We start from the raw sequence: 94,771 nt of genomic DNA, 5'->3' as shown, positions 1-94,771 counted from the left end.
TACATTCACTGCCATGGTGACTTCTCCAATTGATTTTCCGGTATAGCGGTTTCCGACGTCTCGGAAAACCAAGTAGTTATCTCTAAGTTACTTTTAATAACGGCGTGATTGGCGAAACCTTTAGGAAAAAAACAACAAATTTAAAGAAATAGCGGTAAAACAGAAGAAAGCGTGACTGGTCGTAAAATTATCGAAAAAAGATGAGAAAATCGCTAAAGTTGCCGGGAAGTCAGTCGAGTGAGAAATTGTATTTTTATTCGCCAAAAAGCACCGGCCAAGCTGAAATGCTTTTATAAGATTGTAGGTAATTCATTAACCTAATAACGTTAAAGCTAGATTCGGCGCTTGCTTGGCTTGAGCGAGTATCGTTGTGCTCACTTGCTGCAGTATTTGTTGCTTGAGCATTTGAGTGGTTTCTTTGGCGTAGTCGGTATCTTTGATTCGACTGTTTGATGTCGCCAAATTCTCATGAACGTTTTCAAGATTGTTAATGGCATGATCAAAGCGGTTTTGCATTGCCCCTAATTCAGAGCGATGGCTATCGACATACTTCATCGCCGTATCCAAAATAGAGACGGCGCGCTGAGCACCACCCACATCCGTTACATTGATGTCATTAACTGACTCGTAATAGCCCGCTGACATCGAAAGCTCACTGGCTAATGAACCTGAAAAAGAGATGGTACCCGCGGTATCTTCACCTGACATATAAATCTGAAGTTGTCCGTCATCATTAACAGAAGCCGATAAGAGATCCGTTTGACCATTAATGTAAGTCGCCAACTCTTCGATATCATCGCCCGCTTTCGCGTTGATGGTGATCTCTTGTGGCTGACCAAAACGATCGGTAAACGACATCGTCATATCATTCTGGTTTGATTTCACTTCCCATGAATCACTGGCCATGCCATTAGCAACGTAGCTAAAGCCGCCCATGTTGATGTCATCAGTACGCATGCTTTTCAAACCAATCTGCACAGCTTCGCCCGAACTGCCGCCGATTTGAAACGAGGTGTGCCCAAAACTGCCGTTAAGGAGTTTTTTACCACCGAATGAAGTGGTTTCGGCAATTCGATTCAGCTCGTCATTTAACGCGGTGACTTCTTCTTGAATAGCGATTCGTTCCGATGAACTATTCGAGCCGTTACTCGCTTGTAGGGATAAGTCTCGCATGCGCTGCATGATATTAGTGGTTTCATTCATCGCCCCTTCTGCAGTCTGCATAATGGAGATACCGTCGTTAGCATTTCGAACAGCAACATCAATGCCACTCATCTGTGCTTCTAATCGATTTGAGATCTGTAAGCCAGCCGCATCGTCTTTTGCACTATTAATACGGCTCCCTGAAGCTAAGCGCTCCAAAGATTGGTTCAGCATGTTATTAGCGTTAGAGAGGTTTCTCTGAGCCACTAACGCCGAGACATTCGTATTGACAGTTATAGCCATAGACCTTCGCTTACAAAAAGATGAATAAAACTCACGATTGCTCTTATATCGACCAGTTCATATAAAGCTTTAATAAAAAAGGAGCCCTGAGGCTCCCTTTCTTTGCTGCAGATGAGGTGATTTACTTAATCGTTAATACACTCAACATGTCAGTTGAAGGTGCAAAGTAGTAAGCGCCAGTCACTGCTTTGGTAAAGCGAAGCAGTTGGTCTGTTTTGCCATCTGTTGCGCCGTACATGCTCTCTAACATCGCATCGAAGTTATGACGAACGTTACAATAAGCAATGAACAATAAGCCGTGGTCGCCCGTAGCAGTACCGTAAGGTAGACTGTGGCGAACAATCTTAAGCCCCTTGCCTTCTTCTTTGATATCCACACGGCCAACGTGAGACGCCGCAGGAACATCATCTAACTCAATTGAATCAGGTTTAGTTCGGCCAATCACTTTCTCTTGTGCCGACACATTCAAGCGATTCCAAGCTGGCAGATTGTGCACAAAACGCTGCACCATCACATAACTACCACCAGCGAATTCACCCTCAGGCACAATAGCAACTTCAGCACGTTGTGCGTCTTTCGGGTTTTCAGTGCCATCAACAAAGTCTGTCATGTCACGAGAGTCTAGGAAGCGGTAACCATAAGTTTCATCAACCACTTCAACATCAGCTGCTACTTCAGATAGCAATTTACGCAAGATAAAGAAGTGCAGATCATGTCGGTTTGAATGACAGTGAATCAGAACGTCAGACAGTGTGCTCGGTGCTGTGATATCACCTTCACCCAGCACAGGGAAGTCGATCAAATCAGCGGGCGCTGCTTGCTCGAACCTATCCCAAAAAGCTTTTGAGAACGCAACCGATGCCGTTAAGTTCGCATCAGGCTGAGTTTGGTTTAGTTCGTCGATTAGAGTCGGAAGCTTTTGAATTTCTGCTAGTACATTAGCAGTATTAGCGTTCACTTTAAGTTGAACGTAAAGCGCGAAAGGCCCAGCTTCAGGCAAAATAGCACTTTGAACGTTAGGCTGCTCATTTGAAACATTAAGCATAGATTATTCCTTCCAGTTTTAGCTTCTAAGTATAATTGTGAATGGGACAAATGTTTTGATGAGAATCAGTCTTCGAGCTCAACCACTTTAAAGCAATCCCTTGCAGCATGGCTATTGGTTAGATAAAGCGCTAACCACAGCAGCAACAATAGGGTGATGCCATTTGACCAACGGAACCATCCGTTATCCAAATAGATTAAATAAATCGTATGGGAGCCCTGTGCCAAGATAGCCATCATGGTAACCCAACGTCCCCATGACACGACTTTGTTAAGGCGCTTTCTATCTGGCGATCTTAGCCCAAATAACCACATCAGCAGCAAACTAGGCACACTCAACGCGATCCCGACATAAAACATCTGATGGTCTGGGTAGATTATCTCAAGAATATCGGTTCCCGATTCTCGGCTTGCGCCTGCAACAATGAAAACGACCAAGGCTTTCGCAAGAAACAACCAACCTAGCCAGAGCAAGATTGGAGCTTTCAAAAAGCCGTGCTTGTCGTATTGTTCTATGGAGTACCGCACAAATCTCACTTTCACTTATTTTCAAACCAACACTTTAACGCAAATCATTCATACTTAACTAGCTTTGCGTTATCTTAGTAGCCAATCCGTTTTAATTGTCGAACTCAGTATGAAAAACAAAACTAATACGCCCTCTGTTGAATCTCAACAGGAAGCACTGAAGATAGCCAAAGCGACTCAAAAGCCAGCTCAAACCAAAGAACAAACTAAACTGATTGCTCAGGGTATCGAGAAAGGCATCGCACTGTACAAGAAACAGCAAAAAGAACGCAGCCGCCAAGCCGATAAAGCGAAGAAGCGCGTACAGAAAGAAAAACAGACTCAACAAGCTAATCAACACCAAGAAGACACGATCGAAACAAGTGTTGAAACACCATCAAATCACGCCACTAAACTGCCGTGGTTACTACTGTTCGCAAGCTGGGTAGGCTTCGCGATTTATTTGATGAAATAACAGGATAAGCGTATGAAAAAGGAATTAATCGCTTTGGCTATGAGTAGCGTGTTACTCGGTTGCACGACACCGACATCAACGCCTCATAGCGAAGCTGCCAACGTGCAAATGGATTACCATGGCGTGATTAATATCGATAAATGTCAGTATAAAGGGGAAGTCACAGGCAGCGAAGGCCATTGGTACAACTACCTGTTTTACCCAAATGACACATTGATTCAAGGCGCCATGAATCAACTCAAGTCGAATACGATTGAGCTAGGCGCAGATACCGTGATATTCACACTTCCCCAAGATTTTTCCACATCCGTGACTATGCTGGGAACTGCCTATCTGTGTAAGTAAATAGAAACGTAATGGGGTAGCTCACAACTCATATTAGCGAGATGCTCCCTACTATTTCTATTCTAAAAAAAGAAAGCCAGCTTTCGCTGGCTTATGCACTAAATCCAAGGCTTGTTGCTATATCGCCTTTACGCTGGATAACCCATTGACTGTCAAATGGCCCCCAGTCGGATAACTGGTAATAGCCATCATTATGACGTCGCCCATCTTGAACAAACATAAGTTCGATACCGATCCCCGGTAACGCCTTGAGTACATCTTGAATAGTACGACGAGGCCACCCCGTTTTTTCGATGAGTTTAGGCACATTTGGCCTATCAAGGCTTTCCACTAACAATGCTAAATATAGCCGCCTTGCAAAAACAGGACTCAACTCCATTGACACCTCCTATATATGTGCAGCTCAATTATTTCTTTTTTCGCTGACAACATGTTGAGGCTGATCAATAAGTCTCCAATAGTGACATTTTCTTACGCTTTTTTTTCACTCTATGAAATATTCATCACTCTATTTTGTCTGAGTTGCTGCTTCCTGATAGGATTCAACTCATAACAATGAAATAAAATCACTCAAAGGAAGAATAATGACTATCACCATGTTTGGTATCCCAAATTGCGACACCATTAAAAAAGCAAAGAAATGGCTCGAAGCTGAAGGTATCGAGTTCGAATTTCACGATTATCGCAAACAAGGCATCACAGAAGAGCTAGTAACAAGCTTCTGCTCTGAGCTAGGTTGGGAGCTTGTGCTAAACAAACGTGGTACGACTTATCGCCAACTTTCTCAAGAACAGAAAGACACCCTAACAGAAGAAAAAGCGGTGACTTTGCTAGTTGAACAACCTGCCATGATCAAGCGCCCAATCTTAAAAGTTGAAGGTAAGCTTCACATCGGATTTAAAGCCGACCAATACGCGGCTATTTTTGCTTAGATCGTTGTATTTACATAGACAGACAACTGGACGTTGATCATTGAATCAGCTTCTAAAAATTAATGACTAGACGTTTTATTTAAACAAGGAATTCAAGGATGACAGATAGCCCAACTTTGGCTCTGGCAAAAGACCTAATCAGCCGTCAATCGGTAACACCAGAAGATGCAGGCTGCCAAGACCTGATGATTGAACGCTTAAAAGCACTCGGTTTTGAAATCGAAGTGATGGTATTTGAAGATACGACCAACTTCTGGGCTCGTCGTGGTACTGAAGCGCCTCTGTTTGCTTTTGCTGGTCACACTGATGTGGTACCTGCAGGCCCAATCGAACAGTGGAACACTAAACCATTCGAACCGACTATCGTAGACGGTTTCCTACATGGCCGTGGCGCTGCTGATATGAAAGGCTCTCTGGCTTCAATGATTGTTGCCGTCGAGCAGTTCATTGCCAAACACCCAGACCACACAGGCTCAATTGGTTTCCTGATCACTTCAGATGAGGAAGGTCCTTTCATCAACGGTACTGTACGTGTTGTTGAAGCATTAATGGCGCGCGGTGAAAACATCGATATGTGTATCGTTGGTGAACCATCGAGCACTGAGTTCGTGGGTGATGTCGTGAAGAACGGCCGTCGTGGCTCTATCACTGGCGACCTAACGATTAAAGGCACACAAGGTCATGTTGCCTACCCTCACCTAGCAAACAACCCAGTACACAGCTCTCTGCTTGCTATTAATGAGCTAGCAACAACTGAGTGGGATAAAGGTAATGATTACTTCCCACCAACCAGTTTCCAAATCCCAAATGTAAGCGCGGGCACAGGGGCTTCAAACGTTATCCCCGGTGAGTTCAATGTTCAGTTTAACCTGCGTTTTAGTACCGAGTTAAGCAACGACATCATCGTTGAACGAATCACAACTACGCTAGATAAGTACGACTTCGAATACGACCTTAAATGGACATTCAATGGTGACCCGTTCTTAACAGACGCAGGTTCACTGCTTGACGCTATTGTCGATGCAGTGGGTCACGTCAATGATGTGAAACCAGCACTGCTAACGACTGGCGGGACATCTGACGGACGCTTTATTGCACGCATGAAAGGGCAAGTCGTAGAACTAGGCCCTGTGAATGCAACTATTCACAAGGTTAACGAATGCGTGAAAGTGGCTGATTTAGAGAAGCTAACCGACATGTACGAAAAAACATTAGTGAACCTGTTCGCTAAATAGTTCTTTTATCAGCGATTCATAGCATCCAATTATTGAGAGACTAGTTATGACACCAGAGCAGCTTACCGGACAATCAGATTCTCATCTAGAGCCTAGCCTGATCGGCACCAAGACCTTCTTGGTCCACAGTGAGGTTAAGAATGACCTGAATAATTTGATTGAAGCTGCTCAGCTCGCTGGTTTTAAAATGGAGATTGCCAGTGGCTTTCGCGACTATGAAAGGCAATCTCTGATTTGGAACCGTAAGTTTTCTGGCGAAGCTCCGATATTAGATTCAGAAAGCCAACCTCTTGATGCTTCAAAACTGACCGAACAACAAAAGCTATCGGCTATCCTGAGATGGTCTGCGCTTCCCGGCGCGAGTCGTCATCATTGGGGTTGTGACTTCGATGTCTTTGCTCGTAACCACTTACCTGAAGGCATACATCTGCAATTAGAACCATGGGAATACCTTACTGGCCACCAGCAATCGTTTTACCAATGGCTATCAGTTCATGCTGCACAATTTGGTTTCTTCTTTCCTTACAGCCAAGATTTGGGTGGTGTGGCGATCGAACCATGGCATATCAGCCATCGCAAAGTATCGGAGTCGTGTTTATCACAGTTATCTCCGACTTTACTTGGCAAGCAACTCCAATCTAAGCCAATATTAGGGTATGAGATTATTATGGAGCAGCTAGACGAGATCTACGCACGCTTCGTAGCGAACATCAGCCATTAGGAGCGCTTATGTTAGAGTGGCTTACAAACCCTTGGGTTATCATCATCATCGTAGTTAGCGTTGTGGTGGGTAACATCGCAGCGCTCAAACAGACCGCAAATATGGATCTGACGGGTCGTGGTAAAACAGAGCGAGACTTAGATAAGCTCAATCGCTTGGATAAACAGAATCAAGAGAAAGCTGAAAAAGAAGAATCCAAAGACAGTAAAGACGCATAGCTTTTTTCTTTGGCTAATCCGCTTGATTGACCAATGCAGCCTGATGACAACGAATACAATAAAAAAGAGGACACAGTGTGTCCTCTTTTTTATTTGCTTTTGCTAATCACAAGGCTGATTTAACTCAGCTTGTGACGGCTTGAATGACTACTCAGCTTTCGCTTCTTTGTCATCTTTGGTTTGGTCAGCAATATGCGCTAATACCGGAACCATAGACTTAAGCAGCTCTTCTTCTACTGGCTTACCTGATGCATCCGTTACGTTGATTGACGTACGGTTGCCAAGGTCACCAAATAGGAAGTTGTAAGTGCCTGGCGCTAAGTCGATAGGCTGTAGGCCAATTTCTTCCCAGAACTCATCATCTGGTGCTGCGTACTTCGCCTTCACCGTACCCTGAGATTGATTGCGTTCTTCAAGCTCAAAGCCCATTTCAGGCAACAAGTTAGGCAGACGCTGCCAGAATACATTGTATGGCGTACGAGCAATAATCACAGGGAAACCACTGCGGTCAGCACCCATTGAAATTGGAATACGCTTCACCAACTCTTGCGCTTTCAGCGCCGCTTCAGCACGAAGGTTTTCATCGTACTTAGCCATAACTAGGTTGGTCAGGAACGCGTTGTAACGCTCTTTATTGGTTGCCGTTACTGTTTTCTCTTCAGTACCTTCACGCCAATCAATCAGATTAATCTTGAAGCCATGACGGTTGTTTGCTTGGAAGCGAGAGATAGAGTAACGACTACCAATCTCTACGTCTTCATCTTCAGAAACCCAAGTTACCCAATCGGTCTCAATCTCACTCTCTGATTGCTCACGAATACCAATACCACGTTGAGCCAGCATATCTACAGCCGTTTGCCACACGCGGTCTGCCTCTTCTGCGCGAAGAAGCCATAGTGTCACTTCACCGTTTTGACGCTCAGCACGAGCACCCGGGATCAGTTCAAGAACCTGTTGCGGTGGACGAATATCCACTTCACGACCAGTACCACCACTGAATTCACCGCTTGGGATGTCAAAATTTGGGTAGAACTGAGGCTGAGCATCTACAGGCAATTGCCATTGTGAAAACTCAGGTGTTTCTAAGTATTCGAAATCATCTTTGGCTTGGCGACGTTGAGTCGGGTTGCCAGAACATGCTGTAAGAACGAAAACAGCCAGTGACCCAATCACTAGCTGGTGAGAATACTTCATTTATACTCCTAAATGCCGAAGGTTCGCTTCGGCATCACTTCATACGTTTTAGTAAATGCACGCTTCAGTCATTGCTTGAGCAACAACAGGTTGAGCTGGCTCTGACAGTTCAGTCAGCGGTAGACGTAAGCCACCTTCAGCAATCAGACCCATTTTATGAACCGCCCATTTTACGGGAATAGGGTTAGACTCAACGAACAAATTCTTATGTAGAGGCATCAAACGCTCATTGATCGCTTCCGCTTCTTCAAACTTACCTTCTTTTGCTAGCTTGAACATGGTTGCCATATCAGCGGCTGCAACATTGTTCGTTACAGAGATGACGCCATCGCCACCACGCTTAACAAATTCTAGGCCTGTTAAGTCATCACCACTTAGTAAGATAAAGTCTTCGCCACAAAGTTCACGGTGAATTGCAATTCTGTCGAGATCACCCGTCGCATCTTTCAGTGCAACGATGTTTTCGATCTCAGCAAGACGAGCAACCGTTTCTGGCAACAAGTCTACCGCAGTACGACCTGGAACATTGTATAGAATTTGTGGAACGTCACTGACTTCAGCAATCGCTTTGTAGTGTTGGTACAAACCTTCTTGAGTCGGTTTGTTGTAGTAAGGCGTTACGCTCAGGCAACCAGCAATACCAGAACCATTCAACAAACGGCTGAATAGAACAGATTCATGAGTTGCATTTGCACCTGTACCAGCGATAACGGGAATACGACCATCAGCAAATTCAACGATCTTGTTGACGACTTTGACATGCTCTTCAATAGTGAGTGTTGAAGACTCACCTGTTGTGCCAACCGCAACCAGACCATCACTACCTGCAGCAATATGGTGCTCAACTAACTTTTTAAGGCTGTCGAAATCCACTTCACCATCTGTATTAAATGGCGTAACTAGCGCAACGATACTTCCTGAAAACATGTCTATCTCCCTTAATTTATTCTTTTTGCATGTTACTGTAAGCCAATCAATAAACACAAGACATTAAAGTGGCTTACCGGCAACATCTGCATTAAATATTGTCGTATGTTTGAGGTAAAACGACTTCTAACGGCGTTCTACCTAGAATTTGGGTAACCTGCACTCAATCTAGCGGATAGCACATCACTGGATGTAAGTAACAAGTAAGCTGTGCTCTCATCGCTCTATCTCATTTTTTAACGCGCTCGATATTCTTATCATTGGTTGCATGTTCGAAGCAAGGTCGCACATAAAAAGCCCCGCACGCACGCTTATTCCACGAGCTAACTGTGCTAACATGCATGAATCAATGGAATATAAAGAGACGTGATTTTATGACTCAACATCTAGTAATCACAGCTGTGGGCACTGATCGCCCAGGTGTATGCAACCAAGTGGTTCATTTAGTCACCCAATCAGGCTGTAACATTATTGATAGCCGTATCGCCCTGTTTGGCGAAGAATTTACGCTTATCATGCTGCTGTCTGGAAAGGCAAACAACATTACCCGCGTTGAAACCACCTTGCCCTTGCTTGGACAAGAGCACGACTTGATTACGATTATGAAGCGAACCTCAACTCATGATGTTATTGAGAACTCTTACACAGTAGAGGTGTTCGTTGAGTCAGACGATAAAATCGGACTTACTGAGCAGTTTACCCAGTTCTTCGCAGACCGAAACATCGGCCTCGATTCGTTAAGTGCACGAACCATCAATAAATCTAAGGTTCAACTCGACAACGACCAATTCCATATCTCTATTACCGCTTCTGTGCAATCAGAATGTAACTTGATGCAGCTACAAGAAGAATTCGATTCGCTGTGTCAGAGCCTATCAGTCCAAGGCTCGCTCAACTTTATCAAAAACAGTCTTTAAAAAGGAAATGTCATGAATACGCTAACGGCTGGTGTTCCAGCACCTGCTTTTTCTCTTCCAGATCAAGATGGCAATATCGTATCTCTTGGTGACTTCAAAGGTAAAAAAGTACTTTTCTATTTTTACCCTAAAGCAATGACTCCAGGTTGTATTGTGCAAGCGGAAGGCCTGCGTGATATCAAAACACAGCTTGATGACCTAAACGTGGTTGTTCTAGGTGTGAGTGTTGACCCAGTAAAACGTCTACCAAACTTCGTTGAGAAGAAATCTCTAAACTTCACCCTGCTATCTGATGAAGACCACAGCGTTGCTGAACAGTTTGGCGTTTGGGGCGAGAAAAAATTCATGGGTAAAATCTACGACGGTCTGCACCGTATTAGCTTCCTAATTGATGAAGAAGGTCAGATTGAACATGTCTTCAACAAGTTCAAGACTAAGACTCACCACGAAGTGGTTCTAGATTACTTCAATCAAGAAGCTTAAGGGCGATTTGAGTGAGTTAATGACTTAGATTCATCACTTTCTAAGGCAATAGCAACACTCATTAAGCTAATTATTAAGCTAATTATTAAGCTAAGAGCAAAAAGGCCGAACATCATGGATGTTCGGCCTTTTTCTATAACAAGATCAATTACTTTTGATGTTCGGGGTCATCGTCTAATGCGTGACTCGGTAAGGCATTCCAAACCGCCTTAACTAACGTTGCCAACGGGATAGCAAAGAACACGCCCCAGAATCCCCACAGTCCACCAAACACTAACACGGCAACAATAATGGCCACTGGGTGCAGGTTCACCGCTTCAGAGAAAAGAACAGGAACGAGCACGTTACCATCTAGCGCTTGGATAATACCGTAAGCGAGAAGCAACCAGTAAAACTGAGGTTCTAATCCCCACTGGAACAAACCGACAATCGCGACAGGAACGGTCACAGCCGCCGCACCGATATAAGGAATCAGTACCGAGAAGCCAACCGCGACAGCCAGCAGAGCTGAATAACGTAAATCTAGAATCGCAAAGGTCACGTAGCTGACACCACCGACGATCAAGATCTCAAGGACCTTGCCGCGAATATAGTTCGAGATTTGTTGGTTCATCTCAACCCAAACCTTGGTCGCTAGACGACGGTTTTTAGGCAACACGCCACTCGCCATGCTGATCATCTCTTCTTTATCTTTTAATAAGAAGAAGATCAGCAGCGGCACAAGAATCAAGTAAACCGCAAGCGTAGCCAAGCTCACAAGAGAAGCCAAAGAACCTTTAACAACACTTTCACCAAAGCCTAATGCTTTGTTTTTCGCGTTAGACACAATCGATTCAACGATCTGCAAGTTTGCTAACTCAGGATAGCGCTCAGGAATCGTCGCGATGAACTTCTGTAAGCCGCCATACATACTTGGAATATCATTGATGAGGTTACCCACTTGCTCCCAAATGGTAGGCACTAAACCAAACAGCGCCAGCAACATCAGGCTAAAGAACATCATGATCACCAACATCACCGAAGGCGTTCTTGGAACACCGAGTCTTTGAAGTTGGGTAACAGGCCACTCAAGCAAATAAGCCAACACAATTGCAACCAAGAGTGGCGCAATTAGGTGACCAAAGAAGTAGATCGTAATAAAGCCGAAGAGAATGATGGCAACCAAACTGACAGCATGGGGATCAGAGAAACGTCGTTTATACCAACGATTGACCATTTCAAGCATCTGACTGCAATTCCTTTTTAGTGACGAGGAGATGATGGTAATTAGAGCAAACCTCAGTGATGACGTCATAGGCTTGCTTAGACAAATAAGTAACAATATCTTTCATCGAACTGTTATCAGACACATAAATTGACAATGACTGCCCTACTTCTAACTTTACACTGTGACGCTTGGCTAATAATAGCGCCATTGGACAGCGCTCTTGGCGTAAATCTAGAATATTAGGTGTCATTCTTGAGCTCGATGCTTATTATAAGGGTCGTATTGTAATCTGTTTTTGAAAACGCGCCATCATTCATTCATCCTCCTTCATGATAGCGCACGCACTTGGCAAAGGTTAAATCAGATAAAGAACCAATTTCCATTGCACTTGTCTTACTGTCAGAAGAAACGGAGTATTACTGACTAATATGTTTAAACGCGCTCGCTCAATTGCTTGCTTATGCATCGCAGCTACATTAAGCACCCCAACTATGGCGAATACCAATAGTTTGGAGCTACCAGATATCGGTACCGCTGCTGGCGGCACACTCACTATCGACCAAGAGCTTATCTATGGTGATGCCTACATGCGCATCATCAGAAGTAGCCAGCCTATCGTAAACGACCCAGTTCTAAATCTATATATTGATACTCTTGGCCATCGTCTGGTCGCGAACGCAAATGATGTAAAGACACCTTTCCAGTTCTTTATGATCCGTGACCGCAACATCAACGCCTTTGCTTTCTTTGGTGGTTATGTTGCTTTGCACTCAGGTCTATTCCTGCATGCACAATCTGAAAGTGAATTAGCTTCTGTATTAGCGCACGAAATCGCGCACGTAACCCAACGTCACTTAGCGCGTAGTATGGAAGACCAAGCGCGCCGCTCTCCAGCAACCATTGCAGCGCTAGCAGCCTCTGTATTACTGGCAATTGCAGCTCCTGAAGCCGGCATTGCAGCCCTAACGGCAACGACTGCGGGTAATATGCAAAGCCAAATCAACTACACCCGTAGTAATGAAAAAGAAGCCGACCGCTTTGGTATCAACACGCTAGCAAAAGCTGGGTTTGATGTGAATGCGATGCCACGTTTCTTTGGCCGTTTAGCTGATGAATATCGCTATGCGAGCACACCACCGCCAATGCTACTGACTCACCCATTACCAGAAGACCGAATTACCGATTCACGTGCTCGTGCTCGTAGTTACCCGCCACTGAAACTGGCTCCCTCTCTGGACTACCACCTAGCAAGAGCCCGCATTGTTGCGCGCTATGCTGGCATTAATAATGATGCTGCTCTTGATTGGTTTGAGCGTCAGCTAAAGAAAGCCCCTAAAGCTTTGGTTCCGTCATTAGAATATGGCCAAGCACTGGTTTACCTAGACTCTAAAAAATTAGACAAAGCAGAGCCCATCCTGAACAAGCTGATTAACAGCGATCCAACCAACCTGTTTTATCTAGATGCTATTTCGGATCTGCACATCGAGAAGAAGCAGCCTGAGATTGCGATTAAAGAACTTAAATCGGCACTGGTTCGTCAACCAAACAACCCGGTTCTGACCATTAACTACGCCAACGCACTGATTGAAAATGAAGATCTTCAAGAAGCGGTTCGCGTATTGCAGCGTTACACGCACGATAACCCGAATGACACCAATGGCTGGCACTTACTTTCAAAAGTAAATACGAGCCTTGGTAATAGCGACGAAGAACTGGCTGCTCGTGCAGAAATTTTGGCACTGCAAGCCAACTGGAACAAAGCGATTCAGTACTACACGCAAGCAAGCCAAATCGCAGAATTAGGAAGCCTAAAACAAGCACGCTACGACGCTCGAATTGATCAGCTAATGATTCAACGAGAGCGCTTCTTGTCGCTACAATAGAGTGTTTACTGGTAACGCTCGTTGCCAGTATAAAAAGAAAGCTCAACGTTACACAAAAAAAAGAAGTCACCTATGGTGGCTTCAGCTAAACAATTAAATCAAAAATAATAATGAGGAAGAACCATGTCTGTCGTGATTTATCATAACCCACGCTGCTCAAAGAGCCGTCAAACTCTAGAAGTGCTTCAGGAAAACGGCGTACAGCCAGAGGTAATCAAATACCTAGAGACTCCGTTAACAGTTGAACAGCTGAAAGTACTGTTCACTCAGCTTGGTTTTGACAGTGTTCGCGACATGATGCGCACCAAAGAAGCGGACTACAAAGAAGCAAACCTTGGTGATGCTTCAGTCACTGATGAAGATCTTTTCGCCGCGATGGCAACCAATCCAAAACTGTTTGAGCGCCCAGTCGTTGTCGCGAACAACAAAGCAAAAATTGGTCGTCCACCAGAGCAAGTGCTAGAGATTCTGTAATCCAATATGAGCATTAACATTCTTGTTCTTTACTACAGCCGCCACGGCAACACACAAGCTCTAGCAAGGCAGATTGCACGAGGGGTTGAGTCTATCCCAAACTGTGAAGCCATGTTAAGAACGGTGAACGACGTGTACACGGTAGAAGAGCAGCCTGATTCACGCTATCAACCAACCGATCCTATTGCCTCGTTACAAGAGCTTCGATCTTGTGATGGTTTGGCGCTAGGCAGTCCGGTTTGGTTTGGTAACATGGCCGGGCCAATGAAGCACTTTTGGGATAGCACGACATCAATGTGGATCAATGGTGATCTCATCGATAAGCCAGGTTGTGTATTTACCTCTTCTTCATCATTGCATGGTGGTCAAGAGACAACACAACAAAACATGATGTTGCCCCTGCTTCATCACGGCATGTTAGTCGTGGGCATCCCCTACTCAGAACCGGCGCTGCACACCACTCAAACTGGTGGTACGCCTTATGGTGCAAGCAGTACTGGAGAGAGCGCTTCACTTAGCAAAGAAGAGATTGAGTTGGCGCAAAACCTAGGTAAACGTCTAGCGCGCATCGCGTTAAACCAGAAGGGAATTTCTCAATGATGTATATGCCAGAGAAGGCTATGTCTCCCAAAACCAAGCTATTTCGCTACCTTGCTTTAGCGGGCAACTTGTCACTTTTATTCTGGGTGGTGGCTTGGCAGATGACGCTTTCACCGCACCCTCATCTCAGTAATGTCACACTGGCGATTGCTTGGGCTATCCCACTGTTGCTGCCATTACCGGGTATTTTAGCAGGTAAGCCTTATACGCACGCTTGGGCAAATTTCGTTTTGATGCTCTATTTCCTACACGCATTAACTATCTTGTATGTAGACGATGGTGAACGTTTATTAGCGGCTGTAGAACTGCTTCTGACGACTCTAGGTTTCGCGGGCAATATCTTATTTACTCGCTTTAGAGCCAAAGAGTTAGGCATCAAGTTGAAGCGTCTTTCTGAAGTAGAAAAGAGAGAAAAAGCTAAGTTCGAGCAATAATATTGAGCCCATGCTTTTAAACTGACCGCTTACAAACAAAAAGCCCTGCGAGATTGCTCTTGCAGGGCTTTTTTCAAGTTTTCATTTCAATCAGTCATGTCAGCTGACAATTATGAGCGAACCCACTCGTATACCAAGCTTGGCTTAGCATGTACTGGCGCAGTGATGGTTAGATCTTCTGTACTAGAATCCTCTAACGTTGCGTCAGGCGTATTCGTTAGCTCAGCATCCTCAGATACCTCGTTGCCCTTAATCACTTGTACGCCTGAGTCAGTTTCGTCACCAACGACTTCAGCAGCGTCTGTTGAATCATCACCTACAGACATTGTGTTGTCTTGAGTTTCAAATTCAGGGCTCACTTCAGGCTCAATGTAAGATTCTTCAACCTTCGCAACTTGGCGAATACTTGCTACTTCTTGCTCAAACTCTTGTTGAGTCGACAATAAGTGAATTCGGAAAGTGACTTCGTTGTTCTGAATCTTCAGAATATCTAGGCTTGCCACCGAGTTTAGACGCTTAAGTGCGTTCTCTAACTGGAAGAAGTCTTGAGCATTATTCAGGCTAATAAACTGCGTTAAAATCGATTCTGATGACTCACTCGCTACCGTCACAGCACTTTTGCCTGCGTAGTAGTTACTGATTTGGTCAACTAACTTCTTAGAAGTCGTGTCGCTGTTACCCGATAGTGAACCACTTACAGGCGATGTTGGTGCACTCGTCAATTGACTTGGCTTTTGATCGTATAGAGCCCAACGTAGGCCTGAAGATTGAGCCTTTATCACCAACACAGCATCAACAGGATAACGCTGACTCGCTTTACTGATTGGCGTAACAAAGCTACCCCACAAATCAGAAGTCGCAATACCCGTAATATCGTCAAAGTCACCCACAGGCAGCGTTAGAGGCAAGCCACGCTCTTTTGCGTTCGCTTGTAAGCTAGCTGCTAACTGTGAGTTAGAGTGTTCCCATACGATGTTCTTGTCGTAGTTGTCCTCTTCCACAAGCCAAACAAGGATGTTTGAACGCGTGTCAGGCCAGTAAGGTAACTGTGCTTGAGTCAACAGAGAACGGATTTGAGCACCGTTAAAACGCATACGCAATGTTGATTGGTCATTGCTTTCGCCAAAACTCATTTGAGACATGTACTGCGAACTCTTGCGCATCGCCTTTTGAATCGTCTCATTCGAAGCGACATCAGTTTGGCCAGTCGCACGTATCAATACCTGCTCCATACCTGTATTTCTTGCCACTTGTTCTGGCTGTTTGTCTTCAGCGTTAATCGCAACTTCAGCACTAAAAATATCTACTTGAGTTAAGGCATAACTCGGAGAGGCTAATAGTCCCATCAACAACAATGCTATGTAGCGCATACTGATCCTAATATTCAAATCTTGTGCCTAGATGATAAGCAACTATGGATTGAGGGGCAAGGTCGATAGCGCCCACTGTGTTTAATAACCACAAAATATCACCTGGCCATGATAAATCGCTCACTTATAAACTGAATTTCTAGGGCTTAGATGGATATAAAACATCACTAAGATAAATAAATTTGATCTATTTGGTGTAGCAATCGATTGCCAAGTGATAGAATCCCGCGAATTTTATTTTTCGCTTTTCATATAACGACCATTTTTAAGGACATAACATGAAAAATGCTCTGCAAGGTGCGCAAATGCTGTTTGTAGCATTTGGTGCGCTTGTATTAGTGCCGCTACTGACTGGACTCGATCCCAACGTTGCACTGTTTGGCGCAGGTATCGGTACCCTTTTATTCCAACTTATTACACGCCGTTCAGTGCCAATCTTCTTAGCATCTTCTTTTGCTTTCATCGCGCCTATCATGTTTGGTATTCAAACTTGGGGTGTTGGTGCAACCATGGGCGGCTTGATGGCGGCGGGTGTTGTGTATGTACTAATGGGCGCGTTAATTAAAGTTCGTGGCGTTGGCTTCATCCATAAACTGCTTCCACCAGTCGTTGTTGGCCCTGTGATCATGGTTATCGGTTTAGGTCTTGCACCTGTTGCAGTTAACATGGCGCTAGGTAAGACAGGCGATGGTGCGGTTCAGCTTGTTGATGCAGACGCTGCCCTGTGGATCTCTTCAATTTCACTGTTAGTGACGATTGTCATCAGTGTGTTTTCAAAAGGCTTCCTTAAGCTACTGCCAATCTTCGGTGGTATTGTTGCGGGTTACATCACCAGCTTGGTATACGGCGCGGTAGACTTCACTCCAGTAGCGCAAGCATCTTGGTTAGCACTGCCAAACTTCACAACGCCAGAGTTCAACATCAACGCTATCTTTTTTATGGTATTTGTCGCGATTGCACCTGCCGTTGAACACGTAGGTGATATGCTTGCGATATCTAACGTGACCGGTAAAGACTACCTTAAAAAACCAGGTTTACACCGCACTATTACTGGCGACGGTGTGGCAACAATTGCCGCTTCAATGCTGGGCGCGCCGCCAAACACTACGTACAGTGAAGTAACAGGCGCAGTAATGCTTACCAAAGCATTCAACCCTGTGATCATGACTTGGGCTGCAGTCACAGCCATCGTTCTTGCATTGGTTGGCAAGCTAGGCGCACTACTTCAAACGATTCCGGTTCCTGTAATGGGCGGAATCATGATTCTACTGTTTGGCTCTATCGCAACAGTGGGTCTTAACACGCTAATCAAAAACAATGTTGACCTACACAAATCACGTAACCTTGTGATTGTGGGCATTACTTTAGTCTTTGGTATTGGCGGCATGGCCTTTGGTATCGGTGACTTTAGCCTACAGGGCGTAAGCTTGTGCGGTATCGTTGCGATTCTACTTAACCTAGTACTTCCAGAAGAGCTAGGTGACAACACTGTGGTAGATAAAGCTCAAATCGATTAATGAGTCGGTAAGGCTAGATTCCAAAGAATCACAAACCAACAAGATCAAAAAAGGGAGAGCATTGAATGCTCTCCCTTTTTACTAATACGGCTAATTCAGCGAGTTAAGGAACTGTTTAGAGTCACTTAAGCTGAAACCGAATTACTTAGTACCGAAGATCTTATCACCAGCATCGCCAAGACCAGGAACAATGTAGCCCTTGTCGTTTAGCTTCTCATCGATTGCAGCGGTGTAAAGCTCAACGTCTGGGTGCGCTTTTTCTAGAGCAGCGATACCTTCAGGAGCAGCAACAAGCACAAGAATCTTAAAGTGCTTACAACCTTTCTCTTTCATTAGGTCGATAGTCGCGATCATAGAACCACCTGTCGCAAGCATTGGGTCTACCACTAGAGCAATACGCTCGTCGATGTTAGATGCAAGCTTGTTGAAGTATGGTACTGGCTCAAGTGTTTCTTCGTCACGGTAAATACCAACAACGCTGATACGTGCACTTGGGATGTGCTCAAGAACGCCGTCCATCATGCCTAGACCAGCACGTAGGATTGGCACTACCGTTACTTTTTTACCTTTAATTTGGTCAACTTCTACTGGACCGTTCCAACCGTTAATCGTCACACGCTCAGTTTCAAAGTCTGATGTCGCTTCGTATGTTAGAAGGCTACCCACTTCTGTCGCTAGCTCACGAAAACGCTTAGTGCTAATCTCACCTTCACGCATCAGGCCAATTTTATGTTTTACTAGCGGGTGTTTCACTTCAACAACTTTCATTTCCAACTCCGGCAATATTTAAACAAACCTGTAGATTATACACGAACTCTAGGGTTATTTCAGAATCTTTATTCTAATAAAAAAAACCGCGCAAACGTTTGCTCTTCATATTCAAGCCCTGTTAGAATAGCGCCGTTTTCACATCCAACTTAAGTTCGAGGACTATCCCGTGAGTGGTAATACTTCTTCTCTAAGCTACAAAGACGCTGGTGTTGATATCGACGCAGGTAATGCACTAGTAGACCGTATCAAAGGTGCTGTTAAACGCACTCGTCGCCCTGAAGTAATGGGCGGTATTGGTGGCTTTGGCGCCCTATGTGAACTTCCAACGAAATACAAAGAGCCGGTACTTGTTTCAGGTACTGATGGTGTTGGTACTAAACTTCGCCTTGCTTTGGATCTGAAAAAACACGACACCATTGGTATCGACCTAGTGGCAATGTGTGTGAACGACTTAATCGTTCAAGGTGGTGAACCGCTATTCTTCCTAGACTACTACGCAACAGGTAAGCTAGATGTAGATACAGCAGCAGACGTTGTTTCTGGTATTGCTGAAGGCTGTGTTCAAGCTGGCTGTGCACTAATCGGTGGTGAAACTGCTGAAATGCCAGGCATGTACGAAGGCGACGACTACGATGTAGCTGGCTTCTGTGTTGGTGTTGTAGAAAAAGCGGACATCATTGACGGCACTAAAGTAGCAGCAGGCGACGCACTTATCGCTGTTGGCTCAAGTGGTCCACACTCAAACGGTTACTCTTTAATTCGTAAAGTCCTAGAAGTTTCTGGTGCTGATAAGAGTGAAGAACTAGAAGGTCGCACTATCGGTGAGCACCTACTAGAACCAACTAAGATTTACATCAAATCGGCACTTAAGATGATTGCAGAGCATGACATTCATGCTATCTCACACATCACAGGTGGTGGTTTCTGGGAAAACATCCCACGCGTACTTCCTGAAGGTACTAAAGCAGTCATTGATGGCAAGAGCTGGGAATGGCCTGCTATCTTCAACTGGCTACAAGAGAAAGGTAACGTGGAGACATTCGAAATGTACCGCACTTTCAACTGTGGTGTAGGCCTAGTTGTTGCTCTACCTAAAGATCAAGCAGACGCTGCTGTTGAACTACTGAAAGCTGAAGGCGAAAACGCTTGGGTTATCGGTGAGATCGCAAACGCTGAAGCTGGCGAAGAGCAAGTTGAAATTAAATAAGTGATACGCTCACTTACTTAGTTAATCAATGAGGACCTAATGGTCCTCATTTTGCTATTTAGCCCGCAGAAAACCTTAGTTTATGTAGGTACATTGTAAACAATTCAGTTAATCAATCGTATGACCCACTCTATGAAAAACAATCACTCAAATAAAACCAGTCACTCTCAGAAAAACATCGTTGTGTTAGTTTCAGGAAGCGGAAGTAACTTACAGGCTATTTTAGATGCCTGCGATAGCGATATGATTGATGCATCGGTTAAAGCTGTCTTCTCAAACAAAGCAGAGGCTTTTGGATTAGAACGAGCGAAAACCGCAGGTGTTGACGCTCATTCAGTGAATCCAAAAGACTTTGGTTCACGTGAAGAGTTTGACCATGAATTGATGGTTCAGATCGATGCTTACCAGCCAGATTTAATCGTACTCGCTGGCTACATGCGAATCCTGAGTTCAGAGTTTGTTCGTCACTATGCAGGGAAAATGGTCAACATCCACCCTTCTCTGTTGCCGAAATACCCAGGCCTACACACCCACCAGCGTGCCATTGATGCGCAAGACAAAGAACACGGTACTAGCGTCCACTTTGTTACCGAGGAGCTCGATGGCGGCCCTGTGATCTTGCAAGCTAAGGTGCCGGTATTTGAAGGTGATGATGCTGATATGTTGGCAAGCCGAGTCCTCACCCAAGAGCACTGTATTTATCCGATGGTCTGCAAATGGTTCGCTGAAGATCGTTTATTAATGGTAAACGGGCAAGCGATCTTAGACGGTATAGCGTTGGGCAAGCACGGTTACGCAGAAGAGTAGTTCGTCAAAAACTAAATCAAATAAAAAGGCCGCTTACTGATCTTTTGGTTCAGTAAGCGGCCTCTCTTTTGTTCAGAGCAAATAATACTACCCGGAGGTTTTAGCTCAATGGCTCAGTTGGCGCTTGGCTTGCTACCTTCTTCGGCGCATAAGCGACATCTTCCAATGCTTTATGATTGTTGCCTATCAGCTCACCAAAATGAAACAGCGCATATTCGCCAGGCTTCATTCTAAACCACTCCTCATTGCATGTAAGAGGTTGAGTTGCCACTACGGTAACTATATCGTTCGGCGTGGTCTCTTCTTGGAAGTTAATCTCAACGTCTTCATCAATTAAGCTCGCGTTGCCAAAAGGCGCGCGTCTTGTTATCCAGTACAAATGATTGGTACAGTACGTCATCACGTACTCACCATCACTCAACAACATGTTGAAAACGCCTTTCTCTCGGAGCTGGTCACAACATTCCGCTACGAAGCGAAACATACCTTCCATATCTTGAGGTGGCTCAGGGAAACGCTCTTCAAGTTGTTTGAGTAGCCAACAGAAGGAGAGCTCACTGTCTGTCTCGCCAACCGGTCTGAAACGACCACTAATCAGATCGTCGTAATCCGTTAATTGACCATTGTGAGCAAAGGTCCAGTATCGCCCCCAAAGCTCACGAGTAAAAGGGTGTGTATTCTCTAGATTAACACCACCACGGTTCGCTTGACGGATATGACTGACAACGGCTTGGCTTTTAATTGGGTAGTTTTGAACCAACTCAGCGATCTTAGATTCACAGCTAGGGTTAGGATCTTTAAATGTACGAAAACCCTTTCCCTCATAGAAGGTAATACCCCAGCCATCGCGGTGCGGGCCAGTATTGCCTCCACGCTGCATAAGACCAGTAAAGCTAAAACAAATATCAGTTGGCACATTCGCGCTCATACCGAGCAATTCACACATGGTTTAATCTACTCCCTATTAAAACCAATGGAGCCACAAACCTGGGTTCCAAATGTCTGTAAAACTACTATTCCATCTCTTTTTCAACAAGCTGAATCACAATATGAATGATCTTAATGTGAATCTCTTGGATGCGATCTGCGTAACCAAAGTGTGGCACTCGGATTTCGATATCAGCACAACCCGCCATTTTACCGCCATCTTTACCCGTCAATGCAATCGTCTTCATGCCTTTAGCTTGAGCAGTTTCAATCGCTTTTAGAATATTGACAGAGTTACCTGAAGTCGACAGACCAAACAACACATCACCTTTACGACCTACCGCTTCTACATAACGAGAAAATACGTGGTCGTAGCCAAAATCATTACTCACACAAGACAGGTGGCTTGGATCTGAAATCGCAATGCCAGCGTAACCTGGACGGTTTTCACGGTATCGGCCTGTTAGCTCTTCCGCGAAGTGCATCGCATCACAGTGTGAGCCACCGTTACCACAAGAAAGCACTTTGCCTTCTTGTTTGAATGAGTCAGCAATCAGTTTTGCAGCCGCTTCAATTTGAGCAATGTTGTGATCATCACTCAAGAACTTATTCAGAACGTCAGCAGCTTCGTTTAATTCACTTTTGATTAGGTCTTGGTACATAAGGCTTATCTCTTATTTTTTTGACGTAACTTAAAGTACGCGAAATGAGAACTGAGGGTTTTCCCCTCTTTATAACTGAGTTTACCCACAAACATGAAATAGTGTCGACACTTAAGCCCAAAGATTGCAACCTTTATTAGGGTCTCACTGCCGATCCGTCCAAATATTCGCCACCAACCTCTCACAATTAGAACTTTAACTCTATTGAGATCACTTTTTACTCACTTTGGAGTTTTACAAATATTTAATATTTTGTTTACACTTAACTGGTTAGACCTCTTACCTAAAACTTAATAACAATAAGTGATCTCTGAAAAGGAAATCGATCATGAACATATTGCTCTCCCTACTCGGCATGACCGCCATCTTAGGCGTCTGTCTTTACCATAGAGTTAGTCTGGTACGTGCATTAGTTGTATTAACCGGCGCAATGGTAGCATTAACACTGCTTGGCGGCGTGGCTGTTACTGGCTGGCTTTGCTATCTATTAGCCGTTGCGATCTTTGCTGTACCGACCATTCGTCAGACACTGATCAGCCAAAAAGCACTCTCTTTATTTAAGAAAGTTCTACCGGCGATGTCTCAGACAGAAAAAGAAGCACTAGAAGCTGGCACAGTATGGTGGGAAGCAGAGCTGTTCAAAGGCAAACCTGAATGGAAGAAGCTTCAGAACATTGCTGATCCGAAGCTCTCTGAAGCTGAGCAAGCGTTTTTAGATGGCCCAGTAAATACCGTGTGTGAAATGGTCAATGATTACCAAGTGACACATGAGCTTGCTGATTTGCCACCAGAAGTATGGCAATACCTGAAAGACCATAAATTCTTCGCCATGATCATCAAGAAAAAATACGGCGGCTTAGAGTTCTCAGCTTACGCTCAATCTTTGGTTCTACAGAAGCTAACGGGCGTTTCTAGTGTATTGTCATCGACGGTTGGCGTACCTAACTCATTAGGCCCTGGTGAACTTTTACAACACTACGGAACAGAAGAACAAAGAAACCACTACCTGCCTCGCTTAGCGGAAGGTAAAGAGATCCCTTGTTTTGCTCTGACTAGCCCAGAAGCCGGTTCAGATGCAGGCTCTATCCCAGATTACGGTGTGGTATGTAAAGGCGACTGGCAAGGCGAAGAAGTACTTGGCATGCGCCTAACTTGGAACAAGCGTTACATCACTCTCGCGCCTGTCGCGACGGTATTAGGCTTAGCTTTTAAACTTCGTGACCCGGATGGCCTGCTTGGTGATCAAAAAGATCTTGGTATCACTTGTGCGCTTATCCCAACGGATTTAAAAGGCGTAGAGATTGGCAACCGCCACTTCCCACTAAACGTACCTTTCCAAAATGGCCCGACGCAAGGCGACGATATCTTCGTGCCTATCGATTTCATCATTGGCGGTCAGAAAATGGCCGGTCAAGGCTGGCGTATGCTGGTTGAGTGCCTGTCGGTTGGTCGTGGTATCACACTGCCTTCAAATTCAACTGGTGGCATCAAGTCTGCCGCGCTTGCAACTGGCGCTTACGCTCGTATCCGCCGTCAGTTCAAACAGCCTATTGGCCGCATGGAAGGGGTTGAAGAGCCACTTGCACGCCTTGCAGGTAACGCTTATGTAATGGACGCTGCAAGTAACCTAACCGTTGCGGGCATCGACCTTGGTGAAAAGCCTTCGGTTATCTCTGCAATCGTTAAGTACCACTGTACTCACCGTGGCCAGCGCAGCATCATTGATGCGATGGATATCGTCGGTGGTAAAGGCATTTGTTTAGGCCCATCGAACTTCCTAGCTCGTGGCTACCAAGGCTCGCCTATCGCGATTACGGTTGAAGGCGCAAACATCCTGACTCGTTCAATGATCATCTATGGTCAAGGTGCGATTCGCTGTCACCCTTACGTACTGAACGAAATGGAAGCGGCTTATTCTGAAAGCAGCGATGCGCTTGATAAGTTTGATTCAGCGTTAGCAGGGCACGTTAGCTTTACGATGAGCAACCTAGTCCGCAGCTTGTGGTTTGGTTTAACCGATGGTCGTGGTTCTGATGCGCCAACACCTTCAAATAAAACAGATAAACAGACACAGCGTTACTACCAACAGCTAAACCGCTACAGTGCAAACCTAGCGCTACTGTCTGATATTTCAATGGCAGTTCTAGGCGGATCACTGAAGCGTAGAGAACGTTTATCAGCAAGACTGGGTGATATCTTAAGTCAACTTTACCTCGGTTCAGCAACGTTGAAGCGCTTTGAAAGTGAAGGCAGCCACGCTGAAGATCTACCGTTAGTACATTGGGGGATGCAAGATAGCTTACGTCAGACTGAAGTGGCGATTGATGAATTCTTAGCGAACTTCCCTAACCCTGTGATTGGTCGTCTGCTTCGTGTTGTGCTAATGCCATTTGGTCGTATCCGTCGTGCTCCAAACGACAAGCTCGATAGCAAAGTTGCGCACATTCTACAAACACCAAGCGAAACACGCTCTCGTATAGGTCGCGGCCAATACCTAGAAGCGACGGAATACAACCCAGTAGGTAAGATTGAAAAAGCGCTAGAAGTGATTCTTCAAGCTGAACCTCTGTTCGACAAAGTCTGCAAAGAGACACACCAAAAGCGCGCTTTCTTACGACTAGACCTTGTGGCTCAATTAGGGTTAGAGAAAGGCATCTTAACGCAAGAAGAGGCAGTTCTGCTGATTAGCGCCGAGGAACATAGACTGTACACGATTAACGTTGACGACTTCTCTCCAGAGGAGCTTGCAGCAAAGTCTCAGTACCCAGACCAATCGATTGATAACGTCGCTTAAGGTTAGAAAAAGAAACAAAAACGGGACTCCTATGAGTCCCGTTTTTTTTGTTCATGACATCGTTGTCACAAATTTTAATGCTTTATCTAGCGGCTTATTCTCTCTAGACAATCTAATCATCTAAGCGAGTTACTTGGGCGCCTTGAGCTGCATCTCAGGTAACGCTTTTTTCTTCGCCTTGACCTTACGAACCACAAACCAAATCAATAAGCCCAATAGAATAGCGACCACATTACCCACCGCAATAATGATCATACTGCGCTGTCTGTCATCTTCACGTTTTTGAAGGATCATCAACTCTGTTGCGATACGCTTCTGTTCAGCAAGAGCTTCTTCTTGAAGACGTCGTGACTCTGCTAAGTCGATATCTTCAACAACGCTGTACGACTGCTCGGTAATTGGAAAAATCAGCGGGCGCTGACTTGAAGCATCAGTGGCATAAACCATCCCTGACCAATTATAAATTCCTAAATCGCCATTATAAGGCACCTCTAAAGCGACTTTCATTGCGTCGACTTCAGCTTGCCCCTGCTTGTACATCACATATTCATCAGGAGCCTTGTGCTCAACATGAACCGCTAACGAGCTCGGTGCGATCATCCCCTGTTCACCAGACACCACAATAGTATGAGGTAAACCCTCTTTTCGTGATTGAATGAAGGTGCTAGTGATCGGTGTTGGGTAAACCAAGACTTCTTGCTCTTGCGCTCGCAGGAACACGCCATTACCAGAGGTAATACGCGCTCGGTATTTACCGGGCTCGATATCAATTGGCAAAGAGACAGTGAACACACCATCTCCGGCCTTTTCATCAAGATCAGCGCCATCATCGGCAAACTCGCCCATCACAACCGGCACCGGGCGCGCTTCTCTCACCAAAGACTCTTCGTTTTCAACAAACTTAGTAAAGGTAACCTTAAGCTTCACGCGATCGAGAAAATCGCGCAGCACCAGCGGCTTGCCATCAGAAGTCAGTCGAGCGGTAAATTTGATGCGCTCTGTTTGATACAACTTATCTGGGAACTCATTAGCATCCAAAACAAGATGAGACAGCAGCTTGATATTGTTCTTAGGGGAAACTTTACCTATCGCTTGCCAAGGGCCGGGCATCGGATTGTCGATAGAGATAATGTCCATGGACGATTCTTCGTACCAACGGACATTATCAGCATTGCGCCAAGAGTAGTATTTCTTGCCATCAGGGCGAACCAAAACGACAGGTTTAGAGTTATCGGCTCGATAAATCACAAAGGTGACTTGTTCAATACTGGAATCAACTCGAAAACGGTTGTCCAATAAACTCATAACGGATTCTGTTGCTGCATGTAAGCCAAAACTTAACAGCAATAAGCAACCGGTAGCCAATACCCTTAACATACTTTCTCCCTACTGACGCCAGAGGCAGCTTCCGCTTTTCTCGACGAGATCTAAACGACTTTGATGCGCTTCTACTTCATCGGCCGTAGCTCGTAAAACCTTTAGGGATTTTCGACCACTTTCTACTCTTCGTATGCTTTCGGCTTCACCTTCCTGTTGACCAGCGTTAAATTGCAGCGAAGTTTGACCACCCGTCATCAATAAGTAGACGTCGGCTAGGATCTCCGCATCGAGCAATGCGCCGTGGAGAGTGCGGTGCGAGTTATCGATACCGTAACGGTCACATAAGATATCTAGGTTGTTTCTTTTACCTGGGAATATCTTCTTCGCCATTGCCAAGGTATCGGTAACTTTACAGTAGTCATCCGTTTTACCTATCGCTGGGTTGAGCTTCTCAAACTCATAGTCCATGAAGCCCGTATCGAAGGGCGCGTTATGAGCCACCAGCTCCGCACCTTTGATAAAGTCGAGAAACTCTTTATGAATGTCTTGGTATTCAGGCTTATCAATCAAGAATTCATCGGTAATACCGTGAACGCCAATCGCCTCTTCTTGAATCGCACGATCGGGCTTGATGTAGACGTGGAAATGACGCCCGGTCAGCCTACGGTTGATGATCTCTACTGCACCAATTTCAACGATGCGGTGACCCATATAGTGAGGGCCACCTTCTGTATTCATACCGGTGGTTTCGGTATCGAGTACAACAATGCGCTTATTTTCGTTCGAACTGTTTTTTTCGTTCGTGCTTTGTTCTGGAGTGCTACTGGTATTCATAAGGATAACTGTGTCAGACTATGCCGATAATGTGCTTGAGGTAATAGTATCAAATCATGACGAAACAAGTTGAAATTTTCACTGATGGTTCTTGTTTAGGCAACCCTGGTCCCGGCGGCTATGGCATCGTACTTCGCTACAAAAAAGTCGAGAAGACGCTAGCAGAAGGTTTCACGCTAACAACCAATAACCGTATGGAAATGCTCGCCGCTGTCGTGGCTCTGCAAACCCTCAAAGAACCTTGCTCTGTGATTCTGACCACAGATAGCCAATACGTGCGTCAAGGCATCACACAGTGGATTCATAACTGGAAAAAGCGTGACTGGAAAACAGCCGACAAGAAACCGGTTAAAAATGCCGATCTGTGGCAAAGGCTCGATAAAGAAACCGCTCGCCATAACGTTGATTGGCGCTGGGTAAAAGGACACGCCGGACACAGAGAAAACGAAATGTGTGATGATTTAGCGCGAAATGCAGCGGAGAATCCGACTCTAGAAGATACGGGCTATCAACCAAGCTAATCGTCTTTTTAATTAGACGCACATTTCAGAAAGCGATTTATAATTTCTTAAACTAATTGACAATTTCTCAATCGAATTGATAGATGAAAAGCCGACAACTAATCGGCTTTTTCTGTTTTTAGCGGATATGACGCTTTGGCTGAATCCATTGTACGGCGCGTATTGGTTCTAAAACTTGCCCCAACAGGCGAGAAACGTCGCTTAAGGTGCCAATGTGGTTTGATGGGTTTTAGCGGGTAAGTACGCTTACGAGCAACAATAAAGTATTGGCTTCCGGCGAAGGATGCACAACCACCTAAGCTGTTCTCCAACCACGTCCACATCGCTTGATACTTACTCATCGGAAACAGCGCGTAGGTGTCACAATGAATTACTTCATAGTTAAGTACACCTAACCAGTCTTTAATTCGACTTGGCGTGTACATACGCCCACTCCAAGGCAAGCTGTTCTTTCGCCAAGGCATCAAACTGGCAAGCCCAGTGACACTGATTGGGTTGAAGCCCGTGATAATGATATAGCCATCGTCCATCATCACTCGATCGACTTCTCTCAATAAGCGATGCGGGTCATTGCTATAATCTAGCTGATGACTCAGTACTACAACATCAAAGCTTTTCTCCAAAAAGGGTAAATTATAGCCATCCGCTATCACATTATGTAATGGGTTCTGGATATCTAGGTTTACTTGATGTTGAATGTTGCATGTGCAGCTAGAAATCTCACTACTGAGGCCACCGAGCTTGAGCATATGGTAACCAAATAGCTTTGGGCACCACTCATCGAGTCGAGTTTGAATAGATTCTCTCAACCAGTCCCCATTGTGCAATTGCGCCCAAGTGTAAGGACGTTCAAACTTCTTTCTGCTACGTGCTGGCTTCATCAATAATCTGTCTCACTTATTCTGTCGCACTAATAGTGACTGGAGAACCAATAATGTTACATATCAAAAGCATACCTGCATTTAACGACAATTACATCTGGCTGATTCAAAATAGCGATCGCCGTTGTGCTGTCGTCGACCCTGGTGATGCGGCTCCAGTATTAGAGTACTTGGCACACCATGAGCTAACTTTAGATGCAATCTTGATTACACACCACCACCACGATCACATTGGTGGTGTTCCAGAACTCGTTAGACAATTTCCCGGCGTGGATGTTGTCGGTCCAAGGAATGAACCTATCCCTACCTTAACTCATCCGGTCGATGATGGTGATCAATTAGAACTGTTTGGCGAAGTATTCCTCGTCCTAGGGCTCAGTGGCCATACTGCGGGTCATATTGGTTATGTGGGCGATGCCAAACTGTTTTGTGGTGATGTGTTGTTCTCTGCGGGCTGTGGCCGAATCATGGAAGGCACACCACAACAGATGTTCGATGCACTGAATAAGATCACGGCTCTGCCTCAAGAAACCGAAGTTTATTGTGCACATGAGTACACTGCAGCCAATATCGCTTTCGCATTAGCCGTAGAGCCTGATAACCAACATTTGCAGCAATATCGCGACCAAGTGAACCGACTTCGCGCTCAAAATAAGTCGACCATCCCCACAAATTTGAGACAAGAGAAGTTTGTGAACCCCTTCCTGCGCTATACCGAGCCAAGTGTAGTGAAATCAGTGTCTAATCGCACCGAGCAGACCGATCCTTTATCGGTATTCACCGCTTTACGTGCGTGGAAGAACGAATTTTAACAAATACAGACTTGTCACTCATAGGGGGTGGCAAGTATTATCATCGGCCGTTAATTAAAAAGGCTGTAACATGCGAGTTAAGTACAGCTGGGCTTTGGTATTACTACTTTCTGGTTGCCAATTAACTCAGTCAGAGAATCCAGACCAAGCTTCCGAGCAAACCAACACATCTCCTACTAAAGAAGTTTCTCAAGCGAACGTTTCATCAGAAGCAACAGCCAAAGAAGATCAAAAAGTTGAAGCACCTGTCGTTACTCCACAAACACAAGAAGATGTTTGGAAACGCATTGCGATGCAACTTGAAATGGAAGTGCCAGACCAAAAGAAGGTCGACTACTACCGAACTTGGTATCTCAAGCACCCGAGTCATCTAAAAACAGTATCAAAGCGTGCTGAACCTTTCTTGTATCTGATCACGACTAAGATTGAAGAAAAAGGCTTACCACTAGAATTGGCACTACTACCCGTTGTAGAAAGCTCTTTCGATGCGTTTGCCTACTCTCATGGCAGTGCTGCTGGTCTATGGCAATTCATTTCAGGCACTGGCAAAGACTACGGGCTTGAACAGAACTTTTGGTATGACGGCCGCCGCGATGTTGCCGCCTCTACCGACGCCGCATTGGACTTCCTCTCAGATCTTAACCGACGTTTCGATGGCGACTGGAATCATGCGATTGCTGCCTATAACAGTGGTGGTGGTCGAGTAAACAGCGCAATCCGCAAGAACAAGAAGCTTGGCAAGCCAATCGACTTTTTCTCTTTGGACTTACCAAAAGAGACCAGCAGCTATGTACCTAAACTGCTTGCTCTAGCAGATGTCATTGCCAACCAAGAAAAGTATGGCATCGATATTCCGGCGATCCCGAATAAGCCAGTGCTGACTCTGGTTAACCCTGAAGAACAGCTTGATTTAGCCATTGCTGCGAACTACGCAGGCATTCCTGTCAAAGAACTTCAAGGTTACAACCCGGCTTACAACCAATGGGCAACGGCACCAGAGAAACACCAACAACTATTACTTCCTTTAGATTCAGTTGAGAAATTCAACAAAGAAGTCGCTGCCAATAAAGGCAAAGGCATGAAGTTGGTGCGTTACAAGGTTCAATCTGGTGACAGCATTAGCGTACTGGCAAGCAAATATAACACCACCAGCAAAGTGATCCGCTCTGCAAACGGTTTGAGCAACAACAATATTCGTATTGGCCAGCACTTACTTATCCCAACATCCACCAAAGACGACAAGACATACGCCCTAAGCGCCTCAAACCGCCTAGCAAGCACACAGTCGAAGAGTCGTGGTCAATATAAGCTCAGCCATACTGTAAGAAGTGGTGACAGCCTATGGACGATTGCACGCGCAAATAAGGTCTCTCATCAATCACTGGCTAAGTGGAATGGCATGGGACCACGCGACACGCTTAGAGTTGGTCAAGAACTGGTCATTTGGAAGAACGGCTCAGACGGCGCCATCATCCGTACGATCTTTTATAACGTAAGATCAGGTGACACAGTCAGCGGTATTGCATCAAAGTTCAAAGTAAAAAGTACAGATGTTGTAAAATGGAACACTTTGCAGAACAAAAAATACCTACAGCCAGGACAAAAACTGAAGCTGTATGTTGATGTAACTAAGGTAAGTGTATGAACCCGTCAAGTAACCCACTCGTCATGCTGTTGGATATATTCCGTTCGCCAACAGCTTGTTTCTTAGCGCTTTATCAACGAAGTGCTTGGGGATGGCAACCCTACGTCGTATTAATGCTCAGCCCATTTTTGTTTTGGGGTGCTTATTTTTCGAATGTAGATTTTGCATGGTTAAGTGCAGAGCTCTCGCAGCAACTGGCTCAAACGAACCCTGACCAATTGGCGTTACTTGACAGCAATACCTTACTCGCAAGTGAAATCATCAGCGACGTATTTGGCCGAACATTAACCATCGTTCTATTGGCATTCTGGTTTAACCTAGCAACCAAGCCAAGCCAACATCAGCACAGCTTTTGGCGATGGTTTGCAGCGGCATCGGTTGTTATATTCCCAGCTGTTTTAGGTGATGTAGCAAGCTACGCAAGCCTGATACTCAAGCATGGACATGTGATGAACTACGCTGCCGACTTGAACAGCTTAAATGGCTTGATCAAGTTACCGCTAACTAATGATTGGTCACAGTTTGCTAGCTCATTACCACTGCTTCTGCCATGGTACATCGTGCTAGGTTATGCTGCGGTATTAACGTGGACTGAGTTTGAACGCGGGCAAGCGCTTGTGATTTCAGGCTTACCATGGGTTGGCTACTACCTAATCTGGGCGCTCTACATTTTAATCTTTTAATTAGAAGAGATAAGGCTAGCGAAGACTCTCTAGCCTATTGTTCCGTTAGATTTCCCAAGGTAACCACCGTGCGAATGGTTAAGTTCCAATGACTAATAGCTAATCACTATTTAGCCTTAAAGGTCACTCGCATAGGGTTATGATCAGAAGCGTCCGTAATGGGCGCTTTTGCTTTTTCTACCTCTAGCCCTCGATAGAACACATGGTCGAGCACCAGTCCTGTAATGAACTGAGTTCTGTTATCTGGCTCAAAGGCAACTTCCGTCAAACCAACCTTCTCCAACGCATCTTTCAATACAGCAAAGCGAGCTTCACTCCAGCTATTAAAGTCCCCAGCAAAAATAACCGGCCCACGATACTTTTGCAGATTGTCAGTTAAGCTCTTGAGCTGAGCCTCGTAATCTTCCGTACCAAAGGTAAAGTTCACAGCGTGGATATTAATCACAGCCAGCTCTTCGCCATTGTTTAGTTGGTAACGCGACCAAAGCGCCGATTTAGGCAGTTGAAGCCAAGGTTCTTCATGAGTATAAGCACAAGCTTCGATCGGTAAATGGGTTGCTAGGTTGAGTACCCCAGCACTTTGCTCAAAGGCCTCAAACGCGTTAACACGTGTGCTTCCCCACTGTCCGCTCATTACCCATTGGCGAAGTCCTTCTGTCATACTAGCTTCTTGCAGCAAGACTAAATCGCTACCTGCCGACAGCTTATTTAACTCACTCTGCCAATTATTTCGGTTTTGCTTGTAGATATTCCACACCGTAATGTCTAAGCCATCAGACACATCAATCGCTTTCGGTGCAGAGTTTTGGTAGCAACTGTAGATGTCGTTACTGGTACTTTGAGAGGAAATGATCAGGTTGGGTTTATTCGGGATCACGAAGATAAAATGAAAACTAACGACAGCAAGCGTTATCAATAACGTGATAACAATGATGGTTTTCTTAAACATACAGCACCCTACCAGAGATGAAAAAGGAGCGATAAACACTCCTTTTAGGGTAATAGTTTTTTTATACGGCGTCTTCGTCTTCTTCGCCAGTACGAATACGTACCACACGTTCAACTTCAGTAATGAAGATCTTACCGTCACCAATTTTACCTGTTTGAGCCGTCTCAATGATGGTATCAACACATTGGTCAGCCACTTCGTCGGTCACAACGATTTCTAGTTTCACTTTAGGTAAAAAGTCGACCATGTACTCTGCGCCGCGGTATAGCTCAGTATGACCTTTTTGACGTCCAAAGCCTTTAACTTCAGATACTGTCATACCCGTAATACCCACTTCTGCAAGTGCTTCACGTACATCATCAAGTTTGAATGGCTTGATAATGGCTTCAATCTTTTTCATGTTCATCCCTTAAACTGTGCGAATGGCTCATTATCGGTTAGCTATAGTAAACATTCAATGAAAAAAGCCAGAGCTTTAAAGCTCTGGCTCGAAATTTATCATCTTGTTTAATCAGCGCTTTGAGAAGGTTTTACTTAAGGCTTGCGTAGTAAGCGGCTAGATTCGCGATGTCTTCATCACTCAGCATTGAAGCTTGAGCCTGCATTACAGCGGCCAAACCGCCGGTGCGCTGGCCATTCTTATAGGCCTTAATTGATGAAGCGATGTATTGCTCGTTTTGACCTTTAAGGTTTGGATAGCCAGGGATCACTGCGATACCGTCTGCACCATGACATGCCGCACAGATTGCTGCTTTAGCTTGACCCGCAGCAACATCAGCCGCCAGAGCGTTACCACTCAATAGTCCAAATCCAAGAACTAATCCTAGTGTAATTTTCTTCATTGCATATTCCATTAATTATTTTTATTAAAGTGACGGTGAATTGTGACATAAACTTTTTCTACTTGCTCCAAAGCGCTTCACAATCTTGACCTTCGTAGTTTTTATCTACGAATAAGCCTAAAACAGCGATCACTCGATCGCCATCCATTAATATCGGCGTTCTGCGTCTTAACCAACTGGGTACTTGGTACTCTTGAAACAACTTCTTAAGCTTCCTGCTATGACCGCGCCCAACAGGGTGTACTGACAATCCCTCAGGGTTAAATATCACTCGCAGTGTTCCTCTCGTTGTGTTGAGACTAAAATGTTGCGCATCACAGTGGTTAGATACACCATCACTCGCCGCTGAAGTTAAGTGTAGTTCCCCTAAACCGTCAGGCAAAACTAAGCTCTCTTCCATCGAGATATCACTTTGCCAGTTCGACAAGTCTTTGGTCTCTTTGACGACATAGAGCTGATGATTAAAACGTCTAACCTCAACCTCATTCAACACCAGCTTAGGGTTGGCGTCTGCCTGAGCACATGCCACCTCATCCCATATAAGTTTGAGCTGCTTTTGGCTCGGCATCGGTTGATTACAGCGGCTCAGCCACATTCTTAATAAGCGTGCACGCAGTAAATCAGAGTGCTGAGATAATACCTCAATACTTAAGCTGTGCTTCTCAGTCAAAGCTTGTTGTAAGTGAGATTCTAACAACTCATCCAACAGTAACTCTTGCTCTGCACATAGCTGAGCACTACGACTGACCGATTCTCGAAAACTAGGCCAACGCTCGGTCAGTGTCGGAGTGACTTGATGACGAATAAAATTACGGTCAAAGCGAACGTCTTGATTACTCTCATCTTCTACCCAAGTTAAAGCCATATCGCGCGCCGCCCCTTCAATATCCGTTCTCGTCACCGACAGCAGTGGGCGAACGATATGAGCACCTGAAAATGGCATCACTTTCGCCATTGAAGAGAGCCCTTTCGGACCACTGCCACGCTTAAGAGCTAACAAGAAGGTCTCGACTTGGTCATCGATGTGCTGGCCTGTCACTAACACATCACCTTGTCTAATATGCTTTTTAAGGGCTTGGTATCGCGCGTCTCGAGCCAGCTTTTCAACGCTTTCTCCACGGCTAATATCTAGCGAGACTCGTTCAATGAACAAGGATACCGACAAAGCATCACACCATGTTTTGCACTGCTCTGCCCAATAATCAGCATTGTTGCTTAAGCCGTGGTGAACATGTACCGCACAGCAATCGATGTGATGGGACTTAGCGAATTGGGCAGCCAACTCCAACAACACTCGTGAATCGACACCACCACTGAAAGCGACGATCAACCGACAAGGCTTAAGCGCGCTTTGATCAAGTACAGATGTGAAGGTATCAATTAAGTGTGTCATGAGGCTAATAAACCAAGAGATCGTGTGTTAAGGGATAATGTTTTAATAATAAAAAAGGGTTGGCACTGAGTCCAACCCTTTCATCATTTGTTCGTATAGCTAGCCTTATCGCTAAGGCAAGTTATCAGCAGTAGCCGTAGCTCATTAGACGCTGGTAACGACGCTCAAGCAGCGTTTCGTTATCAAACTGCTCTAGCTCTTCTAGCTGTTTAACTAACATGTCTTTCATGTTTTGAGCGGTTTGTGCAGGGTCGCGGTGCGCGCCACCTAGAGGCTCAGGAATGATTTCGTCGATAAGCTCAAGCTCTTTAAGACGAGGAGCAATCAGGCCCATCGCTTCAGCTGCTTGTGGTGCTTTATCTGAATCGCGCCATAAGATTGAAGCACAACCTTCTGGAGAGATTACTGAGTACGTAGAGTACTGAAGCATGTTCACGTAGTCACCAACACCAATCGCTAGTGCACCACCAGAACCGCCTTCACCCACAACGTTACAGATAACAGGAACTGAAAGGCCAGCCATCACTTTTAGGTTTTTAGCGATAGCTTCAGATTGACCACGCTCTTCAGCACCAACACCTGGGTATGCGCCCGCTGTGTCGATGAAAGTAATAATAGGCATGTTGAAACGCTCAGCAGTTTCCATTAGACGTAGCGCCTTACGGTAACCTTCTGGCTTTGGCATACCAAAGTTACGGATCACTTTCTCTTTAGTCTCACGACCTTTCTGGTGACCAATAACCATAACAGGACGGCCATTTAGACGAGCCATACCACCCACAATAGCTTTGTCGTCAGCGTAAGCGCGATCGCCCGCCATCTCTTCAAACTCTGTGAATGCATGCTCCAGGTAATCTTTGGTGTAAGGACGTTGAGGGTGACGAGCAAGTTGAGCTACCTGCCATGCACCTAAGTCACTAAAGATTTTCTGTTTAAGCTCTAAGCTTTTTTTCTCTAGTTGTTCGATTTCTTTGTCTAGATCTACCGCTGTGTCACCACCGTGACGCGAAACGTCACGTAGCGCTTCGATTTTTGCTTCAAGTTCAGCGATAGGCTTTTCAAATTCTAGAAAGTTCAGGCTCATCTATGAATCCTTGTTGATTCAGCTCCGCATTCGCGAAGCTAAATTTTAGTTAAATTCGAGTTCTACTTGGCTATTTCCAAGCAGCTGTTTTAATTCGTCTAGTAATGTATCACTTGGCGTCACACGCCATTCTGTGCCCAATGTTAACCGCGCTCTAGCGTCGGCACGCTGGTAGTATACATTGACTGGGACCGTTCCGGCTCTATAAGGTTCTAAGATTTGACTAAAGCGTTCAAAAAATTGACCGTTAATTTGGGATTGGTCGATAGATATCGACACCCCACGAGCATATTTCTCACGGGCGCTTCCTAAGTCCATGACCTCGCGCGCGGACATTTTAAGCCCGCCATTGAAATCATCAAAGCTGACCTGTCCGGAAACGACCACAATTTTGTCTTTTTCGAGCAATTCTGCGTAGCGATCGAGCGCATCCGAGAACAACATCACTTCCATTCGGCCCGATCGGTCATCAAGTGTCATCAAACCGATTCGCGTACCGCGCTTAGTCGTCATTACTCTCGCAGCAATCACCAAACCGGCAATTGTTAGTGATTGGTCACGACGCGTTGGCGTGGCATCTTTCAAACGACAGCTGGTGTATTTCGCTAACTCTTTGATGTAAGCGTTAACCGGGTGACCCGTTAAATACAAACCAAGCGTTTCACGTTCACCTTCAAGCCAAACCTTCTCAGGCCATTTAGGCACTTGGGTATACTTGTGTTCAACCTCTTCCGGAGCGTCGGTCAACACGCCAAACATATCAGATTGACCAAAAGACTCGGCATGGTGATGTTGACTCGCTGCCTTCACCGCATCTTTCAAAGATGCCATCATCGCCGCTCGGTGAGGACCTAATCTATCTAAGGCTCCGGATAGAATCAACTTTTCGATAACACGTTTATTAACCTTCTTCAGGTCAAGACGTGCACAGAAGTCGAATAAGTCTTTAAAGTAACCACCTTTATTTCGCGCTTCAATAATCGCTTCAATAGGGCCTTCACCGACCCCTTTGATCGCACCGATGCCATAAACAATCGCGCCATCTTCATCCACGTTAAAGCGGTACAGACCCGAGTTGATATCTGGTGGTAAAAGCTTGAGCTTCATACGGAAACATTCATCAACAAGGCCAATAACCTTCTCGGTGTTATCCATATCTGCCGTCATTACCGCAGCCATAAATTCCGCTGGGTAGTGCGTTTTCAGCCATAGCGTTTGATAAGAAACCAGTGCATATGCTGCGGAGTGAGATTTGTTAAAGCCGTAGCCCGCAAATTTCTCTACCAAGTCAAAGATCTTCATGGCCAGCTCGCCATCAACACCATTGGCTTCAGCACCCTCTTTAAAGGTACCACGCTGCTTTGCCATCTCTTCTGGCTTTTTCTTACCCATCGCACGACGCAACATATCCGCTCCACCAAGCGTATAGCCAGCAAGGATCTGTGCGATTTGCATTACCTGCTCTTGATACAGGATGATGCCGTACGTAGGTTCTAGCGTCTCTTTCAGCGATTCGTGTTGCCACGTTTCATCAGGGTAAGAAACCGCTTCACGGCCGTGTTTACGGTCGATAAAGTTATCTACCATGCCTGATTGCAGAGGACCCGGACGGAACAGGGCTACCAATGCGATAATATCTTCAAAACAGTCGGGCTGTAGACGTTTGATAAGGTCTTTCATACCACGCGATTCCAGCTGGAATACCGCGGTGGTTTCAGAATTTTGTAATAGGTTAAATGACGCTTGGTCATCAAGAGGAATCGACTCGATACGAACCGGTTCTTTCCCCTCTTTCTTCAAACGTGGATTCACTAGGCCTAACGCCCAATCGATGATGGTCAGAGTACGTAGACCCAAGAAGTCGAACTTAACCAAACCGGCGGTTTCAACGTCATTCTTATCGAATTGCGTTACTGGGAAGTTACCTTCTGCATCGGCATAGATTGGCGCAAAATCGGTGATCGTGGTGGGTGAGATAACAACACCGCCCGCGTGCTTACCGGCATTTCGCGTACAACCTTCAAGGATGCGACACTTATCGATCAGCTCACGAACTTCTTCATCGCCATCGTAAAGCTCTGGCAATGCAGGTTCAGCAAGGAATGCTTTCTCTAGCGTCATACCCGGATCTGGCGGTACAAGCTTTGAAATTCGATCGACGAAACCAAACGGGTGGCCCAATACACGGCCTACATCGCGGATTACCGCTTTTGCCGCCATGGTACCAAAGGTGATGATCTGAGAAACAGCATCACGACCGTACATCTCAGCCACGTGATCAATAACTTGGTCACGCTTATCCATACAGAAGTCGATATCGAAATCGGGCATGGATACACGTTCTGGGTTCAAGAAACGTTCGAAAAGTAGATCGTATTCAAGTGGATCGAGATCGGTGATATCCAAGGCGTAAGCGACTAGAGAGCCGGCACCAGAACCACGGCCAGGACCTACTGGCACATCGTTGTCTTTTGACCACTGGATGAACTCCATTACGATCAAGAAGTAACCTGGGAAACCCATGTTGTTAACAACTTCGAGCTCAATCTTGAGTCGCTCATCGTATTCCGGTCTGCGCTCAGCACGCACTTTTTCATCTGGGAATAGGAACGCTAGACGTCGCTCAAGGCCTTCTTCAGATTTCTTGATCAAGAAGTCTTCAATCGCCAAACCTTCCGTTGGGAAGTTAGGCAGGAAGTACTCGCCCAGACGAACCGTTACATTACAACGCTTAGCAATCTCAACACTGTTCTCAAGTGCTTCAGGGATGTCTGAGAACAGCTCACACATCTCTTCTTCACTACGTAGATATTGCTGCGCGCTGTAGTTCTTAGGGCGACGAGGATCGACCATAGTGAAACCATCATGAATCGCCACGCGGATTTCGTGAGCATCAAACAGGTCTTCAGTTAGAAAAACCACTTCGTTGGTTGCGACAACAGGCAGGTCTTCCTGTTCAGCAAGCTCTAACGCAAAGTGTAAGTATGACTCTTCATCTGGTCGTCCGGTACGAATCAGTTCCAAGTAAAAACGATCGGCGAAGTACGTTTTGTAAAACTCGACGCTGCTTGCAACCAAGTCACGGTTACCTTTCAGCAACGCCTTACCAATCTCACCTTCTTTGGCGCCCGATAGAATGATCAGGCCTTCTGCATTCTCAATTAGCCACTCTTTATCAATAACAGGCTGATGTTGAACATGACCACGAAGGTAAGCTTTTGAGATGAGTAACGTTAGGTTGTTATAACCTTTATTGTTCGTTGCGATAACGGTGAGCTTGGTCAACTCGTCACCGAATTCTGGAGACTGCATCAAGAAGTCAGCACCAATAATAGGTTTAACCCCACACCCATGGGCAGTACCGTAAAACTTCACTAAACCACACAGGTTGGTAAAGTCGGTCAATGCTAGAGCAGGCATACCCATTTCAGCGACTTTTTTAACTAATGGTGGCACCTTGGATAGGCCATCCACCATCGAAAAGTCACTGTGTACGCGTAGGTGAACAAATTTTGGATCTGACATTATTTTTCCTGAGTTCTAGGTTTGAGCCTAGGATTACAACTGTGTGTATTCTATTTTTTTCTAATACAAGTTAGCAACTTTATTCGATGCTAAGCTCTAGTTAACGTAAAGCTCTAATCTATACCAAGAATACGTTTTACTGGCTTAAAGCTCTTGCGGTAATGCTCGGTTACACCATGTTTTTCAATCGCTTCGAAATGCGCTTTGGTCGGGTAACCTTTATGCTTAGCAAAACCAAACTCTGGATGAAGTTTATCAAGATCTTCCATCTCTTGGTCACGAACGACTTTTGCGATAATAGACGCCGCACTGATTTCAGCCACTCGCAAGTCCCCCTTCACAATCGCAAGACCATCCATCGGCAGTTCTGGGACTCGGTTTCCATCTATCAACGCCATATCAGGTTGAACGCTCAACCCCGCGATAGCTCGCTGCATAGCAACCATCGTCGCTTGCAGAATATTCAACTCATCAATTTCTTGTGGAGAACAACGACCGACAGACCACGCCAAAGCTTTCTCTTTGATTTCAGGAAGTAACGCAAGACGCTTTTTCTCAGACAATTTCTTTGAGTCGTTCAAGCCTTCGATTGGGTTGTTTGGATCAAGGATAACCGCAGCGGTCACCACGTCGCCAACCAAAGGGCCACGCCCTACTTCATCCACGCCAGCAAACAGCTGGTAACCTTGCGGGTATTCAAATGGAGGAAGCTCTTTTTTTTCTTTTACTGCCATAACTAATCTCTTAATGTTCTGTAAATAAGCGCTTTATGCTTCAACAAAAGGTCGGTCAATCAATTTCAATACTGCGTTAGCGGCTTGTTTGTCTGCGTCTTTGCGGATCCAGTGATGCATCTCGGTAAAGCGTTTGATCAAGGCACTGTTATCGGCTGATAGCATTTTATCGACAGACGGGAACAAAAAGTCTGGGTGGCACTCTTCAAGAATATGCTCTTTCACGATCTCTTCACCAGCCAAAATATTCGGCAGTGACACAAACTCAGTGATCGCCAACTTCTTAACAATGTAACCCGTCAGCTTATTTACTTTGTAACCAACCACCATAGGGCGTTTAAGCAACATACATTCAAGAGCCACGGTACCTGAAGCCAAGAGCACAGAATCAGCGGCGGTAATCACGTTGGTTGCCGTATCTTCGACTAACGTGAATTCAAGCTCTGGTGCGGTCGATTGCCAGATTTCAGTAAACTGCTTTTTACGCTGCTCGTTAACGAGCGCAACAACAAAATTGATATCCGGATACTTCTGCTTGATACGTTGGCAAGTTTCGATAAATGGCTGAGCAATCAAACCCATCTCACCACCACGACTACCCGGTAATACGGCTAACCACTGCTTGTCTTGATCAAGACCTAACAGCTCTCGAGCATCTTGTTTACTAGGCTCTAAAGGAATCGCGTCTGCCAACGTGTGACCAACAAACTCACAGGCAACGTTATATTTATCGTAGAACGCTTTTTCGAACGGCAAGAAAGCCAAGACTAAGTCGGTTGCTTTGTCGATTTTAAAGATACGCTTTGGACGCCAAGCCCACACTGAAGGGCTCACGTAATGCACCGTTTTGATACCAGCGTTCTTAAGGTCTAACTCAAGCCTTAGGTTGAAATCGGGCGCGTCGATACCGACAAAGACATCGGGTGGATTTTGAGTGAAATACTTAACCAGCTCTGCTTTTACTTTTAACAAGCGAGGTAAACGGCCAAGCACTTCAACTAAGCCCATAACGGCCAGCTCTTCCATCTCGAAAAGAGACTCACAACCTAGGGCTTTCATTTTCGGCCCGCCAATGCCAACGAACTCTGCATTCGGGTATTGTGATTTGATCGCTTTGATAAAGCCTTCACCAAGCGTATCGCCAGACAGTTCGCCGACAACAATGCCTACGCGCAATGGTTCATTCGAAACGAAGTCCGAGCTATTGGTTGCTGCTTCTTGCTGTGCCATAGTTTTTCAATTCCCTTGTTGCCTAAAACAAAAAAGACCGCCTAACGAGTAGCGATCTTTTTGTTATACCATTCTGATGAAGTAGTTATTGCCATACTCACATTGATTGGTACATAACCATATCGAGTATTAACGAATAATACCGCGCTCAGAGTTCTCTAGCATTTCAAGCATAGGCGCTACCGAAGTAAACTCTTTTGCCATTTCAACTAAAGCCACTTTCGCTTCTTCAAGTGTTTTACCTGATCGGTATAGCTCTTTGTACGCTTTCTGTAGTGCACGAATTTCAGGTTTCTCAAATCCGTTACGCTTCAAGCCTACTAGGTTAAGGCCGAATGGAGCCGCGTGGTTACCCTGTGCAAGCACGTACGGCAGTACATCTTGAACAACTGCAGAACAGCCACCAATGTATGCGTAAGCACCAATTGAGCAGAATGGGTGAATCGCAGAAAGTGCCATAACACCAGCGTAGTCGCCAACCGTTACATGACCGCCAAGAATAGCGTTGTTACCAATGTGAGTGTGGTTACCAACAATAACATCGTGCGCTACGTGAGCATTAACACAAAGTAAGTTGTCATCACCAATCACTGTGGTTGCTTTGTCTTGAACCGTACCACGATGGATTTGAACCGCTTCACGAATTACGTTGCGATCACCGATTACAACTGTTGTGTCTTCGCCGCCGTATTTCTTATCTTGGTTTTCTTCACCGATAACAGCGTGTGGGAAGATACGATTTTCTTTACCAATGGTTGTGTGACCTTTGATCACAACGTGCGACATCACTTCAGTGTCGTCACCAATTGTCACATTACCAGCAATGTAAGTGAAAGGCCCAACCGTCACGTTAGCACCGATAGTTACATCACCTTCGATTACTGCTGCCGGGTGAATTTTCGCTGTTTCATGAATCATATTAAAACTCTCTACGAGCACATTTAAGTTCAGCTGAACATACAACTACGCCGTCAACCTTAGCAACACCATTAAACGATGCGATGCCACGACGTTCTTTTAAGAATTCAACTTCGATAACCAGTTGGTCACCTGGTACTACTGGCTTACGGAATTTAGCTTTATCTACGCTAGCAAAGTAGTACAACTCGTTGCCAGAAGGCGCACCGAAAGATTTGAATGCTAGAAGGCCTGTTGCTTGTGCCATTGCTTCTAAGATCAACACGCCTGGGAATACAGGAAGCTGAGGGAAGTGGCCTGTGAACTGAGGTTCGTTAACAGAAACATTCTTAATTGCGGTCAGTGTTTTTTCTTTTTCAAAGCTAGTCACACGATCAACCATTAAGAATGGGTAGCGATGAGGTAGTAGTTCCTGAATTTCAGTAATGTTCATCGTTGTCTGTTCAGTAGTCAAAGTCGTATTCCTATGTATATTCTTTATTTAATTAGAAGGATTATAAACGAAAAAGACTCGCTGTACGCGAGCCTTTTATTAGAAATGCTGGAATTATGATTCCGCGCTCTTCTCAATAAGTTTTTCAACGGTTTTCAAACGCTTGTTCATTTCATCAATACGATGAACTCGCGTCGCTGTTTTACGCCAGTCTTTATTTGGCTGTAAAGGAATACCCGAAGAGTACATGCCTTTCTCAGTGATGCTGCGCATTACCATCCCCATACCGGTGATTGTAACGCCGTCAACGATTTCAATGTGACCATTAATCACACAACCACCACCAATAATACAGTACTTACCTATCGTCGTGCTGCCTGCAATGATAGTACCACCAGCAAGAGCTGAACCATATCCGATGTGAACATTGTGAGCAATCTGGAGTTGGTTATCTAGGATAACGTTGTCTTCGATGATTGTGTCATCTAATGCGCCGCGGTCGATGGTAGTACACGCGCCAATTTCTACGCGGTTACCAATGCGAACAGAGCCGACTTGCGGGATCTTAACCCATTCGCCTTTCTCGTTCGCATAACCAAAGCCATCAGAGCCAATAACAGTACTTGATTGGATCAGACATCCTTCACCAATCACAACTTCATGGTAAACACTTACGTTAGCCCACAGCTTAGTGCCTGCGCCAATTTTTGCATTTTTACCAATAAAGCAACCAGCACCGATGATCACATCATCACTAAGTACTACACCAGACTCAATCACAGCGTTCGCACCAATAGACACATTTTGTCCAATAGTTGCATCGCTAGAGATTGAAGCAGAATCAGCAATAGCCGCTGCGGGTGCAGGAGTAGTATCAAGCGCTTGAGCAACCTTAGCAAAAGCAACGTAAGGGTCACTAACCACAATAACGTTGGTCTTACACAATTCGCGCTCACTCTCTTTAACCATAATAGCGGACGCTTTACAGTCACCTAGGTGCTTGCTGTACTTCACGTTAGAAAGGAACGTAATGTTACCTTCTTGCGCTTTATCCATAGGAGCGACTGCTGAGACGGTAATCGTACCGTCTCCGTGTAGCTCTCCCCCAGTAATCGTTGCCAATTCGGCTAAAGTCAGGTTCTTCATAAAACTTATTTCAGTGATTTAATTACTTGCTCAGAGATGTTGTATTCAGGCTTACCGTATTGTAGAGCTTGAATATCAACGATCATGTCGTAGCCTTCTTTCTCTGCAACTTTAGTTACAGCATCTTGAATCACTTTGAACAGCTTCTGCTTCTCTTGTGCTTCACGACGTTGACTTGCTTTTTCTAATGCTTGAGCTTTGATTTTGTACTTGCTGTCTAGTTGGCCAACTTCGATACGAAGCTTCTCAACTTCTTCAGGACCTAGTAGCTCGCCATCACGCTTAAGCTTTTCAATCTTGGTTTTCGCTTCAGCTTGAATGCTCTGTAGCTCAGCCGCTTTATCTTTGAACTCTTCCTGCATTTTTTGAAGAACAACTTCACGCTGAGGTAGAGCCTGGAATACTTGTGCAGTGTTTACATAACCCACTTTTTGCGCAGCTTCAGCAGCTGTTGCAAAGAAAGAAGAGCTAAGAACTACAAGGCCTAAACCTGCTGCTTTAATCATATTTTTCAAAATATTGTCCTTTAAATATTAGAAAGTTCTACCAATGGTAAATGTGAAGAACTCTTCATCATCACCTTCGTAAACTTTAATTGGTTTCGCTAGAGAGAAAACCAGTGGGCCCATTGGTGACATCCATTGAAGAGCGGCACCATAAGATGAACGGTAATTTGTTGGGTCAGAGTAATCGTAGTAGTACTGGCTGCCACTATTTGGTGCGCCGCGGTCTACGAACTCTGTGTCCCATACACTTGCCATGTCGAAGAAAACACTGGTTCGAATCTGGCTGCGCGCTTCATCAGAAGCAAACGGCGTTGGTACAATTAACTCTAAGCTTGCTAAGGCAACCGCGTTACCACCCACTGAATCATCAGTAGCGGTATCATAGGTTGGGTTGTTACCTGTGCTGCTTCCGTAAACGGCTTTCGGGCCAGCTGAGTTAGAACCAAAGCCACGTAGGGTTGTAAAACCACCTGCGTAGTAGTTCTCGTAGAATGGGAACAAGTTATCGTTACCATCTGTTTGACCATAACCATTACCATAGCCTAATCGGCCGCGCATCAATAGTGTGAACTCATGCTTTTTGGTCAGCGGGATGTAATGTTTTACATCGTACTGCATTTTGAAGTACTGAGCATCAGAGCCTGGTACCGTCATTTTAGCGAAAGCACGTTGGTGGTTACCCTCAGTTGGGAAGAAACCACGGTTCAAATTGTTACGCGTCCATGAAATATTGATATCGAAGTCATCGGTTAAGATGTGCTCGTCACCGTATTGGTCGATACTTCTCGCGAACTGTTCAACTTGGATATAAGTCGGTACGTTACCGATCTTGTTGTGCGTATAGCCCACACCAAACTCGATACGGTTCAGCTCATCCATAGGGAAACCCCATGTTAGGCTGGTACCGTAACTTTGGTTGGTATAGTCGACGATGCCCGCTTCAGAGGCTTCAAATTCGTTGTAGAAGATCTTACCGCCTAAGCTCACACCATCAAGGTTCCAGTATGGGTCACGGTAGTCTAAGCTCACGTTCTTTTGGTAATCATTCATCATGGCACTTACGCCAACACGGTTACCTGAACCTGCAAAGTTATCTTGTTGCAAACCAACTTGGAAACTAACACCTGATTCAGTACCGTAGCCAACACCAAAGTTGATACTGCCTGAGTTCGCTTCCTTAACGTTGTAAACCAAATCAACTTGGTCTTCACTGCCAGGAACACGCACTGTTTGTACATCAACCGTTTCAAAGAAACCTAAACGGTTAAGACGGCTCTTACCGGTATCAATGGACTTAGAGTTAAGCCAGCTGCCTTCCATTTGACGCATTTCACGACGCAGTACTTCGTCTTTCGTTGAGTTGTTACCCGTGAATCGAATATCACGAACATAGATACGGCTGCCCGCTTCTACATTGATAACCAACGACACTTCTTTGGTCTCATCGTCAAATTCAGGAATCGTGCGAACTTGTGGGTACGCGTAGCCAGATTCACCAAGAATTCGTTTTACGTTCTCTTCCAAAGACGTTACCGAAGAACCGTTGTACGTATCGCCGTCTTCGAATGGCACTAACGCTTCGAAGTCAGCCTCACGACCGATTAATTCACCACGGAAAGAGACATCTTTAACGGTGTAGGCTTCGCCTTCATCGAGGCCAAGCGTGATGTAAACACCTTTTTTGTCTGGAGAGATCGCCACCTGCGTAGAGTCAACCTTAAACTTAAGGTAACCACGGTCAAGGTAGTAAGATTTCAGCGCTTCGATATCACCGGCTAATACTTGCTTTTGGTATTTTTCATCCGCAAGGAAATTCCACCATGCAACATCAACATTCAGATTGAAACGACTAAGCAGTTCAGAGTCAGAGAAGACTTCATTACCGATAAAGTTGATTTGCTGAATCTTAGCGGATACGCCCTCAGTAAACACAAACTTAAGGTCAGAACGGTTACGTGGCAGAGGTGTCACAACCGCTTTTACTGTCGCGTTGTACTTACCAACACTGTAGTAAAAATCTTCAAGGCCTTTTTCAATGTTACTCAGCGTAGTACGGTCAAGGGCTTCACCTTCACGAACACCAGACGCATCTAGGTTCTGCTGAAGCTGTTCTTCTTTAATCGCTTTATTACCAGAGAATGAGATGCTTGCGATGGTCGGTCGTTCTTGAACTTGAACAATCAATACACCTTCATCACGAAGTACTTTAACGTCCTCAAAGTTGCCCGAAGCATACAATGCACGAATGATCTCAGACACATCGCTTTCATCCACTTCATCGCCAATACGTACTGGCATTTTCAGTAGAGCTGCACCAAGTGCAACACGCTGTAAACCTTCGATCTTGATATCTTGAACTACAAAGTTTTGTGCTCCGTTCGCAGCCACACTAGTGGCCAATAGACTTGCGAACAGAATTTGCTTAATCGCCATACTTATTCTAATTATTCCTTGCTACTACCAATGCCTGTGAGAAACCATTCACAGACGAGTAAAATCGTTAAATATTGCCAGAGCCATCAATGAGAAGAGGATTGCCCCTCCCACTCTGTATCCCATTTCCTGAACTTTCTCAGGTACCGGTTTACGAGTAACGGCCTCAATAGCGAAAAACAGCAAATGTCCGCCATCAAGCATAGGCAGCGGAACCAAATTAATAATCCCTAAGTTAACACTAATCAGAGCCAAAAAGCCCAAGAAGTAAACCAGACCATAATCGGCGGTTGTACCTGCACCTTTAGCGATTGAAATAGGGCCACTCAAGTTGTTTAAGCCAACATCACCAACGATGAGCTTCTTAAGCATTGTCAGTGTCAATCCAATGATTTGACCTGTTTTATCAAATGCTTTTCCTACAGACTCAATTACACCAAATTGTAACTCAAAGCGATAATCTTCTGGCCATTCTGCGACTTCCGGAGCAATACCTGCATAGCCGATTGTCGAACCATCAGAAAGCTCTCGACTTTTTGGTGTCATAACCAATGACTGCTCGGCACCATTTCGCAATACGACCAAGTCCAATGATGTCATTGGATTAGCACGAATTAACTCAACAACCGACTGCCACTGTTCAATAGGTTGCCCGTTAATCTCAACAATTTTATCGCCAGCTTCAAGACCTGCATCGTATGCAGCGCCATCATCAATGATTTGAGCGAGCACTGTCGATATCTCTGGAGAATACGGTCTAAAGCCCAGCGTTGTCATTGCAGATTCAGTTTCTGGGTTGAACGACCAGTCTGAAATATCCAATGTCATTTGTTGCTCAAAGCCGATGTCGTCTTGAGAAGCAACCGTCACTGTCATGGATTGATCACCAATGTGCGATATCAACCCCATATTGACTGATTCCCAATCTGCGGTTTTGATTCCTGAAATAGATTTAAGTTCCATTCCAGTTTCAATTCCGGCTTGTGCAGCAATAGATTGTGGAGTGACTTCACCAATCACGGGCTTAACCGCGGGTACGCCAATCAAAAATACTAACCAATACGCGAACACCGCAAAGATAAAGTTGAATGCAGGGCCTGCACCCACAATCGCCGTTCGTTTCCAAAGCGGCTTCTTGTCGAAAGCGTATTGCTGTTGATCTTCAGAAAGATCGTCAACACGACCATCGAGCATCTTAACGTAGCCGCCCAGTGGAATCACGGACAAGCTGTATTCAGTACCATCACGGCCCACTTTACTCCAGATTGATTTACCAAAACCAATCGAGAATTTTTCAACTTTCACACCACAACGACGAGCGACCCAGAAGTGTCCAAACTCATGAACAGCAACCAGAATGCCAAGCGCTACGATAAAAGATGCGAAGTTCCACAGAATTCCACTCATGCTAGCTGCTCTTTAATAAATTGAATGGCTATTTGACGAGACATATTATCGAGCTCGAGAAGGCTTTCCAAGCTATCTAAACCCTCAAAGTTATGTTGTTCACATACTTTGCTCATAACGTGTTCGTTAATGACAGCAATATCGGTAAACTTCACCTGATTGTTCAAGAAAGCATCGACCGCGATCTCGTTTGCTGCATTAATGGCTGTTGTCGCATGCTGACCTAAGTAGCATGCTTCAATCGCTAACCTCAAACACGGGTAACGACTGAAATCTGGTTCTAAGAAGGTAAGCTCACCCATTTTAGTAAAGTCTAAAGGCTTAACACCCGCCTCGGTACGATTAGGGTAAGACATCGTCAAAGCGATTGGCGTTGCCATATCTGGTTCGCCCATTTGAGCAAGCACAGAGCCATCCTTGTACTGAACCATCGAGTGAATCACAGACTGCGGGTGAATGATGACCTTTAACTGCTCCTGAGAAGCATTAAATAGCCATTTCGCTTCAATGTACTCTAGCCCTTTATTCATCATAGTCGCAGAATCGACAGAGATCTTAGGCCCCATAGACCAGTTAGGGTGTGCAATTGCGCGTTCAGGAGTCACTGATTCGAGTTCAGCCACATCGGTATAACGGAAAGGACCACCAGAACCAGTCAGAAGAATATGGTTAATGCCGTTTTCTTCAAGGTTACAGCGGCCTAGGTTAGTTTGTACGTTCTGCGGAAGGCATTGGAAAATAGCATTATGCTCGCTATCGACAGGAAGCAGCTCTGCACCGTATTTTTCCACGGCGTCGATAAACAACTGCCCAGACATCACCAAAGCTTCTTTGTTTGCAAGCAAGATACGCTTGCCCGCTTTAACCGCAGACATAGTAGGAAGTAAACCAGCGGCACCAACAATCGCGGCCATTACCGTGTCCACTTCCTCTAGAGAAGCAACCTGACACATGCCTTCAGTGCCTGAAAGTACTTTTACGTTAGGGTAACTCACGGACAACACTTCAGTCAGTTGAGACGCTGCATCAGAGCAAGCCATAGCAACATAGCTTGGTTGCCACTTTTCAACTAACGCCAGCATCTTTTCAACATTCGAGCCTGCAGCCAGTGCAACCACTGAATAGAGATCTGGGTTTTGCTCAACGACTTTTAGTGTACTTGCACCAATTGAGCCGGTAGCGCCAAGGATAGTTAGATTTCGCATCACATATGACCGTAGAAATGTAATAAAGGGCAGAATCACTGCCCTTTTTTATTAGAATGCTAAATAAAGCAGAGCAAAGACAGGGAATGCAGCCGTTAAGCTATCTATTCTATCTAGTATACCACCATGACCAGGAATCAGATTACTGCTGTCTTTCACCCCAGAAACACGCTTAAACATGCTTTCAACAAGGTCACCTAGAACAGAAATAACAACGGTCACAAGGGTAATAACAATCATGTGAAGTGGGCTTGTGAATTGGATATCAAACAAATCAGCAAAGATCCAAGCCACGATCACCGCAGTAATAATGCCACCGATAAGACCTTCAATCGTCTTATTAGGGCTTACCGCTGGTGCCATTTTACGCTTACCAAAACTCTTTCCTGAAAAGTATGCGCCGCTATCTGCAGCCCAAACAAGCAAGCAAACAAACATCACCAGTTTAGCACCGTGGTAAGGATCAGCATCGATACCGTTAGCACGCAGGATAACCACACTCCAGAAGAATGGCAGCAGAGTCAGCACACCAAAGGCGTGACGAAGAAGAGAAGAGTCTTTCCATGCAGGCATAGACTTAGGATAAGTCACCGCCATGCCACTCGCGATTACCCACCAAATCGAGCCAATCGTTAGAATGGCGTAGTGAGCAGTAGACAAGTTATTAAGGCTAAATGCATCAAAAGGGATAAAAGAAAAACTTGCAGCACTAACCACAACCGTTGGAATCAACGCTAAATAACGCGATTTGCTTTCCACAAACTGAGTCCACTCCCAAAAACCCAATAGCGAGATTACCGCTAGTGAAAGAATAAATGTAGGAAGTGATAACTCGAAAATACCTAGAATAACTAGGGGAGCTAAAATCAACGCCGTAATAATTCGTTGTTTCAAACCAAAAAATCCTTATTAACTGTCCATCAAAGCTTTAATTTGCTCACCGGTGCATCCAAAACGACGCTCACGGTTAACAAACCAAGTCACAGCTTCTACTAAGCTGTCTTCATTAAAGTCTGGCCAGAATTGTTCAGTGAAATACATTTCGGCGTAAGCCAACTGCCAAAGCATAAAATTACTAATGCGGCATTCGCCACTGGTACGGATAAGTAGATCGACTTCAGGAATATCTGCCATTGTCAGGTGCTGTGTAATCATAGCTTCATCAATGTCATCTACATTAATATCACCAGACTTTACCTGTTGAGCAATAGAGGTCATTGCTTGCTGAATATCCCACTTACCGCCGTAGTTAGCTGCAATATTAATAACCATACCCGTATTGGTGCTAGTCAAAGCTTCCGCTTCTTCTATCTTCTTTTGTAGTCGATCATTGAAACGACTTTTATCACCAATAACACGAAGTTGTAGATTATTTTTATGAAGTTTTTTAACTTCACTCGACAGCACTGAAATAAACAGTTCCATCAAGATACCGACTTCTTCTTCAGGACGACGCCAGTTTTCGCTACTAAATGCAAAAAGAGTAACGGCTTTAATGCCAAGTCTGGCTGCAGAAGAGATAGTTTTACGAACGGCTTGAACACCGTTTTTATGGCCAAAGACGCGAGGCTTGCCCTGAGCTTTTGCCCAGCGACCATTACCATCCATAATGATAGCAATGTGTTTAGGAAGAGAGTCTGTGAACGCTTGAGAATTATGCATAAAAGAGTGAATCAAATTCTAATAGTCGAACAGAGTAGCATAAAAAAACGCTGCACCGTGAGTACAGCGTTTTTCCGGAAAGAAAAGAATATGGAAGATTAAACTTCCATCAACTCTTTTTCTTTAACAGCTAGAACTTCGTCTACGTTCTTAACCGCAGCGTCAGTTAGCTTTTGAATTTCGTCTTGTGCTTTACGATCTTCATCTTCAGAGATTTCTTTATCTTTAAGAAGTGCTTTTAGATCGCCATTCGCGTCACGACGGATGTTACGGATAGCAACACGGCCACCTTCAGCTTCGCCACGAACGATTTTAACTAGGTCTTTACGACGCTCTTCCGTTAGCGGTGGAAGTGGAACACGGATAACTGTACCCGCAGACATAGGGTTTAGGCCTAGGTCAGATGTCAGGATTGCTTTTTCAACTAGAGGAGTCAGCGTTTTATCAAACACTGTAATAGCTAGTGTACGTGCATCTTCAGCGATAACGTTAGCTACTTGAGTCAAAGGCGTTGGAGCACCGTAGTACTCAACAGTAAGACCAGAAAGTAGGCTCGGGTGCGCACGGCCTGTACGAATCTTTTGCAGGCTGTTTTTTAGTGCATCAACACTTTTTACCATGCGCTCTTGAGCGTCTTTTTTGATTTCGTTAATCACAATTTCACCTTGATTATGTTCTTTCTTCAAGAAAGCTTTTTATTTGGAGTGATAAGGATAAGCTTGCCAAGGTACAACACCTCAGTAAGCCCGAAAAATTAGTCAGCGTCGCTGATTAATGTACCTTCAGTTTCACCCATAACCACGCGACGTAGTGCGCCTGGTTTATTCATGTTAAATACACGGATTGGCATTTTGTGATCACGTGCTAGCGTAAATGCAGCCAAGTCCATTACTTTAAGTTCTTTATCAAGAACCGTGTTGTAAGACAACGTATCATACAACTCTGCGTCTGGGTTTGCTACAGGGTCAGAAGTAAATACACCATCTACTTTTGTCGCTTTTAGAACTACGTCAGCTTCGATTTCGATACCACGTAGACATGCAGCAGAATCCGTAGTGAAGAATGGGTTACCCGTACCAGCAGAGAAGATCACAACGCGACCTTGACGTAGTTGGCTGATTGCATCTGCCCAGTTGTAGTCGTCACACACACCTTTAAGAGGGATTGCAGACATTACACGTGCGTTTACGTAAGCACGGTGAAGAGCGTCACGCATTGCAAGGCCGTTCATTACCGTTGCAAGCATACCCATGTGGTCACCAACAACGCGGTTCATGCCAGCTTCAGCAAGACCAGCACCACGGAACAAGTTACCGCCACCGATAACAACACCAACTTGAACGCCTAGTTCAACCAATTCTTTTACTTCTTGAGCCATACGATCAAGGATCGTTGGGTCAATACCAAAACCTTCTTCGCCTTGTAGCGCTTCACCGCTAAGTTTTAACAGAATACGTTGATACACTGGTTTAGGGTTCGTAGTCATGGAGTTTACCTTCCAAAGAGTTGATGATTAACAGTCATGGATAAAAACTGAAGAGCTCAGTTTGCATTCATAACAGCTAAAAGTCGGAAATAATTCATTATTCATAAAAAGACCGCAGCATTTGCCACGGTCTTTTTCAAACAATACGCTAAGGATTAACCTTTTTGTACCGCAGCAACTTCGTCAGCGAAGCTCATTTCAGCCGCTTTCTCGATGCCTTCACCAACTTCTAGACGTACGAAGTCAGATACTGAAGCGCCTTTCTCTTTCAGGATAGCGCCAACAGTTTGCTTAGGCTCCATGATGAAAGCTTGACCAGTTAGAGAGATTTCGCCCGTGAATTTCTTCATACGGCCAACAACCATTTTCTCTGCGATTTCAGCTGGTTTGCCTTCGTTCATAGCGATTTCAACTTGAACTGCTTTTTCTTTCTCAACTACGTCTGCAGGTACGTCTTCTGGGTTTAGGAACTCAGGACGTGATGCAGCAACGTGCATTGCAACGTGCTTAAGCGTTTCAGCTTCGCCTTCACCAGCAACAACAACACCGATTTTCTCGCCGTGACGGTAAGAAGCTAGTGCAACACCTTCAACGAATTGTACGCGACGGATGTTGATGTTTTCACCGATCTTAGTTACTAGTGCAATACGCGCTTCTTCAAATTTAGCTTGAAGAGCAGCGATTTCTAGACGTTCTGCTAGAGCAACTTCAGCAACTTCGTTAGCGAATGCAAGGAAACCTGCATCTTTAGCTACGAAATCAGTTTGGCAGTTAACTTCAAGAAGAGCAGCTGCGCCGTTTGCTTCTTTGATGATGATTGCGCCTTCAGCAGCAACGTTACCAGCTTTTTTAGCTGCTTTCGCTGCGCCAGATTTACGCATGTTTTCAATTGCTAGCTCGATGTCGCCTTCAGCAGCAACAAGTGCTTTTTTACATTCCATCATGCCCGCAGCTGTGCGTTCACGAAGTTCTTTAACTAGAGCTGCAGTTACAGTTGCCATTCTCTATTCCTCAGTAAATTCTAAAAAAGATAAAAAACAGGGGCCTAATTAATTGGCCCCTGATATTGACTGTATTCAGTCCGTTAAGCCACCGATTATGACCGCTTAATATGAACTAAATATGGCTCAGAGCCGCTATTATTCAGCTTCTACAAAACCGTCTTTTTCAGCAGCTACAGCAGCAACATCTTTGTTACGACCTTCTTTAACCGCGTCTGCAGCAGCGTTTAGGTAAAGCTGTACTGCACGGATTGCATCATCGTTACCTGGGATAACGAAGTCAACGCCGTCTGGGTTAGAGTTAGTATCAACTACAGCGTAAACTGGGATACCTAGGTTGTTTGCTTCTTTAACTGCGATGTGTTCGTGATCAGCATCGATTACGAATAGAGCGTCTGGAAGGCCGCCCATGTTCTTAATACCACCAAGAGATTTCTCTAGCTTCTCCATTTCACGAGTACGCATTAGAGCTTCTTTCTTAGTAAGCTTGTCGAAAGTACCGTCTTGAGCTTGCGCTTCAAGTTCTTTCAGACGCTTGATAGACTGACGAACAGTTTTGTAGTTCGTTAGCATACCGCCTAACCAGCGGTTGTTAACGTAGAACTGGTTGCTGTTGATAGCAGCTTCTTTAACAGCTTCAGATGCAGCGCGCTTAGTACCAACAAAAAGAACTTTACCTTTCTTCTCGCCAACTTTAGCAATTTCAGCTAGAGCGTCGTTGAACATTGGTACAGTTTTTTCTAGGTTGATGATATGTACTTTGTTACGAGCACCAAAGATGAATGGCTTCATTTTTGGGTTCCAGTAACGAGTTTGGTGACCGAAGTGAACACCAGCTTTAAGCATATCGCGCATTGATACAGTTGCCATTTTAAAATCCTCTATGGGGTTAGGCCTCCACATCCCCCATGAATCCGACCCCTAACAACTAACCACTTTTCAGCCGTTATCTATGTTGTTGAGGCACCCCGGAACATGTGTCGGAATGTGTGTGATTTAAAGAAATAAGTTAGTGGACACAAAGCTTGTTTCGCCAAGTGGAGAAAACAGTCCTGATGTCCGGCGCGCTTTATACCATATTTTGTCTATCTATGGCTAGAAAAAATTCTAAAAATGGCGACTGCTATACTGAACCGTGGCGGCGAATTTCCTCTGTAAAATAGTGTCCTATTCAAATCACGCTGCACCATTAAACCGAACATTATCCACTCAGATTGAGCAGTATCCACCAATATTGTACGGACATGGTAATGTTGCGCTAAAATGCTGCACTGATAGAATAGCCCCAATATGCACACTTAGGTGCTACCAAATTAAGAGATATGCAATGGCTGTAAAAATTAAAACTGCTGAAGAAATCGAAAAAATGCGCGTTGCCGGCAAACTGGCCGCTGAAATTCTAGAGATGATTGAACCTCACATCCAAGTAGGTACAACGACAGAAGAACTGAACAAAATCTGTCACGAGTACGCTCTAGAAAGAGGCGCATACTCAGCACCACTTGATTACCACGGTTTCCCTAAGTCAATCTGTACGTCTATCAACCACATCGTGTGTCACGGCATTCCAGCATCACAAGATGAGACAGGTAGCACAGGTCAATTCAAACCTGCAGTATTGAAAGATGGCGATATTCTAAACGTTGATATAACTGTGATTGTTCCTGATGATGAAAATGCAGACCTAAGCGTTCGTCCACAAGGTTACCACGGTGACACATCTAAGATGTTCCTTGTTGGTGAGGTTTCACCGGCAAACAAGCGTCTATGTATGGTTGCTCAAGAAGCACTTTACGAAGGCATGCGCCAAGTTAAGCCAGGTGTTCAACTTGGTCAAATCGGTACTGCTATCGAGAAGTACATCAAAACAAACAACAAGAACAACCCACGCGCTAAGTTCTCTATTGTTAAAGATTACTGTGGTCACGGCATTGGTTCTGAATTCCACGAAGATCCACAAGTAGTTCACTACAAGAACAGCGATCGCACCGTGCTAAAAGCAGGCATGTGCTTCACTATCGAGCCAATGATCAACGCGGGTAAGTTTGGCTGTCGTCTTGATGACGAAGATAGCTGGACAGTATACACAGCAGACAGCAAGAACTCGGCTCAATGGGAGCACACTCTGGTTGTAACTGATACTGGTTGTGAAGTACTAACACTGCGCAGCGATGATACAATCCCACGTATCATGAAGAACGCTTAGTTCACCGAACTGAGCGCATCAGCCTTTTAAAAATATCCTCGCATTGTCGAGGATATTTTTTATCCACTCAATTTCGATTTTCCATCAGCTTCTGTTAAATTGTTTACTATTCTCATTTGCTTGCACGGATAGCAGACTATGCCTTATCAATGCCCTCTTACGTTCAATGACGAACAAATTGAAATCTGCGAATTAAAAAATCAGCTCGAGATCTTCACGCAGTATCAAAAAAATGAATTTCTGAACCACCATCCCGTCACCGATTTGGTTCTACTGCGCTCCGAATACATGGATTTACTTCTCAATCGTTTGTGGGAAAATTTCGGATTCAACAAACTGCCTCATATTTCACTTGTCGCAGTGGGTGGTTATGGTCGTGGCGAACTGCATCCTTTGTCTGACATTGATATTCTCATTGTCTCGCAAAAAACACTACCACCAGCTCTTGGTGAAAAGGTCAGTCAATTCATTACTCTACTTTGGGATTTAAAGCTCGAAGTTGGCCATGCTGTGCGAACTATTACTGAGTGTCTCGATATCGGCACCGATGATTTAACCGTCGCGACCAACCTACAAGAGTCGCGATTGTTATGTGGTAGTGAAGACACTTTCCAAGAACTAAAACTGAAGATTCATTCCGATTCATTTTGGCCAAGTGAGACGTTTTACAAAGCCAAGATTCAAGAACAGAGAGAGCGTCATGCTCGCTACCACGACACCACCTATAATTTAGAACCGGACATCAAATCGACTCCGGGAGGGCTCAGAGACATCCATACCCTGAGCTGGGTTGCGCGTCGCCACTTCGGCGCGACCTCTTTGTTAGAGATGAGCAAATACGGCTTTCTGACCGATGCTGAATATCGTGAGCTCGTTGAGTGCCAAGATTTTTTATGGCGTGTTCGCTTTGCATTGCATATTGAACTGCGCCGTTACGACAACCGTTTAACGTTCGCGCATCAAGCTCAAGTCGCTGAACATCTGGGTTATACGGGTGAAGGAAACCGTGGTGTTGAGATGATGATGAAAGAGTTCTACCGAACCCTTCGTCGTGTTGCTGAACTGAATAAGATGCTGCTTAAGCTGTTCGATCAAGCGATCATCAATGGCGGTCAAACCCAAGACGCTGAAATTCTCGATAGTGATTTCCAACGTCGAGGTTCGTTGATCGAAGCGCGCAAGCCTGCCCTATTCCAAGCAAGACCAGAAACGATTCTCGATATGTTTATCCATATTGCCAATGACTCGACTATCGAAGGGGTAAGTCCACCAACACTGCGACAACTGCGTACGGCACGCCGTCGATTGAACCGATTCCTGCATACCATTCCTGAAGCTCGTGACAAGTTCATGGATCTAGTTCGCCACCCTAATGCCCTGCACAAAGCCTTTAGCTTAATGCACAAATTGGGCGTGCTCTCTGCGTACTTACCGCAGTGGAGCCAGATCGTTGGTCAGATGCAGTTTGACCTATTCCATGTTTACACCGTGGATGAGCACAGTATCCGCCTGCTCAAGCACATCAACCGCTTTGGTCAAATCGAAAACCACGATAAGCACCCTATCTGCTGTGAAGTCTATCCTCGAGTACAGAAGAAAGAGTTGCTGATCCTTGCCGCTATCTTCCATGACATCGGCAAAGGCCGCGGCGGAGACCACTCTGAGATAGGTGCGGTTGAGGCTTACTCTTTCTGTATTGAACACGGGCTATCGAAGCCTGAAGCCAAACAAGTCGCGTGGTTGGTACAAAATCACCTATTGATGTCAGTAACGGCTCAACGTCGTGATATCTACGACCCAGATGTGATCACCGAATTCGCCAAAAAAGTGCGTGATGAAGAATCACTCGAGCTACTGGTTTGTTTAACCGTTGCCGATATCTGTGCGACTAACCCTGAGCTATGGAACAGTTGGAAACGAACCCTGTTAGCTGAGCTGTTCCACTCAACGCAGCGAGCACTGCGCCGCGGCTTGGAAAACCCTGTCGATGTCAGAGACCGTATTCGTCACAACCAACAAATGGCATCAGCACTGCTGCGTAAAGAAGGCTTCACCGCTCGTGAGATTGAAGTGTTGTGGCAACGCTTTAAGGCCGATTATTTCTTGCGTCACACACATAAACAAATCGCTTGGCACTGTGAGCACTTACTTCGCCTAGAAGACCCAAGCCAACCGTTAGTGCTGATCAGTAAGAAAGCGACGCGCGGTGGCACAGAAGTGTTCGTTTATTGTAAAGACCAAGCAGCACTGTTTGCGACCGTGGTTGCCGAACTCGACAGACGTAACTTTAACGTTCATGACGCGCAGGTCATGGTTAGCAAAGATGGTCATGTTTTGGATACCTTTATCGTACTAGACCAGCACGGCGAAGCGATTGATGAAGCAAGACACAAAGCCGTTGCTAAACATCTGACTCACGTTCTAGCTGATGGTCGTCCAACTAAAATTAGAACACGCAGAACGCCGCGTAACTTACAGCACTTCAAGGTAAAGACTCTGGTCGAATTCCTACCGACCAAGAGCAAGAAACGCACCTTGATGGAACTCAGAGCATTGGACACGCCGGGATTACTGGCTCAAGTCGGTGCAACCTTTGCTGAGTTAGACATCAATTTGCACGGCGCTAAAATTACCACCATCGGCGAACGTGCAGAAGATTTGTTTATTCTGACTAGTGAAGCGGGAGGAAGGCTATCTGAAGAGCAGGAACAAGCGCTAAGAGAAAGATTGACGGAGCATGTTTCGGAACTTGCGCCCTAAAAACAGAATCTAATCATCAGATAAGTGTGGGTAAAGATAGAGAGCGATCTTGCCCACAACTTACAATCAATTCACAGATATCAACTATCTAGCTCGTCGTTAGGCTGCTACATTGATCAAGTCAATTACATAAAAGTATTACATTCATAACCTAGAGGTCGCTTATGTATCCAAACCTCACTGGCTTAGGTATCCACGAACCTAAACAGATTGAACGTTACTCCCTTCGCCAAGAAGCGCACAAAGATATCCTGAAGATTTACTTTCGTAAGCAGAAAGGGGAACTGTTCGCGAAAAGCGTTAAATTTAAGTACCCACGACAAGTAAAAAGTGTGCTTGTTAGCGGTGGCAATAATCAATACAAAGAAGTGACAGAGATTAACCGCAACCTCACTCTTGTGATTGATGAACTCAACAAAATCACCAAACCGACGCCAACGGCTGAGGTGGATGTGAAGCAGAAGATCCTTACCGACTTACGCCATCTAGAGAAAGTGGTATCAAGCAAGATCGCTGAGATCGAAGCTGATCTAGAAAAGCTAAAATGATCCCGCGACTAACTATTACTGTTAACTAACCAACATTAGTTATGCCGTTAAGGTTATACAGATACAAAAAGGGCTGATATCACTATCAGCCCTTTGTTTTTTTATTCTATTTTCTCTATTCACTTAGACTGGAGATTGCCTAAACACGCGAGACTTACTTAGACAAGCAAGTTTGAGCATCGATTAAGTTAGTATCCCACTCAAAGGTTTCAAACAACCTTAGCCAAGTTTCATCAAGGTTGGCCTTCATCACCAACTCTTCTTTTGTGAAAGGATGGATAAAGCGAAGCTCAGAAGCGTGCAACAACAAACGATGCGAATCTAAATCATCACGGAACAGTCGATTGTGCTTACCATCACCATGTGAAGTATCACCGACAATCGGATGTCTTAGATGAGCCATGTGACGACGCAGCTGATGTTTGCGACCTGTCTTTGGCATCATCTCAACCAAGCAGTAGCGGCTCGTAGGAAAGCGTCCTGTTGAATATGGCACTTCTACTTTTGCTAGCGGCTCGTAAACGGTGACAGCTTCTTGTGGTTCTTTATCTTCTTTTGCAAACTTGTCTGCGATCTTATCCAACTCGACCTTGAGTGCATAATCGAGCGTGTCGCCCTCTTCTATCCAACCACGAACAATCGCATGATAGGTTTTTTGCATCTCATGGTTAGCGAACATCGGCATCACCTGTGAAGCAACCTCGCTCGACAACGCAAACACCAACACACCAGATGTCGGTCTGTCTAAGCGATGCAATGGAAATACATGCTGACCAATTTGATCTCGCAGTGTCTGCATAACAAATTGAGTCTCGTGTTTATCGAGCCATGAGCGGTGTACTAGCATGCCGGCTGGCTTATTCACCGCGACAAAGTACTCATCTTGATAAATGATCTCTAACATTACGCACATACCTCATCAATACTCTGAATCGTCACTAGCAGTTCAGCTTTTTCTGCCTCATTTTTCCATACTTCACCAAAATAAGGATGAATCGCAAAGCCTCTCGGTAGGCTTATTTGGGCATCCATCATTGCGTTGATCTTTACGATAAAGATCCACTGCAACCACTCTTCTGGCTGTAGTGAGTCAATCGCAAAAGGCTCAACGCTCGCCAGAGCTTCATCCGAAGGTGAAACATCGCTCCATAGGGAACATTGGCGCATTTGTTGTTCTAATTGTTGAAGTAAAAGAGGTAACTTTGTGGCTGCTGTCATTTTTCACCAAGTTATTTATCTAGTGACCTTGAAATTGGGGCATAGAGTACCATCTATTTAGGAAAGAAAGTTAGGAGCTTTATTACTATGGAAACGATTCACACGCTCACTCAGTTACTAAAGAATAGCGGTTGCCAGTACGATATCTACGACCTAGGTCGCCGTATTCAGAAGATCGACAACACCTTATTCTCTGATGTTGAGCAAGGGAAACAGCCGTACCCATTTCCACTTCAGAAACAAGCTCACTTAGCGATTAGTTACTGGAACGAACACAAGCAACCTTGGATCTGGTTCCTAAAATTCAAACTGGACGAAAGAGGCCTATTACATCAAGGTGATGTCGGCAATTTCCTTAAGTTTGTTATCGAAGCGATGGGCACACGTTTGAACGGTGAGATCAGCGAAGAGCAACAACAAAAGCTGTCAAACAACCCATATACCTTCAAGCCTTCAGAAGACAAAATGGCCGTGTTCCATAGCCAAGTAAGAGCAGGTTTAGACCTTGCAACGAGCCAATACTACGAACACGCTCAACACTACTTCACAGGCGATCTAGGCTGGGACAACTGGAAAACCGTTGGCCTACAAGGCATCACTGATATGTGTGCTCGTTTAGGCAGCCAACAAAATGGTGTCGCGATTCGCAAAGCATTGAATAAGCTGCCTTCAGAACCTCTATACGCGACTCTCGGGGCGCTTGAGCATACGCAAATCAATGACAAGCTCGCTCAACGCTTACAAGAAATGGCAGAGAATGAGATTAACAGTCAAGAGCCAGATCTGTTCTTACTGTCAGCGCTGGTACGTGCCCTTTCTGGCGCAGAGCAAAGCACAACCAACGCCGTAATTAACCAAGTTCTGGCTAGCCCGCGCTTAAGCCACCAAGAAGTATTGATTGGTTTGGCTGGTCGCAGCTGGCACGCACTGCAAGATCCTGCGATTGCTGAGCAGTTCTTGCTGCGTCTCGCACAAACGGGCAACCAAAACTTGTTCAATCAGTTATTTGCAGATTTAGTGATGATTCCGACACTGAGAATGGTATTTTTACCATTATTGAACTCGAACCCATCACCAGAACTCGCCAATGCACTTGTAGAATTACAACAAGCGGCTAAGTCGCAATAGATACCAGACAGAACAGCTCAGTAGCTCATAACAAAAAGCTCAAATCACGAACGGAATAGAGAGATAAAAGGAAGTATGGATTAAATGATAGATAACTTATTGGCTATTTTGATGCTGTGCTTCTTTTGCTTTCTGTTTTGGCAACAGCGCAGGCAATCCGAGCTTGCGAAAGCTGCCATTGCGAGAAAATGTAAAGAGCTCGACTTACAGCTATTAAGTGTTGCCTTTAGTGGTCATAAACTTAAGATGCGCCATGAGCTCACCACCATTTGGCGCTGGCACACCGTGTATCAATTTGAGTTTTCAGCGTTAGGTGATGACCTGTACCAAGGGAAACTGACCATGGTGGGCTTCCGTTCTATGCGGTTTGAGCTACAGCCTCATAGAATGTAACGTCGCAATACGCGGTATAACTATATTCATGATAAGGGCCAAACTGATCTTGTTTGGTCTCTTTAAATGCAAAGCCTAACTTTTCAAGTAACTTAATTGATGGGTTATGACCAACATTAACGGTCGCGACAACATTCGTTAGGTGTTCTTCAAAACAAACCAAACTAAAGAAAGGTTTTAGCACTTCACTAGCAAGGCCTTGATTCCAAAACTCCTTGTCCAGAATAAATCCCAGTTCATGCTTCCCTTCTTCAGACGAAACAAACAAATGCCCGAGGTATTCGCGGGTTTGGTTGTGGATAATGGCTCGGCAAAAACCAACGTTGTCGTTCAGTATTTCTTGAAATAGGTGTTTTGCAGAGGCAATAGAATGCGGCCCGTTCATTTCAGCACGATTGATGGGGCAGCAATTCAACTTGATAAAGTCATGTTCTAACTGCTCGGTATAAGGTACCAACAGCGTTCTTGAGGTTGCTATCGTCATAAAACACTCCTTGTGTTGACCATTAGCAGAAAAGCAGATGTCGCGTGCTTAGATAAAAGCTCCTGAATTAAAGAGAGCCCCTAGATAGAGAAAAAGCCTTAGGAAAAGAAAAGCCCCGACACCGAAGTGTCAGGGCTAGGGTCTTACTCGCAGCAGTCCGGCTACTAATTAATGCTCCATGCATCATCCATAATAGTGGCTGTAATCCTTCAGCTCTTTCCTTTACTTCGCCGTCCTAGCGGTGTCCAATCATCCTGAAAGCTAACAATCCTAGTTAGCGCACATCACTTGTTCCGTGAGCGGTGTCCTTTACATCGTCCTGATGCTAATCCAACCCTTTAATCCTAAAGGTGTCCATTGTCATTCCGTTGCAGCTAACTTCCTGTTAACTGACTGTATCCCTACAATGTCCTTACGCTCCATGCTTGATCACTCAATCCTAAGTAACCAAATCTTCATCCTGAAGATAACCAAATCCTTGGTGCTTTCCTGTTCCGTGTCAGAATCCTTCCGACAAGGTTTAATTTACGCGATTTAGGATTTCGGACAATAGATTTGCATCACATTTTGAATTCAAGAAAGTTGTTAATTATATAAAACAATTAAAATTCAACACCTTAACCATGTGAGCATCAATCTCTCTAGCGATGTATTCGTGTTATCTCACAACCTTTGTAAGAGATCTCTCACAAGCCATGGGCGGTTTTATGATTCGCTATCATTCACCAGAGCGAGTAAAATGACTAAAGACTAAAAATGGAGATCAACATGCTGACAAAAGATGTTTCTGAAGAGTTGAAATCAGTGCTTGAAGGACTGCAAGCGCAAGGGAAAGAGCCGACAGTTGCTTTAGTTAAGGCTCGTATGAGCACATCCGTTCCGATGCCCGCTTTAATCACGACCATCAAGAGCTGGAAAAGCGCAAATCGTGTTCCTAAAGTTGAAGTCGCGACACAAGAAGAGCCAGCACTTGATCGTGTTAGCCAACTGGAAAAGCAAATCCTTGAACTCACTGCTCGCGTTGCCATGCTTGAAGCTAAACTAACTGATCAATAAGGCAACTGAGCAATAAGTTGACCGATAAATAAGCTAACAGAGAAATAGAACACTATGAAGATATGGGTTGATGCGGACGCTTGTCCAAAGGTTATCCGAGAAACAATCGTACGCGCAGCTGAGCGCACAGGGGTTGAATGTACCTTTGTGGCAAACCATCTGGTTCCCGTTCCTAAACGCAATAACATTCACTCAATTCAAGTGCCAAGCGGGTTTGATATTGCTGATGATGAAATCGTAAAGCGCACTGAACCCGGCGATCTTGTGATTACATCCGATATCCCTCTGGCTGACGAAGTGATCACTAAAGGTGGGCAAGCACTCAGCTCTCGTGGTGAGCTTTACACCAAAGAGACCATTAAAGCGCGTCTGAACATTCGTGACTTTATGGATACCATGCGCTCAAGTGGCATCCAAACGGGTGGACCAAGTGCCCTTTCTCAAACCGACCGTCGTGAGTTTGCCAACCACTTAGATAGAATTCTAGCCAAACGCTAGCTGGCTCATCCGAGCTTAACCTAGTTCTATCTCTCCATAAAAAACCAAAAAACCTGCAAACAATGCAGGTTTTTTTAATATCAATTAGAAGAAGGTTTCCCCTACTCTACAACTAAGGCGTGTAGTACGTTGCAGCGCCTGGACCTACTGGTAGACCGAATACGAATACCCATAGGTAGAACAAGATGCTCCAACCAAACATGAATACCATTGAGTAAGGCAACATTGTCGCGATCAGTGTACCGATACCTAGGTTCTTCATGTAGCGAGTTGCTACGGCAAGGATAAGACCGAAGTAGCTCATCATTGGTGTAATGATGTTGGTTGTTGAATCACCGATACGGTAAGCCGCTTGAATCGTTTCAGGTGCGTAGCCTACTAGCATTAGCATTGGAACGAAGATTGGCGCTGTTACTGCCCACTGTGCAGAAGCTGAACCGATCATCAGGTTAATGAAACCACACATTAGGATGAATGCGAAGAACAACATTGGACCCGTTAGGCCGATATCCTGAAGGAATGTTGCGCCGCCTACAGCAACCACTTGACCAAAGTTCGTCCACTTAAAGAAAGCAACAAACTGTGCAGCAAAGAATACAAGAACGATGTACATGCCCATTGAAGACATCGACGTTGCCATTGCATTAATCACATCACGGTCATTCTTCATTGAACCGGTAATTTTGCCGTAAACAAAACCAGGAATAGCAAAGAATACAAAGATAAACGCGACGATACTTTTCAGGAATGGAGAGCCTGAAATCGTGCCCGCCTCTGAACGTAGAACACCGTCAGCAGGAACAACAGTCCAAGCTAAAAGCGCACTCACGATTAATACAGCGACACCCGCCAATCTAAGGCCTTTCTTCTCAATAGCAGTAAGCTTACCCATTGAGTCATTTGAAAGATCTTCAGACGCGTCTTCGACATTGTATTTACCCAGTTTAGGTTCAACAATCTTCTCTGTTACCAATGCGCCGGCAATCGAGATAAAGAAGGTCGAAATAAACATGAAGTACCAGTTTGATTCAGGGCCAACAGAGTAAGATGGATCAAGCATTTGTGCTGCTGTTTCTGTGATACCAGAAAGCAGTGGATCAACCGTACCTATAAGTAGATTTGCAGAATAACCACCAGATACACCAGCAAATGCTGCCGCTAGACCTGCTAATGGGTGACGACCCAATGAGTGGAAAAGCATTGCTGCAAGAGGGATAAGTACTACGTAACCCAGCTCTGAAGCCGTGTTAGAGATAATACCGGCAAATACCACGGTTACAGTAACCATGCGCTGAGATGCGCCCATTACCATGCCGCGCATTGCCGCAGATAATAGACCTGAGTGCTCAGCAATCGCAACACCTAGCATTGCAACAAGTACAGTACCAAGTGGCGCAAAGCCAACAAAGTTCGAAACTAGATTCGTTACGATGAGTTGTAAGCCTTCAGCATTAAGTAAGCTTACAACGTGGATCATACCATCAGCAGCACGACCACTAGCACCTTCAGGGCGAGGGTCCATGACAGACACTTCAAAGTAACCAGCAATACCTGAAGAAACTAGGATTGCGACACAGAAGATAGCAAAAAGAGTGATTGGGTGGGGTAAAAGGTTCCCCAAATATTCAACGCTGTCTAAAAAGCGTGTGAAAATAGGTTTTTTTGGTGCGTTGTTTTTTATTGAAGCAGATGAACTCATCTGTTCCCTCCTTGTGTAGTGATTCCTGTGCAATTGTGACAAAGATGTTCAAATTGCCAGCGAAGGGTACGCGACAAAAATATCAATTAGAAATTCAAAATGTTACAAAGTGTGTAACAAACGACGACTTTTAACTCTATTTGAACAATTAATTAGCAAATAAATCTATATTAAACACAAAAACTAGATTTATAATTTACAACAACGCATTCACTAGAAATATAACTCACAATATAACCCATTGATTCACTTAAAAATAAAATACATCGTACGTTAAATACACACTCGATATCCGGTTAAGTTCCTCTCGAAGGAAAAGAAAAACAGACAAATGAATGAAGTTTGACTTTCCCCTCGTTTTTACACACATGTCACATCATATTGACGGTTATTTTTGAACCGCTTTAAATCTTGGATTGGATTTACAGATCACATAGTGACGCCCTCTACGCTTAACTATCTGGCAATCAGGGTGACGGCTTTTCGCACTTTTAAGTGATTTAACAACTTTCATTATTTAGCTCCCTTACCTAATTGACCAAAACGACGAGTGAAGTTCGCAACGCGTCCCTCTTTATGTAGCACTCGTTGTTTGCCCGTATAGAAAGGATGCGACTTTGGCGACACCTCAATCGTGAAGTAAGGGCAAGTATTGCCGACTTCCCATTCGATAGTACGGTCTGTTTTTAGAGTTGAGCCGATTAAGAAGTACTCATCGACACTGGTGTCATGAAAAACCACGGGACGGTAATCTGGATGGATATTCGGTTTCATTGTATTCCCCTTAAATAACCAACTTGATATGTTATAACACTACAAGTGACAATTGTTATCAAAAGAAAAACAAGCGATTTTATGATATTTTTCCGTCTTAATCGTAATCAGAGAACACCCAACTATGTACACAATTGAACCTGTTGGCTTTATTGAGTCTCCTTATAAAGAGAAGTTCGCTGTGCCAAGGCAGCCCAGGTTGGTACCCACATCCACCTCAAGAGTCAGATTGGTTGATGCAGCAAACTGCCTTGAGTCTGTTCGTGATATAGAGCAATTTAGCCATGTTTGGTTACTATTTCTGTTCGACAAGAACCTTGAAGCAGGCTGGAAACCAACTGTGAGGCCACCTCGCCTTGGCGGGAATGAACGTATTGGTGTATTCGCGTCACGTGCCACATTCAGACCAAATGGAATTGGCATGTCTGCGGTTGAACTAAAAGGTGTGTCTCAAGAGAAAGGACAGACTTGGTTGGATCTCGGCAGCGTCGACTTAGTAGACGGTACACCGATCATCGACATCAAGCCTTATATCCCCTATTCAGATTCGATTCCGGATGCATTGGGAGGGTTTGCCGCCGATGAACCAGAAGTGCTCGACGTTAACTTTTCGCAGCAAGCGCAAAGTAAGCTCGCAAGCCATCCACAAGCGCGCCATATCATTCAGGTGATCAAAGAAGTATTAGGCCAAGATCCGCGACCTGCCTATAAAAAAGGCAAGCCTGACAACAAGGAATATGCGGTAAATTTGTTCAATCTTAACGTGAAATTCGTGGTTGAAACGCTTTTCATCAATGTAACTGACATTGAACGCTTTTGAGATCCCAAATAGGCTGATATTATATGCGGCTATATCAGATTTGCTGTGGTTACGAACGACAGCAAGTTTTCTTTTATCAATGATGAAACGGATACCATAGAATGCGTACCAGTAACTACCTTCTTTCTACTCTGAAAGAGACTCCAAACGACGCAGAAGTTATCAGCCACCAGCTGATGCTACGTGCAGGTATGATCCGTAAGCTAGCTTCAGGTTTATATACTTGGCTACCTACTGGTCTACGTGTACTGCGTAAAGTCGAAAATATCGTTCGCCAAGAGATCGATAATGCAGGTGCCGTTGAAATCTTGATGCCCGTAGTTCAACCGTTTGAGCTTTGGGAAGAGACTGGCCGTTCTGAAAAGATGGGGCCTGAGCTACTTCGTTTCACAGACCGTCACTCTCGTCCATTTGTTCTTAGCCCAACAGCTGAAGAAGTGGTAACGAGTCTAGTACGTAACGAGATCAGCTCTTACAAACAGCTACCTCTAAATCTGTACCAAATCCAGACTAAATTCCGTGATGAGCGCCGCCCTCGTTTTGGCGTAATGCGTGCACGTGAATTCTCTATGATGGATGCGTACAGCTTTGATATCGACAAAGAAGGCTTAGAAAAGTCTTACCAAGCGATGCACGATGCTTACTGTAAAGCATTCGACCGCATGGGCCTTGAATACCGCCCGGTATTAGCAGACTCTGGCGCAATCGGCGGCAGCGGCTCTCAAGAGTTCCACGTTCTTGCTGAAAGCGGCGAAGACCTAATCGCATTCTCTTCTGAATCTGATTACGCAGCGAACATCGAGAAAGCAGAAGCACTAGCTCCTACTGAAGAAGTTGCAGCGCCTACTCAAGAGATGGAATTGGTTGATACGCCAAACGCAAAAACAATCGCAGAACTTGTAGAGCAGCACGGTCTAGCAATCGAGAAGACAGTTAAGACTCTATTCGTTAAAGCATCTGATGAAGTAGAAGCAGATATTATTGCTCTAATCATCCGTGGTGACCACGAGCTTAACGAAGTGAAAGCAGAAAACCTTCCACAGGTTGCTTCTCCGCTAGAGATGGCTTCTGAAGAAGAAATCCGCGCACTTGTTGGTGCAGGTCCTGGTTCACTTGGACCTGTTGGCCTAGAGCTACCATTCATCGTTGACCGCTCTGTTGCTGTAATGAGCGACTTTGGCGCTGGTGCAAACGTAGATGGTAAGCACTACTTCGGCATCAACTGGGGTCGTGACGTTGAGCTGGCTCAAGTTGAAGACCTACGTAACGTAGTTGAAGGCGACCTAAGCCCATGTGGTCAAGGTACTATTCAGCTTAAGCGTGGTATCGAAGTTGGTCACATCTTCCAACTAGGTAATACTTACTCTAAAGCAATGAACTGTAACGTGCTTGGTCCTGATGGTAAGAGCGTAATCCTAGAAATGGGTTGTTACGGTATCGGTGTTTCACGTGTTGTTGCATCGGCTATCGAGCAAAACCACGATAAATTCGGTATCACTTGGCCAGACGCACTAGCGCCGTTCCAAGTTGCTATCGTACCAATGAACATGCACAAATCTGAGCGCGTTAAAGAAGCAGCTGAGAAGCTATACGCTGAATTAACAGCTATGGGTATCGAAGTTTTATTCGATGACCGTAAAGAGCGCCCTGGTGTTATGTTTAAAGATATCGAGCTTGTGGGTATCCCTCACACTATCGTTATCGGCGATCGCAGCATGGACGAAGGTAACTTCGAATACAAAAACCGTCGTACTGGTGATAAAGAAGCTATCGCAATGGACACGGTTATCGAGCACCTTAAGGCTCAACTAGCTTAGTAATCCGATTACTGACTAGATAAACATTGAAAGGCTGCCGTTAGGTGGCCTTTTTTGTGCCTGTCATTTCGCTTCAAACTCCCTTCTATTTATCAGTAGAGTAAATAACGTAAGTTAATCCCCTGTTCATCTTTAAATCCGTATATTGGTGTCATCAACTTTTTGGACATGCTCACCATTGGAGGTATCGATGGATATCAAAAGCTTACTGAACCAAGCACTTAAATCAGATCTCGTAAAACAAGGTACTCAGAAACTTTCACAAGGGTCTTCAAGTTTAAGTGGCCTTTCTCAAGGCAGCAATGGCAAGAGTAATAGTAAAAGTACACTCGGAGCCTTCGGTGCAGGCGCAGTTGGCGGCGGACTGTTAGGTGCGTTAATGGGCTCTAAGAAAACCAAGAAAATGGGTAAGAAAGCCGCTGGTATTGGTGGCGCAGCAGCACTCGGCGCTCTTGCTTACAAGGTCTATAACGACTACCAGTCTAAACAAGGCCAGACACCTAACGCCGAACAGGCTCAGTTTGATGAAAATGATGCAAACCACAGCGTGCTGATTCTACGATCGATGATTGCCGCGTCTAAAGCTGATGGCCATGTTGATGAAGAAGAGATGGCTAAGATAGAGCAAGCCGTCGAGAATATGGGCGCTGATTATCAACTGACTAAATTGGTCTCTGAAGAACTGCATAAGCCACTCGACCCAAGCGAAATCGCTCAACTGGCAACGTCACCTCAACAGGCGAGTGAGATCTACTTAGCCTCTTTGATTGTGGCCGACGAACAGAATTTCATGGAAAAGGCGTACCTGAAAGAGCTCGCGAAACAGCTCAATCTTGCTGATGAAGTCACCTATCAACTTGAACAACAAGTCTCTGGCTAATCGGCAAGTACCAAACGAAGCCGTAAAGAACGGCCTAAGCAGCGAGCTAACCAAGTGAGATATTGAGCAAGGACAAACTAACTCTGAACTTAATCAGATCCACTTTGTTTTTGCTTATCTCTATGTGTATATTGAGATCAGTTATCATTTGGTTAGGTATAAAAATGAAAGTATACGATTGTTGTGATTTGGTGCGTGAACTGTATTCTCAAATTGGCAGTGGCGACCAAGGCTATATCCCTAAAGCGATCACCTGCGCGGTAAAAACATTGAATGACCTTGCTGCAGATGAATCTCTTCCTAAAGAAGCGCGTGAGCGTGCAGCCTTTGCCGCTGCAAACCTGCTGATCTCAGATTTCGAGGACTAATATGAACCTCGCTAATTTTGAAAAAATGGATCCTGTAATGTTGATGAGTATCGTCAACATGAAGCTACGTGACGACTTCGGTGGTGATTTGGATCGAGTGGTCAACTTCTACGAGATCGACAAAGCAGCATTGATCGCAAAGCTCGCGTCTGCTGGTTTTGAGTATCTTCCAGAAGCTAAACAGTTTCGATAGTCGTTAAAAAATCTTCCTATTTAAAGGCCAACCTCTGTGTTGGTCTTTTTTTTGGTGATACGTAACAAGCAAACACGCAGCAAACCCATTATAAATTATCTGTATGCACCTATACTTTTATATCTTAGAGTCAACGAACGCGCCTTGAACCAAAGCGTATTGTTGTATAGGCTACCTAAACTAGCATATAAAACTCATCACTCAACTTGATGATAGTGAAGGATTAACAATGAAAAGACTCGGACTTTTAGCCGTTATCGCAGCCGCACTCACCGCAGGTTGCGCTTCAAATACTCAGCAAGACAACTTTCGCGAAGCCTCTTTTGAGCTGTGTAATACTGAAGTCGATATTTACTCTGTAAGCCATGATGAACGAGTTCGTATCGTCTGTTCTGATGGCTCTAAATTCGCTCTGAAAAGCGAAGACACACTAGAAGTGATGCGTGACATCAATATCGACTACTGTGACGGCGAAGGCTTAGGAAAATTCAACGAGAGCCGCCATTATTACTCATTCAAGTGTAAGTCTGGCACCCTGCTTAGTATCAGAAAGTAGAACCAACATAAGAAAACCACAAAGGGTTGATGTGCAAACATCAGCCCTTTTTAGTACCGCCTTTCTGCATTCTCAGATAACCCAACTCCATACCGACAGATACCAAAAAGGCCCCTAACAAGGAGCCCTTCAAATCGTACTTTCAATCAAATAGCTTAAGTTCAAGGAACAGGCGCGGAGTTTTCAGCACCTTTCCCTAAAACAAAAGAGACTCAATGAGCCCCTTTAAAAGTATTTTTCAAAGTAGTCGTTTGAAATTCTAGGAGAGCACGCGGAGCTTACGGATGTAAGTGAGCATGCTCGACAACGAAGTTCAAATTACTACGAAGAAAAATTAAGCGTAAACCGGTAGACGCTTACAGATATTTAGTACTTTTGCTTTAGTCGCTTCGATAACAGACTCATCACCCATGTTATCTAGGATGTCACAGATCCAACCTGCTAGCTCTTTCGCGTCTGCTTCTGAGAAACCGCGACGAGTGATAGAAGGAGAACCGATACGGATACCTGAAGTAACGAATGGGCTACGTGGGTCGTTTGGTACTGAGTTCTTGTTTACAGTGATGTTTGCTGCACCTAGTGCTGCATCTGCTTCTTTACCTGTGATGTCTTTGTTGATTAGGTCAACTAGGAACAGGTGGTTCTCTGTAGAACCTGAAACGATGTTGTAACCACGAGCTAGGAATTCAGCAACCATTGCTTTTGCGTTAGCAACAACGCGTGCTTGGTATTCTTTGAACTCTGGCTCTAGAGCTTCTTTGAACGCTACTGCTTTACCAGCGATAACGTGCATTAGAGGACCACCTTGGCCGCCTGGGAATACTGCTGAGTTCAGCTTCTTGTAAAGATCTTCGCCTTCGTTAGAAAGGATTAGACCACCACGAGGACCCGCAAGCGTTTTGTGCGTCGTTGTAGTTACTACGTGAGCGTGTGGCACTGGGTTCGGGTAAACGCCTGCAGCGATTAGACCTGCTACGTGAGCCATATCTACGAACAGGTAAGCACCTACTTTGTCAGCGATTTCACGCATGCGCTTCCAATCACAGATTTGAGAGTAAGCAGAGAAACCACCGATGATCATCTTAGGCTTGTTCTCGATAGCCAGCTTTTCCATCTCTTCGTAATCGATTTGACCCGCTTCATCGATACCGTAAGGGATGATGTTGTAAAGCTTACCAGAGAAGTTTACTGGAGAACCGTGAGTTAGGTGACCACCGTGTGCTAGGCTCATACCTAGAACCGTATCGCCTGCATTTAGTAGTGCCATGTATACAGCGTTATTTGCTTGAGAACCTGAGTGAGGCTGTACGTTTGCGTACTCTGCACCAAATAGTTCACATGCACGTTCAATTGCTAGAGTTTCAACTTTGTCTACGTACTCACAACCACCGTAGTAACGCTTGCCTGGGTAGCCTTCAGCGTATTTGTTTGTTAGCTGAGAACCTTGAGCTTCCATTACACGTGGGCTTGTGTAGTTTTCTGAAGCGATAAGTTCGATATGCTCTTCCTGACGAAGAGTTTCTTCTTGGATAGCTGCGAATAGATCCGCATCGTAATCAGCAATGTTCATGTCACGCTTAAGCATCTGTATCTCCTGACTCAGATTGTACTGAAAGTTTCAAAAAAACCACACAACGACCGAAAGCAAACGTTTCCGTCACCGTTTTGATGTGACGCATTCTACATAATTTGATCTAGGTCATAAAGAGCTAATTGCAATTTTATCATGCAGTTTTTTCATAATCACAAATAAGATTCATCATGGTTATTTGGCTTATCCAACCAAAGATGGCGCTTACTGTCAATTTTACGCTTTACACCCTGTAAAACGCAGATTACATAGGTTTACCTTAATTTTGCCCCTCAAGCTACCGAAAGCTAAGGTTTTTCTCTACTATGCACGCCTTTATTGGTTAGGTAATTATAAAAACGATGGAAAAACACTCACGTAAAGAAGATTGGGTAGCGATTCTCACTGGCACGTTTTTAGTGGCGTTAGGCGTCTTCTTTTTACAGTCAGCGAACCTGCTTACCGGGGGCACTACTGGCTTGGCTCTGCTTTTGAGTCAATTCTTGCCTGTAACCTTTGGTATTTTGTACTTTGTTGCCAATTGTCCATTCTATTTATTAGCATGGAAACGATTCGGCCGTAGCTTTGCTATTAGCAGTGCGATTTCTGGTGCTTTAGTATCTGTGTTTGCCGATCATTTATACTTAGTTATCTCGCTAGAAGTTCATAACGAGATCTATTGTGCTGTTGCCGGCGGCTTATTAATGGGCTTAGGTATGCTAATCCTATTCCGTCACCGCTCAAGTCTGGGTGGCTTCAACGTACTGTGCTTGTTTATCCAAGACCGCTACGGTATCTCGGTAGGTAAAACACAAATGGGTATTGATGCATGTATTCTGTTTGCATCGTTCTTCTTCGTGTCACCTTGGGTGATTGCCGTTTCTGTATTAGGCACCGCAGTATTGAACATCGTATTGGCAATGAACCACAAACCAACTCGCTACTCGGTGAATTACGCGTCTTAGAGTTCATTACCTGCTCTGTCGTTGCTGGCACTCGATGCTCAAACTTCTCGCAAGTAGACTCGAGGCACGATATTCCAGCCATCACTAAAACAAAAAGGCTTTGGGGAGCACTCCAAAGCCTTTGTAGAAGCCCAATCCTTTAAGGGGAATAAGAATCAAGCTTCTTAAAATGAAACAAGGTTAACCTTCAATCAAGAGAATACGAGTCTCGTAAGGACGTAAGACTTGATGATGTAATGCAACTGAAGTGTTCTCTTGTTGATAGTTAGACAACAGACTCTTCGCCTTAGTCATATCAAAACGTTCCGGTAAAACGCACTCCGCCTCTTCACCATAATAGTTGTTAATACACAGCAAGGTTTGCCCTTCGTTCTCACGTGCATATGCAAAAATGGATGAGTGATCAGGCAATAGATCTTGATAGCTGCCATCTGTAATCACTGGCACTTGTTTACGTAACTCAATCAAACTCTTATAGAAATAGAAAACAGAGTCTTTGTCTTCCAGTGCTTGCTCAGCGTTAATCCCAGGGTAATTATTCGCTACATCAAGCCATGGCTGAGCTTGTGAGAACCCTGCGTAAGGCTCACTGTTCCATTGCATTGGTGTACGAGAGTTATCACGAGACTTCTGCGCCAAAATCGCCATCATATCTTGATGAGCCACACCATCACGGTTCACCATGATGTCGTACATATTGGTACTCTCAACATCACGATACTGGCTGATGTCAGTATAGCCAGGGTTGGTCATGCCAATCTCTTCACCTTGATAGATATAAGGCGTGCCTTGCATCATGTGCACAGAAGCAGCCAACATCTTGGCCGACTCAACACGATATTGCTGATCATCACCTAAGCGGCTCACGACTCGCGGTTGGTCGTGGTTACACCAAAACAATGCGCCCCAGCCCTTGCCGTTCAAACCCGTTTGCCAATGATTGAAGATCGACTTGAGCTGCAAGAAATCAAACGGCGCATTAGTCCACTTCTCACCATTGGTGTAATCCACCTTAAGGTGGTGGAAGTTAAACACCATCGATAACTCGCTGTTATCAATGTTTGAGTACTGTTGGCAATGCTCGAGTGTCGTTGAAGACATCTCGCCTACTGTCACGCTGCCGTATTTCTGGAATACCGCTTCGCTGATCTCTTTCAGGTATTCGTGCACTCGTGGGCCATCAGTGTAAAAACGACGACCATCACCGATATCATCATTGGGGAAGTCTTGCTGTTTCGAAATCAGGTTGATCACGTCCAAGCGGAAACCATCAACGCCCTTCTCAGCCCAGAAGCTAATGACGTCTTTCACTTCTTCGCGTACAACCGGGTTCTCCCAGTTAAGGTCGGCTTGCTCTTTCGCGAATAGGTGTAGGAAATACTGACCCGTCGCTTCATCCATTTCCCATGCATTACCACCGAACTTAGACTGCCAGTTGGTTGGTGCTTGGCCGTTTACAGGATCTTTCCATATGTAGTAGTCGCGGTATGGGCTGTTTTTATCACCCAATGCTGACTGAAACCACGCATGTTCTGTTGAGGTGTGGTTTACCACGATATCCATCACGATACGAATACCACGTTGGTGCGCTTCAGCCAGCAATAGGTCGAAATCTTCCATGGTGCCGAATTGCGGGTTAATCGCGTAGTAATCTGAAATATCGTAGCCGTTATCGATCATTGGGGATGCGTAAACTGGGGTTAACCAAATGGCATCCACACTCAAGTGTTTAAGATAATCCAGTTTTGAAATGATCCCTTTGATATCGCCAGTACCTTTACTGCCACTGTCACAAAAGCTCTTTGGGTAGATTTGATAGATGGTTGCGGTTTTCCACCAACTTTCATCATGCTCAGTCATCGCCATCTCTAACACTCACTTACCAGAAAATATAAAATAAAAATCACCATGTGAATCATGGTCGAATAGCCGTTATAACTAAAAGAAAAAGCTATAACTAAGAGAAAAAGCGATGGCTCACTTTGGAGTCATCGCTTATTAAATGCATTACGCGTTGGCGGTTTCTAGTTCGCCTTTCATCTGTGCTCGTTTATAGAAGAACAGTGTTAACGTGACGGGTAGTACAATCGCCACCAGCATCGCAATTAAGTAAACAGACCAATATTGCGGTTGAATCGATAAGATGCCTGGCAAGCCACCAACACCGATACCATTCGCCATCACTCCTGCACTACCACAGATAGCAGCCGCAGCGGCACTGCCGATCATTGCGCTCAGCATTGGGAATTTGTATTTAAGGTTGATGCCGTACATCGCTGGCTCTGTTACACCTAAGTAAGCAGAGATTGCAGCTGGAACCGAGATATCTCGTTCGCCTTCGCGTTTGCTTAAGATGATGATGCCAACAACCGCTGAAGCTTGTGCAATATTTGATAGCGCAATCAAAGGCCAGATTGGTGTGCCGCCTAAGTCTTGCATCAGTTGTAGGTCGACGGCATTGGTTGTGTGGTGAATACCTGTAATAACCAAAGGTGCGTATAGGAAGCCAAAGACTACTGAACCAAGAATCGCAAAGTCACCCGTCATTGCCGCTTTAGCCGCGAATGCCACGCCATCGCCTAACATACGGCCAAATGGGCCAATGAAAGCGTGCGCTAGAATCACAGACAAAATAATCGATACGAACGGCACGACAACAAGGTACAGGTAAGAAGGAACAATACGCTTAAGGTTGGTCTCGATGAAGGCCAGAGCCACACCCGCTAACATCGCAGGGATCACCTGAGCCTGATAACCAACTTTCTCTATCACGAACAAGCCAAAGTCCCACACTTCAGGTACCGATTTACCTATCATGTAAGCGTTCATCAATTGCGGGGAAACCAAGGTCACACCGAGCGTGATGCCTAAAATAGGGGTTCCGCCGAGCTTCTTAACCGTTGCCCAACACACACCAACCGGAAGGAAGAAGAAAATAGCTTCGCCGATCAACCATAAGAAAGAGTGAACGGTTGCCCAGAATTGACTGATTTCAACGAGGGTTTTGCCGTCGAACATGCGAATGTCGCCAATCACATTACGGAAACCAAGAATCAAACCACCTGTAATGATGGCAGGCAGCAGTGGTACGAAAATTTCGGCTAAATGGGAGATACCACGCTCAAGGAAGTTCATGTTTTGACGAGCAGCCAGCTTCGCCTCATCTTTTGATGATGCCTCTTTACCTGTCTGTTCAATCAGAAGTGCGTACACTTCATCAACTTCAGTGCCAATCACAACTTGGAATTGGCCTGCATTAGTAAAACAGCCTTTTACTAGCTTCAGTTTTTCGAGTTCAGCTTTGTTGGCCTGCTCTGTATCGTTCAATACAAAACGCAGTCGAGTCAGACAGTGGCTGACACTCGCAATGTTTTCTTTACCACCGACTAACTCGATAAGACGCGCAACGTCTTGCTTCGCTATCTTACTCATACTACCCCACCCTGGTTTCATTCAATTACTCATCTAAACCATGCAAGCTATAATCACTCAGACTTAGATTTATGGGAACATTCCCAATTACGGTTATTATAATGCCCGTATGAATGATAAATTAAAATGGGAACAATCCCATTAATTGAAAGAGATCACACTCTAATTTTAATCTAAGCGGTTCAATTTCGCTTAATTGAGTGGATTATAGAATCGGAGATTGAGTGTGATGAGAGATCTCTGAATTGCCTAAAAGCTGAGAGATCAATAGATTAGCAGCCAGCTTACCTGCAGATTGGTAACCAGGATCAATGCTAAATACTCGTGGGAATAAGAAAGAGAGAAGATCATTGCCACCAACGCCGGTGACGACCACATCTTCACGTTGTAGTTCTTGCAGACGCTTGATTACACCAAGAGCCAGCGTATCACTGGCACAAACGATCGCTTGAGTCGCGGGAGTTAACACCTCATCCACCAGCTGATAAGCACTTTCGTGATGAAGTTGACCAGTACGATAGTTTGCCACTGAACCTGTGTTTTCACACCAATCGAGATAAGCCTTAAGACGCAGTTCACCGGTTGATTTATCACTAGGATCAACCCCGATAAAGCCAACGTCAGAGATCCCTTGATCCGATAAATGCACCAACGCACTATTGATCACCTGTTGGTTATCATAGTTAATCGACGTCACGTTCTCGGTATCCAGAGCAATCACCACCGCTTTGTGTTCCCAAGCTTCGATTGCCGGAATATCGCAGTCAGTAAAACCAAATACAATAATGCCATCAACGTTACGACGCTTTAGAACTTGCAGGTGCTCATTGGCTTTATCTCTATCAAGTTGGCTTTCCATGATCACGACATCGTAATCCGCTCGATACAACTCGGCCAGCATCGTGCTAACGGCTTTGTTTTCAGAGGGAGAGTCCAAACGAGAGATAATCACGCCGATGACTTTTTGGCTGCCACCGCGCATCGATTGCGCAGACTTTGAAGGCGTGTACCCAGATTCTTGAATTACTCTTTCTACCCTTTCACGGGTTTCAGGTTTCACTTTTGGATCATTGGTCAGAACGCGTGATACGGTTGACTTACCAACACCGGACAGCTTTGCAATATCAAGAATAGTGAGTTTTTTGCTCATAAAAAGTCTAACGTTAAAGAGAAGAGAAGAAAAAGTGAGGGTAGATTCCCTCACTTAACTGTTTGTAAATACTAGCAGTTCTTACTATGACTTACTTTTGGCAATTTCGATAGACTACGCGACCAAGTTCTAGACGCGCATTGTCACCTTTCGTGCGCAAAGTGATGCTGTTAATCATCTCTGAAGTGCCATCATCTAAGATGTATTTGGTTCCTGAGCCCGCTGGAACTTGAGTCAGGCGGTATTCATTATCAGGCAAGCGTAGTACCGCTTTTTCATTATCAAGGTAAGACACATCAAACGAGACGTCAGACTCACATTGATAAGTCGCGAATTGATCATTCGATGTTGCGCTATCAGTCTCAGGGGCTGCTGATTTAGAGCACCCAACCAATGCTACTGTACATAGAGATGCTACCAACATAGCTTTCATACTTCGTTCCTCATCTTTATATAGTCAACGACACTTAGCCTATTCACAGGTTCGAACAAACCTAATGTAAGTGCCTAATGATAGGTCCATACCTTAGTGATAAATAAAACGTTTAGCCTTTTAAGAAAGCGGGTACGTCTTTAATGCTATCAAGTACCACGCTAGCCAACGCTTCACCTTTTTCAGTGATGGGTTTACCCGTTCTTACCAAGACTTTAGTACCAACACCTGCTGCTTCTGCAGCCATCATGTCTTCCGCTTTATCGCCGATCATGACCGAGTTAGCCATATCAATCTTCAGAAAGTCACGAGCAGAAATGAACATGCCTGGCTTTGGCTTACGACATTCACAATCTTGCTTGTAGTCACCAATACCGTGCTCAGCGTGGTGAGGACAGTAATAAATGCCATCGAGCTCGACACCATTATCAACAAAGTTCCAATCCATCCACTGCGTTAAAGAAAGAAAACGGTCTTCACTAAACATGCCGCGAGCAATACCAGATTGGTTGGTCACTAGCACCAATAAATAACCCATATCTTTAAACGCTTTCGCCGCTTCAAACACACCATCGATGTATTCAAAGTCATGCTCATCATGTACGTAGCCGTGATCAACGTTAATCACTCCATCACGATCTAAAAAAACAGCAGGTTTAGACAAAATTTTGTTCTCTATCAACTCTCTATTAATCATTAATTATTACACGCTTTATTTGCTTCATCACTATCTATTTAGTTTTGCGTTCGTTAACGATTTGTTTCTAGCTTAGCCATACAATCGACGTTTAGCCGTCTAGACGTAAAAATATCTATTGACTTAGATCATAGAACACCATAGCATCGTCTGTAAATCGAGCGAGCTATCGACATATTATTCTGTTCTACCTGCACGGGTTTCTCTATGATTAAAGTGAATCAAGTCAATAAGGTTTTTTATCAAGGCACTAAAGAAATCAATGCCTTAATTGATATCAACCTCCACATTCCTCAAGGTCAAATCTTTGGAGTCATCGGCTCTTCAGGTGCAGGCAAAAGTACCCTAATCCGCTGTGTAAATATGTTGGAAGCCCCGACTTCGGGTGAAGTGATTGTTGATGGTATCGACCTAACAAAACTCAGCAAATCAGAGCTTAGCGAAGCGCGCCGTAACATCGGCATGATATTCCAGCACTTCAACCTGCTGTCTTCTCGTACTGTATTTAACAATGTAGCACTGCCTCTAGAACTTGCTGGTAAAGATAAAGCGATTATTGAAGCGAAAGTCAGCGAGTTACTTGAACTGGTTGGCCTTGCTGATAAGCGTGACACCTACCCGGCAAACCTAAGTGGTGGTCAAAAGCAGCGTGTGGCGATTGCTCGCGCACTGGCCTCTGACCCGAAAGTACTGCTATGTGATGAAGCCACCAGCGCATTGGATCCAGCAACAACTCAATCTATCCTTGAGCTGCTGCGTGAAATCAACCGCAAGCTGAACATCACTATCCTGCTTATTACACACGAGATGGATGTGGTTAAAAGCATTTGTCACGAGGTTGCGATCATTGGCGGCGGTGAATTGGTAGAGAAAGGTACAGTCGGTGACATCTTTGCTCATCCGAAGACAGAGCTAGCGCATCAGTTTATTCGCTCAACGTTGGATCTGACGATCCCTGAAGATTACCAAGCACGTTTGCAAGAGACTCGCGTAAACAGCAGCTACCCGCTGGTGCGTCTTGAGTTTACTGGTGCAACGGTTGATGCTCCGCTAATGACGCAAATCGCACGTAAATTCAATATCGATGTCAGCATCTTAAGTTCTGACCTTGATTACGCCGGTGGCGTGAAGTTCGGCATGATGGTCGCTGAACTGTTCGGTAATGAAGCAGATGATAATGCTGCTATCCAATTCCTACGCGACAACAATGTAAAAGTAGAGGTGCTTGGTTATGTCCTTTAGTTTCAACGAGATTGCTGACTGGATCAGCCTTAACGGTAACCTTCTATTAGGCGCAACAGGCGAAACGCTTTACATGGTTGCTGTTGCAGGCATTGTTGGCTTCGCGGTCGGTATTCCACTAGGCGTGATTCTGCATACGACTAAAAAAGGTGGCCTGTTAGAGAACACCAAAGTAAACAAGATTCTAGGTGCGATTGTGAACGTGGGTCGTTCAGTACCTTTCTTAGTTTTGATGGTTGCGATTATTCCACTGACTAAGATGCTGATTGGTACCTTCATCGGTACAACAGCAGCGATTGTTCCACTGACGATTGGCGCTATCCCATTCGTGGCTCGACTTATCGAAAGTGCACTACTTGAAGTACCAACAGGTCTAGTGGAAGCGGCCCAATCAATGGGCGCAACACCAACACAAATCATCAATAAGGTTCTGCTTCCAGAAGCACTACCGACTATCATCAACTCAGTAACGATTACGCTAGTGACTCTGGTGAGCTACTCAGCAATGGCCGGTACTGTAGGCGGTGGTGGCCTAGGTGATGTCGCGATTCGTTACGGATTCCACCGCTACGATGTGACCATCATGGCTGTGACAGTAGTGATGTTGATTGTGCTGGTACAAATTATTCAATCAATCGGTGATTCATTAGTTCGCCGTGTTGACCACAGATAAAGACTCACACATAAAGAGTAGAGTCGTCTGAACCTAATTAAATAGATTTATTAAAAGGAGATTATTATGAAATTTAACCTTAAAGGTTTACTAACTATCGCAGCAGCAGCTTCAGCGCTAGTTCTAGCAGGTTGTGGCGATAAAGAAGTGGATACTTCTAAAGTAAAAGTTGGCGTAATGGCAGGTGCAGAAGCGCAAGTTGCTGAAGTGGCAGCTAAAGTAGCGAAAGAGAAATACGGCCTAGACGTTGAACTGGTTACTTTCACGGATTACGTAACACCAAACGCAGCTCTAGATGATGGTTCTATCGACATCAACGCATTCCAACACGCACCGTACCTAGATCAGCAAGTGGCTGACCGTGGCTACAAGCTAACTATCGCTGGTAACACGTTTGTTTACCCAATTGCGGGTTACTCTAAAGAAGTGAAATCGGTAGACGAAATCCAAGACGGTGCTCGTATTGCTGTACCAAACGACCCTACAAACCTAGGTCGCTCTCTACTTCTTCTTGAGCAACAAGGTCTTCTTGAACTTCGTGAAGGCGCAGGTCTTCTAGCTACAGTTCGTGACATCGTAGGTAACCCTAAGAACCTAACGATTGTTGAACTAGACGCAGCTCAACTGCCACGTTCTCTTGATGATGTTGCTCTATCTATCATCAACACAACTTACGCGAGCTCTATCAACCTGACTCCACAAAAAGATGGCGTATTCGTTGAAGACAAAGATTCTCCTTACGTAAACCTAATCGTTTCTCGTGAAGACAACCTAAACGCTGAAAACGTACAAAACTTCGTTAAAGCTTACCAAACTGAAGAAGTGTACAACGCAGCTTCTGACATCTTCCAAGGTGGCGTCGTTAAAGGTTGGTAATCAACTAAACGACAGAGGGGCTGACATAACGTCAGCCCCTTTTTTAATGATAAAGATTTGCTAGAAAGTAAAGCATCTCAGATTTAAGCGAAACAAAGTCGATTACTTCAGGTGATCCCAAGAGATGTTTGACACCAATCGGCAGTCATCACACTTGAAATAGAAAATATCGTGGATAGGCGCATCTAGCAGCCATTCACCACCACATTGCGGGCATTTGCGCTCTTTTTCATCTTTCAGGCTGATCCCACCGACACGGTATAAGTAGTAGTAGGTTGGAACCTTAGTCAGATACTCAATGCGCCCTCTTAGACCCCAACCGCGTTTAAACAGCACACTCTTCGTGTCACTGATCTCGGTTAGCGTTGCATGTTCCGCGCGACAACCACCACCCATTTGTACTTCATCACAGGCTTGCCATTCGGTCTGCCATTTCAACACGGCTTTATGGTCGCCATTGAAGGTAGGTGGATTGCGATACAAAGGGATTGGTAGCAAGCTATCGCCACTACGCAGCGGTGAACAGGTGTGCACGAATGTCGTGTATAACACCTGCCAGCTTGGTGTTTCATCTTCTGCCACTTCTTCTGAGTTCAGATCTCGACCTAGCAAACGCATTTTAGGCGCTAGTAGGCTCGCGTTAGACAAGCGATCAAAACACACTTTCACAAAGTCTGAGTGATTACGCGGGTGCAAGCTATCTTGCTCCGGGCACACAACGCGAACATAGAATTCACCATCGCCCATCACGATTGGGAACTCACGACCTAACACTTGTCCGTTATAACGAAGTGCATCCATTAAGCCATTAACCGCCTTGTCGACAGCGCTTACCGTTGTGTTATCAAAACACTCAAATTGAAGTTCTAGTACGTACATCTATTTATACCGCTGGTTGTAGCTTTTCTAAAAATTCTGCCAATGTCTCGGCGAGCACATCACGATTTTTGGTACCTAAGCGCTCCAAAATCACGTTACCCGTTAGGTTACAGATAGAGATAACATCCAGCTCAGCATCGGTCGCGGCAATGAAAACCGTTGGTTTTAGCTTCAAGCGACGCTGAGTTACTAGGTGACCCAAAATGTTTTCTTGTAGGCATTCGAAGTCTTCATCACTCCAAATCTGTAACAGAGTCAATTCGTTACCATCGAAAGTTGCGTTCATATCTGCGCTGAATTGTGCGCCGTAGAAAGTTTTGATGTCTTCATGCAGAGTCAACTCAATACCGGTTTCAACGTTGGTGAAATCCGCGAATTGCTCACGTGGATAGTGCTTCCACAACACGGCATCGCCACTCTTTTCTTCTACGCATGGCGATACGATGTCCACCAACTCCTCATTACGAGGTAAGCTTTGGTGTTTCTGCTGCCACGCGTCAACGTATCGCTGACTAAAAGAAAGTAGTGCGTCTTGAGCACGTTGAGTCATGAAAATCTCCTAAACACAAAATAATAAATAGAATCCGAGCCCTTTCCGCGCCGATTAAGCGATGACTTAATGACAGGGTAAGGGGGATTCAGTAAAATCGACCCCATTCTAATCGAATTTGAAACGAAAGTATGAGCAAATATTCTGACGCAAAAGAGCTAGCGGGTTTAACCCTTGGCCAAAAAACTGAGTACTCTAACCAATACGATGCAAGTTTATTGCAACCAGTGCCTCGTAGCCTTAATCGCGATGATCTTGCGCTAAACGGCGAGCTGCCTTTTGTTGGTCATGATATTTGGACGATGTACGAGCTTTCGTGGCTAAACACCAATGGTCTACCACAAGTGGCTGTCGGTGAAGTTTTCATCCCAGCAACCAGCCCAAATTTAATTGAATCAAAATCTTTCAAGTTGTACCTGAACAGCTACAACCAGACTCAATTTGAAAACTGGGATCAAGTAACCGAGCGCCTGACCCAAGATTTGTCGGCATGTGCAGGCGAAACGGTGATTGTGAATGTAAACTCAGTAACCGACTACACTAACCAACCTATCGTGACGATGGAAGGTGACTGTATCGACAACCAAGACATCCAAATCACTAGCTACGACTTTGAAGCGTCGCTGCTTGAAGGCGCTGCTGGCGAACAAGACGTTGAAGAAACACTGCACAGCCACCTATTGAAGTCGAACTGTTTGATCACCAATCAACCGGATTGGGGCAGCGTTGAGATCGCATATTCTGGTAAGCAAATTGACCGTGAAGCTCTGCTACGCTATTTAGTTTCTTTCCGTGAGCACAATGAATTCCACGAACAATGTGTTGAGCGTATCTTCACTGACATCATGAAATACTGTGCACCTTCGAAGCTAACTGTGTTCGCACGTTACACACGTCGTGGTGGTCTGGATATCAACCCATACCGTTCAACAGAGCAAGATAGACCAAGCCACAATAAGCGTATGGCTCGCCAATAATCAGGCGAGAACCACCCACACTTATTTGAACCTACCAAATCTTTAAAGGGACATTGAAATGCGTTGGTTATACGTTGTTAGTCTATTTATTTTAAGCTTAAGCACATCGGTCAATGCGTCGGTTTATTCGTCGGCGCTACTCAATGAAGCCAATAATTTGGTTGAGATCGAGCCGAGCCAAGCAAAACAAATGGCCAACAGCTACCTAACGCTGCGTGTCCTTTCTGATCAACGCGAGAAAAGCCCTTCAGCTATTTCTCGCGAAGAGACAGACTCCTCGATTCGAACACCAAACAGCAGTATCGATGCGTATAAGATCTTAGCCAAAGCGGAATACAACCTTGGCAATATGCGTATTGCGATTCAGCACATCGACAAAGCCTCCGAGCTAGCGCAAACCTATAAGCTTGATTACCTAAAAATAGATCTTCAGATCCTAAAAGTTCGCTTACTTTGGCTGAGTGATAGAAAATCAGCCAAAGCAAAATCAGAGCTCACTAACATTGAAACAAATCTAGAGTCGGTGAATAAAACCTTACGCTTAACGGAAGGCATTACCTATCGCTTGATCATGTTGAAAGCCGACATCGCCTCTTACGACAACAAGATCGATGAAGCCGAAAAGTTCTATCAAGAAGCCAAAACCTATCTCGATCAACGTTACTCTGAAAAAGTCACCATCGACTACCATATCTCCGTCGGCGAGTTTTATCTGACTCACAAAGAGTACAACCACGCGTTATCCGAGTTGTTGTATGGCTACTGGAAATCAGTAGAGGGTAATCTAAGTTCACGTTTGGCCAAGGTCAACCGCCTACTTGCGCAGCTTTTCTTTGAGCGCCAAGTGTTGGATAAAGCGTTAGAACACCTATCTCAAGCCGCTGATTTCTATGACAACTTTGAAAACTCGCCTGTCTTAGCACAAGTGCTTAAGAAAATGGGGGATGTGTACTTCTATCAAGGGAAATATAACCTTGCCTTGGTACACTTCTTCAACGTTCTTGATCACGAAAGCACTGACCGAGATATCCACCAAGTCATTGATATCCGACTAAGTCTATCGGCGACCTACTTACGCCTTTATAACTACCCTCTAGCAGAACAGTACCTAACCCGTGCCCTTGAGCTGCTGGAATATACCGACATTCCAAAGCTGGAAGGCCGTGCTGCACTGTTATCTGCAGGGTTAGCGTATCACCTACAAGAAAGCGAAGACGTGATAAAGCATGCGACACGTGCACTTGAGATCTCACGCCAGATAGAGAACATGCGCCTTTCACAACGCTCGTACTACTTACTTTCTTTGGGTTATGAACAGGCAGGTCGTCCACAGCAAGCATTGGCAAACCTCAAGCAATACAACAGCCTTGTCTCTCTAGAGCAGCAAAAACTCAACCGTGTTGGCGAAGACGCGTTCCGTCAACAGAAAGAATTTGCCGAACAAACCCTGCACTACGCAGGCCAAGCGCAAGAGCTAGAGCAATACAAACTGGAGCATCGTAAGTTCCAAAAAATATCGTTCGCCCTATTCCTGTTCAGCATTGTCTTGTTCTTCTTTGTTCTGCGCCGTGGCTATCTCATTCAAACCTTAGCCAAAGAAGTGGACTCACTGCGCACCGACCTATTTACGCACTCACGTTCAAAGCTTCCGAACTTAAGAATGCTCAATGCGAAGCTCTCTAACTCGCTGGAACAAACCAGCCAGACCTTCGAACAGTGGCAACTTGGCGAATTGATTCATGAGCCACTCAACGACCGCTTACGCTTCGTGATGATTGATTTACCGTTCTTACGCAATATGTACACGCAGAACGGTTACAAAGCCGGTTTAGAACTGGAAGACGCTTTCGGTGAATTCCTAAAATCTAAGCTTGAAGGCCCAGCTCGTGTCTACCACTTCTCGGATGCGAACCTGCTTTATATCGAGCCAAACGCGGACCGTGATTTGTCGCCTGAGGACATGTTCAGAAAGATTCAGTCTTGGGTGAATGACTTCGAAACAGAGCGAAACATCAACCGAACGGTCCGTATGGGCATCGCTGACTACCCATTCTTGCCACGCGCTTACACCGCAATTAACGATCAAGAGCTGCTCGACGTATTGTTGATGTCGACCAATCTCGCCCGTGAGATCAGTCTCAAAGAGCGCAGTAGCCAATGGGTCTATCTAAAAGCTATCGATAATGCACCAGCAGCGAGCCTTGCAACTGGTAACATAAGAGAAGCGTGTAAACATGCGATTAATCAAGGGTTAATAAAAATACAATCCTCGTACCAGAATGAGGACAACATCAAAAAAATGCTAAAAGATGACTGATTTGCGAGCGGTTAAGAGCAGCAAGTCGTGACCTTATTTTTAGTTTTGTTATTATCGATGTAACGGAATTTCATCAAAATGATCGAGATCGGTCTACGCGGCGCTAATAAATACATCTATGGGCATTCTTGAAAAAGACATTCAGGCGCAACTCCACCAGCTGAAATCTCAGTTGGAGCAGGTCCGTTTGACGCAAAGAGACACCTCGTTCAAGTTTATTAGAGAACAGAAAGTTCTAAAGCGTATCGTCACGTCTTTAAGTGATGCATGTGTTGGTAGTAACAGCCATTTAGATGAAAACCTCATTGCCCTTAGGGAAGAGCTAGAAAAGCAAAAAGACATTAGCTCAATGATCCCAAAACTGGCAGTATTAGAAAGGATGCTTAAGCAGAAAACGTTGGCTATGGATAAACAGAACGGGTATCTGGACGATAGCATTAAGCACAGTGGGGAAACGCTGCAGCGCATAACTGGCCTTCCAGCACAGCTCAAACGCGACCTACGAAACTTACTTAGCTTCTCCGAATGCAATGGCAGTCAGAAAGTCGACCACGCCATGAAACTTCTCGGTATTTATGAGCGTGCCATAAAGATTATGGCGAATAACTCACGCACCCATTTTGCTGACGCTGCGCACTCTCCGGAACAAGAGCTCCTTTCCGACCTATCAAACGAACTACAACATCTGATCACTGAACTCGACTTCGAGGGTGAATCGGGTGATCTGCTTACCGATATTCGAGCGAAGCTGCTGCTTGGTGTTTCCACACAAAACCTACTTGAGCTAACACTTCAGATCCTCAAACTGGTTATTGAAGGCACCAACCTAGAACGTAAGAAGTCTGAACAATTCATCGATCAGCTTAATTCTTCTTTAGCGTCCAGCATCAAAACGGCAGACCAAAATGCCGACCAGAGCCAGAGCTACTTTGAGCACCGACAAGGTCTAAACTCTGAGTTAAATGAACTAGTCACTAGAAGCCAAAGCTCGGTAGATAAAGCGAAAGATATTGATAGTTTAAAGCTGTCGATTAATCCGCTACTCAGTGAAATCGCCTCTCTTTCGGAAAGGCTGAACCACGCAGAGCAAAAAGAACAAGCTCTGATAGAGAGAATGAGTTACGGAAAGACTCAGTTAGATTCACTCTATGAAGTGACGCAAGATTACCGTAAGCGCTTGGAAGATCAGGCTCAGCGTATGCTGCTTGATCCTCTAACCAAGGTTTACAATCGCACTGCCTTTACTGATCGCTTAGAGCTTGAGTATCGCCGCTGGATCCGCGCGCAACACTCGCTACGCGTAGTACTGCTCGACATCGACAACTTCAAAGCAATTAACGATAGCTTTGGTTACACCGCGGGCGACAAAGCACTCAAGATCATCGCAAGAACTATTACCAAAGAAGCAGGCACCACCGATACTGTGGCACGTTTTTCAGGTGAAGAGTTTGTGTTATTGCTGCCAGAGCAAACCGATGAATATTGCCATCAGGTGATTCAGAACATTCAAACTCAAGTAAGCCGCCTGCCCTTTAAATTCCGTGACCAGCAAATCACGATCACTTTATGCGCGGCAAGTACTCAGTTTAAAGAGTCAGATACACCTGAAGAAGTGCTAGAGCGACTCAATAAGACTCTAAATAAAGCAAAACAACGCGGTACCAACCAACTTGTTTGGCACTAGGCCAGCCCTAGATTTAATTTATTTCATTTTTTCAAATACTTATCACATACCATTTCCCTCAATGTTTGCTAAGCTAATGATTAACATTCGCTTAACAAGCATTCATGGCAAGCAACGCTGTCGTATCCGTTTCGTCTGGTTAACTCTCTCCTACCTTTAACCAAACACTTTCAACGTTTGCTTCTCACTCTCGAGCCAGAGGGTCACTTCAACGTCCCCTGCTCTTTTCAACAAGGAGGCACTATGATCACTCATATCAGCCCTGCCGGTAGCATGGATTTACTCTCTCAACTTGAGGTTGAGCGTCTTAAGAAAACCGCGTCTAGTGATCTATACCAACTGTATCGTAACTGTACGTTAGCGGTACTCAACTCAGGTAGCCACACCGACAACTCCAAAGAGCTACTCGACAAGTATCAATCGTTTGATGTTGAGGTAGTGCGACGTGAGCGTGGTATCAAACTCGAGCTGAGCAACCCACCAGAGCATGCCTTTGTCGATGGTGAGATCATCAAGGGTATCCAAGAACACCTATTTTCAGTGCTGCGTGACATTGTTTACGTCAACATGCACCTCGCAGATAACCAAAGGCTCAACCTGACTAATGCCACTCACATTACCAACCTCGTATTTGGTATTCTGAGGAATGCAGGCGCACTTACGCCGGGCATCGAGCCTAACCTGATCGTGTGTTGGGGTGGTCACTCAATTAATGCCACTGAATACCAGTACACTCGCGAAGTGGGTAATGAACTGGGCCTACGTGAGCTGAACATCTGTACCGGTTGTGGACCGGGTGCAATGGAAGGCCCAATGAAAGGGGCTGCCATTGGTCACGCGAAGCAGCGTTACACCGATCATCGTTATCTTGGGCTTACCGAGCCTTCGATCATTGCGGCTGAGCCACCAAACCCAATCGTGAACGAACTGGTGATCATGCCAGATATTGAGAAGCGTCTTGAGGCGTTTGTTCGTATGGCGCATGGCATCATCATTTTCCCAGGCGGCCCCGGCACGGCGGAAGAGCTGCTGTACATCTTAGGGATCATGATGCACCCGAATAACGCCGAACAACCAATGCCGATTGTGTTAACGGGCTCGAAAGAGAGTGAGGCTTACTTCCGCTCAATCGATAAGTTCATTGGGGAAACTCTAGGGCCTGATGCGCAGAAACATTACGAGATCGTGATTGATGACCCAGCACGCGCTGCGAAAATCATGAAACAAGCGATGCCAGATGTGCGTTCTCACCGTAAAGAGACCGGTGATGCCTACAGCTACAACTGGTCACTGCATATTGAGCCTGAGTTCCAACTGCCATTCGACCCAACACACGAATCTATGGCGGCGCTTGATCTTCATATGGACCAAAAAACAGAAAGCCTAGCCGCTAATTTACGTAAAGCGTTCTCAGGCATTGTGGCTGGTAACGTCAAAGCAGAGGGTATTCTGGAGATCGAGAAGCACGGCCCATTCCTAATTGATGGCGACAAAGAGCTAATGACCAAGATGGACCAACTGCTGAATGACTTTGTTGAGCAACATCGAATGAAGTTACCGGGAGGGACCGACTACGTGCCTTGCTATAAAATCGCCTCACGTGATTAAGGCGTTTACGTTACCAACGTTTCAACTCACCAAGTGATACGTTACTATAAGGGGCTAGCAGCCCCTTTTTTATTGCCTATTTAGTGGAAACTTATGTCTATCCATCTTGTTATTATCGATGCCTTAAACCTCATCCGACGCGTGCACTCTGTTCAGCCGGATCCAACCGATATAGCAAGAACCATTACCACCACAATTCGCACTCTCAATAAGATTCTGAATGAATCAAAGCCCACCCACATCATCGCGGTATTTGATCACCATTTACAAGACCGTGGCTGGCGCGCAGATGTGCTTCCTGCTTATAAGCAGAATCGTAAACCGATGCCAGAACCATTGATGAAAGGCCTTGATGCTATTCAACAAGCTTGGTGGGAGTTAGGCATTGATTCACTGCTGTCTGATGGCGATGAAGCGGATGATCTCGTCGCAACACTGGCAAAGAAAGTGGCTGACCACGGAGAAACCGTCACCATCGTCTCGACGGATAAGGGCTACTGCCAACTGTTGTCACCAACGCTTCAGATCCGAGATTACTTCCAGCACCGCTGGTTAGATAAACCCTTTATCGAAGCTGAGTTTGGCGTTAAACCTGAACAACTGGCGGATTACTGGGGATTAACGGGCGTAAGCTCAAGCCAAGTACCGGGCATCCCAGGTATCGGGCCAAAAGCAGCCAAAGAGATATTGACCACTTACCCAGATATCGAAGCGGCCTATCAAGCAGAAGATCTGCCGAAAAAATATCGTAAGAAGTTCGACGAACACATCGAATCCGCTCGTGTATGTAAGCAAGTATCGGCACTCAAAACCGATATTGATTTAGGGTTCAACCTGCAAGATATTCGTTACGAAGCAAACGCTTAAGTCGCTGTGACTCGATAATATTGATACAAAAAATGCCCCTTAAAGGAGCATTTTTTATCACTGACACACTAACGTAAATATTAGTGCGGTGAGATGTTTGAAAGCGCCTGAATATGAACCGTGATCTCTTCGCGATCGTGGTAAAGGTGCTTAGCCTGCATCTTAAACTTCACTTTGTTCTCAATCAGGAACACTTTTAGGTTCTCGATATCTTGCAGTACTTCATCGTAACGGCCTTTCATAGGCAGTTTAAGGTTGAACAGTGCTTCTTTCGCCCAGCCTTTGATGATCCACTCACCCATAAGGTGAGCAACACGAGCTGGCTTCTCAACCATGTCACAGATAATCCAAGTTACGTTCTTACGGTCTGGTTCAAACTTAAAGCCATCCACCATGTGGTGCTTAATTTGACCTGTTTCCATTAGGCTGTCTGCCATCATGCCGTTATCAACACAGTGAACGAACATCGAGCGCTTAACCAATTGGTAAGTCCAACCACCTGGACATGCACCTAAATCAACACCCCACATACCTGGAGCTAAACGCTCGTCCCACTCATCACGAGGGATGAATACGTGGAATGCTTCTTCTAGCTTCAATGTAGAACGGCTTGGCGCATCTGATGGGAACTTCAGACGAGGGATACCCATAAAGAACTGGGAGTTGTTCGTTGGGTAAGAGTAACCAACAAAACAGTGGCCCGGAGCGATGAAGCATAAATGAAGCACAGGCTTCTTAGCGTTATCTTTCGCTGTCATCAGGCCTTTACCACGCATCGCTTGACGCATCGGCACGGTAAATTTACGGCAGAACTTCAAAAGCTCTTTTGCTTCGTTAGTATCTGGCGTTTCAATACGGATATCACCACAACGAGGGAAACCTTCTTTCTCAGAAAGCGCCTCAAGAATTGGAGAAATACGGTCATCGGTTGGCAGGTCTTTAATTTCAACAGCCACTGCCAACATTTGACGAGCAAAGATCAGTGATTGGAAATCGATCTCTTTGATCAACTTGTCCGCTTCACCTGCTTGGTAACATTCAAACAATACAAAACCTGTATTGTTCTTTAGGCGAGGAAAACCAAACACTTCCAGTTGTGTTGCCTTGTCTTGAATTTCGCCAGCACATTCTTTTTCAAAACCAGAGCGACAATAAAGTAGTACGTGTTTCACTGAGTTACCTCTTTTATATTCAAAGCAGCGAAGGAGAAGACTCCCCAACCAATGATAAATAGTAGACCACCAAACGGAGTGATAGGGCCAAACCATTTTATTCCTGTCAGTGCCAAGCCATAAAGGCTGCCACTAAAACAAAGGATGCCGATGATAAAGCAAATTGCCGCAATGAAAAAATATTTTTGTGATTTAGCGCCAAGTTTCATCTGCAGCAGAGCGCCACACGCCAATATCGCTAGAGTATGGATAAATTGGTACTGAACACCCGTCTCAAACACGCCTAGCAGATATTCAGACAAGATAGCTTTCAAACCGTGAGCTGCAAAGGCGCCAAGCATCACAGCAACCGCACCAGAGATGCCAGCAAACGTGAGTAAATACTTACTTCTCATTGAGTACCTCTTTGATAAACGCTGATAACTTCTCAACGGTTAACGCAATATTCTGCTGCTCGGTGTAACCAGAACTCTTACGAGGTTTAAAGCTGTGGTCGCCATCGGGAATAAATTCAACACGAATAGAATCAGACAGATCAAAATCAGCAAACTCTTCACGCTTACCAAAGGTATCGCGCTCACCTTGTAAAATGAGGCATGGCTTTGCTAACTCAGCCAGATGCTCACCTTTGTATTTCTCGGGTTTACCTGGTGGGTGGAAAGGAAAGCCTAAACACGCCATTGCGGCCACCTTATCAAGTTCAGACAAATGGCTCGCCATACGCCCTCCCATCGACTTACCACCAATCACAAGCTTATCGGCATCAACCTGCTCAATAATCTCTTGATAGGCTTCAAGTAGCTTAGGCGCTCTGTCAGGTGGACGACGCTTACCATCTTCAGCACGTTTAATCATGTAAGGGAAGTTGAAACGAATCACTCGCATCCCTTTAAAGGCTAACCCTTTGGCTACCGACTGCATGAACTCATGCTCCATGCCTGCGCCAGCACCATGGGCAAAGATAAAGGTGATGGGATTGTCTTCACCATCAATGATGACGTTATTCATCGAGTAAGTCCTCTTGTTCACTTTGCGCTTTCGCTAGCATCCAGTCGCGGAAGGTAGCAATACGACCCATGTCGGCTTGTTTCTCATGACAAACCACATAGAAGGCGTTCTTACTCACCAACACTTCATCAAAAGGCGCAATCAAACGACCCGCTTCGATTTCAGGCTGCGCCAACACGTTGTTACCCAGAGCAATGCCCTGGCCGTGAGCCGCTGCCTGCAGCACCATGGTTGAGTGACTGAAGATAGGGCCGTGATTAACGTTTACCCCATCGATGCCATTTTGCTTAGCGAACTGTTTCCAATCCTTTCGAGAAGTATCATGCAATAGCGTATGACATGCTAAATCACTGAGAGATTCTAATGGTTTTACTCCTAGCAGCACGGAAGGTGAGCAAAGAGGGATCAAGTATTCTTGGTAAAGCTTATCGGCTCTAAGCCCCGACCAATTACCTCGGCCATAATAGATAGCGACGTCTACATCATCGGTTAGCGAGCCTTCATCCATATCAACGGCTTTGATTCTTACATCAATATCAGGCTCTTGCTGATTAAAGTCAGCGAGCCTTGGTACCAACCATTGAATAGCAAAACTCGGCGGTAAACTGATGGTCAATGCGCCCTTCTCACTTCGCTCCAGCACTTTGTCTGTCGCTTCTGCTAGTGATGTGAAAATATCTTTGATATCTAAGAAGTAGCTTTGACCTTCTTCAGTTAGCAGCAAAGAGCGGTTTCTTCGGCGAAACAGCTTCAAAGATAAGAATTCTTCAAGCGCTTTGATCTGATGACTGACTGCCGCTTGAGTAACAAACAACTCTTCTGCAGCACGCGTAAAACTCAAGTGTCGAGCTGCAGCTTCAAACACTCTTAGTGAGTTTAATGGGGGTAATCGACGAGACATAGTTACTCTCTAAATAAGCATTAGTTTTTTTTATCTGAAACATTATAATTTGTCCATTGCCTAGCAGCCAGAGAAATTCTATATTTCATCCCGCAGCAGCTAGCCTGAACGGCTTGATTCTCTCTAGAATCAATTGGCTTAGCTCCTGCGATGTTGTGTTTGCAAACTCGTTCTTTTCGAGTTGGGTAGAGTTCTACCAAATGTTTTGTTGCAGTTTATACTGAAACGAGGCATGTACTTCCTGTATTTATTTTGACCTGTCTGTCAAATTTGTTTACACCGCCTTATGGGCGGTGTTTTTTTATGTGCAAAGAAATGTAACAACAAGTTTATCAATAGCTGTGCTAATTAATCTTTATTATTTTTCATCGCCAATCACAGAATCAGACACCCACTCAAATAATCAACTGAACACATACAAATAGCACCATTGAGTTGCACTAAAAAGTAACAGAATACTTCAAGATACTCACACTTCTTCGGTACTTATAAACCCGTTTAGAACACACTCTTTCTATCAATCAAAAATTTCAAAGCTGAGCATGACGATAGCACGCCCAAACTCACGCCTCTGTCTGACTACTGTAAATCATTCACAATAGAAAATAAAAAAGGTTCATCGCGG

96 protein-coding genes are annotated in these 94,771 nt (G+C 44.9%); 42 read left to right on the top strand and 54 right to left on the bottom strand.

Features of this window, described 5'->3' with window-relative positions; all coding sequences use genetic code 11:
* Positions 1–312 precede the first annotated feature (312 nt).
* The 3 genes from AB4249_RS17835 to AB4249_RS17825 form a co-directional block, all read right to left on the bottom strand.
* Positions 313–1,446, bottom strand: a complete 1,134-nt coding sequence (locus tag AB4249_RS17835; protein ID WP_017063389.1) for a flagellin — start codon at positions 1,444–1,446, stop codon at positions 313–315.
* A gap of 121 nt (positions 1,447–1,567) precedes the next feature.
* Positions 1,568–2,491, bottom strand: coding sequence for a Dyp-type peroxidase (locus tag AB4249_RS17830; RefSeq protein ID WP_102394434.1), 924 nt, complete (start codon positions 2,489–2,491; stop codon positions 1,568–1,570).
* Between the two features lie 65 nt (positions 2,492–2,556).
* A complete protein-coding gene (locus tag AB4249_RS17825) occupies positions 2,557–3,018 on the bottom strand; it encodes a DUF2919 domain-containing protein (RefSeq protein WP_017060696.1) in 462 nt (153 codons plus the stop codon).
* A 109-nt stretch (positions 3,019–3,127) separates the two neighbouring features.
* On the opposite strand from AB4249_RS17825, the gene AB4249_RS17820 reads away from it, so the two are divergent.
* Positions 3,128–3,472 carry a DUF2956 domain-containing protein gene (locus tag AB4249_RS17820; protein ID WP_065585043.1) on the top strand — a complete coding sequence of 115 codons (345 nt, stop codon included), beginning with the start codon at positions 3,128–3,130 and terminating at the stop codon, positions 3,470–3,472.
* Between the two features lie 12 nt (positions 3,473–3,484).
* The gene (locus AB4249_RS17815) at positions 3,485–3,817 is read left to right on the top strand and encodes a DUF4156 domain-containing protein (protein WP_065585044.1); all 333 of its coding nucleotides are present in this window, start codon (positions 3,485–3,487) and stop codon (positions 3,815–3,817) included.
* Between the two features lie 91 nt (positions 3,818–3,908).
* Here AB4249_RS17815 and AB4249_RS17810 read toward each other — a convergent pair whose 3' ends face one another.
* Entirely contained in the window at positions 3,909–4,196 is a 288-nt protein-coding gene (locus tag AB4249_RS17810; protein ID WP_004734273.1) for a helix-turn-helix domain-containing protein, read from the bottom strand.
* A gap of 205 nt (positions 4,197–4,401) precedes the next feature.
* Between AB4249_RS17810 and AB4249_RS17805 the strand changes: the two genes are divergently transcribed.
* The 4 genes from AB4249_RS17805 (at position 4,402) to AB4249_RS17790 (ending at position 6,923) form a co-directional block, all read left to right on the top strand.
* Entirely contained in the window at positions 4,402–4,749 is a 348-nt protein-coding gene (locus AB4249_RS17805; protein ID WP_017060699.1) for an ArsC family reductase, read from the top strand.
* Positions 4,750–4,847: 98 nt separating this feature from the next.
* The gene (gene dapE / locus AB4249_RS17800) at positions 4,848–5,984 is read left to right on the top strand and encodes a succinyl-diaminopimelate desuccinylase (protein WP_372099685.1); all 1,137 of its coding nucleotides are present in this window, start codon (positions 4,848–4,850) and stop codon (positions 5,982–5,984) included.
* A gap of 46 nt (positions 5,985–6,030) precedes the next feature.
* Entirely contained in the window at positions 6,031–6,705 is a 675-nt protein-coding gene (locus tag AB4249_RS17795) for a M15 family metallopeptidase (RefSeq protein ID WP_372104181.1), read from the top strand.
* A gap of 8 nt (positions 6,706–6,713) precedes the next feature.
* Positions 6,714–6,923 carry a DUF2897 family protein gene (locus tag AB4249_RS17790; protein ID WP_146492475.1) on the top strand — a complete coding sequence of 70 codons (210 nt, stop codon included), beginning with the start codon at positions 6,714–6,716 and terminating at the stop codon, positions 6,921–6,923.
* A gap of 147 nt (positions 6,924–7,070) precedes the next feature.
* Here AB4249_RS17790 and bamC read toward each other — a convergent pair whose 3' ends face one another.
* Together bamC and dapA are read right to left on the bottom strand one after the other, a co-directional pair.
* Entirely contained in the window at positions 7,071–8,117 is a 1,047-nt protein-coding gene (gene bamC / locus AB4249_RS17785; RefSeq protein WP_372104179.1) for an outer membrane protein assembly factor BamC, read from the bottom strand.
* 48 nt (positions 8,118–8,165) lie between these two features.
* Entirely contained in the window at positions 8,166–9,044 is an 879-nt protein-coding gene (gene dapA, locus AB4249_RS17780) for a 4-hydroxy-tetrahydrodipicolinate synthase (RefSeq protein ID WP_017060704.1), read from the bottom strand.
* Positions 9,045–9,418: 374 nt separating this feature from the next.
* Between dapA and AB4249_RS17775 the strand changes: the two genes are divergently transcribed.
* Both AB4249_RS17775 and bcp read left to right on the top strand, forming a co-directional pair.
* A complete protein-coding gene (locus AB4249_RS17775) occupies positions 9,419–9,961 on the top strand; it encodes a glycine cleavage system protein R (RefSeq protein WP_017060705.1) in 543 nt (180 codons plus the stop codon).
* A 12-nt stretch (positions 9,962–9,973) separates the two neighbouring features.
* Positions 9,974–10,444 (top strand): thioredoxin-dependent thiol peroxidase, encoded by a 471-nt coding sequence (gene bcp, locus AB4249_RS17770; protein WP_017060706.1) that lies wholly within the window; start codon positions 9,974–9,976, stop codon positions 10,442–10,444.
* Between the two features lie 148 nt (positions 10,445–10,592).
* Here the strand turns inward: bcp and AB4249_RS17765 are convergent, their stop codons facing one another.
* Positions 10,593–11,669: an AI-2E family transporter gene (locus tag AB4249_RS17765; RefSeq protein ID WP_017060708.1), complete on the bottom strand. Its 1,077-nt coding sequence runs from the start codon at positions 11,667–11,669 to the stop codon at positions 10,593–10,595.
* Positions 11,662–11,901: a sulfurtransferase TusA family protein gene (locus AB4249_RS17760; protein ID WP_017060709.1), complete on the bottom strand. Its 240-nt coding sequence runs from the start codon at positions 11,899–11,901 to the stop codon at positions 11,662–11,664. Before AB4249_RS17760 ends, AB4249_RS17765 begins: the two co-directional genes overlap by 8 nt.
* Positions 11,902–12,079: 178 nt before the next feature.
* On the opposite strand from AB4249_RS17760, the gene AB4249_RS17755 reads away from it, so the two are divergent.
* The 4 genes from AB4249_RS17755 (at position 12,080) to AB4249_RS17740 (ending at position 15,042) form a co-directional block, all read left to right on the top strand.
* A complete protein-coding gene (locus AB4249_RS17755) occupies positions 12,080–13,534 on the top strand; it encodes a M48 family metallopeptidase (protein ID WP_017060710.1) in 1,455 nt (484 codons plus the stop codon).
* 123 nt (positions 13,535–13,657) lie between these two features.
* Positions 13,658–14,008: an arsenate reductase (glutaredoxin) gene (gene arsC, locus AB4249_RS17750; protein ID WP_017060711.1), complete on the top strand. Its 351-nt coding sequence runs from the start codon at positions 13,658–13,660 to the stop codon at positions 14,006–14,008.
* Positions 14,009–14,014: 6 nt separating this feature from the next.
* Entirely contained in the window at positions 14,015–14,608 is a 594-nt protein-coding gene (gene wrbA, locus AB4249_RS17745; RefSeq protein ID WP_372104176.1) for an NAD(P)H:quinone oxidoreductase, read from the top strand.
* On the top strand, positions 14,605–15,042 hold the full coding sequence (locus AB4249_RS17740) for a DUF2069 domain-containing protein (protein WP_017060713.1): 438 nt from the start codon (positions 14,605–14,607) through the stop codon (positions 15,040–15,042). Before wrbA ends, AB4249_RS17740 begins: the two co-directional genes overlap by 4 nt.
* 110 nt (positions 15,043–15,152) lie before the next feature.
* Here the strand turns inward: AB4249_RS17740 and AB4249_RS17735 are convergent, their stop codons facing one another.
* Entirely contained in the window at positions 15,153–16,412 is a 1,260-nt protein-coding gene (locus AB4249_RS17735; protein ID WP_017060714.1) for a DUF2066 domain-containing protein, read from the bottom strand.
* Positions 16,413–16,690: 278 nt separating this feature from the next.
* On the opposite strand from AB4249_RS17735, the gene AB4249_RS17730 reads away from it, so the two are divergent.
* The gene (locus AB4249_RS17730; RefSeq protein WP_017060715.1) at positions 16,691–17,929 is read left to right on the top strand and encodes a uracil-xanthine permease family protein; all 1,239 of its coding nucleotides are present in this window, start codon (positions 16,691–16,693) and stop codon (positions 17,927–17,929) included.
* A gap of 141 nt (positions 17,930–18,070) precedes the next feature.
* On the opposite strand, the gene upp is transcribed toward AB4249_RS17730, so the two are convergent.
* Positions 18,071–18,697, bottom strand: a complete 627-nt coding sequence (gene upp, locus AB4249_RS17725; RefSeq protein ID WP_017060716.1) for a uracil phosphoribosyltransferase — start codon at positions 18,695–18,697, stop codon at positions 18,071–18,073.
* Between the two features lie 169 nt (positions 18,698–18,866).
* Here upp and purM point away from each other — a divergent pair, with 169 nt between their 5' ends.
* A complete protein-coding gene (purM, locus tag AB4249_RS17720; protein WP_008222945.1) occupies positions 18,867–19,907 on the top strand; it encodes a phosphoribosylformylglycinamidine cyclo-ligase in 1,041 nt (346 codons plus the stop codon).
* Between the two features lie 132 nt (positions 19,908–20,039).
* Entirely contained in the window at positions 20,040–20,714 is a 675-nt protein-coding gene (gene purN / locus AB4249_RS17715) for a phosphoribosylglycinamide formyltransferase (RefSeq protein ID WP_372104174.1), read from the top strand.
* Positions 20,715–20,814: 100 nt separating this feature from the next.
* Here purN and AB4249_RS17710 read toward each other — a convergent pair whose 3' ends face one another.
* Positions 20,815–21,660 (bottom strand): class II glutamine amidotransferase, encoded by an 846-nt coding sequence (locus AB4249_RS17710; RefSeq protein WP_372104171.1) that lies wholly within the window; start codon positions 21,658–21,660, stop codon positions 20,815–20,817.
* A 67-nt stretch (positions 21,661–21,727) separates the two neighbouring features.
* A complete protein-coding gene (lpcA, locus tag AB4249_RS17705) occupies positions 21,728–22,303 on the bottom strand; it encodes a D-sedoheptulose 7-phosphate isomerase (RefSeq protein ID WP_065583987.1) in 576 nt (191 codons plus the stop codon).
* Between the two features lie 328 nt (positions 22,304–22,631).
* On the opposite strand from lpcA, the gene fadE reads away from it, so the two are divergent.
* Positions 22,632–25,097, top strand: a complete 2,466-nt coding sequence (gene fadE, locus AB4249_RS17700; RefSeq protein WP_017060720.1) for an acyl-CoA dehydrogenase FadE — start codon at positions 22,632–22,634, stop codon at positions 25,095–25,097.
* Between the two features lie 129 nt (positions 25,098–25,226).
* Here the strand turns inward: fadE and AB4249_RS17695 are convergent, their stop codons facing one another.
* The gene (locus AB4249_RS17695) at positions 25,227–26,474 is read right to left on the bottom strand and encodes a TIGR03503 family protein (protein WP_136978527.1); all 1,248 of its coding nucleotides are present in this window, start codon (positions 26,472–26,474) and stop codon (positions 25,227–25,229) included.
* 9 nt (positions 26,475–26,483) lie between these two features.
* Positions 26,484–27,251 carry a DNA polymerase III subunit epsilon gene (gene dnaQ / locus AB4249_RS17690; RefSeq protein WP_017060722.1) on the bottom strand — a complete coding sequence of 256 codons (768 nt, stop codon included), beginning with the start codon at positions 27,249–27,251 and terminating at the stop codon, positions 26,484–26,486.
* Between the two features lie 56 nt (positions 27,252–27,307).
* On the opposite strand from dnaQ, the gene rnhA reads away from it, so the two are divergent.
* Positions 27,308–27,772, top strand: coding sequence for a ribonuclease HI (gene rnhA, locus AB4249_RS17685; protein WP_017063376.1), 465 nt, complete (start codon positions 27,308–27,310; stop codon positions 27,770–27,772).
* Positions 27,773–27,870: 98 nt separating this feature from the next.
* Here the strand turns inward: rnhA and AB4249_RS17680 are convergent, their stop codons facing one another.
* On the bottom strand, positions 27,871–28,653 hold the full coding sequence (locus AB4249_RS17680; protein ID WP_017060724.1) for a class I SAM-dependent methyltransferase: 783 nt from the start codon (positions 28,651–28,653) through the stop codon (positions 27,871–27,873).
* A 53-nt stretch (positions 28,654–28,706) separates the two neighbouring features.
* Between AB4249_RS17680 and gloB the strand changes: the two genes are divergently transcribed.
* The 3 genes from gloB to AB4249_RS17665 all read left to right on the top strand — a co-directional run bounded on the left by gloB (position 28,707) and on the right by AB4249_RS17665 (position 31,793).
* A complete protein-coding gene (gene gloB / locus AB4249_RS17675) occupies positions 28,707–29,465 on the top strand; it encodes a hydroxyacylglutathione hydrolase (protein ID WP_017060725.1) in 759 nt (252 codons plus the stop codon).
* Positions 29,466–29,535: 70 nt separating this feature from the next.
* Positions 29,536–31,110, top strand: coding sequence for a LysM peptidoglycan-binding domain-containing protein (locus AB4249_RS17670; protein ID WP_017063374.1), 1,575 nt, complete (start codon positions 29,536–29,538; stop codon positions 31,108–31,110).
* On the top strand, positions 31,107–31,793 hold the full coding sequence (locus tag AB4249_RS17665; RefSeq protein WP_017060727.1) for a YIP1 family protein: 687 nt from the start codon (positions 31,107–31,109) through the stop codon (positions 31,791–31,793). Before AB4249_RS17670 ends, AB4249_RS17665 begins: the two co-directional genes overlap by 4 nt.
* 106 nt (positions 31,794–31,899) lie before the next feature.
* Here the strand turns inward: AB4249_RS17665 and AB4249_RS17660 are convergent, their stop codons facing one another.
* The 21 genes from AB4249_RS17660 to rpsB all read right to left on the bottom strand — a co-directional run bounded on the left by AB4249_RS17660 (position 31,900) and on the right by rpsB (position 54,617).
* Entirely contained in the window at positions 31,900–32,742 is an 843-nt protein-coding gene (locus AB4249_RS17660) for an endonuclease/exonuclease/phosphatase family protein (protein WP_017060728.1), read from the bottom strand.
* Positions 32,743–32,803: 61 nt separating this feature from the next.
* Positions 32,804–33,142: a nitrogen regulatory protein P-II gene (glnB, locus tag AB4249_RS17655; protein ID WP_017063373.1), complete on the bottom strand. Its 339-nt coding sequence runs from the start codon at positions 33,140–33,142 to the stop codon at positions 32,804–32,806.
* Positions 33,143–33,272: 130 nt separating this feature from the next.
* The gene (locus AB4249_RS17650; protein ID WP_170791809.1) at positions 33,273–33,596 is read right to left on the bottom strand and encodes a cytochrome c; all 324 of its coding nucleotides are present in this window, start codon (positions 33,594–33,596) and stop codon (positions 33,273–33,275) included.
* A 46-nt stretch (positions 33,597–33,642) separates the two neighbouring features.
* Positions 33,643–34,977, bottom strand: a complete 1,335-nt coding sequence (gene tilS, locus AB4249_RS17645; protein WP_372104167.1) for a tRNA lysidine(34) synthetase TilS — start codon at positions 34,975–34,977, stop codon at positions 33,643–33,645.
* Between the two features lie 124 nt (positions 34,978–35,101).
* Entirely contained in the window at positions 35,102–36,061 is a 960-nt protein-coding gene (gene accA / locus AB4249_RS17640) for an acetyl-CoA carboxylase carboxyl transferase subunit alpha (protein ID WP_017060731.1), read from the bottom strand.
* Between the two features lie 45 nt (positions 36,062–36,106).
* Entirely contained in the window at positions 36,107–39,586 is a 3,480-nt protein-coding gene (dnaE, locus tag AB4249_RS17635; RefSeq protein WP_050649624.1) for a DNA polymerase III subunit alpha, read from the bottom strand.
* 113 nt (positions 39,587–39,699) lie between these two features.
* Positions 39,700–40,320 carry a ribonuclease HII gene (gene rnhB, locus AB4249_RS17630; protein WP_017063371.1) on the bottom strand — a complete coding sequence of 207 codons (621 nt, stop codon included), beginning with the start codon at positions 40,318–40,320 and terminating at the stop codon, positions 39,700–39,702.
* A 33-nt stretch (positions 40,321–40,353) separates the two neighbouring features.
* Entirely contained in the window at positions 40,354–41,550 is a 1,197-nt protein-coding gene (gene lpxB, locus AB4249_RS17625; RefSeq protein ID WP_017066406.1) for a lipid-A-disaccharide synthase, read from the bottom strand.
* Between the two features lie 129 nt (positions 41,551–41,679).
* A complete protein-coding gene (gene lpxA / locus AB4249_RS17620) occupies positions 41,680–42,468 on the bottom strand; it encodes an acyl-ACP--UDP-N-acetylglucosamine O-acyltransferase (RefSeq protein ID WP_017066405.1) in 789 nt (262 codons plus the stop codon).
* Position 42,469: 1 nt separating this feature from the next.
* Positions 42,470–42,922 carry a 3-hydroxyacyl-ACP dehydratase FabZ gene (gene fabZ / locus AB4249_RS17615; RefSeq protein ID WP_009847408.1) on the bottom strand — a complete coding sequence of 151 codons (453 nt, stop codon included), beginning with the start codon at positions 42,920–42,922 and terminating at the stop codon, positions 42,470–42,472.
* A 93-nt stretch (positions 42,923–43,015) separates the two neighbouring features.
* Entirely contained in the window at positions 43,016–44,047 is a 1,032-nt protein-coding gene (lpxD, locus tag AB4249_RS17610) for a UDP-3-O-(3-hydroxymyristoyl)glucosamine N-acyltransferase (RefSeq protein ID WP_372104165.1), read from the bottom strand.
* A gap of 5 nt (positions 44,048–44,052) precedes the next feature.
* The gene (locus AB4249_RS17605; RefSeq protein WP_017063367.1) at positions 44,053–44,553 is read right to left on the bottom strand and encodes an OmpH family outer membrane protein; all 501 of its coding nucleotides are present in this window, start codon (positions 44,551–44,553) and stop codon (positions 44,053–44,055) included.
* Between the two features lie 27 nt (positions 44,554–44,580).
* Positions 44,581–46,986, bottom strand: a complete 2,406-nt coding sequence (gene bamA / locus AB4249_RS17600) for an outer membrane protein assembly factor BamA (RefSeq protein WP_017060735.1) — start codon at positions 46,984–46,986, stop codon at positions 44,581–44,583.
* 48 nt (positions 46,987–47,034) lie between these two features.
* Positions 47,035–48,393, bottom strand: coding sequence for a sigma E protease regulator RseP (gene rseP, locus AB4249_RS17595; RefSeq protein WP_017060736.1), 1,359 nt, complete (start codon positions 48,391–48,393; stop codon positions 47,035–47,037).
* Positions 48,390–49,598, bottom strand: coding sequence for a 1-deoxy-D-xylulose-5-phosphate reductoisomerase (gene ispC / locus AB4249_RS17590; RefSeq protein WP_372104162.1), 1,209 nt, complete (start codon positions 49,596–49,598; stop codon positions 48,390–48,392). The genes rseP and ispC overlap by 4 nt, the downstream gene beginning before the upstream one ends.
* 51 nt (positions 49,599–49,649) lie before the next feature.
* The gene (locus AB4249_RS17585; protein WP_017060738.1) at positions 49,650–50,492 is read right to left on the bottom strand and encodes a phosphatidate cytidylyltransferase; all 843 of its coding nucleotides are present in this window, start codon (positions 50,490–50,492) and stop codon (positions 49,650–49,652) included.
* A 15-nt stretch (positions 50,493–50,507) separates the two neighbouring features.
* Entirely contained in the window at positions 50,508–51,260 is a 753-nt protein-coding gene (locus AB4249_RS17580) for an isoprenyl transferase (RefSeq protein WP_017063364.1), read from the bottom strand.
* A 98-nt stretch (positions 51,261–51,358) separates the two neighbouring features.
* On the bottom strand, positions 51,359–51,916 hold the full coding sequence (gene frr / locus AB4249_RS17575) for a ribosome recycling factor (protein WP_017060741.1): 558 nt from the start codon (positions 51,914–51,916) through the stop codon (positions 51,359–51,361).
* A 98-nt stretch (positions 51,917–52,014) separates the two neighbouring features.
* A complete protein-coding gene (pyrH, locus tag AB4249_RS17570) occupies positions 52,015–52,746 on the bottom strand; it encodes a UMP kinase (RefSeq protein WP_017060742.1) in 732 nt (243 codons plus the stop codon).
* Between the two features lie 155 nt (positions 52,747–52,901).
* Entirely contained in the window at positions 52,902–53,747 is an 846-nt protein-coding gene (gene tsf / locus AB4249_RS17565) for a translation elongation factor Ts (protein ID WP_010436487.1), read from the bottom strand.
* Between the two features lie 138 nt (positions 53,748–53,885).
* The gene (gene rpsB / locus AB4249_RS17560; protein WP_009847420.1) at positions 53,886–54,617 is read right to left on the bottom strand and encodes a 30S ribosomal protein S2; all 732 of its coding nucleotides are present in this window, start codon (positions 54,615–54,617) and stop codon (positions 53,886–53,888) included.
* Between the two features lie 457 nt (positions 54,618–55,074).
* On the opposite strand from rpsB, the gene map reads away from it, so the two are divergent.
* From map to AB4249_RS17545, 3 genes are all read left to right on the top strand, one after another.
* Positions 55,075–55,953 (top strand): type I methionyl aminopeptidase, encoded by an 879-nt coding sequence (gene map, locus AB4249_RS17555; protein ID WP_065583997.1) that lies wholly within the window; start codon positions 55,075–55,077, stop codon positions 55,951–55,953.
* Positions 55,954–56,091: 138 nt separating this feature from the next.
* The gene (gene glnD / locus AB4249_RS17550) at positions 56,092–58,713 is read left to right on the top strand and encodes a bifunctional uridylyltransferase/uridylyl-removing protein GlnD (RefSeq protein WP_017069386.1); all 2,622 of its coding nucleotides are present in this window, start codon (positions 56,092–56,094) and stop codon (positions 58,711–58,713) included.
* A 164-nt stretch (positions 58,714–58,877) separates the two neighbouring features.
* Positions 58,878–59,261, top strand: a complete 384-nt coding sequence (locus AB4249_RS17545) for a DUF3461 family protein (RefSeq protein ID WP_004734354.1) — start codon at positions 58,878–58,880, stop codon at positions 59,259–59,261.
* Positions 59,262–59,415: 154 nt separating this feature from the next.
* Here the strand turns inward: AB4249_RS17545 and truC are convergent, their stop codons facing one another.
* Both truC and AB4249_RS17535 read right to left on the bottom strand, forming a co-directional pair.
* Positions 59,416–60,165: a tRNA pseudouridine(65) synthase TruC gene (truC, locus tag AB4249_RS17540; RefSeq protein WP_372104159.1), complete on the bottom strand. Its 750-nt coding sequence runs from the start codon at positions 60,163–60,165 to the stop codon at positions 59,416–59,418.
* Positions 60,165–60,479, bottom strand: coding sequence for a YqcC family protein (locus AB4249_RS17535; RefSeq protein ID WP_372104156.1), 315 nt, complete (start codon positions 60,477–60,479; stop codon positions 60,165–60,167). Before AB4249_RS17535 ends, truC begins: the two co-directional genes overlap by 1 nt.
* 87 nt (positions 60,480–60,566) lie before the next feature.
* Here AB4249_RS17535 and AB4249_RS17530 point away from each other — a divergent pair, with 87 nt between their 5' ends.
* Both AB4249_RS17530 and AB4249_RS17525 read left to right on the top strand, forming a co-directional pair.
* A complete protein-coding gene (locus AB4249_RS17530; RefSeq protein ID WP_017060747.1) occupies positions 60,567–61,607 on the top strand; it encodes a DUF3549 family protein in 1,041 nt (346 codons plus the stop codon).
* Between the two features lie 84 nt (positions 61,608–61,691).
* Positions 61,692–62,000, top strand: coding sequence for a DUF3301 domain-containing protein (locus AB4249_RS17525; protein ID WP_017060748.1), 309 nt, complete (start codon positions 61,692–61,694; stop codon positions 61,998–62,000).
* On the opposite strand, the gene AB4249_RS17520 is transcribed toward AB4249_RS17525, so the two are convergent.
* On the bottom strand, positions 61,966–62,484 hold the full coding sequence (locus tag AB4249_RS17520; protein ID WP_017060749.1) for a GNAT family N-acetyltransferase: 519 nt from the start codon (positions 62,482–62,484) through the stop codon (positions 61,966–61,968). The genes AB4249_RS17525 and AB4249_RS17520 overlap by 35 nt on opposite strands.
* Before the next feature lie 768 nt (positions 62,485–63,252).
* Here AB4249_RS17520 and AB4249_RS17515 point away from each other — a divergent pair.
* Positions 63,253–63,540, top strand: a complete 288-nt coding sequence (locus tag AB4249_RS17515) for a hypothetical protein (protein WP_017069390.1) — start codon at positions 63,253–63,255, stop codon at positions 63,538–63,540.
* A 54-nt stretch (positions 63,541–63,594) separates the two neighbouring features.
* Positions 63,595–64,038, top strand: coding sequence for a YaiI/YqxD family protein (locus tag AB4249_RS17510; protein ID WP_017063355.1), 444 nt, complete (start codon positions 63,595–63,597; stop codon positions 64,036–64,038).
* Between the two features lie 112 nt (positions 64,039–64,150).
* Here AB4249_RS17510 and AB4249_RS17505 read toward each other — a convergent pair whose 3' ends face one another.
* From AB4249_RS17505 to AB4249_RS17495, 3 genes are all read right to left on the bottom strand, one after another.
* The gene (locus AB4249_RS17505) at positions 64,151–65,737 is read right to left on the bottom strand and encodes an AbgT family transporter (protein WP_010436458.1); all 1,587 of its coding nucleotides are present in this window, start codon (positions 65,735–65,737) and stop codon (positions 64,151–64,153) included.
* 388 nt (positions 65,738–66,125) lie between these two features.
* Entirely contained in the window at positions 66,126–66,251 is a 126-nt protein-coding gene (ykgO, locus tag AB4249_RS17500) for a type B 50S ribosomal protein L36 (RefSeq protein WP_010436457.1), read from the bottom strand.
* On the bottom strand, positions 66,251–66,511 hold the full coding sequence (locus AB4249_RS17495; RefSeq protein WP_136982694.1) for a type B 50S ribosomal protein L31: 261 nt from the start codon (positions 66,509–66,511) through the stop codon (positions 66,251–66,253). Before AB4249_RS17495 ends, ykgO begins: the two co-directional genes overlap by 1 nt.
* A gap of 124 nt (positions 66,512–66,635) precedes the next feature.
* Between AB4249_RS17495 and tsaA the strand changes: the two genes are divergently transcribed.
* The 6 genes from tsaA (at position 66,636) to AB4249_RS17465 (ending at position 71,145) form a co-directional block, all read left to right on the top strand.
* Positions 66,636–67,331, top strand: a complete 696-nt coding sequence (gene tsaA, locus AB4249_RS17490; protein ID WP_017063354.1) for a tRNA (N6-threonylcarbamoyladenosine(37)-N6)-methyltransferase TrmO — start codon at positions 66,636–66,638, stop codon at positions 67,329–67,331.
* 101 nt (positions 67,332–67,432) lie between these two features.
* Entirely contained in the window at positions 67,433–69,148 is a 1,716-nt protein-coding gene (locus AB4249_RS17485; protein ID WP_010436451.1) for a proline--tRNA ligase, read from the top strand.
* Between the two features lie 190 nt (positions 69,149–69,338).
* Positions 69,339–70,028, top strand: a complete 690-nt coding sequence (locus AB4249_RS17480; RefSeq protein WP_372104153.1) for a tellurite resistance TerB family protein — start codon at positions 69,339–69,341, stop codon at positions 70,026–70,028.
* A gap of 164 nt (positions 70,029–70,192) precedes the next feature.
* Positions 70,193–70,396, top strand: coding sequence for a YaeP family protein (locus AB4249_RS17475; protein ID WP_008222923.1), 204 nt, complete (start codon positions 70,193–70,195; stop codon positions 70,394–70,396).
* 1 nt (position 70,397) lies between these two features.
* A complete protein-coding gene (locus tag AB4249_RS17470; protein ID WP_004738555.1) occupies positions 70,398–70,589 on the top strand; it encodes a DUF4250 domain-containing protein in 192 nt (63 codons plus the stop codon).
* A 229-nt stretch (positions 70,590–70,818) separates the two neighbouring features.
* The gene (locus AB4249_RS17465; RefSeq protein WP_372104151.1) at positions 70,819–71,145 is read left to right on the top strand and encodes a hypothetical protein; all 327 of its coding nucleotides are present in this window, start codon (positions 70,819–70,821) and stop codon (positions 71,143–71,145) included.
* A 334-nt stretch (positions 71,146–71,479) separates the two neighbouring features.
* Here AB4249_RS17465 and glyA read toward each other — a convergent pair whose 3' ends face one another.
* Positions 71,480–72,730 carry a serine hydroxymethyltransferase gene (gene glyA / locus AB4249_RS17460; RefSeq protein ID WP_017072002.1) on the bottom strand — a complete coding sequence of 417 codons (1,251 nt, stop codon included), beginning with the start codon at positions 72,728–72,730 and terminating at the stop codon, positions 71,480–71,482.
* Between the two features lie 347 nt (positions 72,731–73,077).
* Here glyA and AB4249_RS17455 point away from each other — a divergent pair, with 347 nt between their 5' ends.
* Positions 73,078–73,680, top strand: a complete 603-nt coding sequence (locus AB4249_RS17455; protein ID WP_017060757.1) for a YitT family protein — start codon at positions 73,078–73,080, stop codon at positions 73,678–73,680.
* Positions 73,681–73,860: 180 nt separating this feature from the next.
* Here the strand turns inward: AB4249_RS17455 and treC are convergent, their stop codons facing one another.
* The 5 genes from treC to gmhB all read right to left on the bottom strand — a co-directional run bounded on the left by treC (position 73,861) and on the right by gmhB (position 79,392).
* A complete protein-coding gene (gene treC, locus AB4249_RS17450; RefSeq protein ID WP_372104148.1) occupies positions 73,861–75,546 on the bottom strand; it encodes an alpha,alpha-phosphotrehalase in 1,686 nt (561 codons plus the stop codon).
* 141 nt (positions 75,547–75,687) lie between these two features.
* Positions 75,688–77,112 (bottom strand): PTS trehalose transporter subunit IIBC, encoded by a 1,425-nt coding sequence (gene treB, locus AB4249_RS17445; protein WP_017069492.1) that lies wholly within the window; start codon positions 77,110–77,112, stop codon positions 75,688–75,690.
* A 205-nt stretch (positions 77,113–77,317) separates the two neighbouring features.
* Positions 77,318–78,262, bottom strand: coding sequence for a trehalose operon repressor TreR (gene treR, locus AB4249_RS17440; RefSeq protein ID WP_017060760.1), 945 nt, complete (start codon positions 78,260–78,262; stop codon positions 77,318–77,320).
* Positions 78,263–78,353: 91 nt separating this feature from the next.
* A complete protein-coding gene (locus tag AB4249_RS17435) occupies positions 78,354–78,695 on the bottom strand; it encodes an MliC family protein (protein ID WP_017060761.1) in 342 nt (113 codons plus the stop codon).
* A 112-nt stretch (positions 78,696–78,807) separates the two neighbouring features.
* Positions 78,808–79,392: a D-glycero-beta-D-manno-heptose 1,7-bisphosphate 7-phosphatase gene (gene gmhB, locus AB4249_RS17430; protein ID WP_017060762.1), complete on the bottom strand. Its 585-nt coding sequence runs from the start codon at positions 79,390–79,392 to the stop codon at positions 78,808–78,810.
* Between the two features lie 207 nt (positions 79,393–79,599).
* On the opposite strand from gmhB, the gene metN reads away from it, so the two are divergent.
* The 3 genes from metN to AB4249_RS17415 all read left to right on the top strand — a co-directional run bounded on the left by metN (position 79,600) and on the right by AB4249_RS17415 (position 82,183).
* Entirely contained in the window at positions 79,600–80,634 is a 1,035-nt protein-coding gene (gene metN / locus AB4249_RS17425) for a methionine ABC transporter ATP-binding protein MetN (protein ID WP_017060763.1), read from the top strand.
* Positions 80,624–81,307: a methionine ABC transporter permease gene (locus AB4249_RS17420; RefSeq protein ID WP_017060764.1), complete on the top strand. Its 684-nt coding sequence runs from the start codon at positions 80,624–80,626 to the stop codon at positions 81,305–81,307. The genes metN and AB4249_RS17420 overlap by 11 nt, the downstream gene beginning before the upstream one ends.
* Positions 81,308–81,373: 66 nt before the next feature.
* Positions 81,374–82,183, top strand: coding sequence for a MetQ/NlpA family lipoprotein (locus AB4249_RS17415; RefSeq protein WP_017060765.1), 810 nt, complete (start codon positions 81,374–81,376; stop codon positions 82,181–82,183).
* A gap of 102 nt (positions 82,184–82,285) precedes the next feature.
* Here AB4249_RS17415 and AB4249_RS17410 read toward each other — a convergent pair whose 3' ends face one another.
* Both AB4249_RS17410 and syd read right to left on the bottom strand, forming a co-directional pair.
* Complete coding sequence (locus AB4249_RS17410) at positions 82,286–83,062, bottom strand: Zn-ribbon-containing protein (RefSeq protein WP_017060766.1); 777 nt, start codon at positions 83,060–83,062, stop codon at positions 82,286–82,288.
* Positions 83,063–83,066: 4 nt separating this feature from the next.
* Positions 83,067–83,612, bottom strand: coding sequence for a SecY-interacting protein (gene syd, locus AB4249_RS17405; protein ID WP_050633962.1), 546 nt, complete (start codon positions 83,610–83,612; stop codon positions 83,067–83,069).
* Between the two features lie 131 nt (positions 83,613–83,743).
* Here syd and queF point away from each other — a divergent pair, with 131 nt between their 5' ends.
* From queF to xni, 5 genes are all read left to right on the top strand, one after another.
* Positions 83,744–84,589 (top strand): NADPH-dependent 7-cyano-7-deazaguanine reductase QueF, encoded by an 846-nt coding sequence (gene queF, locus AB4249_RS17400; protein WP_017060768.1) that lies wholly within the window; start codon positions 83,744–83,746, stop codon positions 84,587–84,589.
* Between the two features lie 58 nt (positions 84,590–84,647).
* Positions 84,648–86,906, top strand: coding sequence for a tetratricopeptide repeat protein (locus AB4249_RS17395; protein ID WP_017071997.1), 2,259 nt, complete (start codon positions 84,648–84,650; stop codon positions 86,904–86,906).
* A gap of 118 nt (positions 86,907–87,024) precedes the next feature.
* Entirely contained in the window at positions 87,025–88,590 is a 1,566-nt protein-coding gene (locus AB4249_RS17390; protein ID WP_017069497.1) for a GGDEF domain-containing protein, read from the top strand.
* A gap of 243 nt (positions 88,591–88,833) precedes the next feature.
* Positions 88,834–90,198 (top strand): nucleotide 5'-monophosphate nucleosidase PpnN, encoded by a 1,365-nt coding sequence (ppnN, locus tag AB4249_RS17385; RefSeq protein ID WP_372083585.1) that lies wholly within the window; start codon positions 88,834–88,836, stop codon positions 90,196–90,198.
* Between the two features lie 93 nt (positions 90,199–90,291).
* Positions 90,292–91,065, top strand: coding sequence for a flap endonuclease Xni (xni, locus tag AB4249_RS17380; RefSeq protein WP_017069498.1), 774 nt, complete (start codon positions 90,292–90,294; stop codon positions 91,063–91,065).
* An 80-nt stretch (positions 91,066–91,145) separates the two neighbouring features.
* On the opposite strand, the gene rlmM is transcribed toward xni, so the two are convergent.
* Genes rlmM through AB4249_RS17360 form a run of 4 tightly spaced genes read right to left on the bottom strand, consistent with a single transcriptional unit; the run spans position 91,146 to position 94,146 of the window.
* Positions 91,146–92,237, bottom strand: a complete 1,092-nt coding sequence (rlmM, locus tag AB4249_RS17375; RefSeq protein ID WP_017070491.1) for a 23S rRNA (cytidine(2498)-2'-O)-methyltransferase RlmM — start codon at positions 92,235–92,237, stop codon at positions 91,146–91,148.
* On the bottom strand, positions 92,234–92,632 hold the full coding sequence (locus AB4249_RS17370) for a DUF423 domain-containing protein (RefSeq protein WP_102319950.1): 399 nt from the start codon (positions 92,630–92,632) through the stop codon (positions 92,234–92,236). Before AB4249_RS17370 ends, rlmM begins: the two co-directional genes overlap by 4 nt.
* On the bottom strand, positions 92,622–93,245 hold the full coding sequence (locus tag AB4249_RS17365) for an alpha/beta fold hydrolase (RefSeq protein ID WP_372104144.1): 624 nt from the start codon (positions 93,243–93,245) through the stop codon (positions 92,622–92,624). The genes AB4249_RS17370 and AB4249_RS17365 overlap by 11 nt, the downstream gene beginning before the upstream one ends.
* A complete protein-coding gene (locus AB4249_RS17360) occupies positions 93,238–94,146 on the bottom strand; it encodes a transcriptional regulator GcvA (protein WP_012604639.1) in 909 nt (302 codons plus the stop codon). The genes AB4249_RS17365 and AB4249_RS17360 overlap by 8 nt, the downstream gene beginning before the upstream one ends.
* Between the last annotated feature and the right edge of the window lie 625 nt (positions 94,147–94,771).

It is taken from the genome of Vibrio sp. 10N.261.55.F4, from assembly GCF_041470465.1.
GTDB lineage: Bacteria > Pseudomonadota > Gammaproteobacteria > Enterobacterales > Vibrionaceae > Vibrio > Vibrio crassostreae_C.
This window is presented reverse-complemented; position numbering and strand designations above follow the sequence as displayed.

Coding starts and splice junctions, on each gene's coding strand:
- AB4249_RS17835 (WP_017063389.1), bottom strand. CDS start 1,446: ATGGCTATAACTGTCAATACGAATGTCTCGGCGTTAGTGGCTCAGAGA.
- AB4249_RS17830 (WP_102394434.1), bottom strand. CDS start 2,491: ATGCTTAATGTTTCAAATGAGCAGCCTAACGTTCAAAGTGCTATTTTG.
- AB4249_RS17820 (WP_065585043.1), top strand. CDS start 3,128: ATGAAAAACAAAACTAATACGCCCTCTGTTGAATCTCAACAGGAAGCA.
- AB4249_RS17815 (WP_065585044.1), top strand. CDS start 3,485: ATGAAAAAGGAATTAATCGCTTTGGCTATGAGTAGCGTGTTACTCGGT.
- AB4249_RS17810 (WP_004734273.1), bottom strand. CDS start 4,196: ATGGAGTTGAGTCCTGTTTTTGCAAGGCGGCTATATTTAGCATTGTTA.
- AB4249_RS17805 (WP_017060699.1), top strand. CDS start 4,402: ATGACTATCACCATGTTTGGTATCCCAAATTGCGACACCATTAAAAAA.
- dapE (WP_372099685.1), top strand. CDS start 4,848: ATGACAGATAGCCCAACTTTGGCTCTGGCAAAAGACCTAATCAGCCGT.
- AB4249_RS17795 (WP_372104181.1), top strand. CDS start 6,031: ATGACACCAGAGCAGCTTACCGGACAATCAGATTCTCATCTAGAGCCT.
- AB4249_RS17790 (WP_146492475.1), top strand. CDS start 6,714: ATGTTAGAGTGGCTTACAAACCCTTGGGTTATCATCATCATCGTAGTT.
- bamC (WP_372104179.1), bottom strand. CDS start 8,117: ATGAAGTATTCTCACCAGCTAGTGATTGGGTCACTGGCTGTTTTCGTT.
- dapA (WP_017060704.1), bottom strand. CDS start 9,044: ATGTTTTCAGGAAGTATCGTTGCGCTAGTTACGCCATTTAATACAGAT.
- AB4249_RS17775 (WP_017060705.1), top strand. CDS start 9,419: ATGACTCAACATCTAGTAATCACAGCTGTGGGCACTGATCGCCCAGGT.
- bcp (WP_017060706.1), top strand. CDS start 9,974: ATGAATACGCTAACGGCTGGTGTTCCAGCACCTGCTTTTTCTCTTCCA.
- AB4249_RS17765 (WP_017060708.1), bottom strand. CDS start 11,669: ATGCTTGAAATGGTCAATCGTTGGTATAAACGACGTTTCTCTGATCCC.
- AB4249_RS17760 (WP_017060709.1), bottom strand. CDS start 11,901: ATGACACCTAATATTCTAGATTTACGCCAAGAGCGCTGTCCAATGGCG.
- AB4249_RS17755 (WP_017060710.1), top strand. CDS start 12,080: ATGTTTAAACGCGCTCGCTCAATTGCTTGCTTATGCATCGCAGCTACA.
- arsC (WP_017060711.1), top strand. CDS start 13,658: ATGTCTGTCGTGATTTATCATAACCCACGCTGCTCAAAGAGCCGTCAA.
- wrbA (WP_372104176.1), top strand. CDS start 14,015: ATGAGCATTAACATTCTTGTTCTTTACTACAGCCGCCACGGCAACACA.
- AB4249_RS17740 (WP_017060713.1), top strand. CDS start 14,605: ATGATGTATATGCCAGAGAAGGCTATGTCTCCCAAAACCAAGCTATTT.
- AB4249_RS17735 (WP_017060714.1), bottom strand. CDS start 16,412: ATGCGCTACATAGCATTGTTGTTGATGGGACTATTAGCCTCTCCGAGT.
- AB4249_RS17730 (WP_017060715.1), top strand. CDS start 16,691: ATGAAAAATGCTCTGCAAGGTGCGCAAATGCTGTTTGTAGCATTTGGT.
- upp (WP_017060716.1), bottom strand. CDS start 18,697: ATGAAAGTTGTTGAAGTGAAACACCCGCTAGTAAAACATAAAATTGGC.
- purN (WP_372104174.1), top strand. CDS start 20,040: ATGAAAAACAATCACTCAAATAAAACCAGTCACTCTCAGAAAAACATC.
- AB4249_RS17710 (WP_372104171.1), bottom strand. CDS start 21,660: ATGTGTGAATTGCTCGGTATGAGCGCGAATGTGCCAACTGATATTTGT.
- lpcA (WP_065583987.1), bottom strand. CDS start 22,303: ATGTACCAAGACCTAATCAAAAGTGAATTAAACGAAGCTGCTGACGTT.
- fadE (WP_017060720.1), top strand. CDS start 22,632: ATGAACATATTGCTCTCCCTACTCGGCATGACCGCCATCTTAGGCGTC.
- AB4249_RS17695 (WP_136978527.1), bottom strand. CDS start 26,474: ATGTTAAGGGTATTGGCTACCGGTTGCTTATTGCTGTTAAGTTTTGGC.
- dnaQ (WP_017060722.1), bottom strand. CDS start 27,251: ATGAATACCAGTAGCACTCCAGAACAAAGCACGAACGAAAAAAACAGT.
- rnhA (WP_017063376.1), top strand. CDS start 27,308: ATGACGAAACAAGTTGAAATTTTCACTGATGGTTCTTGTTTAGGCAAC.
- AB4249_RS17680 (WP_017060724.1), bottom strand. CDS start 28,653: ATGAAGCCAGCACGTAGCAGAAAGAAGTTTGAACGTCCTTACACTTGG.
- gloB (WP_017060725.1), top strand. CDS start 28,707: ATGTTACATATCAAAAGCATACCTGCATTTAACGACAATTACATCTGG.
- AB4249_RS17670 (WP_017063374.1), top strand. CDS start 29,536: ATGCGAGTTAAGTACAGCTGGGCTTTGGTATTACTACTTTCTGGTTGC.
- AB4249_RS17665 (WP_017060727.1), top strand. CDS start 31,107: ATGAACCCGTCAAGTAACCCACTCGTCATGCTGTTGGATATATTCCGT.
- AB4249_RS17660 (WP_017060728.1), bottom strand. CDS start 32,742: ATGTTTAAGAAAACCATCATTGTTATCACGTTATTGATAACGCTTGCT.
- glnB (WP_017063373.1), bottom strand. CDS start 33,142: ATGAAAAAGATTGAAGCCATTATCAAGCCATTCAAACTTGATGATGTA.
- AB4249_RS17650 (WP_170791809.1), bottom strand. CDS start 33,596: ATGGAATATGCAATGAAGAAAATTACACTAGGATTAGTTCTTGGATTT.
- tilS (WP_372104167.1), bottom strand. CDS start 34,977: ATGACACACTTAATTGATACCTTCACATCTGTACTTGATCAAAGCGCG.
- accA (WP_017060731.1), bottom strand. CDS start 36,061: ATGAGCCTGAACTTTCTAGAATTTGAAAAGCCTATCGCTGAACTTGAA.
- dnaE (WP_050649624.1), bottom strand. CDS start 39,586: ATGTCAGATCCAAAATTTGTTCACCTACGCGTACACAGTGACTTTTCG.
- rnhB (WP_017063371.1), bottom strand. CDS start 40,320: ATGGCAGTAAAAGAAAAAAAAGAGCTTCCTCCATTTGAATACCCGCAA.
- lpxB (WP_017066406.1), bottom strand. CDS start 41,550: ATGGCACAGCAAGAAGCAGCAACCAATAGCTCGGACTTCGTTTCGAAT.
- lpxA (WP_017066405.1), bottom strand. CDS start 42,468: ATGATTCATGAAACAGCGAAAATTCACCCGGCAGCAGTAATCGAAGGT.
- lpxD (WP_372104165.1), bottom strand. CDS start 44,047: ATGAAGAACCTGACTTTAGCCGAATTGGCAACGATTACTGGGGGAGAG.
- AB4249_RS17605 (WP_017063367.1), bottom strand. CDS start 44,553: ATGATTAAAGCAGCAGGTTTAGGCCTTGTAGTTCTTAGCTCTTCTTTC.
- bamA (WP_017060735.1), bottom strand. CDS start 46,986: ATGGCGATTAAGCAAATTCTGTTCGCAAGTCTATTGGCCACTAGTGTG.
- rseP (WP_017060736.1), bottom strand. CDS start 48,393: ATGAGTGGAATTCTGTGGAACTTCGCATCTTTTATCGTAGCGCTTGGC.
- ispC (WP_372104162.1), bottom strand. CDS start 49,598: ATGCGAAATCTAACTATCCTTGGCGCTACCGGCTCAATTGGTGCAAGT.
- AB4249_RS17580 (WP_017063364.1), bottom strand. CDS start 51,260: ATGCATAATTCTCAAGCGTTCACAGACTCTCTTCCTAAACACATTGCT.
- pyrH (WP_017060742.1), bottom strand. CDS start 52,746: ATGACTACGAACCCTAAACCAGTGTATCAACGTATTCTGTTAAAACTT.
- tsf (WP_010436487.1), bottom strand. CDS start 53,747: ATGGCAACTGTAACTGCAGCTCTAGTTAAAGAACTTCGTGAACGCACA.
- rpsB (WP_009847420.1), bottom strand. CDS start 54,617: ATGGCAACTGTATCAATGCGCGATATGCTTAAAGCTGGTGTTCACTTC.
- map (WP_065583997.1), top strand. CDS start 55,075: ATGGCTGTAAAAATTAAAACTGCTGAAGAAATCGAAAAAATGCGCGTT.
- glnD (WP_017069386.1), top strand. CDS start 56,092: ATGCCTTATCAATGCCCTCTTACGTTCAATGACGAACAAATTGAAATC.
- AB4249_RS17545 (WP_004734354.1), top strand. CDS start 58,878: ATGTATCCAAACCTCACTGGCTTAGGTATCCACGAACCTAAACAGATT.
- truC (WP_372104159.1), bottom strand. CDS start 60,165: ATGTTAGAGATCATTTATCAAGATGAGTACTTTGTCGCGGTGAATAAG.
- AB4249_RS17535 (WP_372104156.1), bottom strand. CDS start 60,479: ATGACAGCAGCCACAAAGTTACCTCTTTTACTTCAACAATTAGAACAA.
- AB4249_RS17530 (WP_017060747.1), top strand. CDS start 60,567: ATGGAAACGATTCACACGCTCACTCAGTTACTAAAGAATAGCGGTTGC.
- AB4249_RS17525 (WP_017060748.1), top strand. CDS start 61,692: ATGATAGATAACTTATTGGCTATTTTGATGCTGTGCTTCTTTTGCTTT.
- AB4249_RS17520 (WP_017060749.1), bottom strand. CDS start 62,484: ATGACGATAGCAACCTCAAGAACGCTGTTGGTACCTTATACCGAGCAG.
- AB4249_RS17515 (WP_017069390.1), top strand. CDS start 63,253: ATGCTGACAAAAGATGTTTCTGAAGAGTTGAAATCAGTGCTTGAAGGA.
- AB4249_RS17510 (WP_017063355.1), top strand. CDS start 63,595: ATGAAGATATGGGTTGATGCGGACGCTTGTCCAAAGGTTATCCGAGAA.
- AB4249_RS17505 (WP_010436458.1), bottom strand. CDS start 65,737: ATGAGTTCATCTGCTTCAATAAAAAACAACGCACCAAAAAAACCTATT.
- ykgO (WP_010436457.1), bottom strand. CDS start 66,251: ATGAAAGTTGTTAAATCACTTAAAAGTGCGAAAAGCCGTCACCCTGAT.
- AB4249_RS17495 (WP_136982694.1), bottom strand. CDS start 66,511: ATGAAACCGAATATCCATCCAGATTACCGTCCCGTGGTTTTTCATGAC.
- tsaA (WP_017063354.1), top strand. CDS start 66,636: ATGTACACAATTGAACCTGTTGGCTTTATTGAGTCTCCTTATAAAGAG.
- AB4249_RS17485 (WP_010436451.1), top strand. CDS start 67,433: ATGCGTACCAGTAACTACCTTCTTTCTACTCTGAAAGAGACTCCAAAC.
- AB4249_RS17480 (WP_372104153.1), top strand. CDS start 69,339: ATGGATATCAAAAGCTTACTGAACCAAGCACTTAAATCAGATCTCGTA.
- AB4249_RS17475 (WP_008222923.1), top strand. CDS start 70,193: ATGAAAGTATACGATTGTTGTGATTTGGTGCGTGAACTGTATTCTCAA.
- AB4249_RS17470 (WP_004738555.1), top strand. CDS start 70,398: ATGAACCTCGCTAATTTTGAAAAAATGGATCCTGTAATGTTGATGAGT.
- AB4249_RS17465 (WP_372104151.1), top strand. CDS start 70,819: ATGAAAAGACTCGGACTTTTAGCCGTTATCGCAGCCGCACTCACCGCA.
- glyA (WP_017072002.1), bottom strand. CDS start 72,730: ATGCTTAAGCGTGACATGAACATTGCTGATTACGATGCGGATCTATTC.
- AB4249_RS17455 (WP_017060757.1), top strand. CDS start 73,078: ATGGAAAAACACTCACGTAAAGAAGATTGGGTAGCGATTCTCACTGGC.
- treC (WP_372104148.1), bottom strand. CDS start 75,546: ATGGCGATGACTGAGCATGATGAAAGTTGGTGGAAAACCGCAACCATC.
- treB (WP_017069492.1), bottom strand. CDS start 77,112: ATGAGTAAGATAGCGAAGCAAGACGTTGCGCGTCTTATCGAGTTAGTC.
- treR (WP_017060760.1), bottom strand. CDS start 78,262: ATGAGCAAAAAACTCACTATTCTTGATATTGCAAAGCTGTCCGGTGTT.
- AB4249_RS17435 (WP_017060761.1), bottom strand. CDS start 78,695: ATGAAAGCTATGTTGGTAGCATCTCTATGTACAGTAGCATTGGTTGGG.
- gmhB (WP_017060762.1), bottom strand. CDS start 79,392: ATGATTAATAGAGAGTTGATAGAGAACAAAATTTTGTCTAAACCTGCT.
- metN (WP_017060763.1), top strand. CDS start 79,600: ATGATTAAAGTGAATCAAGTCAATAAGGTTTTTTATCAAGGCACTAAA.
- AB4249_RS17420 (WP_017060764.1), top strand. CDS start 80,624: ATGTCCTTTAGTTTCAACGAGATTGCTGACTGGATCAGCCTTAACGGT.
- AB4249_RS17415 (WP_017060765.1), top strand. CDS start 81,374: ATGAAATTTAACCTTAAAGGTTTACTAACTATCGCAGCAGCAGCTTCA.
- AB4249_RS17410 (WP_017060766.1), bottom strand. CDS start 83,062: ATGTACGTACTAGAACTTCAATTTGAGTGTTTTGATAACACAACGGTA.
- syd (WP_050633962.1), bottom strand. CDS start 83,612: ATGACTCAACGTGCTCAAGACGCACTACTTTCTTTTAGTCAGCGATAC.
- queF (WP_017060768.1), top strand. CDS start 83,744: ATGAGCAAATATTCTGACGCAAAAGAGCTAGCGGGTTTAACCCTTGGC.
- AB4249_RS17395 (WP_017071997.1), top strand. CDS start 84,648: ATGCGTTGGTTATACGTTGTTAGTCTATTTATTTTAAGCTTAAGCACA.
- AB4249_RS17390 (WP_017069497.1), top strand. CDS start 87,025: ATGGGCATTCTTGAAAAAGACATTCAGGCGCAACTCCACCAGCTGAAA.
- ppnN (WP_372083585.1), top strand. CDS start 88,834: ATGATCACTCATATCAGCCCTGCCGGTAGCATGGATTTACTCTCTCAA.
- xni (WP_017069498.1), top strand. CDS start 90,292: ATGTCTATCCATCTTGTTATTATCGATGCCTTAAACCTCATCCGACGC.
- AB4249_RS17370 (WP_102319950.1), bottom strand. CDS start 92,632: ATGAGAAGTAAGTATTTACTCACGTTTGCTGGCATCTCTGGTGCGGTT.
- AB4249_RS17365 (WP_372104144.1), bottom strand. CDS start 93,245: ATGAATAACGTCATCATTGATGGTGAAGACAATCCCATCACCTTTATC.
- AB4249_RS17360 (WP_012604639.1), bottom strand. CDS start 94,146: ATGTCTCGTCGATTACCCCCATTAAACTCACTAAGAGTGTTTGAAGCT.